The sequence below is a fragment of the Stenotrophomonas sp. KH_029 genome (genome assembly GCF_057839765.1).
This window is the reverse complement of record NZ_CM174498.1, coordinates 2,971,145-3,084,308: the sequence shown is the minus strand read 5'-3', so window position 1 is coordinate 3,084,308 and position 113,164 is coordinate 2,971,145. Positions and strand designations below refer to the sequence as shown.

Sequence of the window (113,164 nt, the reverse complement as noted above, 5' to 3'; positions counted from 1 at the left end):
TCTTCTGGTTCCTGGTGTTGTTCGGGCTGGTGCTGCTGCTGGCTACCGGCAAGTGGTTGCCCGAAACCCATCCGCTGGAAGCACGCACGCCGTTGTCGATGCGCGAGCTGCTGCGCAGCTACCTGCGCATGGGCTCCAACCCGCGTCTGCTGCGCCTGGCTGCGGCCGGTGCGCTCAGTTTCTCCGGGATCTTCCTGTACATCTCCTCGGCGCCGGTGTTCGTGATGCAGCACCTCAAGCTGGGTGAGGGCGATTTCGCCTGGTTGTTCATCCCCACCATCGGCGGCATGACCATGGGCTCGTTCCTGTCCGGGCGAATGGCCGGGCGGGTGGTGGCGCCGCGGCAGGCCGCGATCGGTTTCGGGCTGTGCGCGGTGTCGGCCCTGCTCAACCTGGGCTATGTGCTGTCGGTGCCGCAGATCGAACTGCCGTGGGCGGTGCTGCCGATCTTCCTTGGCGGCGTGGGCATCGCACTGATCTTCCCGATCCTGGCGCTGGCGGTGCTGGACATGTATCCGCACCAGCGCGGGCTGGCTTCGTCGATGCAGATGTTCATCCAGCTGATGACCAGCACGCTGGTGGCCGGGGTGGTCTCGCCGCTGCTCAGCGCCAGCCCGGTGCACCTGGCGCTGGGCTACGCCGGCTTCTTCGCCCTCGGCGCCAGTCTCTGGTATTGGGAACGCCACCGCGAGCGCCGCCGCGAGAGGCTCGCCCCGGGCCAATGACCGCTGCTGCGGCCGGCCGACGGGTCTGGGCCGTTGGTTGTCCGTTGGCAGGCCGGGGCGGGCTGGCCGTGCACCGGCCCGGAAACGCCCGTGCGGTATCCTTTACGCTTTGATGCAGTCCGGAAATCCCCGCATGTCGACCACCTCCAAACTGCGCCGCGACATCCGCCGGCGCCGCGAAACCCAGGCCGCCAACCGCGAGCAGGCCGCCGCCACGCCGGTGGAACCGCATGCCGAGCTGCGCGACCAGCAGCGCACGCTGCTGGCCGGGATCGTGCGCCGCGATGGTGAGTGGGTGCTGGGCATGGATGGGCGCATCGCCGGCCAGACCCCCAGCGCGGCGCGGGTGCTGGCACTGATCATGCAGGCCGCCGAACTGCACGAACGCCAGGGCACGCCGGTGCGGCTGGTGTATTCGGATGCATTGAAGGACGCCGCGCATGCCGAGGCCAAGGCCGATGGCAAGGATTTCGAACAGTTCAAGCTGGAGTTCGCGGCCGCGTTGAAGCCCAAAGCGCAGGCGTAGGTCCGACCCGTGGTCGGACGCTGCTCGTTCCGCCACCGCGGTGCATGAAAGAACCAACGAAAAAGGTTCTTCGCCGATTTCCGGGAAGTCAGCTGCGCACTAAAGCCTCAGATCAACGGCAATGACCGACGTATGCGCTGATTGGGCTGGCGCGGGTGGGTTGACGGGACACGCCGTGAACCCATCCGTGGGGGCTTGGCGAAAACATCCGTGTTTTCGACAGTCCCGCCAACCCACCCACGCCAGCCCTCCACACATGGCTGGCACGCATGGAAAAGCGTAGGTCCTAGCCACGCTCGAACAGCGTGATGCCGAGACGATGCGTGTCCGACCATGGGTCGGACCTACCTGTGATGGGGTTGCCAGGAACTGGAGCAACGTCAGACCGTGGTCGGATTGCTGTTGCTGTTGCTGTTGCTGTTGCTGTTGCTGTTGCTGTTGCTGTTGCTGTTGCTGTTGCTGTTGCTGTTGCTGTTGCCCGTGATTTTGATCTTGATCTACCTCCCCCCTTGGAGCGAGCCGAGCATCGCAGCGGCAGCGGGGGCGAAGAGGCGCGGGTGTCTGAGCGCAGCGAGTTCCGCGCCGTCCCCCGATGACGCGAGAAGCGCAGGGCACCGGCGGGCGTTGCCCGCCGGATCGCGGACGGGGGCGTGTTCTTTGGTTACTTTCTTGCACGAGCAAGAAAGTGACTCGCGCCCCGGAGGGGCACGAAACGCTTTTGACGTTATCCGCGAAGCGGAAACAGCAGCGGCAACAACCGGACAACGGCCGGGCCCACCCGGTGGCATGCTCCCATAGTGCCACCGGGTGGGCTGTAGCCCCGGACATCGGCGAAGAACCAACGGAAAAAGCCGGCCCAAGGGCCGGCTTTTTCGTCCCATCACCGCGCAGCCGACCCATGGTCGGCCGCATCTTCTCAGCGGGTGGCCGGAGCCGCCGCCGGTTTGGCCGCGGCAGTGGCGGCCGGGGCCTTCCAACCGCACATCTGGCCCTGGTTCTGCTGCTTGAGCCAGTCATTGACCGGGGTGAAGTACTCGATCATCGGGCCGGCATCGAGCTTGTCGCCGCCGGTGATCTCGCGCAGGGTGGCCTGCCACGGCTGGCTGGCGCCCTTGCTCAGCATCGCCCAGAACTTCTGCCCGGCTTCCTTGTTGCCGTAGAAGCTGCACTGGTGCAGCGGGCCCTTGTAGCCGGCGGCATCGCACAGGCCCTTGTAGAACTGGAACTGCAGGATGCGCGCCAGGAAGTAGCGCGTATACGGGGTGTTGCCCGGTACGTGGTACTTGGCGCCCGGATCGAAGAACTCCTCGCCGCGGGTGCTGGCCGGGGCCACGCCCTGGTACTTGGCCTTCAGCTCCCACCAGGCCTGGTTGTAATGGTCCGGGGTGATCGAACCGTCGAACACGCCCCAGCGCCAGCGGTCGATCATCAGGCCGAACGGCAGGAACGACACGCCGCTCAGGGCCATGCGCATCTGTGCGTTGATGGTGGCTTCGCGGCTTTCCTGCGGCTTGTCGACCAGGCCGATCGAGTTGAGGTACTGCGGGGTCATCGCCAGCACGATGGTGTCGCCGATCGCTTCGTGGAAGCCATCGTTGGCGCCGCCCTGGAACAGCGGCGGCAGCGGGTTGTAGGCCAGGTCGTAATAGATGTGGCCCAGCTCGTGGTAGATGGTGGTGAAGTTTTCTTCGGTCGGCTTGATGCACATCTTGGTGCGCACGTCGCCGTCCATGTTCATGTCCCAGGCACTGGCATGGCAGACCACGTCGCGATCCAGTGGCTTGATGAACTGGGTCTTGTCCCAGTACGACTTGGGCAGTGCCGGCATGCCCAGCGAGACGTAGAAGTCCTGCGCGCGTTCGGTCATCTGCTTGGCGGTGCGCAGTTCGGCTTCACGCTGGGCCTTGAACAGGGCTTCGACGTTGGCGTTGCTGCTGCCGGCCTTGGCCAGCGCGCCGCTGAGGTTGGTCTGGTACTGCTTTTCCAGCGCGGCGGTGATGTCCAGGCTGCCGGCGCCGGGATAGGGTTCCAGCTGGTCCCACAGGTTGGACCAGTCCTGCTGCCACATGTTGCCCAGCAGGTGGGCGGCGATCAGGCCACCGTCGGTCTCGGCCTTGTCCTTGCCGTAGGTGGTGTCGAGCTTGGTGCGGGCGTAGCAGTGCAGCTGCTCGTACATCGGCTTGACCTGTTCCCACAGGCGGTCGGTTTCCGGGCCGATCTGTTCGGGCGGCATGTCATAGCCGCTGCGCCACATCTGGCCGGCATCGGCAAAGCCCATTTCCTTGGCGCCTTCGTTGACCAGGCCGACGAAGCGTTGGTAGTCGGCGCGCATCGGCTTGGTGGTGGCGTGCCAGCCCTGCCAGGCGTCCAGTTGCTTGTCGTAATCACGGCTGCGCGCCAGGACCTGTTCCAGCTCGCCCAGCTGGCGGCAGCTGGCCGGGTCGGCGTCGTCGGTGCAGTACTTGCCCGAGCCGTAGGCGCCTTCCATGCGGCTGGCGATACGGGTCAGTTCGGACAGCTTGGCCGGGTCGCGCGGGGCCGGCATGGAGGTCATCAGTTTGAGCAGGTGGATCTGGCGCTTGGTGTCTTCGCTCATCGGCTGGCCGTCATACGTGGCGGCCTGGGTGATCCAGCCGTTGAGCACGGTCAGCCAGCGTTCGTTGGCCTTGGCCGCCACCCGCTCGGAATCGTCGTTGATGTAGGTCGACGACAGCCACTGCGCCGAGGTCATTTCCGGGTACATGGCCTTGTACTCGGCGTTGACGCGGGCGATGAACTGGTCTGCGCTCTCGCCGGGCTTGGCGGTGTTCGCAGCCGGGGCATCGGCCGGGGTGGGGTCCTTCTGGCAGGCCGCCAGCGTCAGTGCGGCAGCACCGACAGCCAGGGCCAGCAGGAGCGGGCGGTGGTTCACGGGGACATCCTTGGGTGGTGACAGACCGGCGAAGGCTAGTGGGCTGCCCGCTGCACTGCAAGGGGCAGGGCAGCAACGTCCACTGCGCAGGACGCTTGAGTTGGGGCTGGATGGTCGCTTTGCCATTCAAAAGCAATTGGCCGCCACGGCTCCGGGAACGGGTCGGTGCGGATGGGTTGTCGGGACACGCCGCAAGTACGTCCCTGTAGGCTCGGCGAAAACATCCATGTTTTCGACGGTCCCGCCAACCCACCCACACCGACCCGTCCACACATGGCTGGTGCACATGGCAAACGCAACGACCGATGCTGTGGTTCGGCTGTGGGAGTAGCTTGCAGGAACTTGATTCTGGTGCCCGACGAGGAAGAACCTTGGGGGCCACGGTCTGGCCACCCCGGCCCGAGCGGAACTGGGAATAGCCAGCAGCTTCACACTTTCAGCAGATCTAGTGGTCTATGCCTCGCACCCGGCAAACAGATCGCGGTCGCGTTCGTAGATCGCGGTTTTGACCTGCATCAGCCCCAATACCGACGGGAACAGGTTGTCGTGGTCGGTGTACTGGCCGGCGCGCTGTCGCACGCAGGCCAGGTTGAGCCCGCGGTTGGCGGCGAAGGCGGGAGAGAACCACATCGTCATCGGCACCCGGGTCTGCTCCTGCGGGGCGATCGCGTAGGGCATGCCGTGCAGGAACAGGCCCTTTTCTCCCAGCGACTCGCCGTGGTCGGACAGGTAGATCATCGCCGTGTCGTAGTCGTCCATGCCCTGCAGCGTGCCGATCGTGCGGGCCAGCAGCTGGTCGGTGTACAGCAGGGCGTTGTCGTAGCTGTTGGTGATCTGCTCGCGGCTGCACTTGCCCAGGTCGGGGGTGTCGCAGGTGGGGGTGAAGCGGCGGAAGCGGGCCGGGTAGCGTTCGAAGTAGCTCGGGCCGTGGTTGCCCAGCTGGTGCAGCACCACCACCCGGTCGCCGGGCCGGGCGCGCACCTGGGTGGCCAGGTCGTCGATCAGGATCTCATCCATGCAGCGCCCGTTGGCGCACAGCTGCGGGTGTTTGGCATCGTCCAGTGCCTGCACCGGCAGGCCTTCGCAGACGCCCTTGCAGCCGGACTGGTTGTCGCGCCACAGCGTACCGATGCCGGCACGGTCCAGCACATGCAGCAGCGACTGGTGGGCACGGATCTTCTTCTCATCGTAGTCGTGGCGGCCATACGGCGAGAACAGGCAGGGCAGCGATACCTCGGTGCTGGTGCCGCACGCATGCATGTCCGGGAAGTTGATCACGCCGGCCTGGGCCAGCTGCGGCGTGGTCTGCCTGGGATAGCCGTTGAGCCCCCAGTTCTGCGCGCGCGCGGTCTCGCCCATCACGATCACCAGCAGCCGCGGCCGGCTTCCGGCTGCACGCGCGGTGGCCTTGGCATCGGTGCCGATCGGCAGCTTGGGCGCGCGCTGGATCGGGTTGTCCCCGCGCAGTGCCTTGGGCAGGCCGAGCAGGAAATTGCCGGGGGTGGCCAGGTAACGCACTTCGCGTTGGTTGCGCATCAGCGCCGACATCTCCTGGAAGGACAGCATCGCACCGCCCAGGGCAACCAGTGCCGACAGCAGCAGGAAGCCGCCGCGCCACAACAACGCCCTGGCCCAGGAACGCTTGACCAATTGCACCCGCCACAGCAGCAGCATCGGCAGCACGGCCAGCAACAGCAGCGGCGGCAGCAGCGCCGCGGTCATCAGCTCGCCGCTTTCCTTGTGGTCGGTGGCCAGCACGTTGCGCAGCATGTCCGCATCCAGATAGATGTGGTAGCTGCCCATGTAGTGGGCGGCCAGCGCCGTGCCCACCAGCAGCATGCCGACCACCACCTTGGCATTCCAGCGCCATACCAGCAGGCCCATCAGCAGGCAGTGCGCGCCGACCAGGAACAGCAGCAGCGAGGCGGCAAAACGCAGGCTGCCCGGATGGGTGGCCATCGCGCTGTGCCAGAACAGGCCATTGCAGGCCAGCGCGAAGAACAGGCTGGTCAGCGTGATCAGGGTTTCGGTGGACCACTGCGGGCGCCAGCTGCGCAGGCCGGTCAGGTCCAGGCTGCGTGCCGGGCGCGATACCGATGCGTTCATGCCTGCTCTGCCTGTGCCACGGCGCGATGGGTCTGGTCGGCCGGCCTGAGCAGGGGTTGAAACGCGCAGTACAGCGCCAGTGAGACCAGCCAGCAGGTGGCCAGGGTCCACAGGTCATGGGAGAGGAAATGCGCGCCGCGCAGCTGTTGGGCCAGGCCGAACACGGCGCCTGCCAGCAGCCCGACGGCCAGGCCGCGCCAGCGCCAGGCCGGGCGCACCATCAGGGCGAAGAAGTACAGGCCGATCCAGGCGAACCCCGCACTGGAGTGGCCCGCAGGAAAGCAGACGCCGCGCGGCATGCCGTGCGGCCGTGCGGCGAAGACCCCCACGTATTCGCGCAGGCCGCCATAGCGGGCCAGGTCCCAGGGGCAGTCCATGTTGGTCACCGACTTGAGCAGCGAGACCACCCCGGTCCCCAGTGCCACGGCCAGCACCAGGTACAGCAGCGGCCAGCGCCAGGCCGCCGCGCGCGGGCGGCGCCAGGCATGCGTGCACAGCACGACCACCACCAGCGCGGCGGCGGTGCTCATCCACTTGCCGCCGTGGTGGACCAGATGGCTGGTCACCCAGGCGTTCTGCAGCGCCCAGTGCTGGCCTTCCATCTGGTAGAACCGGTCGGCCAGCCACTGGTCGCCGCCCAGGCCCATCAGCACCGTGCTGGCCGCCAGCGTGGCCAGCAACGGCAGCCACAGGTGCCGGCGCAGGAAGTGCGGGGCGGCGGTGGCGGCCACCAGCGGGATGGGAAAGGGAACGACAGGTACCGAGGACATGGTCGAAACAACCGGTGGAAAGATCCGGCGCCATGGTCGTCAGCGGTCTGTCGGAGAGCGGTCGGAGCAATGTTGGCCGTGGGTTAAACGCCGCCGGGGCCGGTTTCCGTTCAGTCCTGGTCGTCGCTGGACGCGGCTGCCGCCGGCAGGTGGGCATCGCAGTCCCGGCGCCAGGCCGTGCCCGGCAGCAGCTGCCAGCGGTTGCGGTTGCTGCTGCCGATCCCGATCAGCTGGGCGCGGTCCACGCAGGGGCTCATCGCCGCATCCAGCACCAGCAGCCAGCGGCGCTGCGGGGCCTGCGCCAGCCAGGGGCCGGCCAACCGCCACTGCGCATCCCAGGGGCGTTTGAAACCGAATTCGGTGACCGGCCGGTCGGCCTGCAGCAGGTTCTGCTCACGCCAGGCGACCAGGCCCAGTTCGGCCTGCGGACCGATCCGCTGGCCCACCCGCTGCATCAGTGCCGAGGCCGAACTGTACGGATCCAGCGCCGGCATCAATCCCCAGCCGTACAGGTTCCACAGCAGGAACGAGGTGACAACGACAACCAGGCCGGCGCGGCGTTGGCGCAGCCACAGCACCAGCGCGGCCAGCAGTACTCCGGCACCGAGCATCCAGCCGCCCAGGACCGGTAGCAGGCTGTCGGGCATCTGCCGGCGGGCCAGCTGCGCATGCGCCCAGGTACTGCCGCCGAGCAGCTGCGCGCCCAGGTACAGCGCGGCCACCGCCAGCACCGCGGCATAGGCCAGCAGCAGCCAGCGCAGCCCGGCCCGGCGCAGCAGGCCCGGCAACAACGGCGCGGCGGCCACGCACAGCAGCGGCAGCATCGGGAAGATGTACACCTCGCGCTTGCCCGGGCTGGCGCTGAAGAACACCAGTACCAGCAACGCCCAGCCCAGTAGCAGCCAGTAGCGGCCGTCCAGGCGCTTGAGCCGGCGCCACCAGGCCGGCAGCAGGGCCGGCAGCAGCAGGCTGCCGGGCAGCCACAGGGTGGCGATCACCTGCAGGTAGTACCAGGCCGGTTGCACGTGGTGCCAGGCGCTGGTGTAGCGGGTGCCGGTCTGCTTGAACAGCAGTTCGCGTGCATAGGCCTGCAGCTCCGGGGTGGGGTGGTGCAGCAGGGCGATGCCCAGCGGTGCCAGCCACACTGCGGTGCCCAGCCCGAAGGCCGGCAGCAGCCACCACAGGCTGCGCGCGCTGGCGCCCGTGGCCGGCCGTGCCCGGTCGCGGCTGCGCCAGCGCCACAGCGCCCAGGGCAGCAGCACCAGCAGCGGCAGGAAGCCCACGCCCTTGGTCACCGTGCCCAGGCCGGCGGCAAACCCGGCCAGCCAAAGCGCAGGCCTGTTGCGGCCCTCCAGCAGGTGCCGCAACAGGCCCCACATGGCCAGCGTGGTCATCGCCACCAGCACCATGTCGATCTGCGCCCGCTTGGCCATCAGCCCGAACTGCAGGCAGCTGAACAGCGCCAGCACCGCCCACCCGGCCACCTGCCGGTTCCACAGCCGCCGCGCCAGGTCCCAGGTCAGCCACAGGGTCAGCAGCCCGGCCAGCAGCGATGGCACCAGGAAGGCCAGGTTCCAGCCGCCGAACAGCTGGTGGCTGGCCGCCTGCATCCACATGAACACCGGCGGTTTTTCCGCGTACAGCTCGCTGCCACGATGCGGCAGCAACCACTGGCCGCTGTCGACCATCGCACGCGCAGCCAGCACGAACCGCGGCTCATCCGGCGGCGACGGTTGGCGCAGGCCGATGCCGGCCAGCAGGGCCAGCACGATGGCGATGCAGGCCAGGATCGACCCGCGCCGGCGCGACAACAGGAAATCGGGCATAGCCGGGCCCTTCAGCAAAACCACCACTGTCTCCCTGACAGCGTAGGAAAAGCGTCGAAACCCCCGGGGCGGCCGGATTGCGACCGGATTCCGACACGGATCCGGCTACCATGCGCCGATCCACCCTCGAGAGTCTGCCATGCGGCTTCTGGTCATTGAAGACAACCGCCAACTGGTCGCCAACCTGTTCGATTACTTCGAATCGCGCGGGCATGTGCTGGATGTGGCGCCCGATGGGGTCACCGGCCTGCACCTGGCGGTAAGCCATGCCTATGACGCCTTGATCCTGGACTGGATGCTGCCGCGCATGGAAGGCCCGGAAGTGCTGCGCCGGTTGCGTGCCGAGCATGGCTCGGAAGTGCCGGTGATCATGCTGACCGCGCGCGACGAGCTGCCGGACAAGATCGCCGGCTTCCGCGCCGGCGCCGACGACTACCTGACCAAACCCTTCGCGCTGCCCGAACTGGAAGTGCGGCTGGATGCGCTGATGGTGCGCGCGCACGGCCGCAACCCGCGCAAGGTGCTGGAAGTGGCCGACCTCAAGCTGGACCTGGCCACGCTGGAAGCGCACCGCGACGGCAAGCCGCTGCACCTGTACCCGGCCTGCCGCAAGCTGCTGGAAGTGCTGATGCGCGCCAGCCCCGGCGCGGTGACCCGCCAGCAGCTGGAGTTCGCCCTGTGGGGCGATGAGCCGCCCGATGGCGACCTGCTGCGTTCGCATGTGTACGAACTGCGCCGCAGCGTGGATGGCCCGTTCCAGCAGAAACTGCTGCACACCCTGCCGCGGGTCGGGTACCGGCTGGGCATGGGCAGCAGCGTGGCCCACGATGAAACCGCGTAGGCCCGCGCCGCTGCACCGCCGCCTGGTGTGGTGGATGCTGGCGTACCTGGCGCTGATTTCGCTGGCGGTGTTCAGCGTGGGCAATTACGTGCACGAACATGCCGAACACTCGGCCTGGCGTGCGCTGCTCAATTCCGAACTGGACAGCATCGTCAACCATATCGAGCACGAGCCGCATTACCGCTGGCAGGACTCGGACACGCTGCGCCTGTTCACCGTCGACGACAGCGGCCAGGTACCGGCCAGCCTGCGCGCGCTGCACCCGGGCCTGCACGATGGGGTCATGGTCAACGGCCGCTCCAGCGCGGTGATGGTGCGCGATACGCGCAACCAGGGCCGGTTGGCGCTGGTGCTGGACATCAACGACTTCCATGAACTGGAGCAGTTCGCCACGCGCTGGGTGCTGCTGGCCGGCGTGCTGATGATCATCGTCACCGTGGTGATGGCCTCGCTGGGGGTCAGCCGGCTGGTGCGGCCGCTGAGTTCGCTGGCCCAGCGCATCGACGGGCTCAAGCCGGGCGTGGCCGGGCAGCGGGTGACGGTGGACCGGCGCGGCAGTTCGGAACTGTATGTGATCGCCGATGCGGTCAACGATTATCTGGACCGCAACGAGCGGTTCGTCGAACGCGAGCGTCTGTTCATCAGCACCGCCAGCCATGAGCTGCGCACGCCGATCGCGGTGATCACCGGTGCGGCCGAACTGGCGCTGGACCAGCCCGACGTACCGGCCCGTGCACGCCAGCAGATGCAGCGGGTGCACCGTACCGCACAGGGCGTGGAGCAGCTGATCCAGCTGCTGCTGGTGCTGGCGCGCGAGCCGGCCCGGCTGGCCGCACTGGGCGAGCGCATCGCGCTGGACCAGCTGGTGCCGGAGATCATCGAGGACCATCGCCATCTGATGGGCGACAAGGAAATGCGCATCGAGGTCGATGGCCTGGCGCAGGTGGAAATCTTCGCGCCGCTGGGCGTGGTGCAGGCGGCGATCGGCAACCTGCTGCGCAATGCGATCGAAAACAGTGGCCGCGGCACCATCCATATCCGGGTGTCGGCGGCGGCGGTGGTGACCCTGCAGGACCCCGGCCACGGCATGAGCCCGGAGGAGATTGCCGCAGTGCATGCACGCATGGCCCGCGGCGACCGTAACGAACAGAGCGGGATCGGGCTGGAGTTGATCGCCAAGCTGTGCGACCACCTGGGCTGGGCGTTGCAGATCGAACCCTGCGCGCCGCGCGGTACCCGGGTGATCCTCGACCTGGGCGCCTCGCGGCCCGGTAGCGGTGGCGCGGTCGTGACGTAATCGGCATGGTGTTCGCTGCGCCGCACCGTGGCGCAGCGTGAAGGCAGTGTTAAGCTGTTCCGGCGCCGCTTTATGCGGCGCTTTTTTTTCTTCGATCGACAGAAGGATGGCGTGATGCCGACCGAAACCAGTACTGCCCTGATCACCAGCGACATCGTCGGCCTCGGCCTGATCGCCGCCACCCTGGCGCTGATTTTCTGGGCCGCCAGCGGCCCGACCCCACTGCTGAAGCGAATTTTCGCCTGGGTGCCGGCCCTGCTGTTGTGCTACTTCATTCCGGCCATCTACAACACCGCCGGTCTCATCGACGGCCACAACACCTCGCTGTACAACCCGATCGCGCGCGATGTGCTGCTGCCGGCCGCGCTGGTGCTGCTGACCCTGTCGATCGATCTCAAGGGCATCCTCAAGCTGGGTCCGAAGCTGCTGGTGATGTTCTGCGCGGGTACCCTGGGCATCGTGCTCGGTGCGATCGTGTCGTTCCAGGCGATGTCCTGGATCCACCCGGCCACGGTGGCCGGCGATACCTGGAAGGGCATGGCCGCGCTGGCCGGCAGCTGGATCGGCGGCGGCGCCAACATGGTGGCGATGCGCGAAGTGTTCGGCACCGATGCCACCACCTTCGGCCAGTTCGCGGTGGTCGATGTGGCCTGTGCCAGCCTGTGGATGGCGGTGCTGCTGTTCCTGGCCAACCGTGCCGGGCAGATCGACACGCGCAGCGGTGCCGATACCCGCGCCATCGATGAAATGAAGGAACGGATTTCGGCCTACGAGGCGCAGAATGCGCGTATTCCCAGCCTGACCGACCTGATGGTGATCGTCGGCGTGGCGCTGGGCGGGGTCGGCCTGGCGCATGCCATCGCCGCGCCGCTGAGCGGCTGGTTCAAGGCCAACGTCAGCTGGGCCAGCCAGTTCAGCCTGGACAGTGCATTCGTCTGGGTGGTGCTGTTGTCCACCGCGCTCGGCCTGGCTCTGAGCTTCACCCGCGCGCGCCGCCTGGAATCGGCCGGGGCGTCGCGGCTGGGCACGCTGTTCCTGTATTTCCTGATCGCCTGCATCGGCATGCAGATGGACCTGTTGTCGCTGCTCGACCGCCCCTGGCTGTTCGCGCTGGGCGCGATCTGGATGCTGACCCACATCCTGGTGCTGTGGATCGCCGCCAAGCTGCTGCGCGCACCGCTGTTCTTCTTTGCGATCGGCTCGCAGGGCAACATCGGTGCGGCGGCATCGGCACCGGTGGTGGCCGCGGCGTTCCATCCGTCGCTGGCGCCGGTCGGGGTGTTGCTGGGCACCGTGGGTTACGCCACCGGGACCGGGTTGGCCTATGTGACCGGGTTGATCCTGAAATGGATGGCCGGGGCCTGACCTGTCAAACCGGTAGTGCCGGCCGCTGGCCGGCTCCTCATGAACCCGTGGTTTCGCCTGGAGCCGGCCAGCGGCCGGCGCTACCGGTACATGGAGATTCCGTAGCCGGCCAGCGGCCGGCGCTATCGGGTGTGATAGCGCGATAGGCCGAGCGCGCGCGGCCCATCCGGCGCGACGTCCAGAGTGTGGAACGGGTATCAGACGCAACGGCGTTTGGCCCGTAACGTGCTGCCTCATGCGCCAGCCCGTGGCGGAGGGCATCACGGGTGGGAATCTCCGCCGATGGCAATCGGCGTCCAGCCAGGACGTTGCATGAAACCGCAGGGACTGTTCCGATGCTGTGTCACCGCGCTGCTGTTGTTGACCAGCGCCACCGCCGTTGCCCAGACCGCGCGCATCGAACGCGCCGATGTGCAGGCCATTACCGATGCCAGTGCCCGTGATGTGGCCGCGCTGATTGCCCAGCCGGGCTTCGCTGCGGCGGTGACCGGCGCACTCACCACGCGCCCCGACGGCGTGCCGCTGGCCCAGGTGATGGCCCGCTTCGACCCGCAGGCGCGCACCCAGGCCACGCGCGCGCTGGCCGCCCAGGATCGCCAGCTGCGCCAGCGCAAGGGGCTGCCCGCCATCGGCGCGGACCTGCTGCAACTCCGCGCCTACGTACCTACCGGTACCCGGCTGGCCGACATGCCCGCCGCGCAGCTGTGGGTGGCAGTGTTGCCACGCGGCGATGACCGCCACTGGACCACGCTGAACGCCTACGACCCACAGGGACGCCGCCACACGCTGGACGCGCGCACCGCGCCAGCCTTCCCGGTGTTGATCGTCGACGTGGATACGCGCACGGCGATGGAAGAGGGCATGGCGGTGGTCAACGCCGGGCTGCAGGCGCGCGGCCTGCAATCGCCGGACCGCGTCCGGTTGGCCGCCAACGGCAGCGCGTCGCTCGACCTGACCCGGCTGGACCGCATCCGGCTGGCCGACGACCAGGAGCCGTGGGCGCTGGGCGGGGCGGAGGTATTCGCCGTGGTGTCGGGCCTGCAGATCGGTGCGGCCGAACCGGAGATCGCCACGCTGACCCTGCCGTACCTGGACCACGACAACACCGACTACACGCCCGGCCAACCGCTGGTGGTCTGGGGCAACTACCGCTTCGACGCGGCCAACGTGCAGCTGTTCGAAGATGACGGCGATACCAACTACCAGGATTTGCTGGTGGCATTGACCGATGGCGTCAAGGTGGCGCTGGGCGCCTTCGCGCCGGAGTACGCGGTCATCGCCGACATCGCCGGGGCCATTCTCAAGGCGATGCCCGCCAGCTGGTTCGCCAACGACACCGATTATCTGGACAGCTTCTACCTGCTGCAGCGCGGGCAGACCTACACCGACCGCATGGGCGCGGCCAACAATGCCAAGGTCGCGCTGGCTCCGGTGACACTGACCGAATAGCCCGGTAGTGCCGGCCGCTGGCCGGCTCCTCGTGAGTCCACGGTTTCGCCTGGAGCCGGCCAGCGGCCGGCACTACCGGGTACGGCTCATGGAAGCCGGCCCATAACCGGGTGTAGCCATGAAAAAACGGCGGCGCTTTCGCGCCGCCGTTTGCGTTTCAGATGCCATCGCGCTCAACAGCAGCGCCCACCGTTCCTGCCGCCGTAACGCGCCTCCTGGCGCTCGCGGAAGAAGGTCTTGTAGTCCATCGGCACCCGGTCGGGATGGTTCTCCAGCACGTGACGCACGTAGTTGTCGTAGTCGGGAATGCCGCAGCACAGGCGCGCGGTCTGTACCAGGCGCCGCCACAAGCGGCGGTGCGCCTGGTACTGGCCGACGGTGACCAGTTCGGTACCCATTACAGGTCCGCCATCTGGTGCGGCTGCAGCGCCACGTACGGGGTTTCCTGGTCGCTGCGCTGCGGGTTGCGGCGGGCCAGGACGATCGTCTTGATCGCATAGGCCAGGATCGAGAACACCACGAACAGGAACAGCACGGTCAGCCCGGTATTGACGTAGGCATTGACCACGATCTGCTGCATCTGTTCCAGACTCTTGGCCGGCGCGGTGATGGTGCCGGTGGCGATCGCGTCCTGGAACTTGTGCGCCTGGGCCAGGAAGCCCTGGGCCGGGTTCTTGTCGAAGATCTTGATCAGCCCGGCGTAGGTGGTGCAGATCAGCAGCCATACCGCCGGCACCGCGGTGACCCAGGCAAAGCGGTCGCGCTTCATCTTGAACAGCACCACCGTGCCCAGCATCAGCGCGATCCCGGCCAGCATCTGGTTGGAGATGCCAAACAGCGGCCACAGGGTCTGGATGCCGCCGAACGGGTCGACCACGCCGGTGTAGAGCAGGTAGCCCCACAGCGCCACGCAGCCGGCGGTGGCGATGATGTTGGCCGTCCACGATTCGGTCTTCTTCAGTGCCGGGATGAAGTTGCCCAGCAGGTCCTGCAGCATGAAGCGACCGGCACGGGTACCGGCATCGACCGCGGTGAGGATGAACAGGGCTTCGAACAGGATCGCGAAGTGGTACCAGAACGCCATCATCGCGTTGCTGCCGCTGGGGATGGCCTGGTGCAGGATCTGCGCGATGCCAACGGCCAGGGTGGGCGCGCCACCGGCGCGGTGCAGGATGGTGGGTTCACCGATGGCCGCTGCGGTCGCCTCCAGTTGTTCGGGGGTGATGGTGAAGCCCCAGGTGGTGGTGATGTAGTGCGCCGCCGAGGCCGCGTCGGCGCCGATCACCGCCGCCGGGCTGTTCATCGCAAAGTAGATGCCCGGTTCGATGATCGAGGCCGCCACCAGGGCCATCACCGCCACGAACGATTCCATCAGCATGCCGCCGTAGCCGATGTAGCGCATGTGGCGCTCATTGGCCAGCAGCTTGGGCGTGGTGCCCGAAGCGATCAGGGCATGGAAGCCCGACACCGCGCCGCAGGCGATGGTGATGAACAGGAACGGGAACATTCCGCCCTTCCACACCGGGCCGTCGCCGCTGGCGGCGAACTGGGTCAGCGCCGGCATCTTCAGCTCGGGCATCACGATCAGGATGCCGATCGCCAGCGCCACGATGGTGCCGATCTTCAGGAAGGTGGACAGGTAGTCGCGCGGCGCCAGCAGCAGCCACACCGGCAGCACCGAGGCGACGAAACCGTAGCCGATCAGCATCCAGGTGATCTGGATGCCGGTGAAGGTGAAGGCCGGGCCCCAGACCGGGTCGGCGGCGACCCTGCCGCCGTACCAGATCGCCGCCAGCAGCAGGACCAGGCCGACCACCGAAATCTCCCCGATCTTGCCGGGGCGGATGTAGCGCATGTACACGCCCATCAGGATCGCGATCGGCATCGTGGCGATCACGGTGAACATGCCCCACGGGCTTTCGGCCAGCGCCTTGACCACTACCATCGCCAGCACGGCCAGGATGATGATCATGATCAGGAACGCGCCGAACAGCGCGATGGTGCCGGGTACCTGGCCCATTTCCTCGCGGACCAGGTCACCCAGCGAACGGCCGTTGCGGCGGCTGGAGATGAACAGCACCATGAAGTCCTGCACCGCACCGGCCAGCACCACGCCAACCACCAGCCACAGCAGGCCGGGCAGATAGCCCATCTGCGCGGCAAGCACCGGCCCGACCAGCGGCCCGGCCCCGGCGATGGCGGCGAAGTGGTGCCCGAACAGCACATGCTTGTTGGTGGGAACGTAATCCAGGCCGTCGTTGTTGAGTACCGCCGGGGTAGCCCGGGTCGGGTCCAGCTGCATCACCTTGTCGGCGATGAACAGGCTGTAGAAGCGGTAGGCGATGAGGTAGATGGAGACGGCGGCCACCACGATCCACAAGGCGTTGATGTGCTCGCCCCGGCGCAGTGCCACTGTTCCCAGACAGAACGCGCCGAGCAGCGCGAGCGCGGCCCAGCCCAGCTTGGAAAAACCTTTCATGAGATTGCGTCTCCCTGAATATCACCGTAAGAGTCTGCCTTGGCACTGATCGGGTCAATGCAAAGACGGGGTCTTGCCGCTAGTACTTTGGTCGTAGTGCGCAACGCGGGTGGGGTGGGAAAGCGGACACGGCGGCCGTGCGCGGCATGCGCACGTCACCGCTGGAACAATCGGTTGCGGGCATGGCGGTTGGCGGCCACGGCGGGTGCGCCCATCTTGTTCCTGGTTTCCTTTCGCTGGAGTCAACATGAGCAGCCCAATCCCGGCGCGCGTGCAGCGCACCATCCGTGGCGCGGCCACCTCCGATGGCGCCGGCGTGCGCCTGACCCGGGTGATCGGTGGGCCGTCGCTGCCCGACCTGGACCCGTTCCTGCTGCTGGACGAATTCGGCACCGACCGCGCCGAGGACTACCTTGCCGGCTTCCCCAGCCATCCGCACCGCGGGTTTGAAACGGTTACCTACATGCTCGATGGGCGCATGCGGCACAAGGACAACCACGGCAACGAAGGGCTGCTCACCCCGGGCAGCGTGCAGTGGATGACCGCCGGCCGCGGCCTGGTGCATTCGGAGATGCCCGAGCAGGAATCGGGGCGGATGCGCGGCTTCCAGCTGTGGGTGAACCTGCCGGCGCGCGACAAGATGACCGCGCCGAAGTACCAGGAATTCGCCCCCGAGCGCATTCCGCAGACCACGCCGGCCGAAGGCGTGCAGGTGAAGGTGATCGCCGGCCGGGTCGGCGACACCACCGGCCCGATCGTGCAGCCGGCCACCGATCCGCTTTATCTGGATATCACCCTGGCCGCGCACACCGGGTGGGACTATCGGTTGCCGCCGGGCCATAACGCGTTCGCCTATGTTTTCGAGGGCGGAATGACGGTGGGGCAGGACGCCGATGCGCGGCCGGTGGCGCGCCAGGAACTGGCGGTGCTCGGCGGCGGTGAGGCGCTGCAGCTGCAGGCCGGGGCTGACGGTGCACGGCTGATCCTGGTCGCCGGCCGTCCGCTGCGCGAGCCGGTCATGCGGCACGGCCCGTTCGTGATGAACACCCGGCAGGAACTGATGCAGGCCTTCGTGGATTTCCAGGAAGGGCGGTTCTAGGTAATGCCGGCCGCTGGCCGGCAACCACGTGATGCCCGATGTTCCCGCGCGGTGCGCCGTGCACCGCCCTGGCCATCTCAGCGCCCTGCGGCAACCGCTGTCGGGTTCAGGTTCATCCCCTGGGTGAGGGTCTGCAGCGTGCCCAGTTCCTGCGCATCGCCGGCATACAGGGCGATCTGCGCATAGCGGTTCTTGTCGTACTTGACCACGGTGATGCGCCGGGTGTCGTAGCCCGGCGGCTTCTGGCCGCCCAGGTCGGGCTGGTACCAGTACAGGGTTTCGCCGGCAAAACCGCCTTTTTCCTGGCGCAGCGGACGGCTCAGCGGCAGCGCCGGATCGCGTGTGCTGAGCATCAGGCTGAGCACTTCGCGGCCGTCGCTGGTGCTGGCCTTGCACAGGATGAAATCGGTTTGTGCCTGTTGCTGCCATTGCAGGCCGCTGCCGGCAGGCAGGGATGGACATTCGTTCGGCGCCTGGGCCGATGCCGCCACAGCGGACGACAACAGGATCAGGCACACGGCAGCGCGCAGGACGTTCATGCTTTCCCCCAAGGTCGGAATGGCCGCGCACGTGCCTGGCAGAAGATTCCGGTGGCCATGCGAGCCCTGGCCGACCGCAGCGCAATCCCCATGCGCGTCCCGGAACACCCTCCGCCAGGTGACGGCGTGGTGATTTCGACCTTAACGGAATGTGACTGGATCTACAAATAAAGGTTTCAGATGAACCAGATCGAGCGCCAAGACCGTCTCGATTGCGGGCGCGGTGAGCCACCGCGCCCGCCATCGGTCAGCGCGGCTCGGCGCCGATCCACTTGTAGACGATGCCGCCGATCAGCCCGCCCAGCAGCGGCGCCAGCCAGAACAGCCACAACTGGCCCAGCGCGCCGCTGCCGGCGAACACCGCCACTGCAGTGGAACGGGCCGGGTTCACCGAGGTGTTGGTGACCGGGATGCTGATCAGGTGGATCAAGGTCAGGGCCAGGCCGATCGCGATCGGGGCGAACCCGGCCAGGGCCTTGCCGTGGGTGGCGCCCATGATCACCACCAGGAACACCGCGGTCAGCACCACCTCGCACAGGAACGCGGCGGCGATGCTGTAGCCGCCCGGGGACAGCGCGCCATAGCCGTTGCTGGCGAAGGCGCCGGCCTGGCTGCCGTCGATGGCAAAGCCCGGCGCACCGGAGGCGATCTGCAGCAGGATGAAGCCGGCCAGCACGCCGCCCAGCACCTGGGCCACGATGTAGGGGAGCAGGTCGCGGGCCGGGAAGCGGCCACCGGCCCACAGCCCGACGCTGACCGCAGGATTGAAGTGCGCGCCGGAAACGTGCCCGAATGCATAGGCACCGGTCAGCACGGTCAGGCCGAAGGCCAGCGCCACACCGAGGAAGCCGATGCCCAGCGGATTGCCGTCACCGCCGAACTTGGCGGCCAGCACGGCACTGCCGCAGCCGCCCAACACCAGCCAGAACGTGCCGAGGAACTCGGCCGCCAGACGTTTGCCCATGCTCATCAATCAGTCTCCACAGAATGCCCGGGGTGGGTGGGTGAAAAGTAGCTGAATCAGGGTTCATCCGGGTGAAGGTGGCGTTAAGGCGGCGCGCGGTGCGGCTCAGTGGTCCGGCAGCGGGATGAATTCCTGGTCGTCGCCGGGAATGGTGCCGAAGCGGCCGGCTTCCCAGTCGTGCTTGGCCTGCTCGATGCGCTCGGTGGAGCTGGACACGAAGTTCCACCACAGGTGGCGCGGGCCATCCAGCGGTTCGCCGCCGAGCAGCATGGCCTTGACCGGGGTCTTGGCGCGCAGCCGGCCGCGGGCGTTGTGTTCGGGCAGGATCAGGTGCTGGGCCGGCAGGTCCACGCCGTCGAGCTGGGCGTCGCCTTCGAGAATGTAGATGGCGCGCTCGGTGTGGCCGGTGTCCAGGTCGATTTCAGCGCCCGGGTCGAGGTCGATGGCCACGTTGAGGGTGTCGGCGAACACCTTCACCGGGGATTCCTCGCCATAGGCACGGCCGGCGATCACGCGCAGCCAGGCACCGTCGCGGCGCTGCTGCGGCAGGGTGGCGGCGGCGTGGTGGAAGAAGCCCGGGTCGGTTTCCTCGAAGTTCTTCGGCAGCGCGACCCAGGTCTGCATGCCGTGGATGGGATGGTCATGCTGGCGTTCGGGTGGCGGGGTGCGTTCGGAGTGGGCGATGCCGCGGCCGGCGGTCATCCAGTTGACATCGCCGGGGCGGATCACCTGGTCCGAGCCGAGGGTGTCGCGGTGGCCGATGGCGCCGGACCACAGGAAGGTGACGGTGGCCAGGCCGATATGCGGGTGCGGGCGCACGTCGATGCCGGTGCCGGGGGCGAGCACGGCCGGGCCCATCTGGTCGACGAACACGAACGGGCCGACGCTGCGCGCCTGCAGGGTAGGCACGGCGCGGCGTACCTGGAGGCCGCCGATGTCGTGGACGCGGGGGGCAATGATCGTCGTCATGCGGGCTTTCTCGCTGGCGTGGACAGGAGGGCAGGATGGCATGCGGCGGTGGGGTTGGGATGACCTGTTTGGGTAACAAGTTGTTGCGCGGGACGGTGGAACGCCACATGACGAAGCCGACGTGCAAACGGCGTCTACTGGCGCACGTTTACCGTGTGCCACCCGGCCACCTCCGGACACGTCGCCGCGTCGGCGGTCAGAAGGAGCAGCGGCAACAGCGGGGGAGACGACGATGAGACCCTGCAAACAATGACGCCACCTTACGGTGGCGTCATCATTTCACCCGTTGGCAGAAAACTCAGGCCACCGGTTCGCGCAACGCGGTGGCGTCCCAGCCCGGGCGCGGCGCAAACCGGTCGCCATGGCGCTGCTGCAGCACCTTCAGGCGTTCCACCAGGGCGTCGGCGCCGGTGGCGCGGATGTGCTGGATCGGGCCGCCGCGGAACGGGGCGAAACCGGTGCCGAAGATCACCCCGGCGTCGAGCAGGTCGGCATCGGTCACCACGCCTTCGTGCAGGCAGGCCACCGCCTCGTTGAGCAACGGCAGGATCAGGCGGTCTTCCAGGTCGGCGGGCACGGCGTAGTTGGCCGGCACGTCCGGCTTCTGCGCGCGGCCGTTGTCCCACTTGTAGATGCCCTGGCCGTCCTTCTTGCCGCGCTTGCCCGGCTCGACGGTCTGCAGCGCAGCGGGAATCTGCAGGCCCAGGAACGGCGCCAGCTCCTTGCCCACCCCGGCGGCCACGTCCAGGCCGACCGTGTCCAGCAGTTCGATCGGGCCCATCGGCATGCCGAACGTCACCGCCGCCTTGTCGATCACCGGGCCGGGAATGCCTTCGGCATAGGCGGTGGCTGCTTCGAGCATGTACGGGAACAGCACCCGGTTGACCAGGAAGCCCGGGGTGCCCGCCACCGGTACCGGGAACTTGCCCAGCGCCTTGCAGAACGCCGCCAGCCGCTGCTCGGTGTCCGCCGCCATGCCGTCGTGGTGGATGATTTCCACCAGCGGCATCTGCGCCACCGGGTTGAAATAGTGCAGGCCGGCGAACTGCGCCGGGTGCTCGATATGGTCGCGCAGTTCGATCAGCGGGATCGAGGAGGTGTTGGTGGTCAGCAGCGCACCGGCCTTCATCTTCGGTTCCAGCGTCTGGTACAGGCTGCGCTTGGCATCGGCGTCTTCGATGATCGCCTCGATCACCAGGTCGGCCAGTGCCACGCCCTCACCGGCCAGGTCGGCCTTCAGCCGCGCGGCCACCGCCGGCCGCTTGGCCTCGTCGCGGACCTTCTTGGCAAACAGCGCCTGCGCGCGTTCCATGGCCGGGTCGATGAAGCGCTGCTCGCGGTCCTGCAGGGTCACGTTGAAGCCCTTGAAGGCCGCCCAGGCAGCGATGTCGCCGCCCATCACGCCGGCGCCGACCACGTGCACGTGGCTGATGCGGTGGTCCTTGCCACCCAGCCCCTTCAGGCGTTCGGTGAGGAAGAAGATGCGGATCAGGTTGCGCGCGGTCGGGGTGGCGGCCAGCTTGACCACCGCGCGGCGCTCGGCGTCCAGGCGGGTCTGGATCGGGCTGCCGCCGGTGCGCGCCCAGGTGTTGATCAGCGCATACGGGGCCGGGTAGTGGTCCTTTTTGGCCTTGCGCGCTACTTGTTTGGCCATCTGCGGGGCCAGCAGCTTGCGTGCCAGCCAGGTATTGGTGGCCCACGCAGTGGCGCGCTGCCTGAACGGGCGGGTGGTGCCTGACAGGCCCAGCGCGACGGCGGTATCGAGCAGCACGGCCGGGGCCACCACCTTGTCGACCAGGCCGATGCCGCGTGCGGCCGACGCCGACAGGGTGCGGCCGGTCAGCATCAGGTCCATCGCCGCCGGCGCGCCGACCAGTTGCGGCAGGCGCGAGCTGCCGCCCCAGCCGGGGAAGATGCCCAGCTGGGTTTCCGGCAGGCCGATGCGGGTGGAGGCATCGTTGGAGGCCACCCGGTAACGACAGGCCAGCGCCAGCTCGGTGCCGCCGCCCAGGCAGTGGCCATGGATCGCCGCCACGGTCGGGCAGGGCAATTCGGCCAGTTTCTGGTAGGTGCTCTGGCCGCGGCGGATGGCGTCGTTGACGGTGCCGCGGCGGTCGAATTCCTGGAACTCCTTCAGGTCCGCACCGGCGATGAAGCCGGCCGGCTTGATCGACTGGATCACCACCGCCTTGGGCGGGTCCATGGCGATGCGCTCGATCAGGTCGCCCAGTTCCAGCAGCACGTCCTGGGACATCGCATTGACGCTGCTGTCGTGGCGGTCGAGGCTGAGCACCACGACACCATCGTCACGGATCTGCGGGTGCCAATGTGAGAAGCGGAGCCCATCGAAGCCTGAGAGCATGGGAGCGTTCCATCCGGTTGTGTATGGAGAAGGGGGCTATGATCCAGAGGTTGTTTCCTCCCCGTCAAATCCCTATAGCTGGGGGAAGGCCGGGCCCGGATCATGGCCGTGGACGGGAACCTTAACGGAACGGTAGTTAAAAGCTGGTGCGGCGTCGGGCGATCGGTCGCTGAACTTTTCCCGGGATTGGCAGTCTCATTGCCCGACGTCGGTTGGGCTGACAGGAGTGCGGCCCCACATGGCCGAGGTTGAAACACCACAGGAGCTGGACCTGGAGCTGGTCCGGCGCGTGCAGCGCGGCGAACGTGCGGCCTTCGATGTGCTGGTACGCAAGTACCAGCATCGGATCGTGGCCCTGATCGGGCGCTACATCGCCGACTGGAGTGAATGTCAGGACGTTGCCCAGGACACGTTCGTCCGCGCCTACCGCGCGATCGGCAGTTTCCGTGGGGACGCCCAGTTCTATACCTGGTTGCACAGGATCGCCGTGAATACCGCCAAGAACCATCTCGCCGCCCACAACCGCCGCCCGCCCACCGATGACATCGACATCGGCGATGCCGAGCAGTTCGACAGCGGTACCCGCCTGCGCGATACCGACACCCCCGAGCGCGAACTGATGCGCCAGGAGTTGGAGCAGACGGTGATGAAGGCGGTATCGGCGTTGCCCGAAGAACTGAGGTCGGCCATCACCCTGCGCGAGGTGGAAGGCCTGAGCTATGAGGATATCGCGCAGAAGATGGGGTGTCCGATCGGCACCGTGCGCTCGCGGATCTTCCGTGCGCGTGAGGCGATCGACACTGAACTCCGGCCGCTGCTGGATGTCGGCAGCGCCACCCGCGAGAAGAGCCGCGCATGAATCCGAACCTGTCCCCTTCCCCTTCCACCGGCGCGCCGGCCGACAAGTTCGACGCCCACCACCGCCAGCAGCTGTCGGCGCTGATCGACGGCGAGCTGCCGGCCGAACAGGCGCGCTTCATGCTGCGCCGGCTGGAGCACGACCAGGCGCTGTCCGGCTGCCACGAGCGCTGGCAGCTGCTTGGCGATGTGCTGCGTGGCCAGGCCTGCGCGCCCGCCCCGGCCGGCTTCAGCGATGCGGTCGCCCAGGCCGTGGCTGGTGAGCCGCTGCCGGCCGCGCAGGCCGGCGCCGAGCGCCGCAGTGAACGCCGCAGCGGCTGGCGCCGCTGGGGCGGCGGTGCGGCATTGGCCGCGTCGGTGGCGGCGGTGGCGATGTTCATGACCCGCCAGCAGCTGCCCGAGCAGGCACCGCTGGATACGCCGACCACGGTGATCGCCAGCCAGGCCACGTTGCCGGTGGCGCCGCCGGCGACGGCCGCCTCGGTCGACGCTGGCGTGGCCATGGCCGCCGTGCCCGCCGCCGCGGTGGCGGCCGCCAGCCGCCGCCAGGACGTGGCCGCCGCGCGCCGGGCCAGTGCCACCCGCACCCAGCAGGCCGCGCGCAGCGCCGCCGGGCGCAGTGCGCAACCGCAGCGCGCGCTGGCCAGCCAGGCCGCGCCCCTGGCCCCGGCACTGCCGGCCGCCCATGCCCGCAAGTTCCCGTTCGGCGATGTCGGCAGCCTGCAGGCCAAGCCGTGGCCGCGCTCGACCCTGGCGCCGGCCGCGGGCGGGGCGCTCAATGCCAGCCTCTCGGCGCAGGAGCCCCAGGCCGCCTTCTACCCCTTCGAGCCGCGCCTGCAGGAGACCGACCCGGTCGTGCCGGCGCCACGCCGGCAGCGCGACTGAGCCTGGCTGTCCCGCGTTCCCGCTACTCCCCTGCATCCGGCCTGCTGGCCGGAACGCCGGCCCTTTTCCCCTTTCCTACCCCCGGAGGCCGAGTCTGATGACCCCCCGCAAGCGTACCCAGGCCATGACCCTGCTGGCCCTGACCCTGCCGTTGATGGCCTGCGCCCAGGCGCCGGCGCCGGCTGCTCCCGCCGCCACCGCCGCGCCGGCCGCCGCCCCGCGTGCCCCGGCCCCGCAGCTGGTCAGCGGCCTGCCGGACTTCACCAACCTAGTCGAACAGGTCGGCCCGGGCGTGGTCAACGTGGAAACCACCATCGTGCGCAGCAACCGCCAGGCCCGCGGCATGGGCCCGGGCGGCGATGAAATGCCCGAGTTCTTCCGCCGCTTCTTCGGCCCGGACTTCCAGATGCCGGGCCAGGAGCCGGGCGGCCAGGACGACAGCCCACGCATCCAGGGCCGCGGCATGGGTTCGGGTTTCATCATCTCCGCCGACGGCTATGTGCTGACCAATTACCACGTGGTCGCCGACGCCAGCGAGGTCAAGGTCAAGCTCGGCGACCGCCGCGAATTCACCGCCAAGGTGATTGGCAGCGACCAGCAGTACGACGTGGCCCTGCTCAAGATCGACGGCAAGAACCTGCCGACCGTGCGCGTGGGCGACTCCAACACGCTCAAGCCGGGCCAATGGGTGGTCGCGATCGGGTCGCCGTTCGGGCTGGACCACTCGGTCACCGCCGGCGTGGTCAGCGCCGTGGGCCGCAGCACCGGCGGCGCCGACCAGCGCTACGTGCCGTTCATCCAGACCGACGTGGCCATCAACCAGGGCAATTCGGGCGGCCCGCTGCTCAATACCCGCGGCGAAGTGGTCGGTATCAACTCGCAGATCTTCTCCGCCTCCGGCGGCTACATGGGCATCAGCTTCGCGATCCCGATCGACCTGGCCATGGGCGCGGTGGAGCAGATCAAGAAGACCGGCAAGGTCAGCCGCGGCCAGCTGGGCGCCATGGTCGGCGCGGTGACCGCCGATGTGGCCCAGGGCTTCAAGCTGCCCGACAGCCGTGGTGCGCTGGTCAACCAGCTCGTTCCCGGCAGTGCCGCGGCCAGGTCCGGGCTGGAAGTGGGCGATGTGATCCGCTCGGTCAACGGGACCCCGATCAACGTGTCCAGCGACCTGCCACCGCTGATCGGCGCGCTGCCGCCGGGCACCAAGGTGCGCATCGTGGTGCTGCGCGAGGGCAAGGAGCGCGAGATCAGCGCCACCCTGACCGAACTGGCCGACGATGCCGACCGCAGCCCGGTGCGTCCGGCCGCCGAAGCGGCCAAGCCCGAAGCCGGTGCCAACGCCCTGCTGGGGCTGGAGGTGGCCGACCTGACCGCCCCGCAGCGCCAGCAGCAGGGCCTGGCGGCGGGCGAGGGCGTGCGGATCACCCGGGTCAACGGGGCGAACGCGCGCGACGCCGGCCTGTCGCCGGGCATGGTGGTGCTGCAGGTCGGGCGTACCCCGGTCGGCAGCGTGGCGGCGCTGAACAAGGCGCTGGCCGGGTATGGCAAGGGCGATGTGGTCATGTTGCTGATCCGGGTCAATGGGAACAGCGCCTTCGTGCCGGTCAAGGCCGGGCAGTAAGCCCCGCCAGCCCTGCGTTTCCGGGCCCGCTTCGGCGGGCCCGGTCGTTTCTGCCGGGCCGATCGGGCCAATCGCAGGCCGGGCCACGCGGGGGCCGGCCTGCCGTGCGATAATCGGCAGTCATCCTGACGACGCGACGCGCCGCCGCCACCTATGTCTTCTGATTCGATGCGGTTCATCCGCAACTTCTCCATCATCGCCCACGTCGACCACGGCAAGTCCACGCTGGCCGATTGCATCATCCAGCTTTGCGGCGGCCTCCAGGCCCGTGAAATGGAAGCGCAGGTGCTCGACTCCAACCCGATCGAGCGCGAGCGTGGGATCACCATCAAGGCCCAGTCGGTGTCGCTGCCGTATGTAGCCAAAGACGGCAATACCTACCATCTGAACTTCATCGACACCCCCGGGCATGTCGACTTCTCCTATGAAGTCAGCCGCTCGCTGGCGGCCTGTGAAGGCGCGCTGCTGGTGGTCGATGCGGCCCAGGGCGTGGAAGCGCAGTCGGTGGCCAACTGCTACACCGCGGTGGAGCAGGGGTTGGAAGTGGTGCCGGTGATCAACAAGATCGACCTGCCCACTGCCGACATCGAGCGCGCCAAGGCCGAAATCGAAGCGGTGATCGGCATCGACGCCACCGATGCGGTGGCGATCAGTGCCAAGACCGGCCTGAACGTGGTCGACGTGCTGGAGGCGATCGTGCATCGCATCCCGCCGCCGGCGCCGCGCGCGACCGACAAGCTGCAGGCGCTGATCATCGACTCGTGGTTCGACAACTACCTGGGCGTGGTCTCGCTGGTGCGGGTGATGCAGGGCCAGATCAAGGCCGGCGACAAGCTGCAGGTGATGTCGACCGGGCGCAACCACCAGGTTGAAAACGTCGGTGTGTTCACCCCCAAACGCAAGGCGCTGCCGGCGCTGCGTGCCGGTGAAGTGGGCTGGGTCACCGCCAGCATCAAGGACGTCCACGGCGCGCCGGTCGGCGACACCCTGACCCTGGCCGCCGATCCGGCGTCCGAGGCGCTGCCGGGCTTCCAGGAAATGCAGCCGCGCGTGTTCGCCGGCCTGTTCCCGGTCGATGCCGAAGACTACCCGGACCTGCGCGAGGCGCTGGACAAACTGCGCCTGAACGATGCAGCGTTGCGTTTCGAACCGGAAAGCTCCGAGGCGATGGGCTTCGGCTTCCGCTGCGGCTTCCTGGGCATGCTGCACATGGAAATCGTGCAGGAGCGCCTGGAGCGCGAGTACAACCTGGACCTGATCAGCACCGCGCCGACGGTGGTCTATGAAGTGCTCAAGACCGACGGCAGCATCATCAACATGGACAACCCGGCCAAGCTGCCGCCGGTGAACATGGTCGATGAGATCCGCGAGCCGATCATCCGCGCCAACGTGCTCACGCCCGAGGAATACATCGGCAGCATCATCAAGCTGTGCGAAGAAAAACGCGGCAGCCAGATCGGCATCAACTACCTGGGCAGCCAGGTGCAGATCAGCTACGAGCTGCCGATGGCCGAAGTGGTGCTGGACTTCTTCGACAAGCTCAAGTCGGTCAGCCGCGGCTATGCCTCGCTGGACTACCACTTCGTGCGTTTCGATGCCGGCCCGTTCGTCCGCGTGGACGTGCTGATCAATGGCGACAAGGTCGATGCGCTGTCGCTGATCGTGCACCGCAGCCATGCCGACCGCCGCGGCCGCGAGCTGTGCGAGAAGATGAAGGAACTGATCCCGCGCCAGCAGTTCGACGTGGCCATCCAGGCCGCGGTGGGCTCGCAGATCATCTCCCGCACCACGGTCAAGGCCATGCGCAAGAACGTGCTGGCCAAGTGCTATGGTGGCGACGTTTCGCGCAAGAAGAAGTTGCTCGAAAAGCAGAAGGAAGGCAAAAAGCGCATGAAGCAGGTCGGCCGCGTGGAAATCCCGCAGGAAGCCTTCCTGGCCGTGCTGCAGATGGACAAGTAAGGCCGGGCGCCCGTCCGGCACCCGCGCGGCACCGGCCAGGTGCCGCCGGGCGCGCAGGGCGGCACCGACCTGCCGTACCGGCACCCGCAGCCACCGTTTCCAAGGACACTGCATGAAATTGTTTGAGATCCTCCTGGTCGTACTGACCCTGGCCTCGGGCCTGATCCTGCTCGCCGACAAGCTGTACTTCGCCAAGCGTCGCGCCGCGCGCGCCGGGTTGCTGGACTCCGAGCCGGTGCTGGTGGACTACTCGCGGGCGTTCTTCCCGGTGCTGGCGATCGTGCTGATCGTGCGCAGCTTCATCGCCGAGCCGTACAAGATCCCGTCCAGCTCGATGATGCCCAACCTGCTGATCGGCGATTTCATCCTGGTCAACAAGTTCGCCTACGGCCTGCGCCTGCCGCTGAACAACGCCAAGGTCGTGCCGGTGGGCGAGCCCAAGCGTGGCGACGTGGTGGTGTTCCACTTCCCGGGCCATTCCGATGCCGACCCGGCCAAGGGCGAGAACTTCATCAAGCGCGTGATCGGCGTGCCCGGCGACCAGATCGTGTTCCAGGGCAACGGCCTGACCCTCAATGGCCAGCCGCTCACCTACGACAACAAGGGCCTGTACGCCGGCCACCGCGGCCAGGGCGAGGGCAGCTCGCTGCTGGTGGAGCACCTGCCGGGCCGTACCCATACCGTGCTGGAGACCGATTACCCGCGTGGCGAAGGCCAGTGGACGGTGCCGGCCGGCAAGTACCTGGTGATGGGCGACAACCGCGACAATAGTGACGATGGCCGCTTCTGGGGCCTGCTGCCGGAAGAAAACCTGCGCGGCAAGGCATTCCTGATCTGGCTGAACTGCTCGGGCTGGTTCTGCAAGGACGGTTTCGAGCCGTCGCGGATCGGTTCGGGCATCCATTGATCCATGGCACAGGCGTATCTGGGGAGAACGCAATGAAGACGATGAACACGCAGCGCGGCATGACCTTGACCTCGTTCCTGGTGGTATTGATCGTGGTCGCCTTCGGCCTGTATATCGGCATGAAGCTGTTCCCGATGTACTCGGAGTACTACTCGGTGCGTTCGGCGCTCAAGGGCCTGGCCAAGGAGCCGGGCGTGGGCAACATGGAGCCGGCGCGGGTCCAGGAGATGTTCTTCAAGCGCCTGGACATCAGCTTCTCGGAAAACGTGAAACCGTCCAATGTGAAGTTCGAGCGCGTCGGCGGTGGCTGGAACATGAAGGTCAACTACGAGGTCCGTCGCCAGTTGATCGGCAACCTGGACGTGGTTGGCAAATTTGATACGCATCAGGAATTGACCCTCAACGGTGTCGACTAAGACTTTCCAACGCGGTGACCTGATCGGCCACCCCTTCCAGGATCCGGGCCTGCTTCAGCAGGCCCTGACGCATCGCAGTGCCGGCAGCCCGAACAATGAGCGGCTGGAGTTCCTCGGCGACAGCATCGTCAACATGATGGTGGCCCAGGCGCTGTACGCGCGCTGGCCCAAGGCCGACGAAGGCGCGCTGACCCGCGCCCGCGCCGAACTGGTGCGCGAAGGCGCGCTGGCGGTGATCGCGCGCACCCTGGAGCTGGGCGACCGCCTGATCATGGGCCCGGGCGAGATGAAATCCGGTGGCCACCGCCGCGACTCGATCCTGGCCGACGCGCTGGAAGCGGTGGTGGCGGCGATCTACCTGGATATGGGCTTTGCCGCCTGCCAGGCGGTGGTGCTGCCTTGGTTCAGCGCCTCCATGGAGGCCCTGCCGGCCACCGGCAAGCCCGAAAAAGACCCGAAGACCCGATTGCAGGAATGGCTGCAGGCCCGGCAGCGGGCACTGCCCCTGTACGAGCTGGTGTCAGAGTCGGGTGACGAACATGCCAAGATCTTCCGGGTACGCTGCGGCGTAGCCGATCCTGCTGTCAGCACCGAAGGCGAAGGTGCCTCGCGACGGCTGGCCGAACAACAGGCGGCTGCGGCCGCCCTCGAGCAACTGGATTCCAAGTGAGCGAAGCAACCCCCCATCGTTGCGGCAGCGTAGCGGTCATCGGCCGCCCCAATGTCGGCAAATCCACCCTGACCAACGCCCTGGTGGGCGCCAAGGTCAGCATCGTGTCCAACCGGCCGCAGACCACCCGGCACCGGTTGCTGGGCATTGCCAGCTATCCGGAAGGGCAGCTGGTGCTGGTGGACACCCCCGGCCTGCACCGGGCGCAGAAGCGCGCCATGAACCGGGTCATGAACCGCGCCGCGCGCGGTTCGCTGGAGGGCGTGGACGCGGGCATGCTGGTGATCGAAGCCGGCCGCTGGGACGAGGAGGACACCCTGGCCTTCAACGTGCTGCGCGACTCCGGGATTCCGGTGGTGCTGGTGGTCAACAAGGTCGACCGGCTCAAGGACAAGGGCGCGCTGCTGCCGTTCCTGCAGCAGGTCACCGAAGGGCGCACGTTCGCCGCGGTGCACCCGATCTCGGCGCAGAAGCGCAACGGCCTGGAAGCGCTGGTACGCGACCTGCTCAAGCTGCTGCCCGAAGCCCCGCCGATGTTCGGCGAGGATGAGATCACCGACCGCAGCCAGCGGTTCCTGGCCGGCGAGCTGGTCCGCGAGCAGCTGATGCGCCAGTTGGGCGAGGAACTGCCGTATGCCACCACGGTGGAAATCGAGCGTTTCGTCGAGGACGGCAACCTGCTGCGCATCGGCGCGGTGATCTGGGTCGAGCGCGAAGGCCAGAAGGCGATCGTGATCGGCAAGGGCGGTACCCGCCTGAAGGAGATCGGCGCCAAGTCGCGCCTGCAGATGGAGCGGTTGTTCGGCGCCAAGGTGTTCCTGGAAACCTGGGTGCGCGTGCGCGAGGGCTGGTCGGACGACGAAGCCGCGCTGAAGGCGTTCGGCTACGAATAAGCCGGGGCCCATGGCAACCGGCGGCTGAGCCATGCGCATCGACGACGAGCCGGCCTTCGTGCTGCACGCCCGCCCCTGGCGCGAGACCAGCCTGCTGGTGGAGGTGCTGACCGAGCAGTACGGCCGCATCGGGGTGCTGGCGCGCGGCCTGAGCAGCCCGCGCAGCCAGGCGTTGCGGGCGGCCCTGCAGCCGTTGCAGTGGATCCGCCTGACGGCGGTGCAGCGCGGCGAGCTGGCCCAGCTGCGCGGGGCCGAAGCCCTGGATGCCGCCCCCCGGCTGGGCGGGGAGGCAATGCTGGCCGGGTTCTATATCAACGAACTGATGATGCGGCTGGCGCCCCGCCAGGACCCGCTGCCGGAGCTGTACGACCACTACGGGCGGGTCCGCCAGCGCCTGCGCGACGGCGAGCCGCTGGCCTGGACCCTGCGCCGTTTCGAACGTGACCTGCTGGACGTGCTGGGGGTGGGTTTCGACCTGCGTCACAGCAGCGACGGCCACCCGCTGGACCCGGCCGCGCGCTACCAGTTGGACCCGCAGGAAGGGCCGCTGCGCCTGCTCAGCGACCGCGGCGCGCAGCAGCGCCAGGGCGCGGCCACCGGCAGCGCGCTGCTGGCCCTGGCCGCCGACGCCATGCCCGGAGCCGACGACCTGGCCAGCCTGCGCCGGGCGATGCGCGCGGTGCTGCTGCACCACCTGGGCGGGCGCGGCTTGAAATCCTGGGAGATGCTCGAAGACTTGGCCCGGCGCCGGTAGGTCCGAGCCACGCTCGGACATCGTGGTGCCGGAACGAAGAGCATCCGACAACGGGTCGGATCTACGGGTCTCCCGAGGGTAGGTCCGGGCCCGCCACTCAATGCAGCAACGATTCCACCGCCGCCTGGAACCGGGTATGCGCACCGGTCGAATCCGGGGCCTGGTGCAGTTGCCGGACCGCCCGCGCCAGCCGCGCCGCGCCGACAAAGCCGCAGCTGGCCTGCAGCCGGTGCAGTTGCCCATGCAGGGCGCGCAGGTCGTGCAGCAGCAGCGCCTGGGCAACCGCGTCGCGGACCCCGGGCAGCTCGGCCAGGAACAGTTCGCGCAGGGCGATCAGATGGTGGCGCTGCCCATTCAGCGCGGCCAGGGCGGTGATTTCGTCCCAGTCTTCACGTTCGGCTTCGCTGGCGCCGATGCCCGGCGCCGGGGCACTGCCCGGGCTGTTGACCAGCGCCCGCCGCACCGCCTTGAGCAATTGCTCGCGGGACAAGGGCTTGACCAGCGTCTCGCTGAAGCCGGCATCGCGCAGGCAGGCGTGGATGCTGGTGTCGCCATCGGCGGTATGGGCCAGGGCCGGGGTGTCCGGGCGGGAACGGCGCAACTGGTGCAGCAACTCGGTGCCATTGCCATCGGGCAGGTTGACGTCGATCAGCCACAGGTCGTGCTGGCCGCTGCGGCCGCGGTCCATGGCCGTGGCCAGCGAATCGGCGGTGTCCACCTGCGCCGGCAGGGTCTCCAGCGCGGCCTTGAAGAAGCCGCGGCTGATGGTGTCGTCCTCGACGAGCAGGAATCGGGGCATGGGGTCCCGTTGGGTCATCTGCATTGTGCTTGCCTCCATCCATGTCAGCTCTGCCCATATTAAACATGACAGCGCGCGCTGCAAGCGTTTCCAGCCTGGCCGGGGCCGTCGGACGTTCGTATCTGCGACAATACGCACCCTTTTTGCCCGCAGCCTGTTGCCACGTGGCCCGAACCCGCTCCCGACTCGACCGTACGCCTTTCCAGACCACCATCGTCGACCTCAGCCATGATGGCCGTGGCGTTGCCCGCCGTGAAGGCGAGGGCAGCAAGGTCACCTTCATCACCGGCGCGTTGCCGGGCGAAGTGGTGCGTGCCGAACCGACCGCGCGCAACCGCCATTTCGACGAGGCGCGCACCCTGGAGGTGCTGCAGCCCTCGCCGCAGCGGGTCACCCCGCAGTGCCCGCATTTCGGCGTCTGCGCCGGCTGCGTGCTGCAGCATCTGGATGAATCGCAGCAGATCGTGGCCAAGCAGCGCGTGCTGATGGACAACCTGACCCGGATCGGCCATGTCAGCCCGGGCACGGTGCTGCCACCGCTGGTCGGCCAGAGCTGGGGTTACCGCCGCAAGGGCCGCTTCTCGGTGCGCCGGGTGGAGAAGAAGGACAAGACCCTGGTTGGTTTCCGCGAGCAGGATCCGCGCTTTGTCGCCGACCTGGGCCAATGCCTGACGGTGATCCCGCAGATCGGCAGCAAGGTCTCGGTGCTGGCCGAATTCATCGAAACGCTTGAAGGCAAGCGCGATATCCCGCAGATCGAGTTCATCGCCGGCGACGAAACGGTGATGCTGACGATCCGCCACATGCTGCCGCTCAGCGACGCCGACCGCGCCGCCTGGATCGGCTTCGGCCAGGAACACGGCTTTGCCATTTCGCTGCAGCCCGGTGGCGTGGAGTCGGTGCATCCGCTGTGGCCGGCGCAGGCGCCGCTGTCGTTCAAGCTGGCGCCGTGGGACGTGGAGCTGGCGTTCCGTCCGCTGGACTTCATCCAGGTCAACGCCCCGCTCAACGTGAAGATGATCCAGCTGGCGCTGGAACTGCTCGATGCCGGCCCGGACGAGCGGGTGCTGGATCTGTTCTGCGGGCTGGGCAATTTCACCCTGCCGCTGGCGCGTACCGTGCGCGAGGTGGTCGGGGTGGAAGGCGAGGCCGGGCTGGTGGCGCGCGCCCGGGAAAACGCCGAGCGCAATGGGCTGGGCAATGCGCAGTTCCATGCAGCCGACCTGACCCAGGACCAGCGGCAGGCGCCGTGGATGCGCCAGGGCTTTGACAAGCTGTTGCTGGACCCGCCGCGGTCGGGGGCGATCGAGGTGCTGCAGCAGCTGCCGTTGAAGCAGTTCAAGCGCATCGTCTATGTAAGCTGCCATCCCGGTTCGCTGGCGCGCGATGCCGGTTATCTGGTCAACGAACAGGGCTTCACCCTGGTCAGTGCCGGTGCGATGGACATGTTCCCGCACACCGCGCACGTGGAAAGCATCGCGGTGTTCGAGCGGCGCTGAGCGGCGCTACGGCAGCATCGGGCGCATGCGCCGGATTACGGCGCTGCGTTCTGCCACTGCCCGTCCACCCAGGTGAACGCCATGCTCTGTTGGCCGCGTTCATCGCCGGCAGTGGCGGTCACCTCGCATTCGATCACCGGCGCCTCGTCGCCGATCTCGCAGTCCTCCACCGCCAACACCTCGGCCGCGCCGGCGGCATATTCCAGCTCCCGGCGGGTTTGCGCATCGTCGCTGCGCGCCAGGCGCTGCCTGAACTGTTCGCGCAACAGCACCTGCACGCGCGCCACCGGCGGCACCGGCACCGGCAGGTTGCGCTGCTCGCCGGCCAGCGTCCATTGCGCCTGCACCAGGCTGAAACGCAGCAGGCGGTGCACCGGCTCCGGGCCGGCCTGGGCGGTGACGATGCAGTCCACCGTCGGCGAGGTCGTGCCGGCCACCGGCAGGCAGCTGGACAACGCCTTCAGGCGCGGACGGAACGCCTCGGCCACCAGGCGGCTGCTGTCGCTGGTGGGGCGATCGGCGATGGCCGCATCGAACATCGTGTCCATCGCTGCTTGCGCCTGTGCCAGCGAAGGGCCCGCCAGCGTTGCCGCAATGGCAGGGGCGGCGAGCAGGGCAAGAACGGGCAGGGCGGAGCGAAGCGGCGGGAGGCGACGGCGTGTCATCAAGGCCGGATCCTGGGAAGGGGCGCGCAGTGTAGGCGCAGCACACCGTCGCGGGTAGGCAGCGTTGGGCACCCCCGCCATACTGTGTTCATGGGCATTGAAATCGAACGCAAATTCCTGGTCACCGGCGATGGCTGGCGCGCTGCCGCGCACGCGGTCATTCCGATGGCGCAGGGCTACATCAACGACACCGCCGCGCTCGACAGCGGCGCACAGAAGGCCTCGGTGCGGGTGCGCATCCAGGGCGGGCAGGCGTTCGTCAACTTCAAGTCGCGCGATATCGGGCATACCCGCCAGGAGTTCGACTACCCGATCCCGCCCGACGATGCCCGCGCGCTGCTGGCGCTGTGCGTGGGCGGGCTGATCGACAAACGCCGGCATCTGGTCCGGCATGCCGGGCTGGTCTGGGAGGTGGATGAATTCCTCGGCGACAACGCCGGGCTGGTGGTGGCCGAGGTCGAACTGGAGCATGCCGACCAGGTCATCGCCAAACCCGACTGGGTCGGCCTGGAGGTCACCGACCAGGTCCGCTACTACAACCTGGCCCTGGCCGCGCACCCGTATGCGCGCTGGTCGGCGGCTGAACGGGGCCCGTAGGTACCCACCGTTGGTGGGTACGTGGGTGGGTACGAATGCTTGCTACGCAGATGCGCGAAGACCCCTTGTTTTGGCCGCCCGCGGCCCATAGGCATGGATCATGAAAATCGATATCTGGTCCGACGTTGTCTGCCCCTGGTGCTGGATCGGCAAGCACCGCTTCCAGCAGGGCCTGGCCCTGCTGGGTGACCAGGCCCCCGAGGTCGAGGTGCATTGGCATCCTTTCCTGCTCGACCCCGATGCCGGCACCACCCCGGTGCCGCTGCGCCAGGCCTACCAGGCCAAGTTCGGCAGTGCCGAGCGCACCGAGCAGATCCTCTCCCAGACCCAGACCAGCGCGCGTGCCGAAGGCCTGCCGATGGACTTCGACCAGGGCCAGGTCCGGGTCACCACGCTGCCGGCGCACCGCCTGCTGTGGCTGGCCGGGCGTGAAGGCGTGCAGGGCCCGGTCGGGGAGGCGCTGTTCCGCGCCCATTTCGTCCACGGCCGCAACCTGGCCGACCCGCAGACCCTGATCGAGGCTGCGGCCGCCGGCGGCATCGCCGCGGCGCGGGTGACCGCGCTGCTGGCCGGCGAGGAAGGGCTGGAGGAGATCCAGGCGCAGTTGGCGCAGGCCCGGCAGTTGGGCATTCAGTCGGTGCCCACCTTTGTGATCGATGATAAATACGCCATCCAGGGCGCGCAGCCGCCCGAAGCCTTCGCCCAGATCCTGCGCCAGATCGCCGCCGAGCGCGCGCCAGCGGCCCCGGCCGGGCAGGGCGATGGCTGCGGCCCGGACGGCTGCGAGGTCTGACGCTGCGCGCGGGTTCTGCGACAATGCGGCGGTGCGCCATCATGGCGCCCCGTATTGGAGATTGCCCATGCTCGTGATCGGCGTTGCCGGGACCGAACTCACCGCCCAGGAGCGCGATTGGCTGCAGCATGACGCCGTGGCCGGGGTCGTGCTGTTCAAGCGCAATTTCGCCTCGCGCCAGCAGGTGGCCGAGCTGTCGGCGGCGATCCGCGCCGCCGCGCCGCGCCCGCAGCTGATCTGCGTGGACCAGGAAGGCGGCCGCGTGCAGCGTTTCCGCGAGGGCTACAGCGCCTTGCCGCCGCTGCAGGACTTGGGCGCCCTGTATGCCAGCGACCGCGCCGCCGCGCTGGCGCTGGCCGAGCAGCACGCCTGGCTGATGGCCAGCGAAGTGCGCGCCAGCGGCGTGGATCTCAGCTTCGCCCCGGTGGTGGACCTGGGCCGTGGCAACCTGGCCATCGGCGACCGGGCCTTCAGCCCCGATCCGCAGGTGGTGGCCGACTTCACCGGCGCCTATATCCGCGGCATGCACAGCGTCGGCATGGCCGCCACGCTCAAGCACTTCCCCGGCCACGGCACGGTCCGCGAAGACACCCATGTCGACGATGCCAGCGACCCGCGCACGCTCGATGAACTGCGCGCGCTGGACCTGGTCCCGTTCGCCGCCGGCATCGCCGCCGGCGCCGATGCGGTGATGATGGCCCATGTGGTCTACCCGCAGGTCGCGCCCGAGCCGGCCGGCTATTCGCCGCGCTGGATCCAGCAGATCCTGCGTGAAGAAATGGGTTTCCGCGGCGTGGTGTTCTCCGACGATATCGGGATGGCGGCCTCGTTCTCGGCCGGCGGGGTCCAGGCGCGCGTGGATGCGCACCTGGATGCCGGCTGCGACGTGGTGCTGGTCTGCCACCCCGAACTGGTCGATGCCTCGCTGCGTGCGGTCGAAGGCCGCACCCTCAACACCGCTGCGCTGCTCGGCCTGATCGGCCGCGGCGCGCTTGGCTGGGACGGCCTGCTGGCCGACGCCGGCCATGGCGACACCCAATCCCGTTTGCTTGACACCCTTGGAAGAACCGTCTGATGCCCAACCTCACCATTTCCCAGGCCCTGGCCCAGGCCGACCTGCTGGTCGACCGTCCCACCATCGACAAGGCCATCGCCGGCATCGCCGAGGCCATCGCGCGCGATTACAAGGGCGAAGTGCCGCTGTTCCTGTCGATCATGCACGGCGCGCTGCCGTTCGCCGGCCAGCTCGCGCTGGAACTGGGCGCACGCGGCCAGGATGTGCAGTTCGATTACCTGCACGCCACCCGCTACCGCGGCGAAACCACCGGCGGCGACCTGGTCTGGAAGCACAAGCCGGCCACTGCGCTGTTCGGTCGCCGCGTGCTGCTGGTCGATGACATCCTCGATGAGGGTTACACCCTGCAGGGCGTGCGCACCTGGTGCCTGGAACAGGGCGCCACCGACGTGCGCATCGCCGCGCTGACGGTCAAGCAGCACGACCGCGCGCTGCCGGACATCAAGGCCGACTACGCCGGCGTCGACCTGCCGGACCGCTACGTGTTCGGCTTCGGGATGGACGTCAACGAGACGCTGCGCTGCGTGCCGGCCATCTACGCGATGAAGGAATGATCCACGCGGGGCCGATGCCCGGCATCGGCCCTGTTCCCACGTATCGACGCGCCCCGGCGGTCTGCGTGTGCAGCACGGGGCGCGCGGCTTTTCTGGAGTCCCCATGGAACACATTTCCCTGGCCGTCATCGGCGGCACCGGCGTCTACAAGCTGGCCCAGCTCGACGATGTCAGCAGCCACCAGGTCGACACCCGCTATGGCACCCCGTCCGGCCCGATCCGGGTCGGCACCCTGCTGGGCCAGCGCGTGGCCTTCCTGGCCCGCCACGGTGAGGGGCATTCGCTGCCGCCGCACAAGATCAACTACCGCGCCAACCTTGCCGCACTGCAGCAGATCGGCGCCACGCGCGTGCTGGCGCTCAACACCGTCGGCGGCATCACCGAACACTTCGGCCCGCGCGTGCTGGCCTGCCCGGACCAGCTGATCGACTACACCTGGGGGCGGATCTCCACGCTGAGCGAAGAGCCCGGCAGCGAAGTGCTGCACGTGGATTTCGGCCACCCCTATACGCCGCTGCTGCGCGCCAAGGTGCTGGCGGCGGCCAGGGTCACCGGCGTGCGCCTGCACGATGGCGGCTGCTACGGCGCCACCCAGGGCCCGCGGCTGGAGACCAATGCGGAAATCGCGCGGATGCGCCGGGACGGTTGCGACCTGGTCGGCATGACCGGCATGCCCGAGGCCAGCCTGGCGCGCGAACTGGGCCTGGACTACGCCTGCCTGGCGATCGTGGCCAACTGGGCCGCCGGCTGTGGCGATGGCGACGAGATCACGATGGCCGAAGTATTGGCCAATGTGGACGCCGCATCGGCCGGATTGCCGGAACTGGTCGGCGAATTGGCACGTGGGTGATTGTCATTGCGCGGCAAGCTTTGCATACTCCGGCAGTGCGCTGGTTGAGCGTACACCACCCATTCATTGAAGAAGGTCTCGCACTACCATGCCGAACGGTACCGTCAAGTGGTTCAACGACGCCAAGGGATTTGGCTTTATTTCGCCGGAGGACGGCAGCGCCGACGTCTTCGCGCACTTCTCCGCGATCAACTCCAAGGGCTTCCGCAGTCTGCAGGAAGGCCAGAAGGTCACCTATGACGTGACCCAGGGCCCGAAGGGTGCCCAAGCCTCGAACATCGTGCCGGCCGAGTGATTCATTCGGTTGCGCATTGAAAACCCCGCTTCGGCGGGGTTTTTTTTAGGCGCCGCCACCGTCATGGGATGGCGCAGCGGCCGACATCGTGCGTGATGCTGATCACGCTATAGGGACATACATGGCTCCACGACGCACCATCGCCATCGTTGGCTACGGCACCGCCGGGCAGACGCTTTCTGTCCTGCTTTCACGCGACCATCACCAGGTGCACGTCTTCGAGCGCGCCGCCGCGCCCGGCCCGGTGGGCGCCGGTTTCCTGCTGCAGCCCAGCGGACTGGATGTGTTGTGGCAGATGGATCTGCTGCCACAGGTGCTGCAGCATGGCGCGGCGGTACGCCGCCTGTATGGGGAAACCCCGTGCGGCCGCGCGGTGATGGACATCCGCTACGACGGACTGGATGCGCGCCTGCACGGCGTGGGCATGCAGCGCGGCGCGTTGTTCAGCGTCCTGGCCCAGGCCTGGGAACAGCCGGGCAACCTGCAGGCCGATACCTGCATCGTCGAGGTGGATACCGCCGGTGGCCGGCTGCGCGATGCGCAGGGTCGCTGGCATGGGCCTTACGACCTGGTGATCGCCGCCGATGGCGCCGGCTCGCAGCTGCGCGCGCAGGTCCAAGGCACCGCGCTGGACCGCGAGTATCCCTGGGGCGCGCTGTGGTGCCTGCTGCCCGGTGGCGATTGGCCGCACCCGGCCGAACTGCGCCAGCGGTACGTGGCCGCGCGCAAGATGATCGGTCTGCTGCCGGTGGGTACCCGGCCGGGCGATGCGGTGCCGCGCCTGAGCTTCTTCTGGAGCCTGCCGCGCGATCAGTTCGCGCAGTGGGAGTGTGACGGCATGGCGCGCTGGCTGGAGGAGATCGCCGCGCTGTGGCCGCAGGCGCACCAACGCCTGGATGGCGTGCAGCACAGCGCGCAGCTGGCGCGCGCCGGCTACCGCGATGCGGTGATGACGCACTGGCACCGCGACCGGCTGGTACTGGTCGGCGATGCCGCGCACGCGATGAGCCCGCAGCTGGGGCAGGGCGTGAACATGGCGCTGATGGACGCGCTGGCACTGCGCGATGTGCTGCGCGCCCATGCCGGCCATGAGGCGGCCTTGCAGGCCTACCAGGCACAGCGCCGCGCGCACGTGGCGATCTACCAGTTCTGGAGCCGCTGGCTGACCCCGCTGTTCCAATCCGAGCGCGATACGCTGGCGCGCGCGCGCGACGTGCTGTTCGGTCCGATGGGGCGGGTTCCCGGCGGCCGCGGGCACATGCTGCGGGTACTGACCGGCACCCAGCGCGGTTGGCTGGGCAAGTTGCCGTTGTCGCCGGGCCTGGTGCAGGCCCTGGCCGATCGCACCGCTGCGCCGGGCATCAGCTGATAACCACGCATAGCGGAAGAACGCGCACGCGTGAAGGCGCAGATAACATTCGTTGACGGTGAACTCACCGCCAACCTGCGACAACCACAGGGCAAACGCAGCGTGCGTGTGCTCCACCTCCGTCAGTGTGCCCTGTGCGATGACGGGCGCTGTCCGTTCCCGGATCGTCTGTCGCCGCAGCCTCGTCCGGTGCTGCCGGCGCGATGCGTTTGCGCCCCCGGGTCCCCTGCGGACCCATCGCAACCTAGGAGATAAACATGCTGTTCTCGGCCGAAACTCTGGATAGTGAACTCAGCAAGCTGCGCGGTCTGTTGCAGATGCTGCACGAGGATCAGCCGGATGTGATGGAAGATGTGTTCGAGTTCCATGTCACCAGCCTCATCACCCACACTGCGCCGGAGCACCACGCGCGCATCCGTGACGCCGCCCGCGACATGCTGGCGGCCATCCTGCGCCAGCCGGTGCGCCCCAATCCGCGCGCGCCCGATATCCGGCTGATGCCCGGGGTGTTGTCGGCTGCGTAGATCGCCTGCCGACCAACGACCGGCTACCGACCAACGGCCGGCTACCGACCAACGGTCGGTAGCTACCGGGGGGGTAGGGCGATCGCGTCGCCTTCCACGCAGGCCACCAGGCGCTCACCGTCGTCCAGTACCGGTGCAACGCCGGCGGTGAAGCACGAGTAGGCAGGCAATACGCTCAGGCCGCTGCGCAGCCAGAACGCCGGCCAGCGCCGCTGCATGCCGGGCAGGCGCGCCAGCGGATGCAGGTGTCCGCACAGCACGTGCAAGGTGGGGTGCGGGCGCGGGTCATGGCGCAGCAGGAACGGGCCTTCCTGGACCTTCTCGCCCAGCAGTTCGATGCCCAGGTCGGCCTTGGGCAGCGCACGGTCGTGGTTGCCGGCCAACGCCCCGATCTGCAAGGACGCATGTTGTTCGCGCCAGCCCTGCCACTGCCGGTACCACGCCGCGCGATGCGCGCTGCCATGCAGGACGTCGCCCAGTATCCACAGTGTGTCGGCCGGGTGCGCCTGCAGTACCTGCGACAGCCGTGCCAGGTCGTCGCCGGTGCCGCCGCTGGGCAGGCCGATGCCGGCGCGGCGGAACAGATCGGCCTTGCCCAGGTGCAGGTCGGCGATCAACAGCGCGCGGCGCGCGGGCCAGTACAGCGCGCGTGCGCCCAGCAGCTGCACGGTTTCCCCGGCCAGTGGCAGCGACAACTCAGTGGCCATGGCGTGTCTCCAGTTGCTGGGCCGCGCGCAGCACGCGGGTCTTCCAGTCTTCGTTGCTGAGCTGTCCGCGCAGGCGCTCTGCCCACAACGGGAACGAGAACGGCCCCAGGCTGCGCAGCGCGTGCATGCTCAGCGTGCGTGCCTGGCAGCGTTGCAGCGCGGCGGCCAGGCTGGCCAGGTCGAGTTGACTGTGCAGCACTTCGCGTTCGGCCAGCGTCAGCAGGATGTGATCCGGGTCGTGCTGGCGCAATACGTCGTACAGCAGCCCGCTGGATGCCTGCAGCTGGCGCAGGCTGCGTGGCGTGCGCCCGGGCAGGGCCGGTACCAGCATGCCCGACACGCGCGCGATGTCGCGGAACTGCCGGCGCGCCAGTTCGCCCAGGTTGAGGCTGTCGCGCAGGTCCGCGAGCAGGCCGTCGGGATGCAGCAGCGTGCGCACCAGGCCGGCCTCCACCACCACCGCGCGCGCCGGTGCCAGCACGAAGCCGTAATCGTTGGCCGCGTAGCCGAAGGTATTGGCCTGCACCCGCGTCCAGCGCATCGCCATCAAGGCGGCGATGCCTTCGTTGACCTGGCGGCCGGCGAAGGGATACACGAACAGGTACTGGCCATCGCGCCGGCGTACGCTTTCCACCAGCAGCAGGGAAGGGTCGGGCAGGGTCGACAAGCGCGACTGCAGGCCCAGCAGCGGGGCCAGCCATTGCATTTCCGGGCTGTCCGGCGCACTGCCCAGCACCACTTCCATCTCGTGCCCCAGCGCCTCGGACAACGGCAGGCGACCGCCCTGCCAGCGCGGCACCACGCCATCGCCGCCACGGGCCAGCCGCACATAGGCGGTCATGTGTTCCAGCCGCACCAGTTCCAGCAGGCGCCCGGCGAACTGGAAGCGATCGCCCGGACGCAGCCGGCCCAGGAACTGTTCTTCGACCGCGCCCAACCGCCCGCCGCGCAGGAACTGCACCATCACGCTGCCGTCGCTGGTGATGGTGCCGATCGACAGGCGGTGGCGCAGCGCCACGCGGCGGTCGTGCACGCGGTAGATGCCGTCGTCGTCGCGCACCACCTTGTGGAAATCCGGGTACTGCGCCAGCGCGCGTCCGCCCTGCACGACGAAGTCGAGCACGCCCTGCCAGTGTGCGCTGTCCAGCCCGGCGAAAGCGTGCGTGCGCCGCACCTGTTCCAGCAGCGCATCGGCGTGGAAGCCACCGCCCAGCGCGCAGCTCACGCAGTGCTGGGCCAGTACGTCCAGCGACAGCCGCAGCGGGCGACGCGCTTCGATCACGCCGTTGGCCAGCGCGCGCCGCGCCGCGGCGTATTCCACCAGTTCCAGCGCGTGCGAGGGCACGCACACGATGTGGCCGGACTGGCCGGGACGATGGCGTGCGCGCCCGGCGCGTTGCAGCAGCCGGGCGATGCCCTTGGGGCTGCCGATCTGCAGCACCTGGTCCACCGCCGGGAAGTCCACGCCCAGGTCCAGGCTGGAGGTGGCCACCACGCAGCGCAGGCGACCCTGGCGCAGGCCATCTTCAACCGCGCGGCGCAGCGCGGGATCCAGCGAGCCGTGGTGCAGCGCCAGTGTTGCCGGATCTTCCGGCCACACTGCCGCCAGCGCCTGGTGCCACAGCTCGGCGTGCGCGCGGGTGTTGGTGAACAGCAGGCTGGTGCCGGCCGCCAGCAGTTTCTCCAGCACCCGCTGCAGCTGCGACAGGCCCAGGTGGCCGGCCCACGGGAAGCGCTCGCCATGCGCCGGCAGCAGCGTTTCCAGGCTGACCGGGCGCGGCCGTGCCCCGGCGACCAGCGGCGCATCGGGCAGGTCCGGCAGCAGGACGTCGCGCGCCTGCTCCAGGTTGCCCAGCGTGGCCGACAGGCCCCAGACCTGCAGGGCGGGCAGGGCATCGCGCAGGCGGCGCAGGGTGAGCTGCAGCAGTACGCCGCGCTTGTTGCCCAGCAGCTCATGCCACTCATCGACCACCACGCAGCGCAGCCGGCGTATCGTCGCCATGCCGTCGGGGTAGCTCAACAGCAGCGCCAGCGACTCGGGGGTGGTGACCAGCACGTCGACGCGGCCGGCGCGCGCCAGCCGCTTGTCGCGCGCGCTGGCATCGCCGGTGCGCAGCCCCACCTGCCAGTCCAGCCCGAGCGCGGCCAGCGGCTCGTGCAGGGCGCGCGCGGTATCGGTGGCCAGTGCACGCAGCGGGGTGATCCACAGCACCTGCAGGACCGGCACCGGCGTGCGTGCGCGGCCGCCTACGCTGCGTGGCAGCGGGTCGGACAGGGCCTGCAGCAGCGGCCCACCGAACATCGCCAGGGTTTTGCCGCTGCCGGTGGGGGTGTGCAGCAGCCCCGACGCGCCGGCCAGGTAATGGCGCCACATTTTTTTCTGGAACGGCAGCGGTGCCCAGCCGCGGCTGGCGAACCACGCGCCCAGACGCGCCAGCGCCTCGCGCCGGGTCACCGGGCCAGCGCCTGCAGCTGGACCAGGGTGTCGGCCTGGCTGGCCGGTTTGTCGTGGCGCCAACGCAGGATGCGCGGAAAGCGCACGGCGATGCCGGACTTGTGCCGGGTGCTGCGGTTGACCGCCTCAAAGCCCAGCTCGAACACCTGTTCGCCGCGCACGCTGCGCACCGGCCCGAACCGTTCCACGGTATTGGCACGGATCCAGCGGTCCAGCGCCAGGATTTCCTTGTCGTCCAGGCCCGAGTAGGCCTTGGCGACCGGCACCAGTTTGTCGCCGTCCCAGACGCCGAAGGTGTAGTCGGTATACAGCGTGCTGCGCCGGCCGTGACCGGCCTGGGCGTAGATCATCACCGCATCGATGGTCAGTGGATCGATCTTCCACTTCCACCAGTCGCCGCGGCGGCGCCCGCTCTGGTAGAGCGAATCGTGGCGCTTGAGCATCAGCCCCTCCACGCCGCGCTCGCGTGCCGACGCGCGCAGCAGGGCTGCCGCCGGCCAGTCTGCCGCTGCGACCGTGGCCGACAGCACGATGCGCGGATCGTCCAGCGCGGCCAACAGCGCGGCCAGCCGCGTGCGCCGCACGTGCAAGGGCTGGGCGCGCAGGTCCTGGCCATCGGCCTCCAGCAGGTCGTAGGCGAGTACCCGCACCGGCGTATCGCGCAGCGTCTTCGCACCGGGCTTGCGGCGCTGGATGCGGGTCTGCAAGGCGGTGAACGGCAGGGGCTGGTCTTGGCCATCGCGCCAGGCCAGCAGTTCGCCATCGATCACGCAGCCATCGGGCAGCGCCATCGCTGCCGCCTCGATTTCGGGGAAACGGCCGTCCAGGCGTTCCTCGCCGCGCGACCACAACGCCACCTCGCCCTTGCGCCGCAGCAGCTGCACGCGGATACCGTCCCATTTCCATTCCAGCGTCCAGTCGGCGATGGGGCCCAGGCTGTCGACCCCGGCCTCCAGCGGCGAGGCGAGGAAGAACGGGTAGGGTTGCTGGCGATCCTCCGGGCGCTCCTGCGGCGACAGCAATGCCGCCAGCAGGCCGGGCGTGGGGATCCACTCGCCGAGCATGCGTTGGGCGATGCGCGCGATATCGATGCCCGACAGTTCGGCCAGTGCCTGCTGCACCAGCCGTTGCGACACGCCGACACGCAGCGCGCCGGTCAGCAGTTTATTGAACACCAGCCGCTCGCTGGCAGGCAGTTGCCGCCAGCCTGCCACCACCGCCGCGCGCCGCACCGCTTCGTCCTGGTTGGCCACGGCCAGCAGGTGCGATTCGATCCATTCCGACAGCGGCCGGTCGATGCTGGGTTGGAGCGGATCATCCAGCAGCAGGGTCAGGGTTTCAGCGAGATCGCCGACCTGGTCGTAGCTGTCGTCCACCAGCCATGCCGGCAACCCGGATTCCTCGCCGATCCACGCGCGCAGTTCACCGCTGGTGGCGATCTTGCGCCGTGCGCCGCCGACCTTGCCGCCGCTGAGCAGGTACAGCGCCCAGGCCGCATCGTGCGGCCGCGCATCGCCGAAGTAGGCGACCAGCGCGGCGCGCTTGTCCAGCGTGGCGGTGCTGCGGTCGAGGCGCTGGTAGAGCGCGGCGAATGCCTTCATTCCCCGCTCCCGAAATCGGTCCGGAAGGCCTCTGCGGCCACCCCGCGTTCGCGCAGGAACGGGATCAGCGCATCGGTATTGCCATGGGTGGCGATCACCCGCCGCGCGCCGGTCTGTTCGATGGTCTGCAGCAGCGCCGGCCAGTCGGCATGGTCGGATACCACGAAGCCGCGGTCGTAATTGCGCCGGCGGCGATTGCCGCGCAGGCGCATCTAGCCCGAGGCAAAGCCGAGTTGATGTTTGCCGAAACGGCGCAGCCACGGCGTGCCGGCCGCCGAGGGCGGCGCCAGGATCAGCTTGCCGGCGGCATCGGGCTGGCGGCCCTGTTCGGCCACGGTAAGAGTGTCCAGCATGGCGACGCCGGCCTGCCGATACACCGCCACGCCATTGGCGATGGCGCCATGCAGCCACGCCGGCTGGTCGTCCAGCGGCAGCAGTTCGGCCAGGATCCGCTGCGCCTTGCCCAGCGCATAGCAGAGCAGGATCGCCGCCTCGCCGCGCGCAGCGCATTCGCGCCGCCAGGCCACGATCTCCGCAGCAACCTCGGCGGTGTCCTGCCATCGGTAGATCGGCAGCGCGAACGTGGCCTCGGTGATGAATACATCGCACGGCACTACCTCGAACGGCGCGCAGGTCGGGTCGGGCTGGCGCTTGTAGTCGCCCGACGCCACCCAGACCTGCCGGCCGTCGTCGATGCGTACCTGCGCCGAACCCAGCACGTGCCCGGCAGAGTGCAGGGAGACCTCCACCTCGCCCAGCCGGAACGGGCGCCGGTAGTCGTGCGCCTGCAGCGGTACATCGCCCAGCCGCCAGCGCAGGATGGGCGCGCTGGCGGTGCTGCAGTGGTAGTGGCCCATGCCGCTGCGCGCGTGGTCGCCGTGGCCATGGGTGATCACCGCACGCGGCACCGGCTGCCAGGGATCGATGTGGAAATCGCCGGCAGGGCAGTACAGCCCTTCCGGGCGCAGTACCACCAGGTCGTCGTTGGCATGCACCGGGCTCATGCCGCCACTGTGCCGGCGCCGTCGTGCAGGAAGTGAGAATCGGCCTGAACGGCGGCTTGGCCGGCGATGCGGCAGAATCGGGGGGACACCCCCGGGCCGGGAGGCCGCCGCGATGAACTCTGCATTGCCTGCGTTTGAAACCCACCAGGTGACCAACCAGCCGCCACCGTTCGCCGGGCGCAACCTGTGGGCCGACGATGTGGCCCTGGTCGACGCGGTGCAGCGCCACGGTGGTGGTGCCCACCTCGACGTGCTGGCGCGCTATGGCGGCATCGCCGGCGACGAGCTGTACCGGCTCGGCTTCGATGCCAACCGCGACAAGCCGCGGCTGCGCACCCACGATGCGCAGGGCCATCGCATCGACACGGTGGAGTTCCATCCGGCCTACCACCAGCTGATGACGCTGGCCAAGCGCCATGGCGTGGCCGGGCTGTCCTGGCACGACGGTGGCCCGGGCGCGCATGTCGCACGCGCGGCGCTGAGCTATCTGCATCACCAGGCCGAGGCCGGCACCAGTTGCCCGTTGACCATGACCCATGCCGCCGTGGCGGTGTTGCGCCAGGACCCGGCCCTGGCCGAGTGGGCCGACAAGGCCGCCGCGCCGCACTACGACTGGCGCGATGTGCCGATCGCCGACAAGGCCGGCATCACCCTGGGCATGGGCATGACCGAAAAGCAGGGCGGCTCGGATGTGCGCAGCAACACCACCCGTGCCGAGCCACAGGCCGATGGCAGCTATGCGCTGGTCGGGCACAAGTGGTTTTTCTCCGCGCCGATGTCCGATGGCTTTCTGGTGCTGGCGCAGGCGCCGGGCGGGTTGAGCTGTTTCCTGATGCCGCGCCGGCTGCCCGATGGCAACCGCAATGCGTTCCGGCTGATGCGCCTGAAGGACAAGCTGGGCGACTGGTCCAATGCCTCCAGCGAAGTGGAATTGTGCGGGGCGTGGGCGCGCCGGGTCGGCGAGGAAGGCCGTGGCGTGGCCACCATCATCGGCATGGTGATGATGACCCGGCTGGACTGCATGCTCGGCGCGGCGGCGGAAATGCGCATGGCGCTGGTCCAGGCGTTGCACCATGCCCGCCACCGCAGCAGCTTCGGCACGCGCCTGTGCGAGCAGCCATTGATGACCAATGTGCTGGCCGACCTGGCGCTCGAATCGGAGGCGGCCACCTGCTTTGCGCTGCGCGTGGCCGCGGCGGTCGACCAGGCCGCGGCTGTACCGGCAGGCGCCGTTGAACTCGATCTGGGAAGGCAGCGGCAACATCCAGTGCCTGGACGTGCTGCGTGCGCTGGCGCGCGAGCCGCAGGTGCTGGCCGCGCTGGAGCAGGAGTTGGCCGGCGTGGCCGGCATGGAGGCGTGCTTCGACGCTGCGCTGGCGGCGTTGCGCGCGCAGCTGGCCGGCGTGCCGGACCAGACCCAGGCGCGCGCCGTGACCGAGCGCCTGGCGCTGCTGTTGCAGGCCGCCGAGCTGCTGCGCGCAGGCAGCCCGCTGGCCCCGGTGTTCATACGCTCGCGGCTGGGCGCCGAGCACGGCATGGCCTTCGGTACCTTACCGGCAGACGTGGACTTCGCTGCGGTGCTGGCCAGGGCGTTGCCGTAACCAGAAACAAAAAACGCCCCTTCAGCGAAGGGGCGTTCGGTCATGCGTTACGTCGGTGCTCAGTGCTTGGCATCGTCGGCGTTCTGCTTGGCGTCGGCGGCAACCTCATGGGCCTTGTCGGCCACTTTCTGCGCCGCATCGGCGGTGGCACCGCTGGCGCTTGCGGCCGCGTCCTTGGCGGCAACCTTGGCTTCGCCGGCGGCCTCGGAGGTGGCGTCGGCGGCGCGGTCCAGTGCCTGCTGGGTGTCGGCGGCGGCGCGCTCGGAGGCCGCGGAGGCATCATCGGCGGCATTGCGGGTGGCTGCAGCGGCCTTGTCCACCGCTTCACGGGCGGCAGCGTTGGCGCTGTCGGCGGCCTGCGCGGCGTCCTGGCGTGCCTGTTCGGCTTCCGGGCCCTTGCAGGCGGCCAGGCCCAGCAACAGGGAGGCGGCCAATACGGTGGTGGTCAACGGGCGAAAGGTCATGGCGCTCTCCGGTACAACGATAGGGAGGCCAGCCTATTCATGCCGATGTGAAGGCCAGGTCGTGCGCGCACTGCCGCGATCCGGCGCGGCAACGTCCAGGCAAAGAAAAAGCCGCTGGCGAACCAGCGGCTTCTTCAGACTTGCGTGAAGAAAGAAGTTATTACTTCTTGGCTTCTTCAGCAGCGTCCTTGGCCTGCTCGGCGGTGGCTTCACCGGCCTTGGCAGCGTCGGCAGCAGCGCCGGCAGCAGCGTCGGTGGCAGCAGCGCCAGCCTGGGCAGCGGCGTCAGCCGAAGCGTCAGCAGCGGTGGTGGCGGTGTCGGCGGCAGCCTGGGCAGCGTCGGCGGTCTGGGCGCCAGCAGCAGCGGCCTGGTCGGCAGCGACCTGGGCGTCAGCGGCAGCTTCGTTGGCCGAAGCGGCGGCGTCAGCAGCCTGCTCCTGCTTCGAGCAGGCGGTCAGAGCCAGGCCCAGGGCCATTGCGATCAGCAGCTTGTTGATGCTCATTTGTGTGAATCCTCGTCGTTAGATTAGGCAACGCGCTATTGCGCGCCCGGCAACATGATGACAAGCCACGTTTGGCTGTCAAGCGATCGCGCATTCAGTTTTGCGAAATGCGCGTTAATTCCAGTCAAATCAATTCGATGGCAATGGCGGTAGCTTCCCCGCCGCCGATGCACAGCGTGGCAATACCGCGCTTTCCCCCGCGCTTGCGCAAGGCGTTCACCAGAGTGACCACCAGACGCGCGCCGGAGGCGCCGATCGGATGCCCCAGTGCGCAGGCGCCGCCATTGACGTTGACCTTGTCGTGTGGGATGCCCAGCTCGCGGATCGGGGCCATGGCCACCACCGCGAACGCCTCGTTGATTTCGAACAGATCGACCTGGTCCAGGCTCCAGCCGGTCTTTTCGATCAGCTTGTGCAGCGCGCCGATCGGGGCGGTGGTGAACCACTCCGGCTCCTGCGAATGGGTGGCATGGGCCACGATCCGGGCCAGCGGCTGCAGGCCGCGGGCGGCGGCATCGTCCTCGGACAACAGCACCACGGCGGCGGCGCCGTCGGAGATGCTCGACGAGCTGGCGGCGGTGACCGTGCCGTCCTTCTTGAACGCCGGCCGCAGGGTCGGGATCTTGGCGATGTCCGAACGGCCCGGCTGTTCGTCCTGCGCGAACGCGACCTCGCCCTTGCGGGTGGCGACCTTGACCGCGACGATTTCATCGTCGAACGCGCCGCTGGCCTGGGCGGCCTGGGCCCGGCGCACCGATTCGATCGCGAAGGCGTCCTGTTCCTCGCGGCTGACCTGGTACTTGTCCACCGCGCATTCGGCGAATTCGCCCATGGCCTTGCCGTCGTAGGCGTTGACCAGGCCGTCGTGGGCCATGTGGTCCACCGCCTGGAAGTTGCCGAAGCGGTTGCCGGTGCGCGAGTTGGGAATCATGTGCGGGGCGTTGGACATCGACTCCATGCCGCCGGCGACCACGATGCTGGCCGAACCGGCCTTGATCAGGTCGTGGCCGAGCATGATCGCCTTCATGCCCGAACCGCAGACCTTGTTGAGCGTGGTGGCGCCGGTGGACAGCGGCAGCCCGGCGGCGATCGCGGCCTGGCGGGCCGGGGCCTGGCCCAGGTTGGCCGGCAGTACGCAGCCCATGATCACTTCGGAGACATCCGCGGCCGGGACGCCGGATTGTTCCAGCGCGGCGGCGATGGCGGCCGCGCCCAGGGTGGGCGACGGTACGCCGTTGAACTGGCCCAGGAAGGAACCGATGGCGGTGCGTTTGGCGGCGGCGATGACGATGTTGGGCATGGCAATCTCGTTGATGCGTGAGCGATAACCGAAATGGGAACGCGGGCATTGGAAGCGGTCGCGTTTCCCGGCAGACTGCGTGGGGTGGCCCAGTATAGAGGGTCGCGGTTTACTACCGGTGTCGGCCGGGAAGGCAGGATGCCGGCAGCGGTTCCATTTCACGTTGGGGAGCAGGGATGAAGCAGTCAGCGATCAACAGGAGCGCACTGGCCGGCGCATTGGCAATGGCCTTGAGCGCATGCGGTGGTGGCGGGGGCGGGGGTGGCAACGTGCGGGTGGATCCACCGCCGGTGGCGCCACCGGTGACGCCGCCGGTCACCCCGCCGGTAACGCCGCCGTCGGGGCAGCCGGCGTTCAACGCGCACCTGGCGGTGGTCAACGCCGTTGACCGGCAGAACATGACCGGCAGCGGTATCCGCATCGGGGTGGTCGATTCGGGCGTCAACCGCGCCAATCCCACCCTGTCCGGGCGGGTGGTCTCCAGCCGCAGCTACGTCGATCCGGCCACCAACAACCTCAATGTCGACGATGTGGTCGGGCATGGCACGGTCGTGGCCTCGCTGGCCGCCGGACGCGCGTTCGGCGCCTGGCCGGGCGGCATTGCGCCGGAGGCGCAGATCGTGTCGGCGCGGATCATCAACGACAAGAGTCCGGTCGATGACGGCTCGGGCAACGGCAACGAAGTGAACGGTGCGCTGGGCCTGGCCGGCATCCACCAGGATCTGATCACCGACGGTGTGAAGATCATGAACAACTCCTGGGGTGGCCTGTACTGGAACAACCCGGCGGCCACCGCGCCGATCGCCGCCGAATACCGCCCCTTCATCGTCGGCCACAACGGCCTGGTGGTGTTTGCCACCGGCAACGAGAGCAAGCCCAATCCCTCGGACATGGCCGCGCTGCCCAGCCAGGTCGGCACCGGCGGTAGCCTGCCGGCCGCCGATCTGGAACGTGGCTGGCTGGCGGTGACCGCGGTGGATACCAACAACCCCGGTGCCCTGGCGTCCTACGCCAACGCCTGCGGCGTGGCGGCCCGGTACTGCCTGGCGGCGCCGGGCACGGTGGTCTACCTGGACCCGAAGAACACCGGCGGCACGCCGTCCTACCTGTGGGGCTCGGGCACCTCGTACGCCGCGCCGCTGGTGTCCGGCGCGGCGGCACTGGTGTGGCAGAAGTACCCGTACCTGAGCAACGACCTGGTGCGCCAGACCCTGCTGGGCACTGCCACCGACCTGGGGGCGTCCGGCGTGGACAGCACCTTCGGCTATGGCCTGCTCAACGTCGGCAAGGCGCTCAACGGCCCGGGCCGGTTCGACTGGGGCAATGCCACGGTGGACGTCAACCAGACCGGGCTCAACTCGCTGTGGAGCAACAACATCAGCGGCAGCGGTGGCTTGATCAAGCAGGGCATCGGTGCGCTCGGCCTGTCGGGCACCAATACCTACACCGGCGACACCCGCATCGAGCGCGGCACGGTGGCGTTGCGCGATGGCGCGTCGATCACCTCCAACGTGTTCGTCCTGGCCCATTCGGCCGGCCCGAGTGCGTCGGCGCTGCAGTTCATGGTGGGCGGCGGCCGGGTCAAGGGCAATGTCGACAACGGCGGCAGCGTGATCCTGCGCGATGCCAGTGGCACCGGCACCATCGACGGCAATTACATCCAGCGCGCCGGCGCGCAGCTGATGGTGGCGCTGGGCGGCAATCCGCTCAATGTCACCGGTACCGCCAGCCTGGCCGGCAACGTGTACGTGAGCGATATCGTCAGCGGCTACGTGCCTGCCAATGGCCGTACCCAGACCGTGCTGCAGGCCGGGCAGGGCATCACCGGTCAGTTCGATGCGGTCACCCACGGCCTGACCCAGGCCACGCTGCTGTCTATGTCCCTGCAGCAGACAGCCAACACCGTGACGCTGACCACTGACCAGATCAACATCACCAGCGCCAGCCGCACTGCCGGCCTGGCCGGTACCGCGCTGGCCTCGGCGGCACGGGTGGAAGCGGCGTTCGAGGTGCTCGATGGCGGCGGCATGGCCGGCAGCGCATTCGCCAACGGTGCCGGCGAGCTGCAACGCGTGCAGGGCAACCAGGCCCTGCAGGCCAGCCTGGAGAGCCTGTCGGGCAAGGCCCATGCGCTGGCCGCCGCGTCCACCTTCGACAGCATCGACCTCAACCGTCGCGCGCTGTCGGCCCGCTTTGGCCAACTGCAGGGCGCCCCGCGCCTGCGCGGTGCCTGGCAGAGCCAGCTGGGCGACGCCGGGCAGGGCAGCTTCTCGGCCAGCGGCGCCGATACCCGCGGCTGGATGATGGGCCAGGACATGGCGCTGGGCAGTGCCGGCGTGCTCGGCTTTGCCTTCGGTGAAACCCGCACCTACAACAACCGTGAGTGGGGCGGCGACCGCGGCCGCGACCGCCAGTCCCAAGCGCAGCTGTACGCCGGCTGGAATGCCGGCGGCGCCTATGCACTGGGCCAGCTCGGGGCAGGTCAGTTCAGCCGGCAGATCGACCGCCAGCTGCTGCTGGGTGCCGGCCAGTACGGGGTCAATGCCCGTTACGGCGGCAGCTTCAGTGCGGCCAGCGTGGAAACCGGCTACCGCCTGGGCGGCAGCCGTGCCTCGCTGACCCCGTACCTGGGTGCCGATTACACCCGCGTGGACAGCGACCGTTTCACCGAGCAGGGTGGGCTGGGCTTCGGCCTGCGCGCCGCAGGCAACGCCAGTACGCGCAGCCAGGCACTGGCCGGGGTGCGCGCGCACCGCCAGTGGGGCAACTGGTCGCTGCGCGGCTATGCCGAGTGGCAGCAGCTGCTGTCCAGCGACGGGCTGGTCCAGGACGCCAGCTTCGTCGGGGTGGATGCCTGGGCACCGTTGGCCGGCGTGCAGCCGGCGCGCTCGGGCGGCCTGTTCGGGTTGTCGGTGGAATCGTGGTTGAGCGCCAACACGCGCGTGACGTTCGGTTACGACCAGCGGTTCGGTCCGCGTGGCGACATGCGCCAGCTGGCCCTGCGCTACGCGGCCGCGTTCTGAGCCGCGCCAGCGTGCGCTGAAAACGCAGAAGGGCGCGATCCGATCGCGCCCTTCTGCCCTCTGCCGCCGGTGGCGGTCAGTTGCCGCGCAGCGTGCCCAGCCGTGGCGTGGCCCGGCCCAGTGGCATCTTCAGTTTGCCGATCGACTGGATGCGCGTTTCGGCGATCTGGTCGGCCGCGCGCTGCGGGGCGATGTTGTCGCGCTGGGAAAGCGCGAAGATCCTGCCGAGGTTGTGGTAGATGCTGCGGATCAGGCGCATGGCGCGCTCACGGTTGTAGCCGTCGATCTCCAGCGACACATTCATCACGCCGCCGGCGTTGACCGCGTAGTCGGGCGCGTACAGGATGCCGCGCGCATGCAGTTCATCGCCCACTTCCAGGCTGGACAGCTGGTTGTTGGCGGTGCCGCAGATGATCTTGCACTTCAGGCGCGGCAGGGTCTGCGGGTTGATCGCCCCTTCCAGCGCGCATGGCGCGAAGATGTCGGCGTTGACGTCATAGATGTCGTCCGGCTTGACCGCTTCGGCGCCGTATTCGGTGACCGCGCGTTCGACCAGGGCGCTGTCCAGGTCGCTGACCAGCAGCTTGGCGCCGCGGTCGCGCAGCAGCTTGACCAGCTCCATGCCGATGTGGCCCAGGCCCTGCACGGCGATGCTGGTCTTGCCCACTTCCTCGTGGCCCAGCTTGTGCTGCATGGTGGCCATCAACGCCTGCAGCGCACCGTAGGCGGTGAACGGGGCCGGGTCGCCGGAGCCGCCATGGACCTGGTGCACGCCGGTGACGTACTCGCTTTCCAGGTAGATGTTCTCCATGTCGTTGACATCGGTGCCGACGTCTTCGGCGGTGATGTAGCGGCCGCCCAGCGAGTCGACGTAGCGGCCGAAGGCGCGGAACAGCACCTCGGACTTGTCCTGCTTGGGATCACCGATGATCACCGCCTTGCCGCCACCCACGTTCAGCCCGGCCAGGGCGTTCTTGTAGGTCATGGTCCGGCTCAGCCGCAACGCATCGGCCAGGGCCTCTTCGGTGCTGGCATACGGACGCATGCGGACTCCGCCCAGGGCCGGGCCCAGGGTGGTGTTGTGGATGGCGATGATCGCCCTCAGACCGGCGTCGCGGCTGTGGCAGAACACCACTTGTTCGTGACCGGTGGTTTCGAGGGTTTCAAATAACATGGTGACTCCGATGGTGCGAACGGTGGCGAACTGCGGCGAACGAACCAGCAAAAGGTTGGGTGTAAAACAAAAAAAGCGACGTCGTCTGGGTTCCGGGACGGTCGCGCGGCGCCATTCTAGTGCATTCGGCCCGAGGACGGTGTCAGTGCCGGTCCCGGCCGGTCGCGCCTGCCACAGCGGCGGCGTCCGGGCCGGTTTCATTAAAGTTGCTGAAGATGGCGCCGATGCCGTGGCAACGGTGCGCGGTACCGGCAAGGTCAGGATGGGCAACGTGGGCGCAGTGGCAGCAACACAGAGGCGGTACCCGGTGCCGGACGGGCGGCGATGATCGTGCTCGTGCTCGGCCTGGTGCTGGTGGCGGCGCTGCTGGCGGCGCTGTTGTGGCGTGCGCGCGATGAGGTCGCCCCCGACGCCGGGACGGCATCGCTGGCCGACCGCGCGGCCGCCCCGGCACCGGTGCCGGCCCCCGTCGGTTCCCGCCAGGCCGATCCGGCGCAACGGCTGCAGGCCGGGCTGCATGCGCTGGCCCTGGCCACGGCGGGCACGCCGGCCGCTGCCGCGCAGGACAGCGCGCTGGGCGAGGCCGTGGTGGCCACCCTGGAACAGCAGGACTGGTCGGCCCGGCACCTGCCGCGGCGCCCGCAGCTGTTGCCGCAGCTGATCCAGACCGTCAACGACAGCGATGCCTCGGCGCGCGCGATGGCCGCCATCATCGGCCAGGACGCGGTGCTGACCGGCAACCTGCTGCGCATCGCCAACAGCCCGGTCTACCGCCTGCAGGCGCGGCCGGTGGACAGCCTGCAACGGGCGGTGACCCTGGTCGGTACCGATGGCATCCGCCAGATCATCAGCGCGGTGCTGGTGCAGCCGGTGATGCAGCTGCACTGCCTGGCGTTTCCGCAGTTCGGCACGGTGATCTGGGAACACGCGCTGCTGGCCTCGCGCGCGGCGGCCGACCACGCGCGGCTGGTGACCCATGAGGACGGATTTGCCGCGCAGTGGCTGGGGCTGACCCAGGGGCTGGGCGCGACCCTGGTGATGCGCCACCTGCTCGACGCCGCCAGCCAGCCCGGGCAGGCCGCGCCATCGCCGGCACTGGCGGCGGCCTTGCTGGAGGCCTGGACGCTGCCGGTGGCCAGCCGCATCGCTGCCGCCTGGGAGTTGCCGGCGGCGGTGCACGAGGCCCTGCTGCACGATGGCGACCAGGCCCGGGCCGGGCTGCCGGCCAGCCTGCGCTTTGCCCGCGCCGCAGCGGCCGCCAGCCTGTTGTGCCGGCACGGGCGGATCGGCCAGGCGCAGGCGCTGGCGCTGCTGGAGCAGCTCGACGGCACGCCGCCGCACGCGCTGCAGTGGATCTGGCGCCGCCTGCATGGGCGCGGGGTGGAAACCCTGGAAGCCGACGAGCCGGTGGCGACCTGACCCTGCGCAGGACGCCGGCGGTCGAGGTGGCGGTTACAGCTGGGATTCCAGCGGCAGCCAGCTGATCACCCGCGCGCTGGCGCGCTGCCACAGCGTGCTGTCCGGTTCATGGGTCAGCCAGCCCGGCGGGCGGGTGTCGCGGTCCAGCCAGCGCAGCCGGCCCTGGGCATCCAGGGCCACCCAGTAGCTCACCTGCGGGCTGGCCAGGCGCAGGTATTCCCCACGCAGCCGTGCGGCCAGTACCGGATCGTCGAACAGCACGCCCATTTCGGTGTTCAGGTAGGCCGAGCGCGGGTCCAGGTTGAACGAGCCGACGAAGCCGCGCGCGTCGTCGAGCACGAAGGCCTTGGTATGCAGGCTGGCCCCGCTGCTGCCGAACAGGCCGCCGCTGTCGCCGTGCCCGCGCGCCTTCAGTTCGTACAGGTGCACGCCGCTGCGCAGCAGCGGTTCGCGGTAGCGCATATAGCCACTGTGTACGGCGGCCACATCGTTGGCTGCCAGGGAGTTGGTCACCACCCCGACCGTGGCGCCGCGCTGGACCATCGCGGCCATGCCCTCGCTGCCTTCCTGGCCGGGCACGAAGTACGGGGAAATCAGCAGCGCCTTGTGCCGGGTGGAGGCGAGTTCGCCGGCCAGGCGGGTCACCAGCCAGTTGGCCTGGTCATCGCGGCGGTGCTTCATGGCCGGGTCGGACACGATCTCCACGCGGTCGCTCCAGTGCAGGCCGGGCGCATCGCGGTAGAACGACCGCGCGGCCTGCGCCTGGACCCGGCGCAGGTAGGGTTGGGCGGCATCGAGCTTGGCTTCGTGCGCCGATTGGCGCACCAGCAGGCGCAGCTCGGCGGGGGTATGGAAGGCCAGGGCCGAGATCGGCACGGCGGCCTGGCTGTTCCAGTAATCGTCGAAAATGACATTGGCCTGCTGCACCGCCTTGCCGGCGACCAGCAGGTCCAGGTCGCGGAAATTCACGTCCGGGCGCGCGCTGAAATACTCCTCGCCGATGTTGCGGCCACCGACGATGGCCACGCGCCCATCGGCGATCCACGACTTGTTGTGCATGCGATGGTTGACGCTGAACACGCGTTGCACCATCTCCACCAGCCGCCACAGCCCGTTGCGGTTGCGGAACGGGTTGTACAGGCGGATCTCGATGTTGGGGTGCTCGTCGAGCGCCATCATCAGCGCATCCTTGTCCTGCGCGTTCATGTCATCGAGCAGGATGCGTACGCGCACGCCGCGTTCGGCGGCCTGGTGCAGTTCGCGCGCCATCAGGTGGCCGATCAGGTCGTCGTGCCAGATGTAGTACTGCAGGTCCAGGCTGCGCCCGGCATGGCGGGTGATCACCGCACGCGCGGCGTAGGCGTCCAGGCCGTCGGACAGGAAGGCCACGCCGGACTGGTCGGGATGGTCGGCCTGCAGGCGCACCAGTTCGCGGTCGATCGCCGTCTGCGCCGGCTGCGGCGGCAGCACGCTGCTGTGCGGGCCGCGTGCCTGGGGGGTGAGGTGGTCGGCCAGCAGCAGGCCGCTGAGCACCAGCAGCGCCAGTACGGCCAGGGAGATTCCCAGCCAGCGCAGCATCCGGCGCCAGAGCGGCTTGCGTTCGGTCATGGGGGGATCGTAAACGGCGCGTGTGTGCACTGCGAGTGCAGGCGCGCGCGGCCGGTCAGAAGCGTTCGTCGGGGGCCAGGTAGCGCCACTGGCCGGGGACCAGTTTGCCCATGGCCACGCGGCCGATGCGCAGGCGGCGGACGCTGACCACCTCCAGGCCGACTTGGCGGCACATGTCGCGCAGCTGGCCCGGTTGCACCGGCTTGATCGCAAAGCGCAGGCGGGTTTCGTTCTGCCAGCTGACCTTGCACGGCGGCAGCGGCCAGTTGCGGAAGCTCAGGCCGTGGGCGAGGCGCTTCATGCCGTAGGGGGCCAGTTCGCCGCTGACCTCGACCAGGTATTCCTGTTCCAGCGTGGCGCCGCGGTCCTTCAGGTGCGAGATCACCCGGCCGTCCTGGCTGACCACGACCAGGCCGCTGTCTTCGTCGGCCAGCGGCATCACCAGTTGCAGGGCGTGGAAATGGCGCTGCAGCAGGGTCACGCCGGTGGCATCCAGTTCGCTGCGGCTGTCCGGGGTGACCAGCGCGCACAGTTCGTCGGCGCGCATGCCGGCCGGCTTGTGCAGCAGCATGCTCACCGTTTCGGTGCGGGTGGCCTCGGCGTTGTCGCGCAGCACGACGGCTTCGTCGGTGACCAGGGTCTGCGGCTGTTCGACGACCTGGCCGTTGACGGTCACCCAGCCGCCTTCGATGTAACGCTGGGCGTCGCCACGGGAGCAGCCGATCAGGCTGGTCAGGCGTTTGTCGAGTCGGATCGGGTCGGTCATCGGGCAGGCGGCATAAAACGGGAAGCGGGCGGGGAGTGTACTGGCTGGGGCCCGGCGCTGCGCGAAAGGGAGCAGGTCCGACCCGTGGTCGGAGGGCATTCAGCCGCCGCAGTCCAGATGGGTCAAATACAGGCGCAGGTCGAATTCCAGCTGGTGGTAGTCCGCTTCCATGTGCGTGCACAACTGGTAGAAGGCCTTGTTGTGGTCCGATTCCTTCAGGTGGGCCAGTTCGTGCACCACGATCATCTTCAGGAACGGCGCCGGCGCGTCGCGGAACACGCTGGCGATGCGGATTTCGCGGCTGGCCTTGAGCCGGCTGCCCTGCACCCGCGACACCGTGGTGTGGGTGCCCAGCGCATGCTTGAGCACCTGCAGCTTGCCGTCGTAGAGCACTTTGGACAGCGGCGCGGACTGGCGCAGGTAGCGCTCTTTGAGGCCCTGGGTGTAGTCGTACAGCTGGCGGTCGTTGCGCACCGTGTGCAGTTCGGCGTAGCGCCGCTCCAGCCACGGCCCCAGCCGGTCGCCCGCGATCAGCTCGCGCACCTGCTGCTGCAGGGCGTCGGGATAGCCGGCGAGGTATTTCAGGGCGGTCATGCAGGCGGTTGGGGCGGGGCGGGCAGACCAGTATGATGGCCTCCGGAATCCCGCAACAACAGATGCTAGGCGTATGGCGAAGGCAAATCCCCTGCAGGAGCAGCTGCTCAAGGCTGGGCTGGTCAAGAAATCCCAGGTCTCCCAGGCCGCCCGTGAACAGGTGAAAGCCCGCCACGGCAAGGCCCCGGTCGCGCCCAGCGAGAGCCAGCGCGAGGCCGAGCGCCTGCGCGCGGAGAAGGCCGAACGCGATCGCGCGCTGGAAGCCGAACGCAAGGCCAGGGCCCACGCCCAGGAACTGCAGGCCCAGGTCCGCCAGATCATCGAGGCGCACAAGGTCAAGCGGGAAGGCGAGAGCGAGTACCGCTTCAACGACGGCACGCTGATCCGCACGCTGCTGGTCAACAACGTGCTGCGCAAGCAGCTGGCCTCGGGCAGCCTGGTGATCGTGCGCCTGGGTGAGGGTTTCGAACTGGTCCCGCGTGCGGTCGCCGACAAGATCCGCGAACGCGATCCCGGCGCGATCGTGCTCGACAACAGCCAGCCGGGCAGCGAGCCGAGCACCGGCAATGCCGAGGACGATGCGTATTACGCCCAGTTCCAGGTGCCCGACGACCTGGTCTGGTAAGCCCTGGCTGAAGGATTCATCCCGACGTGCCCGCGTTCAGCCGCACGTCGGCCCCGGCCTTGTGGCCGGGTCTATGCTGGTTCCCTGACAACGGCATGGAGACACGACATGGCGACCGGTTGGGCAGGCGATGGCGCGGTCCAGGACCAGATCGACGCGACCGTCGACGACGCCATCCAGCGCGCCCGCGCGCAACTCAGACACGGTCCGGGGCTGACCCACTGCGAATCCTGCGAGGCACCCATTCCCGAGGCGCGGCGCAGGGCCGTGCCCGGCGTGCGCCTATGCGTGCGCTGCCAGGAAGAGGAAGACGCCGCGCACCATGAAAATGGTGGTTACAACCGGCGCGGCAGCAAGGACAGCCAACTTCGGTAGGTGCCGACCGTTGGTCGGCACGCAATAACGCATACCGACCAACGGTCGGTATCTACAACCGGCGTGGCACGCCGCATCAGCCGTCGCCCTGGATGCCGCCTGGCGCCAGCGACGGGTCGCGCCAGCGCCTCACGGTGCGCTGGAAGAACATGTTGTTGGGAATCTGCAGCACGGTGCCTTCATGGCCGCCGTCGGTTTCCTGCAGGGTGGTGTAGATCAGGTTGATGTCGATCACCCGGCCCTTGAGCCCGGGTTTTTCGCCGTTTTCCAGCACCTCGATGTAGTCGTGCAGGCGGAACGGGCGGGTGGTGAGGATCAGCAACGTGCAGAAGATGTTGGACAGCACGCTCCACGCGGCGAAGAACGCCACCGCGCCGACCGCGGCAAACCCGGTGAAGGCGGTCCAAAGTACCGATGCCGAGACGCCCAGGATGCTCAGCACCACCAGCAGCACGGTGAAATACACCACGAAGCTGAAGACGCGGCGCGCCCCGATCATCATTTCCGGCGGCAGGGTGTAGTGCTCGCCGAGGCGGCGGATCAGCCGGCGTGCGATCAGGCGCAGCAGCCAGGCGGCCAGCAGGGTCAGCAGGATCTGCAGGGCAGGTACCCCGTAGTGCAGCCAGTCGTGGGTCCAGGCGGGCAGATGGTCTTTCATGGGAAGCGCGGTTCCTTGCAGCGATGGTGCCGATATCGCACCCATCTTAATGCGCGGCGCACTACCGTGTGGGCAACGCCTGGAACAGCGGCTGCGACTGCAGTGCGGCCAGCAGCCGCGAGGCGCACAGCGGTGCGTGTTGCCGGTACTGCACGCACAGGTCCGGGTGCGGCTGCAGCGGCACGCGCAGGCTCAGCGGGCTGCCGGGCAGGGTGCAGGCATTGGCCAGCGAGAGCAGCAGGGCTAGGCAATGGGTGGGCATGGCGGACTTCCTTGGCGGCTGCACGGGGGCGACAGGGATTGGATGCGCGCTGCATGGAAAAGGTTTAGAGCCGGCCCCCGCCCCGGTGCCGGGTCGGTTTAAACCTTTTCGATCGACCCGGCATCCAAGGGATATGCTCGATGCCACCATGCCCGCCAGCCGCACCCCGACCGAGGCCGACCCGACCGACGACCATGCCCTGGTGCGCGCGGCGGTGGCCGGTGACGTGACGGCCTACGAACGGATCTACCGCCGCCATTCCCCGCGGATGTATGCCGTGCTGTGGCGGCTGTGCGGCGGCCATGCCGCACGCGCCGAGGACGCACTGCAGGACGCGTTCCTGCAGGCCTGGCGCGCGTTGCCGGGGTTTCGTTTCGACAGCAGCCTGGGCACCTGGCTGCACCGGCTGGGCGTCAATGCGGCACTGATGGAACTGCGCGCCAACGCCACCTGGCAGGCCTGCGATGCCGGCGAGGAAGGCTGGGACAGCCTGGCTTCGCTGGCGGCGGTGGACCGTTGCGCGGGCACCGTGATGGATCTGGAACGCGCGCTGGAGACCTTGCCGCCGCGCGCGCGGGCGGTGCTGGTGCTGCACGATATCGAAGGCTGGAAACACCAGGAGATTGCCGACCAGCTGCAGATGGCGGTCGGCAGTTCCAAGGCTCAGTTGCACCGTGCGCGTGGCTTGTTGCGCGCACGTCTGGGAGAACACGCATGAACGAATTTGAAGACCACGACCACGACCACGATGCGCTGCAGGCGCGCCTGCGCAGCCTGCCGGCGCAGCGGTTGCCGCCGGCGCGGGTATGGCAGGGTATCGCCGCGCAGTTGCCGGCGGCCGCGCGTGCGCCATTGACGGTAGTACCGCCGACGCGTGCGCCACGGCGCTGGCCGTTGCGCGTGGGGCTGGGCCTGGCGGCGGGGTTGGCGTTGTTGATGGTGGTGCCGATGCCGGCGCCGCAGTCGCCGCCGCCGACCCTGGTACAGCGCCAGGCCGATGCGCTGGCGCTGGAATACCAGCAGGCGATGGCCTCGCTGCCGGCCGCACAGGTGGCCGGCGACTGGCAGCCGGCGCTGCGGGAACTGGACAGCAGCGCCGACCACATCCGCGCGGCCATCGCTGAAAACCCCCGTTCGCGCTATCTGCTCGAACAACTGCAGCGCACCTATGCGCTGCGCCTGCAACTTACCCAGCAAGCGGTGATGACTGCTGCTGGCATGCCATCGTGAAGGAGATTCCCATGCACCATTCGCTGCGTCTGATTGCTGTTCTGGGCCTGTTGCTGCCGCTGGCGGCGCAGGCCGATACCCGCGTGGATGCGCGCGCGCCACTGGGCGCGGGGGGGCGGGTGGAGGTGAGCAATATCGCCGGCAAGGTCAGCGTGCGCGGGTGGGACCGCAACGAGGTCCAGCTCAGCGGGTCGATGGCCGATGGCCTGCAACTGAAACAGGACAAGAGCGCCAACCGGGTGCGTTGGGAGGTGGTGTATCCACGCGGCCGCAGCAATGGCGGGGCGACATTGGAACTGCGCGTGCCGCGGGCGGTGGAGGTGCAGCTGGGCACGGTCAGCGCGGACATCGAGGTGGCCGATGTGGATGTGCGGCGGCTGCAGGCCACGGCGGTCAGTGGCGGGATCGTGGCGGCCGGGCGCAGCGCGGAGACGGCACTGAGCTCGGTCAGCGGCAGTATCCGCTCGCAGGTGCAGACGCCGCGGCTGGACCTGCGTGCGGTCAGCGGCCGGATCCAGGCCGGCGGCGGGGCATCGGGCGAGGTGACGGCCGAGACGGTGTCGGGCAGCATCCGGGTGGATGCCGGGCGGGTGCAGCGACTGTCGGCCGAGGCGGTTTCGGGCAGTGTCGAGGTGGCCGCCAGCGGGTTGGCGCCGGGCGGCAAGGTGTCGTTGCAGACGGTCAGCGGGGCGATCACGCTGAAGCTGCCGCGCACGGTGTCGGCGCAGTTGGCGGTGAAGACGTTCAGTGGCGGCATCCAGTCCGATACAGGCCAGGTGGAGAAGCCGCGCTATGGGCCCGGCCGCAGCCTGGATACCCGGCTGGGCGGCGGTGACGGCGATATTTCGATCAACGCACACTCGGGCAGCGTGCGGGTGGAGCTGGGCGGCCGCTGAGTGCGGCCACCGCACCGGCGCAAGGCCGGTGCGGACGGCTGCGGCGTCAGCCGGCTCTCTTCAGTGCCAGGGTATTGCCCAGCACTTCGATCTTGCCACCACTTTTGCGGAACGCGGCCAGGTCGGCTGCGATGCTGGCGCTGTTGACGGCCGTGTTGGAACCCTGCTTACGGTCGACGCGAACGGTGTTGCTTGCCTTGGGGGAGGTCTTTGGCGAACGGGCCATGGATGCTCCTGTCATGGATGGATCGTGGAAAAGATCGTCGACAGGTCGTGCTGTTGTCGACGGTAGTCCTGCCGCACCAGGCGGCAGTCATCGCCGCCCATGTCAAACTGGCGGCAGATCGCGGGGCGCTGGGTGTAGATGGTGCAGCGCAGATGGTAGGGGTCGATCGCCGCGCACCAGCCTTCGTCATTGCGCGCCATCACGGTGCGGCCGTTCTCGTCGGTGTCCAGCAGGTAGCCGGGCACGTTGTCGTCGGGCATCACGGTGACCGACAGCCGGCAACAGACTGCGTCACAACGGCGGCAGTCGATGGGGTCGGGTTCGGCAGCGGAAACTGGGGCTGGTACAACCAGGCGTTCGCCCAATCGAATCTCTCATTGTGGCTCGGGGACTACGTGCTGGGAGCGAGCCGGATCACAGCGTAAAAACGATCCCGGCGCCTGGGACGAATCCGGAAGGCGGCAGCATCGAAAAGGATGGTGGCCTGTACGAGGCCCGATGACATGCGCATTGCGCATTGAAGCGGAAAGATGATAGCGCTTTTGGCGTAACGTTTTGTTAATGCTGGACCTTCACAGGGCTGAAAGCCTTGTAACAGCAGGGCTTGCGCTGCTCCTGCAGTGTTCTAGATAAGGGCTGAAGTACCGCAAAGCAAGGGCCCAGCCCAGTGCCGAGGCTGGGTTGCCTGGGGCTGGGTCGGCGTGGCTGGGCCGTCGGGACACGCCGTAAACCCGTCCATGGGGGCTTGGCGAAAACTTGCTCGCATGCGCTTTCCTGCGCATGCGGCAAGGCCAGGGTTGGGCGTCCTGCCCAACCCGTCCGGCATATACGCCGGACCCATGTTTTCGACAGTCCCGCCAACCCAGCCACGCCGCCCCTGCTACGGCTGGCTGGTGCGCACAAAAAAGTCAAAGGCACGCTGCGTAGTGCCGGACGCTGCAAGGTTGCCAGTGGCTGGGCCGGACCGGACCGCAGAGCGGGGTTTACGGCGTGTCCCGGAAACCCACACGTCCCGACCCAAGCCAGAGAAACCGTCAGTCCGGTGTTTGATTCACGCCTTCAACAAGAAGCGGCCGCCCACGCCAACCCGTGCACCACGCCGAACGACGGGTTCCCGCGTACCAGCGTCGAGCCCGGGAATGCCGCGGCCACCGCGTCCTGCAGATAGCCGGCGCGCGACATGCCGCCGGTGAGGAACACCGCGGCCGGGTCGTGGCCGATGTCGGCGCGGACCTGTTCCAGCAGGCTGCCCAGTTCGCCCAGGTAGCCTCCGGCGGCGGTTTCCAGCCGCGCGCGGTCGACCTGCACGGCCAGCCCGCGCTCGATGAAGTCCAGGTTGCTGTCGTGCCCGGCTGCGCTGCTCAGCGCGATCTTGCACTGTTCCACTTCACGGTACAGCCGCGCGGTGTTGCCGGTGTCCTGCAGCGCCTGCAGGCGCTTGCCCCAGGGCGCATCGACATCGCGGTAGTTGTACTGGCGGAAATCGCGCTGGCGGGTCATGTCCTGCACCATCGCCGCTTCCACGTAGTGGTGGTTGGGCACGCGGCTCACGCCACGGCCCAGCAGCGGCATGTAGCCGCCCAGGCTCAGCGCCAGGTCGATGTCGGTACCGCCGCGCGCGATGCCCCAGGCGCGGTGGATCTTCGGGGGCTGCTGGCCGCCCACGCGCGCATGGGCGATGTCGGTGGTGCCGCCGCCGATGTCCACCACCACCGCGTCGTGTTCCTGCGCGCTTTCGGCGTGGTAGTGCATCGCCGCGGCGGCCGGTTCCTCGAGGAAATCGACATCGTCAAAGCCGGCGGCGATCGCGGCGGTGTGCAGGATGTCCAGCGCCTGGTCGTTGCCGGCCGCGCCGATCGAACTGCGGAACTGCACCGGCCGGCCCAGGGTGGCGGTGCGCACCGGCTGCTCCAGCTGGCGCGAGGCGGTCAGGCGGATGTGTTCCAGGATGTGGGTGGCGATGCCGGTGATGGTCTGGCGCGCGCGCGGGTGCAGGTTGTAGCCCAGCATCGACTTGGGGCTCTGCACCAGGTTGCCCTCGTTCTCCTCGAAATAGGCTTCCAGCGCCTCGTCGCCGTATACCGCGTTCTGCAGCAGTTTGGTCGAGCTCAACGGCGCGCGCATCTGCTCTTCCATCCACTGCCGGCGCACCACCCGCAGCGCCTCGCGGCGCAGCGCGTCGGGCGCGCGCTCCTGGCCGGCGGCACGCGCGTCGCGCGCGGCGGCCTCGATCAGGCGGGCCAGGTCGTGCTCCAGCGCCGGGGTCAGTGCGAAGTCATTCGGGTCGCGCATCACTTCGGGAAAGTACACGGTGGTGCGGAACTGCTGGGCCTGGCCGAACTGGATCGGCACCACGCGGCCGTCGACCACCGCGGCGGCGGCGGAGTTGCTGGTGCCAAAGTCGATGCCGATCTTCATGCGGGGCCGGGACGCCGGTCTGGGGGGCGCGCACTTTGCGGCAAGCCGCCGGCCGGTGCAAGGGCCATGCGGGTGGGCGGTTACAATGGGGGCTGTTCAGTATCCCAAGGCTTCGTCATGTCCACCGCTCCCGTCTGTCCGCAATGCACCCTGGAAAATACCTATGCCGATGGCGCGCTGTGGATCTGCGCCGACTGCGGCCATGAGTGGACCGGCGCCGAGGCCGGTGGGCAGGACGTGGTGGTCCGCGACAGCAATGGCAATGTGCTGGCCGGCGGCGACACGGTCACGGTGATCAAGGACCTGAAGGTCAAGGGCTCCTCGATCCCGCTCAAGCAGGGCACGGTGATCCGCAACATCCGCCTGGTCGAGGACGATGCCGAGCATATCGAAGGCAACTCGGACAAGATCAAGGGCCTGGTGCTGAAGACCTGCTTCCTAAAGAAGGCCTGAGCCTTTCCTGGCACGGCTCAGTTGGCCGCGGCGCTGCGCTGGCGCCAGCGTTGCAGGCTGTCCAGCTTGGCCTGGTAGCGCGCCTTGAGCACGTCGGCGTTGTCGCCGGCCAGGTCGCGCGCACGGGTCATTTCGGATGAGGCCCGGCGGTTTTCGCCGGCCAGGAAGTAGGCCCGTGCCAGCCCGAAGTGGAACTGGTGCGCGCTGTCATACAGCCGGACCGCGCGCTGGTAGTAGTGGATGGCCTGGGCGTAGTCGTGGCGCTGTTCGGCCTGGTTGCCAAGCTGGAACTGCACGAACGGGTCGCTGCGCTGCACCTGCTCCAGGCGCCGGGCCAGCTGCGCGGCCTGGGCGGTGTCGCCCATCCGGCGGAACAGGGCGCTGGCATTGGTCAGGCTGGCGGCATGCCGCGGGTGCAGCTGCAATGCGGTCAGGTAGTCCTGGCGGGCCTGGGCCAGGTTGCCCAGGCGGGTCTCCAGCACGCCCAGGTTGCTCCAGCCGGCCACGAAGTCCGGCGCCAGCGCCAGCGCCTGCTGCAGGTAGGCGCGCGCCTGGCCGGTATCGCCGGCGGCCATGCTGGCCGCGCCGCGGTTGTTGTAGAAGTGCGCCAGGGCGCGCTGCGCCGGGATCGGGCGGGGACCGTAGCGGTCGTAGAGCACGTTGCGGTCCAGGTCGACCACCGCGTCGCGGCCGTTGAGCATGATGCCGGCATTGACGTGGCCAACGCTGTAGATCACGCCCTGGTCCTGGTGCCAGCTCACCACCTGGGCCACTTCCTGCACGCGCGCATCGATCCCGGCCGCACGCGCCAGGGTCACAAACAGCAGGGTGAAGGACAGGCAGTTGGCACGCCCGGTCTGCCAGGTTTCGGTCAGGGTGTTGGTGGCATACGGGTCGTATTCCAGGTGCATGCCCTGCTCGTCGAAGATCAGCTGCAGCAGCCGCTGCAGGCGTTGCTCGCGCGAGGCGCCGGGGGCGATCACCCGTTGCTGCAGCAGGGCCTGCAATGCCGGCGGCACGGCCAGGATCTGTTCGGGGGTGGGCAGGGTGGTGGCGGTGGTCGGCGCTGTGGCGGCGGTGGGCTGCACGGTGGCGGCCGGGACGCTGGCCGAGGCGGCCAGGCCGGCCAGCAGGGCCAGGGCTTTCCAGGCGGACATGATGATCACCTCGCAGCGTGCCGGGCCGTTGGTAGGTCCAGTCTAGGCCGATGCCGGGCCACTGGCGCGCCGCTCATCGGCGTATCGGGCCATCCACAGCCGGTGTGGATCAGCCATGGGCAAAGTTGTGGACAAGTGCGTGCACGCCCCACCGGGCAGGCCTTCGCGGCCACTGGTGAAAAAATCGTCAACGAACCAGCGGCAGCGCCGCTTGTCAGCCGACGATGTCCGGGCCAATGATGGTCCATGCGCTTTGAACCGATTCCCCTGCCGGCCGGCCTGGTCGCCGAACTGGAAGCCGCCTACGCGATGCCGCCGCGGGCGTACCACAACTTCGCCCACGTGCAGGCGGTGCTGCAGCATTGCCAGGCGGTTGCCGAGGGCCCGGGGTGGCGGCAGCCGGCGGAGGTGCAACTGGCCGCGCTGTACCACGATGCGGTCTACCAGGCCGGCCGCAGCGACAACGAGGCGCGCTCGGCCGACCTGGCCGCCGCGGCGATCGCGCGCTGGTTGCCGGGGCAGGGCATCGACGTGGCGCGGGTGGTGCAGCTGATCACCCTGACCGCCCGCCACGGCGCCCTGTCGGCAGCCGAGGTCGACGCCGATGCGGCGTTGTTCCTGGATTGCGACATGGCCATCCTCGGCGCGCCGGCGGCGGTGTTTGATGCCTATGACCGCGGCATTGCCGAGGAGTATGCCGGGCACGTGCCCGGCTTCCTGTTCCGGCTCAACCGGCGCCGTTTCCTGAAACAGCTGCTGCTCAAGCCGCGGATCTTCCTGAGCGAGTTCTTCCACCAGCGTCTGGACGCGGCGGCACGGGCCAACCTGCGCCGACGGATCGCCTGAGCCGTTGTCTGGCTACACTAGTGCCGTGACCGTCTTTCCCCTGCCCATGTCCGCGCCCGTCCCCGTCCCCGTCCCCGTCCCCGTCCCCGTCCCCGATCCCGGCCCCGCCTCCGATCCGCGCCCGCAGCCGCCGCAAGAACCCGGCCCCAGCGAGTGCTGCGGCAGCGGTTGCCCGTTGTGCGTGCTGGACCTGTACAGCGACGAGCTGCAGGCCTACCGCGCGGCACTGGCGGCGTGGAAACTGCGCCATCCCGAGGCCGGCGGCTGAGCCCTGGGGATGCCGCGCCCGATGCCGCCGCCCGCCGCTGCCCGCTGGTCGCCCCGTTTGCAGGGCACCCTCGCCCTGGTCACGCTGCTGGCGCTGCTGCTGTTCGTGGCCACCGCCGCATGGACGCAATGGGCCCGCGCCGACCTGGACCCGGTACGGGCCACGCTGAGCCTGTACCTGCACGGCCCCTGGGGGTTGGCGTTGCGTACCGCCTATTGCGTCCTGGCGCTGGCGATCGCGCTGCTGGCCGGGTCGTTGTACGCCGGCAGTGCGTCGCCGCGGCGCAGCGCGGCTGCCCCGCTGCTGTTCTGCGTGGCCGCGCTGGGCTTGGCCACGGTGGCGATCGGCGACAGCTGGCTGCCTGGGCGCGCTCCGCTGCTGGCCCCGCTGGTGCACGGGCTGGCGGCCAATACCGCGTTCATGTGCGTGAGTGTGGCGATGCTGCTGCAGAGCTGGTACCTGCGTGCCGACCCGCAGTGGTCGCGCTGGGCCGGTCTGGCCTGGGGCTGGGCCTGGCTGTGCTTCGTGTTGCTGTGGCTGCATGTGTTGTGGCGTGGGCCGCCACGCGGGGCCGGGCAGAAGCTGGTGATCGCGATGGTGGTGGCGTGGCTGGCGGCGGTGGCGCTGCAGTGCTGGTGGCAGGCGCGGCGCGCACGGCGCTGAGGCGTTGCGGCCACGGCGTGTACATGCCGTGGGCGGGCGACCGGCGTATCGTGGCGGGACTTACAGAGGATGCGTGACGATGCGGCGAGCCAGTGTGGGTGCGGTGCTGGGGCTGGTGATGGGCGGGCTGGCGACGGTGGCCGGCGCGGCACCGGTGACGCAGGTCAGCCATGGGCGTTTCCAGGACATTCCGGTGTACCTGCCGGCCGGCCACCCGCAGCGGGTGGTGGTGTGGTTCGACGGCGGCGGCGAACGGGCGCGTACGCAGCAGCGGATCGAGGCGCTGCAGGCGCAGGGCGCGCTGGTGGCCCAGGTCGATGTGGCCCGGTTGCGCAAGGTGCTGGCGCGCGAACGCAGCGGCGACTGCGCGTTCGGTGCCGGCGATGTGGAGAATTTTTCGCGCTATTTCCAGGCGTTCCTGCATGTGCCGGGTTATCACCTGCCGCTGATCGGCGGTGATGGCCAGGGCGCCGGGTTGGCCTATGCGGTGGCCGCGCAGGCCGACACCCAGGTGTTTGCCGGGTTGCTGACCACCGGCTTCTGCCCGGACCATGCGCGCCAGCGCGAGGTCTGCGGTGCCGGCAGCAGTCACGGCCGGTTGCTGCCGGCCGAGTTGAACTTCCCCTGGCTGGACGCGGCCGGCGGCGAGCATTGCGCAGCCGGCAGTGCGGCCGCGTTCGTGCGCAAGGTGGCGATGGGGCGGCAGTTCCAGCGTACCGATGGCGGCGATGCGTTGCCCGGGCTGCTGGCCGCAGCGCAGGTGATCGGTGCGCAGCAGGGGGTGAGCCTGGCGCCGCCCCCGGATGACCTGAAGGGCCTGCCGGTGGTGGAGGTGGCGCCGGCCAAGCCGGGCGATACGTTTGCGATTTTCGTCTCCGGCGACGGTGGCTGGGCCGGCCTGGACAAGGAAGTGGCCGCGGCGCTGGGCGAGGCGGGGGTTGCGGTGGTCGGGGTGGATTCGCTGCGCTATTTCTGGACCGCGCGTACGCCGCAGGGGTTCGCGCGCGATCTGGAGCGGATCATGCGGCACTACAGCCAGCAGTGGCAGCGCAAGCGGGTGGTGCTGGTGGGGTTTTCGCAGGGGGCCGATGTGCTGCCGGCGGCGATCAACCAGATGTCGCCGGCGGCGCGCGGGAGCGTGGCGATGATCGGGTTGATGTCGGTGGGCAGGAACGCCGACTACGAGTTCCATGTCAGCAACTGGCTGGGCGGTGGCGGCGATGGCACGCCGATCGCGCCGGAGATCGCCCGGCTGCCGGCGGGCAGGACGCTGTGCCTGTACGGCCAGGACGATGGCGATGCGTTGTGCCCGTCCTTGCCGGCGGGCAATGCGCAGGTGATCAGCTTGCCGGGCGACCACCATTTCAAGGGCGACTACGATCGCCTGGCGCGGACGTTGCTGGAGCAGTTGCAGCAGCGTTGAAGCCCGGGCTGTCGTCGTCGCGCCACGGCATCGTCGTTGCCGCCCCTCAATCGTGGCGGCGCGGATCCAGCGAGATCAGGCGGGTGGCGTCGAGCAGGGCGGCGGGCAGGTGGACGCCGCCGGGGGCGGCCAGGTAGCGTGCGCGCCACTGTGGGGCGAACTTGGACTTGAAACGGCGCAGGCCACTGAAACCGTAGAAGCGTTCGCCGTGGCGGGCAACCAGGTTGGCAAAGCGGTTCCAGCGGCCGGCCAGGCGGTGCTGGGCCAGGCCGGACAGCGGCGCCATGCCCAGCGAGAAGCGGTGGAAGCCGTTGGCGCGGCCCCACAGGAACAGTTCGATGAACAGAAAATCCATGGTGCCCTTGGGCGCATCGTCGATGTGCCGCATCAGGTCCACCGACAATTCCTGCCCGGCCGGTGCCTGCCACAGGTTGGCGAAGGCGACGATACGGTCGTTCGCTTCCACCAGTGCCACCGGGAAGCGCGCCAGGTACTGCGGATCGAAGCTGCCCAGCGAGAAGCCCTTTTCGTCGCCGGCCTTGTCGTCCAGCCATTGCTGCGAGATCAGCGACAGCGCCGGCAGCAGCGCCGGTACTTCCTCCGGTGCGGCCACGCGGAAACTCAGCCCGCCGCGCTTGCCGCGGTTCCAGGCCTGGCGCAGGTCGGCGCGTTCGCGTCCTTCCAGGCCGAAATCCTGCAGCGGCACCATCGCTTCCTCACCGAGCTTGACCAGGGTCAGGCCCAGGTCGAGGTAGGTCTGCCAGTAGGCTTCACCGACCTGGTAGAACACCGGGCGCAGGCCGAGCCGGTCGGCTTCCTCGCGGAAGCGCCAGATCAACGCGCGCGCCACCTCGGGCGGGCCGACCGGATCGCCCATCGCGATCAGCGAACCGCCGTAGCGCTGCATCATCACAAAGCCGCGATTGTCCGGGTCGCGCAGCACGGCCTTGTCGGCGGTCAGCACCAGGCAGGCCTGGGTATCGTGCGCGGCAAGCAGAATCGGAGCCAGTGCATCCAGGGTCGGGGCATCGGCCGGCGGCAACGGGCTGCGCGTGCTGTGCAGCAGCCGGGCCAGGCCGAAGATGGTCAACGCGATGGCTACCACCAGCAGCGCACGCAGTGCACGCGGTGCATTGCCCTGCGCGGCGAACTGCCACCACAACTCGTTCTGGTATTCGACATGGCTGTAGACGAAGAACAGCAGCCAGATCACCGCCACCAGCACCAGGCCCAGGTTGCGGATCCAGGGCCACGACCAGGCTTCATCGAGCAGCGCGCCCTGGCGATAGAACTCGCGGCGCGAGGCCCACAACGCCATCGCTACCAGCAACGCCGACAACGCGATCAATACCTGGCCGCCGCGCAGCCAGATCGGCAAGGGCGCAATCACGCAGATGCCCAGTGCCAGTATCCAGGCGGCATGGCTGCGCCGCTGCAGGCCCTGGCCGATCAGCAGCAAGGCCACGCCGGCCAGGCTGCCGAGCAGGTGCGAGGTTTCCAGGACCGGCAGCGAGGCGTTGACCAGGTGCCGGCGCGGGGTGGGCAGGGTGCCGTCGATCACCAGCGCCGCGCCCACGCTGAACACCGCCAGCGCGATGATCTGCGGCAGCCATGGGCGCAGTGCGGTCCAGCCGGCGCGGGTGGCGCCGGCACCGATCCGCAGCGGCTTGCGCATCGCCGGGCCCAGCGCCAGCAGTGTGGCCAGCAGCAGCGGCAGCACGTAGTAGGTGACCCGGTAGATCAGCGCGGCGGCCAGTACCGCTGCCGGCGCCACCTGCGGCAGCAGCTTGAGCAGGCTCCATTCGAACACGCCCAGCCCGGCCGGCACGCTGGAGACCAGGCCGGCCAATACCGCCACCAGGTACAGCCCGACAAAGCCGGGCAGGCCGGTGGGGGTGTCCATCGGCAGCAGCACGTAGAACGCCGCGCTGGCCAGCACCAGTTCGACCACGCTCAGCGCGGTGACCCCGAGCATGGTGCGGCGGTCCGGCAGCCACAGGCTGTGGCGGCGGACCTGGAAGCTGCGGCCATCGCGACCGACCGCCAGCCAGGTGCCCAGGTAGGCGAGCAGGCCGACGATGCCGGACACGCGCACCGCCTGCACCGACACCGGCAGGGCCAGCGCGGCGGCACCGGGTTCGAGCAGGAAGGCCAGTGCCAGCAGCAGCCAGGCGCCGAACACAAAGCCCAAGGTACTCATCAGCACCACCTGGCCGATCTCGCCCAGCGTCAGGCCGGCGCCGCCGTAGCCGCGCAGGCGGACCGCGCCGCCGGTGAGGGCGGCAAAGCCCAGGGTCTGGCCGATGGTGTGGGCCAGGAAGGCGGTGATGCCGATCCGCGCAGGATGCAGGCGCTTGCCGCTGCGCCGCAGCCCGACCGCGTCAAACCCGATCAGGCAGGCGTAACTGGCCAGGCCCAGCAGCACGGTCAGGGCGATCTGGCCGGCACCCAGATGGCGGAACGCTTCGCGGATGGCGCGGTACCCGTGTTCGTCGAACTCGCTGGCCAGGCCGCGCAGGGCAAGGGCCAGGATCGCCAGGCTGAAAACCACGGTGGCGGCGCGGCGCCAGCCGACGCGGGCCGGGGCGGGAGCGGGGGTTGGTTCGGTCATCGGTACAGCATGCTCCGGGGGCGGGCGATGAGGAAGTAAAGGCGGGCGTGGCTGCCCGTGCGCGCGCATCGTGCGCCTGATGCCGGCACTTGCCAAGGGTGCGCCGCTGCGGCGTTGGCTGCCGGCAAGGGCACGCGCCGGCTGCATCGGTGACAATGCAGGTTCACCCAGAGGAGTATCGCCATGTTGGAACGTTTCGATGTCGGCCCGCGCATGTCCGAGATGACCGTGCACAACAAGGTTGCCTATCTGTCCGGGCAGATCCCGGAAGACACCAGCCAGGACATCACCGGCCAGACCCGGCAGGTGCTGGCCGAGATCGACAAGCTGTTGGCGCTGGTGGCCAGCGACAAGCAGCACATCCTGCGTGCGGAAGTATTCCTGGCCGACATCAACGATTTCGCCGGCATGAACGCCGCGTGGGACGAGTGGGTAGTGGCGGGAATGACGCCGGCGCGCGCGACGGTGGAAGCCAGGCTGGCCGATGCGAGCTGGAAGGTGGAAATCGTGGTGACCGCGGCGTTGCCGTAACGGTCGGCGACGGCAGCCGGGCAGGGCCGCGCCACGGCAACCGATGGGCGCCGTGGCGCTCGACGCACCGCCATGCGCCCATGCGTCACCGCTCTCGCGGTGCACGTAGCGCCGGGCTCTGCCGCGCCACGGGAACCGATGGGCGCCGCGATGCTTGACGCATCGCCATGCGCCCATGCGTCACCGCTCTCGCGGTGCATGTAGCGCCGGGCTCTGCCCGGCTGCCCGCCGGCCATGCAGATTCAACAGCAGCCGGGCAGAGCCCGGCGCTACGGGCGTGTGCCGCGATCAACGTCCGGCGTTACGGGACCGGCGCTGCGATCAACGTCCGGCGTTACCGGGCGGGCGCTGCGATCAACTCGATGCAATCCACCGGACACGGTGGAATGCACAGCTCGCAGCCGGTGCACAGATCGGCGATGACGGTGTGCATGTACTTGGCACCACCGACGATGGCGTCCACCGGGCAGGCCTGGATGCACTTGGTGCAGCCGATGCAGTCCGCTTCGACGATCAGCGCGACCTGGGCGGGCTTGTGTTCACCGCGGCTGCGGTCGAACGGGATGGCGGCCACGCCGAGCACGTGCGCCAACGCGCGTGCGCCGTCATCGCCGCCGGGCGGGCAGCGGTCCACGCCGGCCTCGCCGCGGGCCATCGCGTCGGCATAGGGGCGGCAGCCGTCGAAGCCGCACTGGCCGCATTGGGTCTGCGGCAACAGGCGGTCGAGGCGTTCGATCAGGGCAGGGCTGGGGTTGGGCATGCGTGGCGTCGGCTGCGCGGGAACACTATTTTTTGAGGGGTTTGCCGCGATACCAGCGGTCATGGGCGAGCGCGAGTATCGGTCGGTCTTCGCTGCTGTCGCCATAGGCGTGGATGCGCTGGTAGCGTGACAGATCGTAGCGTCGGCGGATGTGTTCGACCTTGCGCGGGCCACAGTCGCCGTCGGCGTAGCGGCCGGTCAGGCGCCCGTCGCGGCTTTCCAGCCGGTTGCAGATCAGCTCCAGCCCCAGCGATTGGCACCAGGGGCGCAGGTACAGGTCCAGCGAGCCGGACACGACCACCACGGTATGGCGTTGCTGCAGGTGCCAGCGGATCTGTTCGAGCATCTGCGGGCGCACCAGGTCGGGCAGCACATCGCGCGCGTAGCCGGCGGCCTGGGTGGCGATATCCTCGGCGTGGCGGTTGCCCAGGGTCAGCCGGGTGACGCGGGCGCGGATGCGTTCGGGTGAGATCAGCTTGAGCCGGTAGGCCAGCAGCCACGGCCCCACCTTCCACCAGGCCCGGGCAAGTTGCTCGGGCGTGGCCACGCGGCGCAGGAAGCGGCCATAGGTGTCGCAGGTGGTGATCGTATGGTCGAAATCGAACAGTGCCAGTTCCACGCCCGCTCCTCCTTGCCGATGGACAGGGCGGAGCGGCGCTGCGGCCGCCCCGCCGCCGCGCTCAGCGGACCGGCATGCCCGGCTGGGCGCTGCTGTCGGCATCGAGCAGGGCCAGCGCGCCGCCGTCGAAACCGGCCGACAGGATCATGCCTTCGCTCAGGCCGAAGCGCATCTTGCGCGGGGCTAGGTTGGCGATGAAGACCACGCTGCGGCCGACCAGCTTTTCCGGCTCGCCATAGCTGGCGCGGATGCCGGAGAAGATCTGGCGCTTGCCCAGTTCGCCGGCGTCCAGTTCAAAGCGCAGCAGCTTGTCCGAGCCGTCCACGAATTCGCAGGCCAGCACCTTGCCGATGCGCAGGTCGAGCTTGGCGAAGTCGTCGATGTCGATGTAGGCCGGGCCATCGGTGGCCGCCGGAGCAGCGGCCGGTGCGGGCGCCGGCTTGGCGGGTTTGGCCGGCGCGGGGGCGGGGGCGGCGAGGGTGTCCTTGGAGGCGTCGGTCATGGCGTCAATCATTTTCGGGTCGATACGGGTGAACAGCGGGGCGTACACGGCGATGGTGTGCGCGGTGAGCGGGCGGGCGATGTCGGTCCAGTCCTGCACCGGGGCGGCCAGGAAGGCTTCGGCCTGGGCGGCGGTGGCCGGCAGTACCGGCTTGAGCGCGGTAACCAACACCCGGAACAGGTTCAGGCCCTGGGTGCAGACCGATTGCAGCTGGGCGTCGGCGCCGTCCTGCTTGGCGATCACCCATGGCTTCTGGTCGTCGATGTAGCGGTTGGCTTCGTCGGCCAGGGCCATGGTCAGGCGCACGGCCGCGGCCGGATCGTTGCGCTCGTAGGCCTCGCGGATGGGCGCCAGGGCGGCGACGAAGCGGTCGTACTGGGCGGCATCGGGCAGCGCATCGGCGAGGCGGCCGTCGAAGCGCTTGCTGATGAAGCCGGCGCAGCGGCTGGCCAGGTTGACGAACTTGCCGACCAGGTCGGCGTTGACGCGCGCGATGAAGTCGCCCAGGTTGAGGTCGAGGTCTTCGACGCCGCCGCCGGACTTGGCGGCGAAGTAGTAGCGCAGGGCTTCGGCTTCAAGGCCGGCGTCGAGGTAGGTGCGGGCCATGACGAAGGTGCCGCGCGACTTGGACATCTTGGCGCCGTCGACCATCAGGTAGCCGTTGACGTGCAGGCGGGTCGGCGCACGGTGGCCGGTGCCGTGCAGGACGGCCGGCCAGAACAGGCCATGGAAGTTGACGATGTCCTTGCCGATGAAATGATGCAGTTCCGTGCTGGTGCCGGCGCGCAGGTGGGCGTCGAAGTCCTCGCCGTTGCGGTCGCACAGGGTCTTGAAGCTTGAGAGGTAGCCGATCGGGGCATCGAGCCAGACGTAGAAGTACTTGCCGGGCTGGCCGGGGATTTGGAAACCGAAGTAGGGCGCGTCGCGGGAGATGTCCCAGGCGCGCAGGCCGCCCTCGGCGTTGAGCCATTCGCCGAGCTTGGCCTTGACGCCGGGCAGGGCGACGTCGCCGGCCAGCCATTGGCGCAGGAAGGCGTCGAAATGGCCGACTTCGAAGAAGAAGTGTTCGGAGTCGCGCAGTTCCGGGGTGGCGCCGGAGATGACCGAGCGCGGATCCTTGAGTTCGGTGGGGGCGTAGGTGGCGCCGCAGACTTCGCAGTTGTCGCCGTACTGGTCCGGGCTGCTGCACACCGGGCAGATGCCCTTGATGTAGCGGTCGGGCAGGAACATGCCCTTGGCCGGGTCGTAGAACTGGGCCACCGAGCGGCGCGAGATGTGGCCTTCGGCCTCGAGCTTGAGGTAGAAGGCTTCGGTCAGCGCCTTGTTGGCCGCCGAGTTGGTCGAGTCGTAGTGATCGAAGGCAACGCCGAAGGCGGCGAAATCGCGCTCGTGGCTGGCCTGGATGTTGGCGATGAAGGTCTCGGCGGTCACTCCGGCCTTTTCGGCGGCGAGCATGATCGGGGTGCCGTGGGTGTCATCGGCGCAGACGAACCAGGTTTTGCCGCCGCTCATTCGACGCGCGCGCACCCAGATGTCAGCCTGGATGTAGCCGACCAGATGGCCCAGGTGCAGCGGGCCGTTGGCATAGGGCAGGGCGGTGGTGACGAGAGCGGTGCGGGTCATGGTCTGCGTTGTTGCTTTGGGGACCGGGGATTATCGCATGGAGGGGGTGGGCGCCTGCGGCGGGCTTTTTTTTCGAAGCCGTAGCCAAGGCCAGGGCCGGAGCCAAAGCCAAAGCCTAGACCGGTCTGCTGGGGGAGGGCTGGGGTGGGTGAGGCCGCGGGGCACGCTGCAAGTCCCGCTCCGCGGCCCGGCCCAGCCGCCGGCGGCTGGGCGTTCGAGCGCATGCGAGGCAGTGCCTCGCAAGCAATGCGCCCTCACCCATGTAAGCTCCGCCACCGCTTTGCCGTGTATGCAGTCCTGCATACACGGCAAAGACCGGGGCTGAGCGTCCTGCCCAGCCCGTCCGACGCATGCGTCGGACCCATGCGGTGGAGGGCCCCGCAACCTCACCCACCCCAGCCCTTCCACAGTTGGCTGGTGTGCAAGGGAAAGGACCGGGCGGGGCGGAAGCTGAAGGGACCGGACCTAACCGGGCCGAAATGGATCGAACCGAACGGAACCGAACCGAGCTTCTGCCTGCCGAAGCCGGAGCCAGGACGGTTTGGTTCGGGTTGTGGGGGAGTTGAAATGCAAAAGGCCGAAGCGGCGCAGCCGCTTCGGCCTTCTTCTTCTTCTCGGCCACACCGTAGCAATGACTAGCTAAAGCAATGACTAGCTAAAACAGCGCCAAATTACTCGCGCACCCAGGTCTGCGAGCGGCAGATGAAGGCGATGCAGCCGGAGACGTCCAGTTTGGCGCCGCCGGTCTGCAGCTTGGCCTTGGACTTGTAGGTCTTGCCGTTGCCCGGGTCCAGGATGGTGCCGCCGGACCAGGCGTTGGCGCCGTCGGCCTTGAGGTTCCACAGGATGGTCATGCCCTTGACCGGCTTGTTCTTGTTGGCGCCCTCGCAGCCGTCGCAGACCGGGTTGGGGCCCTTGTCCGAATGCAGGATGTCGACCACCTTGCCGGTCAGGGTGCCGTTGGCGGCCTGGGTGATTTCCACGATCGACTTCACCTTGCCGGTCTTGTCGTCGATGGTCTTCCAGCGGCCGACCGCACCGTCGGCGGCGCTGGCCGAAAGCGCGGCCAGCATCAGCGGCAGGGCCAGCAACAGGGTCTTGAAGGTCTTGCGCATGTTCCCCTCCCAGGGATGTCCGTGAATGCCGGCGCAGGTGGCCGGTACAGGCCGACTGTATACCCATTCGGCGGGGTATGGGCAATGCCGGGCCGCCGGTCGCGGCGGGCCGGAAGGCCGGGTCAGAGGATCTCGTACAGCTCCAGCGGCAGCCCGTCCGGGTCGGCGAAGAAGGTGAAGCGGCGGCCGGTGTATTGGTCGGTGCGGATCGGCTCGCAAGCAACATCGGCCGCGGCCAGGCGGGCGATCATCGGTTCCAGTGCGGCCACGCGGAAGGCCAGGTGGCGCAGGCCCTGGGCTTCGGGGCGGCTGGGCCGGGGCGGCGCGCCGGGGAAGGAGAACAGCTCCAGCTGGCTGCCGTCGGGCAGGGCCAGGTCGAGCTTCCATGAGTCGCGCGCGGCCCGGTAGTTTTCGTCGAGCACGCGCAGACCGAGGATGCGCGTGTAGAAGTCCTTCGAGCGTGCGTAGTCGGCGCCGATCAGCGCGACGTGGTGTACGCCCAGCAGCAGTGGGGTGGGAGGGTTCATTGCAGGGCGTCCAGCCAGCGCCGCGCGATCTGCAACGCCAGCGGGTAGGGGGCGGGGTCGTTGCGGTTGGTCAGCACGATCACGGTAAGGCGCTGCCCGGGATAGCGCAGGATCACATTGCGGAAGCCGATGCTCTCGCCGCTGTGCCACTGCGCCTGGCCGTTGAGGCGCCAACCGAACCCGTAGAACGGCACGTCCGGTTCGTCGGTGGCGGTGGCCGGGGAGAACGCCTGCTTCAGCGACGAGGCCTTCAGCAGGCGCTGGTCGTACAGCGCCGCATCCCACCGGGCCAGGTCGTCGAGTGAGGAATAGATGCCGCCATCGCCGAGCACGGCACTGGTCGGGCTCTGGTCGGTGCGCTGCCAGCGTCCATCGGCCTGGCTGTAGCCATAGGCGCGGCGTGCCACCTCGTCCACGCCGTCCTGGTGCGCCACGGTGTCGCGCATGCCCAGCGGCAGGAAGATGCGCTCGCGCAGGAAACCGGCGAAACCGGTGCCCGATGCCTTGCCCACCACCAGCGCCAGCAACGCATAGCCACTGTTGCTGTAGCGGTAGGCGCTGCCCGGGGCGAAATAGGTGCGGTCCTGGGTTTCCAGCAGGTGCAGCACGTCGCTGTCGTGCACCTGCGTAGTGGCACCGGGCGCCATCAGGTCTTCATAGTCGAGCAGGCCGCTGGTGTGGCTGAGCAGCTGGCGCAGGGTAATCGCATCGGCCGCCGCCGGCAGCGACGGCAGCCAGCGCTTGAGCGGGTCATCCAGGCCGAGCTTGCCGTCCTCGGCCAACAGCAGGATGGCCGCGGCGGTGAACTGCTTGCTGACCGATGCCAGGCGGAAGTTGGTCTGCGCGGTCACTGCGGTGCGGTCTTCGACCACGGCCAGCCCATAGCCGCGGCGGAACACCGGCTGGCCATCGTGCAGCACCAGCACCGCCGCGCCCGGCACCTGGCCGTCGTAGCGCTGCAGCAGGGCGTCGATGCCCGGGTCCGGCGGCGACAGCACCGGCGCGGCCCAGGCGCTGCCGGCGCCGAGCAGGCCGATGCACATCACCCCGATCCAGTACCGCCGACGAACAGGAACGTGCATGGCCGGCTCCTTTGCCGATCAGGGCGTGGCGGTCGGCGCGGCGGGTGCCGCGCCGGTCTCGCTGGCGATCCAGCGGGTGATCTTGGCATCCAGGATGTCCAGCGGCATCGACCCGTCGTGCAGCACTTGCTCATGGAAACGGCGCGGGTCGAAGCGCGCGTCCAGGGCCGCCTTGGCGCGGTCGCGCAGCTGGATCATCTTCAGTTCGCCCAGCCCGTTGGGCAGGGTCTGCCCGGGCAATGCCATGAACCGCTCGACTTCGGCGTTGGCATCCTCGGTGGGCATGTCGGTGGTCTTGACCAGGTAGTCCACCGCCTGGCGCTTGCTCCAGCCCAGCGCGTGCACGCCGGTATCGGCGGACATGCGCGCGGCACGGGTCAGCGCCGCCTGCAGGTAACCGATGCGCTCGTAAGGGTCCTGGTAGACGCCCAGTTCCTCGCCCAGCGATTCGGCATACAGGCCCCAGCCTTCGATGAAGGCGATGTCGCCGCCCAGGCGGCGGAAGCGCGGCAGCTTGTCCAGTTCCTGCTGCAGGCCCAGCTGCACATGGTGGCCGGGAATGCCTTCATGCAGGAACTGCATCGGCGCCGACCAGCGGCGGCGGCTGGGCAGGTTGCCGGTGTTGACGTACAGGATGGCCGGTCGCATGCCGTCGGGCAGCGCCGGCTGGTAGCTCACCGCTGCCGCGCTGGCGGCGCGCTCAGGCTCGACCGCACGGATCTCCAGCGCGGCCTTGGGCTGGGTGCCCAGCAGCGCCGGCAGGCGCCCACCGACCTGGCCCTGCAGCTGTTTGTAGCGCGCCAGCAGCGCATTGGCATTGGCGTACTGGAAGTTCTTGTCGGTGCGCATGCTGCGCAGCACCTTCTGCTGCGAGCCGCGGATCCGGTTGTCCTTGAGGATGCCGGCGATCTGCGCCTGCAGGCTGGCCACGCGCTGTTCGGCCAGGGTGTGGATCTGCTGCGCGTCCAGCGTGGAGGCGGTGCTCTGCACGATATTCTGGGTGTACCAGGCCTGGCCGTTGGGCAGCGCGCCCAGGCCGTCGCTGGCGCGGGTGGCCGGCAGGTATTCGGTGGCGATGAAGCCGCGCAGGGCGCGGTAGGCCGGCATGATCCGCAACTCGATCATGCGCTTGTATTCGGCGCTGATGCGCGCCTTGTCGGCGGCCGGCAGGTCTTCGGGCAGGTTGCGCACCGGCGCCCAGAAAATGCTTTCCTCGGCGCTGGGCTTGATCACCGCATCCAGCTGCGGCAGCACCTTTTCCATCAGGTCACGCGGCTGCACCACGCCGGCCGCCATGCCCTGGCGCATGTTGGCGATGGCCTGGTCGAACAGCGGCGCGATACCCAGCGAGCGCCGCGACCAGGCATCGTAATCCTGCACGGTGTTGAATGGCTGCGCGCCCGAGCCCGAGCCCAGGATCGCCATGATGCTGCCCAGGTTGTAGTACTGGCTGACCGGCAGCATCCAGCTGGGGAACTGTTCGGCGGCCAGCGACATGCGCGCATCGCGCACGAAGATCTGGTAGCTGAGCAGGTCCTGCCCGTCCAGGCCATCGGCGCCGATTTTCTCGACCTTGCCCAGCCATTCGATGGTGAAATCGTGCGATTGCTGGCGGTAGGCGGCCGAGAGGATGTTGGGCAACTGGTCGTTGTGCCGGGTGTCGCCCTGGAAGGTGGCCTGAAGCGGATTGAGCCGCATCGAGGCATCCCAGTATTCATCGTAGATGCGGTTGAGCTGGGCGGCCTTGCTCTGCTGGCGCACCAGCGGCTGCCGGGCCGGGGCGGCCGGACGCGCGCGCGGCCTGGCCTTGGGCTTGGCGGCCTGCCGGGTCTGCGCGGCGGCGGGCCGGTTGGCCTTCTTCTTGGCCGCTTCGGCCGGTGCGGCGGCACTGAAGATCAGCAAGGAGGCAATGGCAAGCGCCAGGGCGCGGGCGGGGTGGGGCATCGGCTGTTTCCGTAAAACACTGACCCCGGAGCTTGCCCGATTCGCCTGCGTACGGCCAGCACCGGGGCCCGGTCAGGTTTGTCGCGTACCGGTATCAGTCAGCTGCGGCGTCGGCCCGCAGCTGGGCGGCGCGTTCAGCCCCCAGGTAGCCGCTGATCGCCCGGCGCATCAGGTACAGCAAGGGAATCAGGGCGATCGCGAAGCCCATCTTGTAGACGTAATTGACGCTGCTGACCGCCAGGAACAGCGAGGTCGGCCACTGCTGCGGGCCCAGCACGAAGGCGATCCAGATCACCACGAAGCTGTCCACCAACTGCGATACCGCGGTCGAACCGGTGGCGCGCAGCCACACATGGCGTTCGCCGGTGGCGCGACGGATGCGGTGGAACACCGAGACATCGATCAGCTGTCCGATCAGGAAGGCCACCAGCGACCCACCGATGGTCCACATGCCTTGGCCGAACACCGCGGCGAACGCAGCCTGGTAATCCGGCACGCCGTGCGCACTCATGGAGGTCACCCACCAGTCGGCCGGCGCCAGCGAAATCGCCGCGAAGGCGAACAGGAAGCCATAGCTGATCAGCCCCACCGCCAGCCATGAGATGAACTTGACGCCGCGACGGCCGAAGAACTCGTTGATGGTGTCGGTCATGATGAACACCACCGGCCACAACAGGGTGCCGGCGGTGAAGCTGAGCGAACCGGTCTGGCCGAACAGGTTCCAGTTGAACGGCGCCACGCCCAGGGTGTCTTCCAGCGCGAAGATCTTGACCCCGATCAGTTCGGCCAGCACCGCATTGGCGCAGAAGAACGCGGCCAATACGATGAACAGCTGGACCGCGCGGTCCTGCAGCGGCCGCGCGCTCATTTCAGCGTTCGCCGGCACGCGTGAATGGCATGCTGTCCGGGGCCACCGCGCCACCGGAGATGATGAAGCTCATGGCCTGGTCGACGGTCCAGTCGGTCGGGGTCAGCAGTTCCACCGGCACGATTTCCAGATAGCCCGAGGTCGGGTTGGGCGTGGTGGGCACGTAGACGGCGGCCAACTCGCGGTTGGTGCCCTGTTCGCGGATCACCCGGGTGACCAGCCCGACCGATTTCATCTCGCGGTGCGGGAAGTCGATCAGTACCACGCGCTGGGTGCTGCCCGGTTCGGTCTGCAGCATGTCCAGCAGTTTCTTGGCGCTTTCGTAGATGGTGCTGGCCAGCGGGATGCGTTTGATCACCGCGCCGAACCAGCGCAGCAGGCGCTGGCCGATTACCCGGCGGCTGAGCACGCCCACGCTGAGGATCACCAGCAAGGTCGCGGCCAGGCCGATCAGGTTCTGCATCCACTCGACCTTGACCCAGCCCAGGTAGTGCGGGAACGAGGCGGCGATCTGCTCCGACAGCGGCACCACCACCGGGCTGGAAATGCCCGACAGCAGCACGAACACGAATTTGACCACCACCCAGGTCAGCCAGATCGGCAACAGGGTCAGCAGGCCGGTCAGGAACAGGCGCTGCAGGGAGGGGCGCGGAACGAGTTGGGGGGCTTGGGGCGACATCGGCGCATTGTAGCGGGGCCGCCGCCCGGTTTAGCGCACCGCCGGCCGCCGCGGGTGCGGCGTTGGGGGGCGGTTGTGGTGCAGGCCCGTGCAGGGTCGGGCAAGGAGCTGCAGGCGGTGTTTGTCGATGCGGGACCGGCGGCAGGTCGGCGGCAGATCAGGCGGCGGGTCGGCGCGCGTCAGGCTTGAGGCGCAGGTAGACCTGCTTGCGCACGCGGGCGACCACCTCGCCCTGTGCATCGACGATGTCGTTGCTGAACCAGTGCAGGTACTTCTCCCCGTTGGCGGTGGCCGCGCGCAACTGCTCCAGCAGCGCATCGTCCAGCTGGAACTCGGCCGATACGGTGCCGCGGCCGGGCTTGAGGAATTCAATCTCGCCGGCGCGGTCCCACACGTAGTAATCGCGGCCCAGGTTCTGCATCACGGTCAGCATCCAGAACGGGTCGGTCATGGCGAACAGGCTGCCGCCGAAATGGGTGCCCACGTAGTTGCGGTTCCAGGGGCGCATGCGCAGTTCCACGCGCACGTGGCGGTAGTCCGGGCTGACCTTGGTGACATGGATGCCGGCGAACAGGAAGGGCGGCCACAGGTTGATGCCGTGGCGGAACAGGCTGGCGTTCATCGGGGGCGCATCGGGCGGGGGAAAGAGGCTCAAGCCTAACATTCGCCGGCGTATGGCGGGGCGTATGGGCCATGGGCGGGGGCACTGCGCGGGCGGTAGGCATCGACCGCTGGTCGATGCAGCCGGGCAGAGCCACTGCCTGGGCGGCATTGGCGGCGCATGACCTGGCTTTCAGCACAGCGCTGTAACCAGGCGCTCCCCGAGGCGCACCCTACGCGCCGGCACCGTCGTCGATGACGTAGCCGTTGCGGCCGGCGGCCTTGGCGCGGTACAGCGCCGCGTCGGCACCTTCGAAGAAATGGTGCGGCTCGGTATGCGCGCCGGGCACGCGGGTGAACACTCCGACGGTCAGGGTGATCCGGGTGGTATCGCCGGGGCTGGCGGGAACCTCCATGCCGCGCGCGCAGGCGAGCAGGTCTTCAACCACCAGCGCCGCGCCATCGGCGGCGGTGTCGGGCAGGATCAGCGCGAATTCGTCGCCGCCAAAACGCGCGGCCATGTCGCGTGGGCGGCGTGCGTGCGCACCGATCGCGCTGGCGATCTGGCGCAATACGTTGTCGCCGGCATGGTGGCCGTAGATGTCGTTGTGGTGCTTGAAGTGGTCGACGTCGATCAACACCAGGCTCAGCGGGCGGCCACTGCGGCGGCCGGCGTCGTGTTCCTGCTGCAGCGCCTGTTCGAAGCGCAGCCGGTTGCCCAGCCCGGTCAGCGCATCGCTGTTGGCCTGCCGGCGCCATGCGCTGATCCGGCACAGCACCCAGGCCAGGATCGCCGCCAGCATCGCGGTCAGCGCCGCGGCCGGGGCGAACCACAGGTTGCCGGCGCGCAGCAGCACGAAACTCAGCAGCAGGGTCAACGGCAGCGCCAGCAGGGCGCTGGCCGCCGCCCGCGGCAGGGTCAGGCCCAGGCAGCACAGCGCCACCAGTACTCCGCTCAGCAGGTCCTGCCAATAGGTCGGCAGCAGGGTGATGACCTTGTCGCCGAGCAGCATCGAGGCCACGTTGGCCTGGTACTCGCTGCCGCTCATCCAGCGCTCGCGGTTGGTCGGGGTCAGCAGCCGCGGCGCGATGCCGCTGGCGGTCATGCCCACCAGCACCAGCCGCCCACGCAGCATCGCCGCATCGACATTGCCGTCGAGCACGTCCACATAGGACACCTGCGGGAAGCGTTCCGGTGGCCCGGCATAGCGCACCCGCACATAGTGGTCGCGCCGCCACTGGTAGGGCGAGGCCTGGTCCGGCTGCGGGTCGCGCAGGCCGGGCATCGGGCCGCGCCGGTCGGCCAGCGCCAGGCCCAGGGCCGGCCAGTGCGGTGAGCCGATCCCGGCGGTGAGGTAGAGCCCGCGCGCCACCCCGTCGGCATCCACTTCGATATCGCTGTGGCCCAGGGTGGCCGCGTTGGCGGTGATCAGCGGGATCGGCAGCAGTTCTTCGGCCATGCGCGGGCCGCTGGCCGGGGCGGCCAGCACCGACAGCACCACGTGCCCGTTGCGCCGGATCGCGGCGGCCAGTTCGGCATCCTGGGCGTTGTCCTGGCGGTCCGGCTCGGACAGCATCAGGTCCAGCACCACCCGGGTGCTGCCGGCGTGGGTGAGGCGGTCGAGCAGGCGCGCGTGGGTGGAGCGCGGCCACGGCCATTGGCCGATCTGCTGCAGGCTGTTGTCGTCGATGGCCACGATCAGCAGGCGCGGATCGGGTGGGTAGTCCCAGCGGCCGACGTAGGCGTCGTAGACCGCCTCGTCCTGCTGCCAGAACCAGTGCCAGTGGCTGGCCGCCGCGGCAAGTGCGCCGAACAGCAGCGCCAGCGCGATCCGTTGCAGCCAGGGCAGCACCAGCGGCTTCACAGCAGCAACCACAGCAGCAGGGCGCCGCCGCCGGCGCCATAGCAGGTGCGGCAGGGCAGTTTGACCTGCTGTGCCGGCGAGAACGGGCCGGCGTAGCCGTCGTCGTCGATGTACTGCACGCGCACATGCAAGGTGCCGTGCCAGGGCCGCTTGAGAGTTACCTCGGGTTGGTCGAGTTCACGGTCCAGCAGCGGCTGGGCGAAATCGCCGCGGCGGTCCAGCTGCACGCGGTAGCGTTGCCCGGCTTGCCCGGCCTGCCAGCGCAGGGTCAGCTGGCCCTTGGCCGCCTGCGGCGGTTGCAGGGCCGGGTCCACCGGCGCATCGCTGAGGGTCAGCGCCACCGGTTGCCCGAAGCGGCCGCGGTGGCCGTTGCCATCGCGCGAGGCCACCCGCCAGAAATAGGCGCCGGGGGCCAGGTCGCGGGCCGGGCGCAGGTGGGTGCCGCGGCTTTCCTGTTCCAGCACCGGTTGCAGGAACTGCGCATCGTGGGCGATCTGCAGCACGGTGGCCTCGGCGCCGCCGACCTGGCTCCATTCAAAGCGCGGGCGCGCGCTGTTGATGGTCTGCTGGTTGACCGGGCGCACCGTCAGCGGGGCCGGCGGCTGGTCGCGGACCAGGAAGTCGCGCTCGGCATCCAGGCCTTCCACGCCCTGCGCGTTGACCGCGCGCACCAGCACCCGCAGTTCGCCCGGTGGCAGGTCGGGCACGGTGAGCGCGGTGGCGTGGGTGTCCTGGGCGAACAGCAGGATTTCCGGCTGGTCGGCGCGCACCACTTCGGCCCGGTAGTGGTCGGCGCCGGCCACCGGCGACCACGCCAGCTGCGCCGGCAGCGGGTCCAGGCGCAGCTGCGTGCGGTCCAGCACGGGCGCCGGCAGCAGGGTTTCCATGGCGCCGGGCGCGGTATCGGGCGAATCGCTGCGGGTGGCGTGGCCCGGGGTGACCAGGCGTTGGCCGCGGCGGTTGCCCACCTGCACCTTGCCTTCGATCACTTCAGTGGCGGCGCTGCGCCCATCGCCGCCGGCGCTGACCCGGAACACGGTGCCGCGCACGCTGCTGGTCGCCGTGGGCGCATCGATGATGTAGCGCGAAGCCGGGCCCTTGGCGGGGGTGACCCGGTTGCTGCTGCGGCCCTGTTCCAGGCGCAGCCGGGTATCGACCATGCCGGTGTGGCCGTAACGGCTGAGCTGGTCCAGGCGCAGCCGCGAGTTCTCGCGCAGCTGCAGCCGCGAGTCGTCGGCGAAGACGATGGTGACGCTGGCATCGGCGCCGGTCACCAGGTGCTGGCCGATCCTGAGCAGGTCGCCCTGGGCCACATCGCGCAGGCCAGGCTGGTCGGTATCGCCGACCTGGACCAGGCCCCGTGTGGCCAGTACCCGGGCCGGTGCGGGTTGTACCTGCAGCCAGGCCACCGGGAAACGCAGCTGGGTACCGGGCGGCAGCCGGTACGGGTCGGCCACGCGGTTATGCGTCTGCAGCTGTTCCCAGGGCACCGAGGGTTTGAGGTAACGCGCGCCCAGGTCCCACAGGGTATCGCCCGGGCGGACCCGGTAGTTCCAGTCCTGGGCAAACGCGGGAAAGACGGACAGCAGCAGCGCCACCAGCATCAGCAGGCGGGTATACGGCGCACAACGGTGCGGCAAACGGGTCGAACTCACGGTCATCAGGGCCCTGCTGGGCGGGGCCTGGCCGTGCGACCACGATGGCCCCGACCACATCCCCCCGAATGGATCGCGGCGTCCAGTGCGCCACGCCGGCATTATCGCCCGGGAGCCGTGCAAGGTTTCTGAACGTGATCTTGATCACGCCCGGAAACCGCAGGATCCGCTAGGGGTGTGGGACTGAACCTGGCATCCGGCCCCTGCGGCCGCGATGGCGCCTGGCGCTCAGAACAGCAGCGCGGCCATGCGGCGGCGGTAGCGGCCGACCAGGTCCTCGTCGCCGATCACCTTGAAAGCGTCGATCAGCAGCTTGCGCGGCAGCCCGTCGTTGAAGCTGCGGTCGCGGCGCAGCATCTCCAGGAACTGCTCCAGCGCGCCCTCGTCGTGTCCGTCCAGCAGCAGCTGCACGCCACGCAGGTGGCGCGCCTGCAGGTCATCGGCATTGGCGGCGATGCGCGCCTCCAGCGCGGCGGCGGCGGGGGCATCGTGCAGCGCGCTGGCAAAGTCCAGCCGGGCGCGGGCGGCGATGGCGCGGTCATCGGTGGACAGGTTGGCCGGCAGCGCGTCGATCAGGGCGCTGGCCTCGGCGCTGGCGCCGGTCTGCAGCAGGGCCAGGGCCAGCTCGAGCTTGAGCACGTCCTTGTCCGGTTCGGCCACGATCGCCGCGCGCAGTACATCGACCTGGGCCTGCGGGTCCAGCGGTTCGGGATCGGCGGCCTCGGCCGGGACAATGCCGTGCTGGGCCAGGAATTCGCGCAGCTGGCCTTCGGGCAGTGCGCCGGGGAAGCCGTCGACCAGCTGGCCGCCCTTGACCAGGAACACGGTGGGCACCGAGCGGATCTGGAAGGCCGCGGCGATCTGCTGTTCCTGGTCGACGTCGACCTTGGCCAGTTCGAAGGCGCCGTGGTATTCGCCGGCCAGCTTCTCCAGCATCGGGCCCAGGGTCTTGCAGGGCTCGCACCAGGGGGCCCAGAAGTCGACCAGCACCGGGGTCTGCAGTGACTTCTGCAGCACCTGGGCTTCGAAGGTTTCGGTGGTGGCGTCAAAGACGTGGGGCAATTCGCTCATGGTCTGGAATCAACGTTGAAGATGTACGCAGTTTATGGGTCCGCCTGCGCTGCGACGCAAGCCCGTGGCCGCGATCGGTGCAAACCGGTGACAATGCGCGCCTTCCTTACACGCAGGCGCGCCTCATGCCCTTCATGCAACGTATCGACCGCAGCATTGGCGCGGTGGCCGCGGCCCTGTTCGTGGCGGCGGTGGTGGGCTTCGGTGCGGCCCTGCCGGGCTACCACGCGCTGCGCCACCCGGTGGCCCTGCTGGGCGCCACCGGCGTGCCGCATGCGCAGGCCTTCAATTGGCTGGGCCTGATACTGCCGGGGGTGCTGGCCGCAGCGGTGGCGCTGCGCCTGCTGATCCTGATGGACCGCCCGGCACCGGCCGCCGCCGGCAACGGCGCGGGCATCGCGGGCAAGGCGGTGCGGGTGGGCCTGCAGATGCTGATGCTGGCAGGCCTGGGCTTTGCCGCCATGGGGCTGCTGCCGCTGGATGCCACCGACATCGACAGCCCGGCCAGCCAGTTCCACGCCAGTGCATGGATGGTGTGGGTGCTGGCCTTCGTACCCGGTGCGCTGATGGTCGGCGCTGGCGCGCTGCGCCTGCCCGGGGCGCGTGCACTGGCATGGCTGCACCTGGGCTGCGGCGCGGCCATGCTGCTGGCTGCGTTCGTGCTGCAGGCGTGGTTGCCGGCACCGCTGGCGCAGCGGCTGGCGTTCGCCTGCTGGGTGGCATGGTTGCTGGCCGCGTTGCCGCTGGCCCGGCGCTGCCGCTGAGCGCAGGGCCGGGCCGGCATCTCCGCAGGCGCGTCGCTTTCGGCCCGTTGGCGGTCATCGCCGCGCCGCCGCGCGCGGCCGGTACTCCGGCTGGTTTCCGCTCTGGCCGGCAATTCCCTGATAATTCAAGGGGATGAGGTGACGGGTGGGAGGGGGCGCTGGCGTCGATTGGAGCCCCATGCCGCACTGCGGTACGCTGTCCCGCTTTGCCGCCGCACTAGCGTTTCCATGACCAGCGTCGAACCCAACGTTTACGATCCGCAGCAGGTTGAATCGGCCGCCCAGAAGTTCTGGGACGCCACCCGTGCCTTCGAGGTCACCGAGACTTCGGACAAGCCGAAGTTCTACTGCCTTTCGATGCTGCCGTATCCGTCCGGTGCGCTGCACATGGGCCACGTGCGCAACTACACCATCGGCGATGTGATCAGCCGCTACAAGCGGATGACCGGGCACAACGTGCTGCAGCCGATGGGCTGGGACGCGTTCGGCCTGCCGGCCGAGAATGCCGCGATCAAGAACAAGACCGCGCCGGCCAAGTGGACCTACGCCAACATCGAGCACATGCGCAGCCAGTTCAAGGCCATGGGCTATGCGATCGACTGGTCGCGCGAGTTCGCCACCTGCACGCCGGAGTACTACGTACACGAGCAGCGCATGTTCACCCGGCTGATGCGCAAGGGCCTGGCCTACCGCCGCAACGCGGTGGTCAACTGGGACCCGGTCGACCAGACCGTGCTGGCCAACGAACAGGTCATCGACGGCCGCGGCTGGCGCTCGGGCGCACTGGTGGAAAAACGCGAGATCCCGCAGTGGTTCCTGCGCATCACCGATTACGCCCAGGAACTGCTGGACGGCCTGGATGAACTGCCGGGCTGGCCCGATTCGGTCAAGACCATGCAGCGCAACTGGATCGGCCGCTCCGAAGGGCTGGAAATCCAGTTCGACGTGCGCGATGCCGACGGCAGCGCGCTGGACCCGCTGCGGGTGTTCACCACCCGTCCGGACACCGTGATGGGCGTGACCTTCGTGTCGATCGCCGGCGAGCACCCGCTGGCCCAGCACGCGGCCAGGTCCAACCCGGCGCTGGCGGCGCTGCTGGCCGAAATGAAGCAGGGCGGCGTCTCCGAAGCCGAGCTGGAAACCCAGGAAAAGCGCGGCATGGACACCGGCCTGCGCGCCATCCATCCGGTCACCGGCGCCCAGGTGCCGGTGTGGGTGGCCAACTTCGTGCTGATGGGCTACGGCACCGGTGCGGTGATGGCCGTTCCCGGCCACGACCAGCGCGACAATGAATTTGCCAACAAGTACGGCCTGCCGATCCGCCAGGTCATCGCGTTGAAGTCGCTGCGCAAGGAAGAAAGCGCATACGACGCCACCCGCTGGCAGGACTGGTACGGCGACAAGACCCGTGAGACCGAGCTGGTCAATTCCGAAGAATTCGACGGGCTGGATTTCCAGGGCGCCTTCGAGGCGCTGGCCGAGCGCTTCGAGCGCAAGGCCCAGGGCCAGCGCCGCGTGAATTACCGCCTGCGCGACTGGGGCGTGAGCCGCCAGCGCTACTGGGGCTGCCCGATCCCGGTGATCTACTGCCCCAAGTGCGGCGCCCTGCCGGTACCGGAAGAGCAGCTGCCGGTGATCCTGCCGGAGAACGTCAACTTCGTCGGCACCGGTTCGCCGATCAAGGCCGACCCGGAATGGCGCAAGACCACCTGCCCGGACTGCGGCGGCGCGGCCGAGCGCGAGACCGATACCTTCGACACCTTCATGGAGTCCAGCTGGTACTACGCACGCTACACCTCGCCCGGCGCCCGCGACGCGGTGGACAAGCGCGGCAACTACTGGCTGCCGGTGGACCAGTACATCGGTGGCATCGAGCACGCCATCCTGCACCTGATGTACTTCCGTTTCTTCCACAAGCTGCTGCGCGATGCGCGCATGGTGGACAGCAACGAGCCGGCGCAGAACCTGCTCTGCCAGGGCATGGTGATCGCCGAGACCTATTACCGTGCCAATCCGGACGGTTCCAAGGACTGGATCAACCCGGCCGACGTGGATGTGCAGCGCGACGAGCGCGGCCGCATCGTCGGGGCGACCCTGATCGCCGACGGCCAGCCGGTGGTGATCGGCGGCACCGAGAAGATGTCCAAGTCCAAGAACAACGGTGTGGATCCGCAGGCGATGGTGGGCAAGTACGGTGCCGACACCGTGCGCCTGTTCTCGATGTTCGCCGCGCCGCCGGAGCAGTCGCTGGAGTGGAACGAGGCCGGCGTGGACGGCATGGCGCGTTTCCTGCGCCGGTTGTGGACCCAGGTGGAAAGGCACGCCGCCGACGGTGCCGTGGTGGCACTGGACGTGGCCGCGCTGGACACCGCGCAGAAGGCGCTGCGCCGCAAGACCCATGAAACCATCGGCAAGGTCGGCGACGACTATGGCCGCCGCCACAGTTTCAATACCGCCATTGCCGCGGTGATGGAGTTGATGAACGCGCTGGCCAAATTCGACGATGCCAGCGCGCAGGGCCGCGCGGTGCGCCAGGAAGCCCTGCAGGCCACCGTGCTGCTGCTCAACCCGATCACCCCGCATGCCAGCCATGCGCTGTGGCAGCTGCTGGGCAACGCCGAGACGCTGCTGGAAGACCAGCCGTTCCCGCAGGTGGACCCGGCCGCGCTGGTGCGCGATGCGGTGACCCTGGCGGTACAGGTCAACGGCAAGCTGCGCGGCACCATCGAGGTGGCCGCCGATGCGGCGCGCGACCGGATCGAGGCGCTGGGCCTGGCCGAGCCGAACGCGGCCAAGTTCCTGGAAGGCCTGACCGTGCGCAAGATCATCATCGTGCCCGGCAAGATCGTGAACATCGTGGCCGCCTGACGGCGGCCACCGGCCGCGCGGCCGGTCTCAAGTCTCGTTCACGCGGCATCGGGCATCTTCTATGCCTGTTGCCGCGCCCGCCCGGCTCCCCCAGACTGTGCCCATGACCCGATTCCTGCTTGCCCTCGTCCTGACCGCGACCCTTGCCGGGTGTGGCTTCCATCTGCGCAACAAGCTGATGCTGCCGGCCGACACCGCTGCGGTGAAGGTGGTCTCCACCGCGCCGTACAGTGAACTGGCCAAGCTGCTGCGCCGGGGCCTGCAGTCCTCCGGGGCGCAGATCGCCGAGGCCGACAGCAGCGCGCCGGCCGCGCAGCTGCAGGTGCTGTCCGAACGCTGGGGCGATCTGCCGATCGCCATCGATGCGCAGGGCCGCGCGCAGGAATACAGCCTGCGTTATGCGGTGATCTTCATCTTCCGCCGCGAAGACGGCAGCGAACTGGTGCCCCAGCAGGTGATCGAACTGTCGCGCGATTACGTGTCCCCGCCCACCGACGCCACCGGCACCACCACCGAACGCGAAATCCTCGCCGACGAACTGCGCCGGGAAATGTCCGCCTCGATCATGCGCCGCATCGACAGCGTGGTGCGTGCGGAAATGGAGCATGGGCGGATTCCGGCCAAGGCCGGCAGCGCCGTGCCGGCGACGCCGGAGGTACCGGCGGTGACGCCGGCCGAGCCGCCGGCGACCAAGCCGCAGGGGCACTGACCGCTCCGTCCGCGGACCGGCGCGCCAGGATGGAACTGCGACCCGAACAACTTGCCAGCCAGCCGGCCAGCCAGGCTCTGGTCCCGGTGTACCTGATTGCCGGCCCGGAAACCCTGCGCGTGCTGGAAGCCGCCGATGCGGTGCGTGCCCGTGCCCGTGCCGACGGCATCGACGAGCGCGAAGTGTTCGATGCCGACGGCCGCGATTTCGACTGGAACCAGGTCCAGGCCAGTTTCAACGCGCCCAGCCTGTTCAGCCCGCGCCGGCTGATGGAACTACGCCTGCCCAGCGGCAAGCCGGGCAAGGACGGCGCCGAGGTGATCAGCCAGTTCTGCGCCGACCCCGCGCCGGATGTGATCCTGCTGATCACCTGCAACGAATGGAGCAAGGCCCACCAGGGCAAGTGGGCCGAGGCGGTCAACCGGGTCGGCGTGCTGTCGGTGGCCTGGGCGATCAAGCCGCACGAACTGCCGGACTGGATCGAGCGCCGCCTGCGCACGCAGGGCCTGCGCGCCGACCCGGCCGCGGTGCAGCGGCTGGCCGAGCGGGTGGAAGGCAACCTGCTGGCCGCCGCACAGGAAATCGACAAACTGGCGCTGCTGGCCAGCGGCCAGACCCTGGATGTGGACACCATGGAATCGCTGGTGGCCGATGCTGCCCGCTATGACGTGTTCCGGCTGCTGGAGGCCACCTTCTCCGGGCAGCCGGTGGCGGTGCTGCGCATGCTGGCCGGCCTGCGCGGCGAGGGCGAGGCGGTGGCGGCGTTGATGCCGATGGTGATCCGCGAGCTGCTGTCCACCGCCGCGCTGGCGCGGGTCCAGGCGCGTGGTGGCAATCTCGGCGCGGAGATGAAGAGCCGCGGCATCTGGGAATCGCGCCAGGCGCCGTTCAAGCGCGCCCTGCAGCGCCATCCCGAACCCAAGCGGTGGGAGCGTTTCGTGGCCGAAGCCGGCCTGGTCGACCGCATGGCCAAGGGCCGTGCCGATGGCGACCCCTGGCTGGGCCTGGAGCGGCTGCTGGTGGCGGTGGCCGAAGCGCGTGCGGTGCGGCTGCTGGCCCGCGCCTGAGCCGCATGGGCCTGCGCATCCATTACGGCGGCACCTTCGACCCGGTGCATTGCGGCCATCTGGCGATCGCGCGCGCCGCGCGCGACCACTTGCAGGTGGCCGTGCGGCTGCTGCCCGCCGCCGATCCGCCGCACCGCCCGGCGCCCGGCGCCAACGCCGAACAACGCGCGCGGATGCTGGCCCTGGCCATCGGCGAGGAGCCCGGCCTGTTGCTGGACCGCCGTGAACTGGAGCGCGCCCGGCGCCTGCCCGGGGTGCCGTCCTACAGCGTGGATACCCTGCGCGAACTGCGCGCCGAACTGGGCCCGCACCAGCCATTGGCGTGGCTGGTAGGGGCCGACAGCCTGCTCGGCCTGCCCGGCTGGCATGAATGGGAGGCCTTGTTCGGGCTGGCCCATTTCATCGTCGCCGCCCGCCCGGGCAGCTCGCTGGAACAGGACCTTCCGCCGGAACTGGCCGCCGCCCTGCAGGGCCGCTGGGCCAGCCACGAGCGCGAACTGCTGGGCGCCCCGGCCGGCCGCCTGCTGCGCCTGCAGGCCCCGCTGCGTGGCGAATCGGCCAGCCAGGTACGCCAGCAGATCGCCATCGGCGGCCCGTGGCGGGCCCTGCTGCCCGAACCGGTGGCCGACTACATCGCCGACCACGGCCTGTACGGCGCGGCCGGCCCGTGAATACGCGCAGGCCCCCGGGCCCGTATAATCAGCCCCACATTTATCGAGTTCATCCGCTTTGAGCAACCAAGCCCAGCCCCAGACCATCAAGGTCCAAATGCCGAACCCGGCGCCCTCCGTCACGCAGCTGCTGGAGTGCGTGCGCAAGGCCACCGAAGAACTGAAGGCCAAGGATCTCGTCGAGATCGACGTGATCGGCAAGTCCAGCGTCGCCGATTACATGGTGATCGCCTCGGGTACCTCCAGCCGCCATGTGAAGTCGATCGCCGATGAAGTGGTCAAGTTCGCCAAGCAGCTGGGCGTGATGCCGCTGGGCGTGGAAGGCGAGCGCGAAGCCGAATGGGTGCTGGTCGATCTGGGCGACGTGGTGGTGCACGTGATGCTGCCGCGCGTGCGCGAGTTCTACGCGCTGGAGCGCCTGTGGACCGTTGGCGACCAGCCGCCGAGCCTGCTCGACGATGCCGATGACGAGTACCACGACGCCCGCTGACCGGCGGCGTTGGAGGTCACGATGACGGCGCCGATGGCGCCGTTGTCATTTCAACGGCATCGTGCCCGATGCCGGGAGAGTGCAGATGAAGGCCAGGTTGATCGCCACCGGCGAGCGCGCCCCGTCGTGGGTGGCGCAGGGGTTTGCCGAGTACCAGAAGCGGCTGTCGCATTGGCTGCCGTTCGAGCTGGTGGAAATCGAGCCGGGCCTGCGTGGCAAGGGCCGCGATGCGCGCCGCGCCACCGAGGACGAAGGCCGCCGGGTGATTGCCGCCTTGCCGAAGAACGCCTACGTGGTGGCGCTGGATGTGCCCGGCCGCCAGCTCAGTTCGGAACAGTTGGCGCAGCGGCTGGAACATTGGCGCGGGCAGGGCAGGGACCTGGCCTTCCTGATCGGCGGCCCGGAAGGGCATTCGCCGGAAGTGTCGGCCCTGGCCGATGAAAAATGGTCGATCGGTCCGTTGACACTGCCGCACATGCTGGTGCGGCTGGTGGTGGCCGAGCAGTTGTACCGCGCCGCGGCGATGCTGGCCAACCATCCGTATCATCGGGCCTGACCGCGCGGCCGAAGGAATCTTCGCCAAACGGGTTACATCCTGCGAAAAACGGGCTACAATGCGCACCCCGCCCGAATAGCTCAGCCGGTTAGAGCACTTGACTGTTAATCAGGGGGTCGTTGGTTCGAGTCCAACTTCGGGCGCCAAGTTTTGGAAGCCTCGCAGCGATGCGAGGCTTTTTTTTTGTCTGTTCGCCGGTGTCCGGCGGCTTCCGCTGCATCGGCTCATAGCGCCGAGCTCTGCCCGGCTGCTGTTGCCGTTGCTTCGGTAGTGCCGGCCGCTGGCCGGATCCTCATAATTCCTGGTTCAAGGGCAGCGTCTTGCGTCTTCCGCGCGGGAGGAGGATGGGCAGCCCCATGCGGGACTGTCGAAAACATGGATGTTTTCGCCAAGCCCCCATGGGTAAGGACGCATTGCTTGCGAGGCATGCCTCGCATGCGTCCGAACGCCCAGCCGCTAGCGGCTGGGCCGGACCGCAGAGCGGGGTTTACGGCGTGTCCCGCATGGGGCTGCCCATCCTCCTCTGGATGGATTGCGATGTGCGGTAGGTAAAGCAGGTGGCGCCTGTGGCCGGTAGGGCCGACCCGTGGTCGGATGTTCACCGTTTCGTCGGCGCGTTGTCCGAGCGTGGCTCGGACCTACCGCTACGGCGCGCAGCGCGCACAAACAAAAAGCCCGGGTAATGCCCGGGCTTTTCGTTCCCCAGATGCAGTCAGGTCAGTTGAAGGTGTACTTCGCACCGACGGTGAAGTAACGGCCGATCGCGCCGCTGAAGTGCAGCGGGTTGTAGTTCACGCCACCGTAGGTGGTCGGATCCAGCGGAGCGATGCGGTCGAACGCGTTCTGCACCGAGGCGTTCAGCTCGAAGGCTTCGGTCACGTTCCAGCGGCCGGACAGGTCGAAGGTGGTGAACGAAGAGATCTTGGTGACGTCGGTACCGTCGGCGTAGGCGAACTGGTACTCGCCATCCGGGCCGCGGAAGTCCTTGTTCTCCATCTTGGAGATGTAGTTGGCCACGCCGCTGATGCTCCAGTTGCCCTGCTTCCAGGTCGTGCCGAAGTTGATGCGGTCCTTCGGGGTGCCGATGCAGTTGGTGACATCGCAGTTGCCGTGGGTACCGGCGTAGTCGCGGGTCACATCCGCGTCGGTGCGCTCGAACTTGAGCACATGGCTCCACTGCAGGTCCATCTGCAGCTGGCCCGGGCCGATGTCGAAGGTCTGGCGGATATCGGTATCGATACCGCGGACCCGGGTCGAGGCCGCGTTGATGTACTGCGTGTTCACCGCCAGCAGGCTGCCGGTGCCGGGCACGCCGTTGAGCAGGTTGGAGTCGCGCAGCACGTTGCCTGCGGCGATCGCCTCGCCAGTGTCGCCCTGGGCGATTTCATTGGTGCGTTTGATCTGCCAGGCGTCCACGGTCAGCGAGGTGGTGGAGGTCGGCTGCAGCACCACGCCGAACGAGTAGCTCTTGGATTCCTCCGGCTTCAGGTCCTTGTTGGGGCGGGTGATGATGGCCACCGGCAGCGCGCCGCAGTCGTCACCGGTAGCGCCCGGGGCCGGATTGCCGCCGGGGCAGCGGACCGGATCGGCGGCGTTGGAGAACGCCGCCAGGCCGCCGTCGCCGTTCTCGGCCGGGTTCGGCGCACGGAAGCCTTCGGCATAGCTGGCGCGCACCGCCACCCAGTCGGCCGGGCTCCACTTCACGCCCAGCTTCGGGGTGGCCTTGCCTTCACCGCTCTCGTACTTGTCGTAACGCACCGCCGCGCTCAGTTCCAGCTGTTCCAGCACCGGCGCGGACAGTTCGGCGTAACCGGCGTACACGTTCTGGGTGCCGTCATAGGCCGAGTAGCCCAGGCCGATGATGTCGCCCTGGTCGGTATAGGTCTGCGGGGTCAGGCTGTTGCTGGTCTTGCGCCATTCGGTACCCAGCGCCAGGCCCAGCGGGCCGCCCTTGAGGTCCATCAGGCTGCGCGACACGGTGAAGTCGAACATGTCCAGGCTGGACTTGGCCCGTGCGCTGATGGTCGGGGAGATGTAGTCGTACAGCGCCTGCGAATTCAGCCCGGCGTTGTCGCCGATGCGCCAGGTGCCGCCCGGGCAGGTCGGATTGCCCAGTGCGCACAGCACGGAGCTGTAGCGCAGGAAGCCGGTGCGCTTGTTGACCAGGTCGGTACCCGAATGCAGGTAGGCGGTGTCGTAGCTCCAGTCGCCCCAGTTGCCCTTGACGCCCACCAGGAAGCGGTTGAACTCGTTGGTGTTGTTGGTCACCCGCGGACCCACGTCCCACGCGCTGTAGCGCAGGCGCGAGGCGCCTGGCAGTGGATTGTCCGGATGACCGGCATACAGGCGCGTTGCCCCATCGCCGCTGTTGGCAGTGCGCGGACCCTCGGGGAAGCCCCAGCTGCCGGAGACGCTGGAGGGTGTATTGCTGAAGGTGGTTTCCTTCTTGGAGTAGCCGATCTCGGTGTAGACCTCGCCGCCTTCGCCGAAGGCGAAGCTGGCGCGGCCGAACACGTTGACGTACTTCTCTTCCGGGGTCAGGTCGCGGTACAGCTGGTTGGGATCCCACAGGCAGCCCTGCGCCTGCGCGGTCGCCTCGGTCTGGCCGGGAATGGTGGTCAGGCCGGCGCAGCCGGGCAGCGCGACCAGTTGTGCGGTGGACAGATCGCTGTCGTACACCGCGCCGTTCGGGCCCACGCCGCCACGGGTGCGGCCGGACAGGAACGCGCCACCGAGGAACTGCGCATTGTTGCCATAGCCCCACGGGCGGATGTCGCCGGTGCCGATCCACTTGCGGTTCTTGCGGTCGCTGATCTTGATCGCGTCGGTCTTGCCCACGTCCAGGCTGAAGAACGCATTCCAGCCATCGGTGTTGAGATCGCCGGTGCCGGCGGTCAGCGTGGCCTTCTTGGCATTGCCGTCGCCATCGCCGGAGGTGCCGTAGGAGCCGCGCAGGATGGCGCCCTGGAAGTCGCTGCGCAGGATGATGTTGACCACCCCGGCGATCGCGTCCGAGCCGTAGATGGCCGAGGCGCCGTCCTTGAGGACGTCGATGCGCTCGACCGCATCCAGCGGAATGGTGCTCAGGTCGGTGAAGACCTTCTGGCCGTCATCGGCCAGGCCATAGGTGGCCATGCGGCGGCCGTTCAACAGCACCAGCGTGGAGCCGGCGCCCAGGCCGCGCAGCGAGATGCCGGCGCCGCCGCCGGCAAAGCCGTTGCCGAAGGTCTTGGGGATCGAGCCGGAGCCGTCGGCGGTCAGGGTCTGCAGGTATTCGGCGACCGTGCTCTTGCCGGTGCGGTCGATTTCCTGGCGGGTGATCACCTGGACCGGGGACGGGGTCTCGGTATTGGTGCGGGGGATGTTGGAGCCGGTGACCGTGATGCGGTCAAGGTTGGTCGCTTGTTCCTGGGCCAGTGCCGTCGAGGAGGCCAGCGTGCCGGCCAGCAGCAGGGTGCCGCCGGCAAGGACGGTGGAAATGGAATGGGCAAGGGTACTGCGGCTGCTGTTGAGCCGTTGGATCGGGTGTTTCACAGCTTCTCTCCTGACTGGGAAAACCAACGATGACGATGGATCGGCACCAAAAACGAGTGACGACCGCGACAATCTAGGTTTCCGGCAGGTGACGAAGTCGTGAAAAATTGCTTAATTCGTAACGTTGTGTATCGCGCCCGGCGGCACGGGGCCAGGATCGGCGGCCCCGTGCCGGATGCGTCATGGCTCCGCTCAGTCCGGCAGCGAGAAGCTTACCGGCACCAGCCCGTCGGCGGCCACGGTCTGCCCGTCGACCTGGGCCGGCACGAACCGCCAGTGGCGCAGCACCTGCTGGCGGGCGGCGTTGTCCAGCGCGCGCGAGCCGCTGCTGCGTTCGATCACCACGCTGGAAGCCTTGCCATCGGGTTCCACCCGCACCCGCAGCAATACGGTGCCCTGCTGATGGTCGCGCAGGGCGGCGATCGGGTAGGCCGGCGGCGGGGCGCTGCGGTATTGCAGCTGCGCGCCGGCACCGCCCGGCGCCGGCCCCGGGCTGGGCGGGGTGAGGGTCGGGGCCAGGGTTTCGCCCGCCGGCTGCGGCGGCACCGCGAAGGCCTGCTCGGCACTGGCCGTGGGCGGTGGCAGCGGGGCGGCCTGCGGCTTGGGCACGGTGGTCGACGGCTGCACCAGCTTGGGCGTCTCCTCCTTGATTTCCGGCGGCGCCGCCGGGTTTGCCGGGGGCGGTACCAGCATCCGCACCTGGGTGCGTTCGCGCGGCAGCGGTGCGGCCACGTAGGCGGCCGGGATCAGCAGCAGCATCAGGGCCAGGACGTGCAGGGCCAGCGCGGTGCTCATGCCGAGCACGCGTGAGGCGTCGATGTGCAGCGGGACTACGGGGGGATGGGTACGGACCATGCTCCACTCTCCTTGCCAGATGTGCGGGAACATCAAACGTGCAGGCGCGGCCGGTGGGGTTGCGGTGGGCACAACACGGGGCCGCGCAATGACAGCAATACCCGAGCCGGGCACGGGCCGGAAGTCAGGGCGGCGGTAGGTGTTTGGCTGGCGCTCAGGAAAGAGGCGCGCACAGCATGACGGCGCCCGTAGGCGCCGTCATCGCAACACGGCAGGCGCGGACCGTCGGTCCGCCCCGCCGTTGAGGCATCGGCCGTTACCGGCCCAGGTCGAACACCACGTCCAGGTTGACCGAGACCGTCGACTCGCCCGGCGACACCGGGGTGGCCGCGTCGGCGGCCATGCCGGCCGACTTGGCCATCATCATCACCGGACGGAAGTTGCCGCCGCCGCTCTCGGAAATGCTGACGATGCGGCGCACGCGCAGGCCCAGCGACTTGGCGTAGGTCTCGGCGCGGGCCTGGGCCTTCTTCAGCGCGGCCAGGCGGGCCTCGTCATAGACCGGCTCGGGCTGGTCGATCTCGAACTGCGGGCCGTTGATCTGGTTGGCGCCCTGCGCGGCCAGCACGTCCAGCACCTTGCCCAGCTTGGCGATGTCGCGCACCTTCAGGTTGACCGTGTTGCTGGCCTGGTAGCCGGTGATCTTCGGCGCCTCGTTGTCGGCGTAGCGGTACTGCGGGCTGAGGTTGACCCCGCTGGTCTGCACGTCGCGGTCGGCGATGCCGGCGGCCTTCACTGCGGCCAGCACCTTGACCATCTGTTCGGCGTTCTGGCGCATGGCGGTGTTGCCATCGACGGCCTGGGTGACCACGCCGGCCGACAGCGTGGCCACGTCGGGCACGCGCTTGGCTTCGGCGTTGGCCGAAATGTTGAGCAGGGTGCTGTCGGCGGCGACGGCGACGGCAGGCTGGGTCTGGGCGTGGGCGGTCATCGAGGTTCCCAGGGCAAGGGACAGGGCGAGCAGCAACGGGGACAGGGACAGGCGGCGCATGTGGATCTCCTTGTGAAGGCGTGAGGGTGGTGTCGGGGCGATGAACGTGTCGTGAGCTTTTCCGGGGTTGATGACGATTCGGAGCGGTTGCTTTCGATTCAGACAGGGCACGCAGGTTATGCTTCGACGATGCTTTATCTTGCCTCCCGCTCCCCCCGACGAACCCAACTGCTGGCGCGCCTGGACCGACCGTTCCGCGCGTTGGACCTTGAGGTGCCCGAAGTCCGTGCCGCCGACGAGCCGGCCCGCCATTATGTGCAGCGGGTGGCCGCCGACAAGGCGCGCGCCGGGCTGGCCCTGCTGGCCGACGCGGCCGATGCGGTGGTGCTCGGCGCCGACACCGAGGTGGTGCTGGAGGGCCGGGTGTTCGGCAAGCCGGTCGACGCCGCCGATGCCTGCGCGATGCTGCAGGCGTTGTCCGGGCGCACCCACCAGGTGATGACCGCCGTGGCGCTGGCCGCCCACGGCCGCCAGGACAGCGTGCTGGTGGTGTCGGAGGTGAGCTTCATCGACATCGGCCAGGACGCCATCGCCGCCTATGTGGCCGGCGGCGAACCGATGGGCAAGGCCGGCGCGTACGCGATCCAGGGCGGCGCCGAACGATTCATCCGCCATCTGGCGGGAAGCTATTCGGGTGTGATGGGTTTGCCCCTGCAACAGACCGAGCAGTTGCTGCAGGCGTTTGGCGTTTCGCCCGCTGCTTTCACCACGCCAACGGAGGGCGCCGCCCATGTCTGAAGAAATCCTGGTCAATGTCACCCCGCGCGAAACCCGCGTGGCCGTCATCGAGAACGGCATGCTGCAGGAACTGCACATCGAGCGTGGCTGGCGCCGCGGGGTGGTCGGCAACATCTACAAGGGCAAGGTGCAGCGGGTGATGCCGGGCATGCAGGCGGCCTTCGTCGAGGTCGGGCTGGAGCGCGCCGCGTTCCTGCACGCCAACGATGTGATCCGCCCGGCCCCGGTGGCCAGCGCCGATACCGAAGGCACCACCCTGCCGCCGCCGTCGTCGGTGCCGATCGTGGAACTGCTGCGCGACGGCCAGGACATCGTAGTGCAGGTGGTCAAGGACCCGATCGGGACCAAGGGCGCGCGCCTGACCACCCAGATCAGCATTCCCTCGCGCTACATGGTGCTGCTGCCGCAGTCCAAGGTGGTCGGGGTGTCGGCGCGGATCGAGGACGAGACCGAGCGCGCCCGGCTGAAGAGCCTGGTCACCGAGCTGTCGGCCCAGCACGGTGGCTACGGCTACATCGTGCGCACCAACGCCGAGGGCCAGCCGGCCGAGGCCATCGCCGAGGATGTGGCCTACCTGTCGCGGGTCTGGAACGTGGTCGAGCGCCGCGGCCGCGACGCCGCCCCGCTGAGCGTGATCTACGAAGACCTGAGCCTGCCGCTGCGTTCGGTGCGCGACCTGATCCGCAAGGACGTGGACAAGGTCAAGGTCGACTCCAAGGAAACCTTCACCCAGCTGCAGGCCTTCGTGGCCAAGTACATGCCGGTGCTGGCCGAAAAGCTCGAGCTGTACAGCGGCGACCGCCCGATCTTCGACATGTTCGGGGTCGAGGACGAGATCGGCCGCGCGCTGGACAAGCAGGTGCCGCTCAAGTCCGGTGGCTACCTGGTGATCGACCAGACCGAGGCGATGACCACCATCGATGTGAACACCGGTTCGTTCCTGGGCCAGCGCAACCTGGAAGAAACCGTGTTCCGCACCAACCTGGAAGCGGCCCAGGCGGTGGCCCGCCAGCTGCGGCTGCGCAACCTGGGCGGGATCATCATCATCGACTTCATCGACATGGATGACGCCGAACACCGCCGCCAGGTGCTGCGCACGCTGGAGAAGGCGCTGGCGCGCGACCATGCCAAGACCACCGTCTACGATTTCTCGCCGCTGGGGCTGGTCGAGATGACCCGCAAGCGCACCGTGGAAAGCCTGGAACGGCAGCTGTCCGAACCCTGCCCGGAATGCAGCGGGCGCGGCTCGATCAAGACCGCCGAAACGGTCACCTACGAAATCTTCCGCGAGATCACCCGTGCGGTGCGCCAGTTCGATGCGGCGCGGCTGCTGGTGATCGCCTCGTCCAAGGTGGTGGCGCGGATCACCGACGAGGAATCGGCGGCGGTGGCCGAACTGGAAGAATTCCTTGGCAAGTCGATCCGCTTCCAGGCCGACGAGCAGTACCTGCAGGAGCAGTTCGATGTCGTGCTGCTCTGACCTTCGCCTGCCTGCGCCCTGGTGCGCGGGCAGGTATGCGTGCCGATGACCACGCCGCTGCGACTGCGACTGCGAAGGATTCGCCGCCATGCCGTCTACGCCATGGCGATCGTGCTGGTGGTGGTGGCGGTGCTGGTGGGCACCGTCAGCCAGCTGCTGCCGTTGGCCGAGCGCCACCCCGACAAGGTGGCGGCCTGGTTGAGCGCGCGTGCCGGCCAGCCGGTACGGTTCGACCATCTCGATACCACCTGGACCCGGCGCGGCCCGCTGCTGGAACTCAAGGGCCTGCGCATCGGGCAGGGGCAGGGCATCGTCATCGGCGAGGCCGAGGTGCTGGTGTCGATGTACGCCGGGTTGTTGCCCGGGCATTCGTTGACCGAGCTGCGCCTGCGTGGGCTGGCGCTGGTGCTGGAACGCGCCGACGACGGCCGCTGGTCGGTGCGTGGGTTGCCGCAGGGCGGCAGCGGCGATCCGCTGGATGCGCTGCGCCGGTTGGGCGAACTGCAGGTGATCGGCGGCCGGCTGAGCGTGGAGGCGCCCTCGCTGGACCTGCACGCGCAGCTGCCGCGCATCGACCTGCGCCTGCGCGTGAACGGTCAGCGCCTGCGCGTGGGCGCGCGCGCCTGGGCCGACCCGGCCGCCGCGCCGCTGACCGCGGTGCTGGATTTCGAACGCGCCCAGGGCAACGGCCAGGCCTGGCTGTCGGCCGACCCGGCCGATTTCCGCGCCTGGTCGCGCCTGCTGCAGTTCGGCGGGGTGGCATTGCAGCAAGGTGGCGGGCAGCTCAACGCCTGGGTCGACCTGCGCGACCACCGGGTGGTGATGGTCACCGCCGATGCCGACCTGGCCGGCCTGCGCCTGCGCGGCGCGCCGCTGGCCGACGGCACCCGGCCGCAGCTTGCATTGGATGCCCTGCAGCTGCGCGCGCGCTGGCGCTGGGTGCGCGGCGGCTGGCGCGCCGACGCGCCGCGGCTGCGCATCGGCCTGGCCGGCAGCGCCCAGGTGCAACGCCTGGACGGGCTGCTGCTGGCCGGCGGCCAGCACTACGCCCTGGCCGGGGACAATATCGATGCCACCGCGCTGCTGCGTGCGCTGGCGCTCAGCGACCGGGTCGAACCGGGCCTGCGCCAGTGGCTGCTGCAGGCCGCTCCGCATGCGCGGATGAGCCAGGTGCGGGTGGCCGGGCAACGCGATGGCGCGCTGTCCATCCAGGGTGAGCTGGACGACATCGGCTTTGCCGCGGTTGGCCATGCGCCTGGCCTGGGCGGGGTGGGCGGGCGTTTCAGCGGGGATGCCGACGGCTTCCAGTTGGACCTGCAGCCCACCCGCACCCTGCAGTTCGATTGGCCCAGCGGTTTCGGCCAGCGCCACGACGTGCGCCTGGCCGGCAGCCTGGTCGGCTGGCGCGACGAGGCCGGTGGCTGGCGGGTGGGGACCCCGGCGCTGCGCGTGCAGGGCACCGACTATGCCGCCGACGTACGTGGCAGCGTGTGGTTCCAGGGCGACGGCAGCCGGCCGTGGATGCAGCTGGCCGCGCGCATCGACGATGTGCCGATGACCGCGGCCAAGCGTTTCTGGGTGCATTCCAAGATGAGCAAGGGCGCCACCGACTGGCTGGATGCCGCGCTGGTGTCCGGCCAGGTGCGTGGTGGCGTCGGCCTGGTTACCGGCGACCTGGACGACTGGCCGTTCGACCGCAACAACGGCCGCTTCGAGGCCACCGGGCATATCAGCAACGGCACCATCGCCTTCCAGCGCGACTGGCCGGCGATGGGCAAGGTCGATGCCGATATCGCCTTCATCGGTCCGGGCTTCGAACTGCATGGCAGTGGCGACCTCGCCGGGGTGGCGGTGAACCACTTCGATGCGGGCATCGCCGATTTCGGCCAGACCCCGCTGTACGTCAAGGCCACCACCAACAGCGAGGCCGGCGCGCTGCTGGCCATGCTCAAGCAGAGCCCATTGCAGGCCACCTATGGCGAGACCCTGGACAACCTCACCGCCAAGGGCCCGGCCAAGGTCGAGTTCGACCTGCTGCAGCCGCTGCAGCATGCCCAGCCCGCCGGCCACCTGCAGGGCAGCATCGCGCTGGACGGGGTGGCGCTGACCGAAAAGCGCTTTGCGCTGGCCTTCGACAACATGCGCGGCCAGGCCCGCTACAGCCGCGACGGATTCGATGCCGACGCCCTGAGCGTGCGCCACCTCGGCCAGGACGGGCTGCTCAGCCTGCGCGCCGGCGGCTATGTGCGCGACCCGCTGCAGGCCTTTGAATCGGAACTGAGCGCGTCGCTGGATGCCGGCACGCTGCTGGACCGCGCGGCGGCGTTGAGCTGGCTCAAGCCGTACATCGCGGGCACCTCGCGCTGGACGATCGGGGTGACCCTGCCCAAGGTGGCGGCCGGGGCCAAGACCACGCCGCCGACCCTGCTGACCCTGCGTTCGGACCTGGTCGGCACCCGGTTGGACCTGCCGGCGCCGCTGGACAAGGCCGCGCCGGTGCCGCTGGCGACCACGGTCAACGCGCAGCTGCCGATGGACAGTGGCCGGGTCGATGTGGCTTTCGGCCAGCGCCTGGCGCTGGCCGCGCGCACCCACAACAACCAGACCGGGGTGCAGGTCACCCTCGGCAGCAGCCGCGTCGACCGCGACCCACCGGCCAGCGGCCTGGTGGTGAACGGCCGTAGCGGTTCGCTGGATGCGCTGGAATGGATCGGCCTGGCCCGGTCTCCCGGTGGCGGTGGCGGCGACCCGGACCCGATGCCGCTGCGCCAGGTCGATGTGCAGGTCGGTCAGCTGTTGCTGGCCGGTGGGGTGTTCGCGCAGACCCGGCTGCAGCTGCGGCCGAACGCCAGCGGGGTGGACGTGCGCCTGGACGGCCCGTCGCTGGCCGGCAGCCTGAGCGTGCCCAATGCCGACGGCGGCACCATCGTCGGCAAGCTCAGCCGCGTGCACTGGCAATCCCTGCCCACCCCGGCCAAGGTGCCGTCCGATGGCGCGCCGATCGTGCTGCCGCCCGATGCCACCCTGCCGGCCCGGGTCCAGGCCAGTGCCAACGACACCAACCCGGCGAAGATTCCGCCGCTGTCGCTGGATATCGACGACCTGCAGTTCGGCAAGGCCGTGCTCGGCCAGGCGGTGCTGCGCACGCGCCCGTTCGGCAACGGCCTGAACGTGGACCAGTTGCAGTTCCGCGCGCCCAGGCAGGCCATTGACATCCAGGGCCGCTGGCTGGGCATGGGCGAGGCGGCGCGCACCCAGGTCACCGTCCAGGTCAAGAGCGAGGACCTGGGCGGGCTGATGCAGAACCTGGACTACGGCGGCCAGCTGCGCGGCGGCCAGGGCCAGTTGAGCCTGGATGCCGGCTGGCAGGGCGGCCCCTCGGACTTCCAGCTGGGTGCGCTGCAGGGCCAGCTGCAGGTGCATGCGCGCAACGGCCAGCTGCTGGAGCTGGAGCCCGGTGCCGGCCGCGTGCTCGGCCTGCTCAGCGTGACCCAGCTGCCGCGGCGGTTGATGTTCGACTTCCGCGACTTCTTCTCCAAGGGGTTTGCCTTCAACCAGGTCGAGGGCACGCTGGCCTTCGCCAACGGCATGGCCACCACCGACAAGGTGCTGATCGAAGGCCCGGCGGCCAACATCAGCATCCGCGGCCAGACCGACCTGCGCCGCCAGCAGTTCGACCAGACCATCGACGTCAATCCGCGCGCCGGCAACCTGCTGACCGTGGTCGGCGCGGTGGCCGGCGGGCCGGTCGGCGCGGCCGTGGGTGCGGCTGCCAATGCGGTGCTGTCCAAGCCGCTGGGCAATATCGGCGCCAAGACCTACCGGGTCACCGGCCCCTGGGCCGAGCCCAAGGTCGAGGTGATCGACCGCGACGATGCGCCCAAACCGGCTGCGGCTGCGCCGCCTCCGGTACGCTGATCCCCATCTCCCTTTCCCGCGCCCGGCTTGCGATAGCAGCCGGCGTCCTCAGATAGATGCCATGACCGACAACGCACTCACCCTTGCCCATCAACGCCTGCTGCTGCCCGCCGGGCTGGATTTCGGCGGCCTGGAACGCACCTTCGGCACCCTGCTGGGGCCGGGCATCGATTTTGGCGACCTGTACTTCCAGCATGCGCGCCGCGAAAGCTGGAGCGTGGAGGACGGCATCGTCAAGGACGGCGCCCATTCGATCGAGCAGGGCGTGGGCGTGCGCGCCATCGCCGGCGAGAAGACCGGTTTTGCCTATTCCGACGACATCCACAGCGATGCGCTGCTGGCGGCGGCCCATTCGGCCCGCGCGATTTCGCGCGAGGGCGGGGCGCAGCAGGCGCGCTCGCTAGTGCGTGGCAATGGCCGCGCGCTGTACCCGGCGCTGGACCCGATCGACGGCATCGGCAACGAGGCCAAGGTCGAGGTGCTCAAGCGCCTGGACCGCTACCTGCGCGCGGCCGACCCGCGCGTGCAGCAGGTGATGGTGAGCCTGTCCGGTGGCGTGGACACAGTGCTGATCGCGCGCAGCGACGGCGTGCTGGCCGCCGACATCCGCCCGCTGGTACGACTGAACGTACAGGTGATCGTGGAACAGCAGGGCCGCCGCGAATCCGGCTATGCCGGCGGTGGCGGCCGCTACAGCTACGAGGAACTGTTCGCCGACGGCCGCCCGGAGGGCTTCGCCCGCGAGGCGCTGCGCCAGGCCCTGGTCAACCTGGAGGCGATCCCGGCCCCGGCCGGGGTGATGACCGTGGTGCTCGGCCCGGGCTGGCCCGGTGTATTGCTGCACGAGGCGGTGGGCCACGGCCTGGAAGGCGATTTCAACCGCAAGGGCACCAGCGTCTATGCCGGCCGGGTCGGCGAGCGCGTGGCCGCCCCGGGCGTGACCATCGTCGATGACGGCACCCTGGACGGCCGCCGCGGGTCGTTGAACATCGACGACGAAGGCCACCCGACCCAGTGCACCACGTTGATCGAGGACGGCATCCTGGTCGGCTACATGCAGGATTCGCTCAACGCGCGGCTGATGGGCGTGGCCCCGACCGGCAACGGCCGCCGCGAGTCGTTCGCGCACATGACCATGCCGCGCATGACCAACACCTACATGCGCGCCGGCCAGCACGACCCGGAAGAAATGATCCGTTCGGTCAAAAAGGGCCTGTACGCGGTCAACTTCGGCGGCGGCCAGGTCGACATCACCAGCGGCAAGTACGTGTTCTCGGCCACCGAGGCCTACCTGATCGAAGACGGTAGGATCACCGCGCCGGTGAAGGGCGCCACGCTGATCGGCAATGGCCCGGAAACCATGCAGAAGGTACGCATGATCGGCAACGACCTGGCCCTGGACGAAGGCGTGGGCATCTGCGGCAAGGATGGCCAGAGCGTGCCGGTCGGGGTGGGCCAGCCGTCGTTGTTGATCGACGGCATCACCGTGGGCGGCACCCAGGCCTGAGCCGGGATGCGCCCGATGCAACGGTTTGAACACGCCGGAGCCGGCCTGGTGCCGGCACTGTCGCGCGGGCGCCGGGACTCAGTCCTCGGCGTTCTCGTCGATATCGGTGTCGGCCGCCGGGTCCCGATCATCGGCGTCGGCGTCGACATGCAGGCCTTCCAGGCCCAGCGCGGCCGGCAGCATCAGCGTCCGCAGCGTCTGGTAGATCTCGCGGAACGCGCGCGGCGGCTTGTTCTTGGCGCGTTCGGCCTGGGCATTGCGTACCAGGGTGCGCAGCTGCTGGCGGTCGGCCTGCGGGTATTCGTCCAGCAGCGCGCCCAACGCCTTGTCGCCGTCCTTCATCAGGCGCTCGCGCCAGTCTTCGACCCGGTGCAGCATGGCCACTTCACGGCGCGAGGTGTCGCTGTTGACATCCAGCGCGTCGCGCAGCGCATCGAGCACGGCATCGTCTTCGCGGCGCATGTGCTTGGCCAGGAACGCCAGTTGGCGCTTGTGGGCGATATGGGCGGTGATCCGCTTGGCCTCGGCGATGTGCGGCAGCAGGTCTTCGGGCACCGGCAGGCGGGCCAACTGGGCCGGGGTCAGCGCGACCAGCTTCTCGCCCAGGGCCAGCACGTCCAGTGCAGCCCGGCGGTTCTGGCTGCGGCTGATATCAAGGAATTCACCGGTTTCTTCGTCGCGTCCGCGCATCGTCTTATTTCCACATCCGTAAACTGTGCCCCGCGTCGCGCCGGGCACTAACCCCCACAGGATAAAGCATTGAACGTGATCTCCCCTGAAGTGGCTCCGGCCGACGACAGCCTGCAGCGCCTGGAGCAGCTGGCCGATATCTCCCAGCGCCTGCTGGAGCGGGCCCGGGCCCTGGGCGCGACCCAGGCCGAGGTCAGCTGCAGCGACGAGCGCGGGCTGGATGTGAACGTGCGCCTGGGCGAGGTCGAGACGGTCGAGGCCACCCGCGACCGCGGTATCGCGGTGACCGTGTACTTCGGCCAGCGCAAGGGCAGCGCCAGCACCGCCGACCTGCGCGAGGACAGCCTGGAATCGACCGTGGCCCAGGCCTGCGCGATCGCCCGGCATACCGAGGACGACGATGCGGCCGGGCTGGCCGATGCGGCCCTGATGGCCCGCCAGTTCCCCGACCTGGACGGCTGGCACCCCTGGGAACTGAGCGCCGACCAGGCCGTGGACCTGGCCCTGGCCTGCGAGGCGGCCGGGCGCGAGGCCGACGGCCGCATCAGCAATTCCGACGGCGCCTCGGCGGCCACCGCGCAGAGCCTGTCGGTATATGCCAACTCGCATGGCTTCATCGGCCGCGAGCGCAGCAGCCACCATTCGATCGGCTGTGCGCTGATTGCCGGCCAGGGCGATGGCATGCAGCGCGATGGCTGGTACAGCAGCGCGCTGGCCCGGGAAGACCTGGAGTCGCCGGCGGCGATCGGCCGCCATGCCGCCGCGCGCACCGTGGCCCGGCTGCAGCCGCGCTCGATGGCCACCGCGCAGATGCCGGTGCTGTACGCGCCGGAGGTGGCGCGCTCGCTGATCGGGCACCTGCTCGGCGCGGTGTCCGGCGGGGCGCTGTACCGCCGCGCCAGCTTCCTGCTCGACAGCGTCGGCACCCGGCTGTTCCCGGACTGGTTCGGCATCGAGGAACTGCCGCTGCTGCGCCGCGGCCTGCGTTCGTCGGCGTTCGACGGCGACGGGGTGGCCACGCGCAATGCGGCCCTGGTCAGCGACGGGGTGCTGCAGCGGTATGTCCTGGGCAGCTACTCGGCGCGCAAGCTGGGTCTGCCGACCACCGGCAACGCCGGCGGCGTCCACAACCTGCAGGTCCGGGCCAATGCCGGCGACCTGGCCGCGATCGCGCGGCAGATGGGCGAGGGCCTGCTGGTCACCGAACTGATGGGGCAGGGCGTCAACGGGGTCACCGGCGACTACTCGCGCGGGGCCGGCGGTTTCCGCGTGGAGAACGGCGAAATCACCTACCCGGTGGACGGCATCACCATCGCCGGCAACCTCAGGGACATGTTCGCCAGCATCGAGGCGGTGGGCACCGACGTGGACCGCCGCTCGCACGTGCAGGTGGGCTCGATCCTGGTCGGCCGGATGACCGTCGCGGGCAACGATTGACGTATTCTATGGGCGCTGCCCAGGCAGGCGGGGAGCCTGCCCAGCTGTACCCACATTCGAACAAGGAGTTTCTCGTGAGCGATTTCGACAACGTCACCGCCCCGCCGCCGGCACCGGCCGGTGAGGCACCGTCCGACCAGCGCACCATGGCGCTGGTGGCCCATATCCTGGGCATCTTCACCGGCTTCATCGGTGCGCTGATCATCTGGCTGGTCAACAAGGACGACAGCAGCAAGCCGTTCGTGGTCGATCAGTCCAAGGAAGCCCTGAACTTCCAGATCACCGTGGCGATCGCCTACATCATTTCCAGCATCCTGGTCGTGGTGCTGATCGGCACGCTGATGCTGGCGGCGGTGTGGGTGGCCAACCTGGTGCTGTGCATCCTGGCCGCGGTCAAGGCCAACAACGGCGAAGCCTACCGCTACCCGTTCACGCTGCGCCTGATCAAGTAACAGACAGCGCAAACGCACAGTAGAACGCCCGGGATTCCCGGGCGTTTTCTTTTTGGCATCACGTATGGCGATCGACTGTTGGTCGATCACGGCGCAACGCGCGGCGCATCAATAGCTACGTTCCACCGCCAACCGCCCCAGCGCACGCAATGCATCGGCGCGCTCGCCGTAACCGGCCAGGCTGTCGTGCATGCGCTGGTTGAGCATGGCCAGGTGCGCCTTGGCGCCGTCCATGCCGAGCAGGGCGGGGAAGGTGGACTTGGCCTGCGCCTGGTCCTTGCCGGCGGTCTTGCCGAGCTGTTCGGAACTGGCCTCGACATCGAGGATGTCATCGCGCACCTGGAAGGCCAGGCCGAGCGCGCTGGCGAAATCGTCCAGCTGCAGCATCTCGCTCTGCGCCGCGTCGCCGCACAGCGCGCCCATCCGCACCGCCGCGCGGATCAGCGCGCCGGTCTTCAGTGCATGCATGCGCTGCAGCGCCTCCAGCGGCTGGGCCTGGCCGGTGGCGTCGATGTCCAGCGCCTGGCCGCCGCACATGCCGGCCGCGCCGGAGGCGTGGGCCAGCGACTGCAGGCAATGCACGCGCAGCATGGCCGGCAACGCCGCGTCGGCGAGCAGGCCGAAGGCGCGGGTCTGCAGCGCGTCGCCGGCCAGGATCGCGGTGGCCTGGTCGAAGGCGATATGGGTGGTCGGCCGGCCGCGGCGCAAGGCGTCGTCGTCCATCGCCGGCAGGTCGTCGTGCACCAGCGAATAGGCGTGGATCAGTTCAACGGCCATCGCCGGGGTGTCCAGCGCGTGTTCGTCGGCGGCAAACAGCTGGCCGCTGGCATACACCAGCAGTGGCCGCATGCGCTTGCCGCCGCCGAGTACCGCATAGCGCATTGCCTGGTGCAGGCGTTGCGGCGCGTGGTCGGGGGAGGGCAGGCAGGCGTCGAGCTGGCTTTCAATGCGGTCGCGCCAGCGCGCGAACGCGGACTCAACCGTCATGGCCGGGCGGGTCGAAGGGTTCGGCGCTGTCCGGCTGGGCCGGGTTGCTGAGCAGGCGCACGCGCAGTTCGGCCTGTTCCAGCGCCTGCTGGCACTGGCGGTACAGGCCCACGCCGCGCTCGTAGGCGCTCAGGGACTGTTCCAGGCTCATCTCGCCGTTTTCCATCTTCTCCACCAGTTGCTCCAGTTCTTCCAGCGACTGCTCGAAGTGGGCGACCGGGGAGGTTTCGTTGGGGGACTTCTTGGGCATGGGGCAAGTGTGATGCGCCAACCCGGTGGGGTCAATTCACGCCGCGCCCGGGGTCCAGCGCAGGCATGCGTGGTGTTCATCCAGCCACTGCTGCAGCGGTGCGGCGATCACCTGGTCGCCGGCGGCCATCAACACCTCGCCGTCGAACAGCAGCGGCAACTGGCGGCGTTGCCAGGGCGGCAGGCCACCGCGCTGCAGCAGGTCCTTGAGCGCGTGGGAATGGGTGCGGCCGGGCAACTGGATGCGTTCGCCGCCGCGGCGTGCGCTGATCTGCAGCGCGTTGCGCAGACGCGGCGCGCCGATCAGTTCCAGCTGGCCGCCATCGGGCAGTGCCAGTGGCGCGCGTCCGTCCCAGTGCACGCTCCAGTGCGGTGGCAGGGCCAGGGTGGTCGACAACAGGTGCAGCTCGCCGCGCCAGCGGCGGATGCGGGCGCCCTGCCAGGCAAACTGCGCATCGGCGTCGTGGGCGGCCGGCAACAGCTCGCGTTCGATCGCCTCGATGCCGGCGGCCGGCAGCGGCGGCAGGCCGCACTGGCGCACCCAGCGGCGCAGCAGGCGGGCGCGACGCTCGCGCGGCTGCTTGAGCAACCGGGCGCAGTCGAGCACGCCGGCGGCCACGCTGCAGCGGCGCAGCAGTTCGCGGTCGGAGACGTCCAGCAGGCGCTGCGATTGACCGCACAGGTCGGCGCTGCGCGCGAAGGCGGCGTCGGCCTGCGGCCAGCGTTGCTGCAGCAGCGGCAGCACGTGCAGGCGCAGGAAGTTGCGGTCGGCGTCGTCCAGCGCATTGCTGGGGTCGTCGATCCAGTGCAGTTGGTGGGCGCGGGCGTGGGCCAGCAGGTCGCTGCGCGGCAGCTGCAGCAACGGGCGCCACACCTGGCCGGTGGCGAACGGGGCCTGTGCGCGGATCGCGGCCAGCCCGTCCACGCCGGAGCCGCGCAGGGCGCGCAGCAGGAAGGTTTCGGCCTGGTCATCACGGTGGTGGGCCAGGGCCAGCCATTCGCCCGGCTGCAGGGCGTTGGCGAAGGCGTCGCGGCGGGCGTGGCGGGCGGCCGCTTCCAGGCCCTGGCCGCTGTCGCGGGCGACATCGACGTGGATTACCTGCAGCGCGATGTCCCATTGGGCGCATAGCGCGCGGCAATGGTCGACCCAGTCTTCGGCCACCGCCTGCAGGCCGTGGTGCACATGCAGCGCGCGCAGGCCGGCGGCACGTTGGGCC

Annotated in this window: 100 protein-coding genes, 1 tRNA gene and 2 pseudogenes (2 of these 103 cut by a window edge); 53 read left to right on the top strand and 50 right to left on the bottom strand. The window is 68.9% G+C overall.

The genetic code is table 11. The features are described 5' to 3' along the window. Together AC3ITM_RS13970 and AC3ITM_RS13965 are read left to right on the top strand one after the other, a co-directional pair. Positions 1-725 carry the 3' portion of a multidrug effflux MFS transporter gene (locus AC3ITM_RS13970; RefSeq protein ID WP_489265794.1) on the top strand. The gene continues 499 nt to the left of window position 1, outside the view, so only the last 725 of its 1,224 coding nucleotides appear in the window; its start codon lies beyond the left edge, outside the window; the stop codon is at positions 723-725. Positions 726-858: 133 nt separating this feature from the next. Then, the gene (locus AC3ITM_RS13965) at positions 859-1,251 is read left to right on the top strand and encodes a hypothetical protein (protein ID WP_489265792.1); all 393 of its coding nucleotides are present in this window, start codon (positions 859-861) and stop codon (positions 1,249-1,251) included. Positions 1,252-2,167: 916 nt separating this feature from the next. Here the strand turns inward: AC3ITM_RS13965 and AC3ITM_RS13960 are convergent. From AC3ITM_RS13960 to AC3ITM_RS13945, 4 genes are all read right to left on the bottom strand, one after another. Then, positions 2,168-4,162, bottom strand: a complete 1,995-nt coding sequence (locus AC3ITM_RS13960) for a M2 family metallopeptidase (RefSeq protein ID WP_489265790.1) — start codon at positions 4,160-4,162, stop codon at positions 2,168-2,170. Between the two features lie 453 nt (positions 4,163-4,615). After that, complete coding sequence (locus AC3ITM_RS13955) at positions 4,616-6,268, bottom strand: phosphoethanolamine transferase (RefSeq protein ID WP_489265789.1); 1,653 nt, start codon at positions 6,266-6,268, stop codon at positions 4,616-4,618. Continuing rightward, the gene (locus AC3ITM_RS13950; protein WP_489265787.1) at positions 6,265-7,038 is read right to left on the bottom strand and encodes a phosphatase PAP2 family protein; all 774 of its coding nucleotides are present in this window, start codon (positions 7,036-7,038) and stop codon (positions 6,265-6,267) included. The genes AC3ITM_RS13955 and AC3ITM_RS13950 overlap by 4 nt, the downstream gene beginning before the upstream one ends. Positions 7,039-7,148: 110 nt before the next feature. Beyond that, complete coding sequence (locus tag AC3ITM_RS13945; protein WP_489265786.1) at positions 7,149-8,864, bottom strand: ArnT family glycosyltransferase; 1,716 nt, start codon at positions 8,862-8,864, stop codon at positions 7,149-7,151. A gap of 139 nt (positions 8,865-9,003) precedes the next feature. Between AC3ITM_RS13945 and AC3ITM_RS13940 the strand changes: the two genes are divergently transcribed. The 4 genes from AC3ITM_RS13940 (at position 9,004) to AC3ITM_RS13925 (ending at position 13,816) form a co-directional block, all read left to right on the top strand. After that, the gene (locus AC3ITM_RS13940; RefSeq protein WP_489265784.1) at positions 9,004-9,705 is read left to right on the top strand and encodes a response regulator transcription factor; all 702 of its coding nucleotides are present in this window, start codon (positions 9,004-9,006) and stop codon (positions 9,703-9,705) included. Next, the gene (locus AC3ITM_RS13935; RefSeq protein ID WP_489265783.1) at positions 9,692-11,002 is read left to right on the top strand and encodes a sensor histidine kinase; all 1,311 of its coding nucleotides are present in this window, start codon (positions 9,692-9,694) and stop codon (positions 11,000-11,002) included. The genes AC3ITM_RS13940 and AC3ITM_RS13935 overlap by 14 nt, the downstream gene beginning before the upstream one ends. Positions 11,003-11,116: 114 nt before the next feature. Beyond that, positions 11,117-12,367, top strand: coding sequence for a DUF819 family protein (locus AC3ITM_RS13930; protein ID WP_489265782.1), 1,251 nt, complete (start codon positions 11,117-11,119; stop codon positions 12,365-12,367). 312 nt (positions 12,368-12,679) lie between these two features. Further along, complete coding sequence (locus tag AC3ITM_RS13925) at positions 12,680-13,816, top strand: DUF3103 family protein (protein WP_489265780.1); 1,137 nt, start codon at positions 12,680-12,682, stop codon at positions 13,814-13,816. A 173-nt stretch (positions 13,817-13,989) separates the two neighbouring features. On the opposite strand, the gene AC3ITM_RS13920 is transcribed toward AC3ITM_RS13925, so the two are convergent. Both AC3ITM_RS13920 and AC3ITM_RS13915 read right to left on the bottom strand, forming a co-directional pair. Continuing rightward, the gene (locus tag AC3ITM_RS13920) at positions 13,990-14,214 is read right to left on the bottom strand and encodes a YbdD/YjiX family protein (protein WP_228884231.1); all 225 of its coding nucleotides are present in this window, start codon (positions 14,212-14,214) and stop codon (positions 13,990-13,992) included. Beyond that, entirely contained in the window at positions 14,214-16,295 is a 2,082-nt protein-coding gene (locus AC3ITM_RS13915) for a carbon starvation CstA family protein (protein ID WP_489265779.1), read from the bottom strand. The genes AC3ITM_RS13920 and AC3ITM_RS13915 overlap by 1 nt, the downstream gene beginning before the upstream one ends. 247 nt (positions 16,296-16,542) lie before the next feature. On the opposite strand from AC3ITM_RS13915, the gene AC3ITM_RS13910 reads away from it, so the two are divergent. Next, entirely contained in the window at positions 16,543-17,394 is an 852-nt protein-coding gene (locus AC3ITM_RS13910) for a pirin family protein (RefSeq protein ID WP_489265777.1), read from the top strand. Positions 17,395-17,471: 77 nt separating this feature from the next. Here the strand turns inward: AC3ITM_RS13910 and AC3ITM_RS13905 are convergent, their stop codons facing one another. The 4 genes from AC3ITM_RS13905 to AC3ITM_RS13890 all read right to left on the bottom strand — a co-directional run bounded on the left by AC3ITM_RS13905 (position 17,472) and on the right by AC3ITM_RS13890 (position 22,228). Then, entirely contained in the window at positions 17,472-17,933 is a 462-nt protein-coding gene (locus tag AC3ITM_RS13905; RefSeq protein WP_489265776.1) for a hypothetical protein, read from the bottom strand. Between the two features lie 247 nt (positions 17,934-18,180). Next, the gene (gene aqpZ, locus AC3ITM_RS13900; RefSeq protein ID WP_489265774.1) at positions 18,181-18,903 is read right to left on the bottom strand and encodes an aquaporin Z; all 723 of its coding nucleotides are present in this window, start codon (positions 18,901-18,903) and stop codon (positions 18,181-18,183) included. A 99-nt stretch (positions 18,904-19,002) separates the two neighbouring features. Beyond that, the gene (locus AC3ITM_RS13895; RefSeq protein ID WP_489265773.1) at positions 19,003-19,866 is read right to left on the bottom strand and encodes a pirin family protein; all 864 of its coding nucleotides are present in this window, start codon (positions 19,864-19,866) and stop codon (positions 19,003-19,005) included. A 298-nt stretch (positions 19,867-20,164) separates the two neighbouring features. Beyond that, positions 20,165-22,228 (bottom strand): 3-hydroxyacyl-CoA dehydrogenase NAD-binding domain-containing protein, encoded by a 2,064-nt coding sequence (locus AC3ITM_RS13890; RefSeq protein WP_489265771.1) that lies wholly within the window; start codon positions 22,226-22,228, stop codon positions 20,165-20,167. A gap of 238 nt (positions 22,229-22,466) precedes the next feature. On the opposite strand from AC3ITM_RS13890, the gene rpoE reads away from it, so the two are divergent. The 9 genes from rpoE to recO all read left to right on the top strand — a co-directional run bounded on the left by rpoE (position 22,467) and on the right by recO (position 31,194). Then, entirely contained in the window at positions 22,467-23,087 is a 621-nt protein-coding gene (gene rpoE / locus AC3ITM_RS13885; protein ID WP_228884238.1) for an RNA polymerase sigma factor RpoE, read from the top strand. Further along, the gene (locus tag AC3ITM_RS13880) at positions 23,084-23,971 is read left to right on the top strand and encodes a sigma-E factor negative regulatory protein (protein WP_489265769.1); all 888 of its coding nucleotides are present in this window, start codon (positions 23,084-23,086) and stop codon (positions 23,969-23,971) included. Before rpoE ends, AC3ITM_RS13880 begins: the two co-directional genes overlap by 4 nt. Positions 23,972-24,068: 97 nt before the next feature. After that, positions 24,069-25,595, top strand: coding sequence for a DegQ family serine endoprotease (locus tag AC3ITM_RS13875; RefSeq protein ID WP_489265767.1), 1,527 nt, complete (start codon positions 24,069-24,071; stop codon positions 25,593-25,595). A 168-nt stretch (positions 25,596-25,763) separates the two neighbouring features. After that, positions 25,764-27,554, top strand: a complete 1,791-nt coding sequence (gene lepA, locus AC3ITM_RS13870) for a translation elongation factor 4 (protein WP_489270112.1) — start codon at positions 25,764-25,766, stop codon at positions 27,552-27,554. 112 nt (positions 27,555-27,666) lie between these two features. Continuing rightward, on the top strand, positions 27,667-28,461 hold the full coding sequence (gene lepB / locus AC3ITM_RS13865; protein ID WP_489265765.1) for a signal peptidase I: 795 nt from the start codon (positions 27,667-27,669) through the stop codon (positions 28,459-28,461). Positions 28,462-28,493: 32 nt separating this feature from the next. Further along, positions 28,494-28,877: a DUF4845 domain-containing protein gene (locus tag AC3ITM_RS13860; RefSeq protein ID WP_228884243.1), complete on the top strand. Its 384-nt coding sequence runs from the start codon at positions 28,494-28,496 to the stop codon at positions 28,875-28,877. Further along, a complete protein-coding gene (gene rnc, locus AC3ITM_RS13855; protein ID WP_228884244.1) occupies positions 28,867-29,547 on the top strand; it encodes a ribonuclease III in 681 nt (226 codons plus the stop codon). Before AC3ITM_RS13860 ends, rnc begins: the two co-directional genes overlap by 11 nt. Beyond that, positions 29,544-30,440 (top strand): GTPase Era, encoded by an 897-nt coding sequence (gene era, locus AC3ITM_RS13850; protein WP_228884245.1) that lies wholly within the window; start codon positions 29,544-29,546, stop codon positions 30,438-30,440. Before rnc ends, era begins: the two co-directional genes overlap by 4 nt. A gap of 31 nt (positions 30,441-30,471) precedes the next feature. Next, positions 30,472-31,194, top strand: coding sequence for a DNA repair protein RecO (recO, locus tag AC3ITM_RS13845; RefSeq protein WP_489265764.1), 723 nt, complete (start codon positions 30,472-30,474; stop codon positions 31,192-31,194). A gap of 97 nt (positions 31,195-31,291) precedes the next feature. Here the strand turns inward: recO and AC3ITM_RS13840 are convergent, their stop codons facing one another. Continuing rightward, positions 31,292-32,017, bottom strand: a complete 726-nt coding sequence (locus AC3ITM_RS13840; RefSeq protein ID WP_489265762.1) for a response regulator — start codon at positions 32,015-32,017, stop codon at positions 31,292-31,294. Positions 32,018-32,157: 140 nt separating this feature from the next. Here AC3ITM_RS13840 and rlmD point away from each other — a divergent pair, with 140 nt between their 5' ends. Further along, positions 32,158-33,492: a 23S rRNA (uracil(1939)-C(5))-methyltransferase RlmD gene (gene rlmD / locus AC3ITM_RS13835; RefSeq protein WP_489265760.1), complete on the top strand. Its 1,335-nt coding sequence runs from the start codon at positions 32,158-32,160 to the stop codon at positions 33,490-33,492. Positions 33,493-33,527: 35 nt separating this feature from the next. Here rlmD and AC3ITM_RS13830 read toward each other — a convergent pair whose 3' ends face one another. Beyond that, a complete protein-coding gene (locus AC3ITM_RS13830; RefSeq protein ID WP_489265758.1) occupies positions 33,528-34,040 on the bottom strand; it encodes a hypothetical protein in 513 nt (170 codons plus the stop codon). Positions 34,041-34,247: 207 nt separating this feature from the next. Between AC3ITM_RS13830 and AC3ITM_RS13825 the strand changes: the two genes are divergently transcribed. The 8 genes from AC3ITM_RS13825 (at position 34,248) to AC3ITM_RS13790 (ending at position 40,214) form a co-directional block, all read left to right on the top strand. Beyond that, on the top strand, positions 34,248-34,754 hold the full coding sequence (locus AC3ITM_RS13825) for a CYTH domain-containing protein (protein WP_489265757.1): 507 nt from the start codon (positions 34,248-34,250) through the stop codon (positions 34,752-34,754). A gap of 100 nt (positions 34,755-34,854) precedes the next feature. After that, positions 34,855-35,547, top strand: a complete 693-nt coding sequence (locus tag AC3ITM_RS13820; protein WP_489265756.1) for a DsbA family oxidoreductase — start codon at positions 34,855-34,857, stop codon at positions 35,545-35,547. Positions 35,548-35,614: 67 nt separating this feature from the next. Further along, on the top strand, positions 35,615-36,622 hold the full coding sequence (gene nagZ / locus AC3ITM_RS13815; protein WP_489265755.1) for a beta-N-acetylhexosaminidase: 1,008 nt from the start codon (positions 35,615-35,617) through the stop codon (positions 36,620-36,622). Next, positions 36,622-37,176, top strand: a complete 555-nt coding sequence (locus tag AC3ITM_RS13810; RefSeq protein ID WP_489265753.1) for a hypoxanthine-guanine phosphoribosyltransferase — start codon at positions 36,622-36,624, stop codon at positions 37,174-37,176. Before nagZ ends, AC3ITM_RS13810 begins: the two co-directional genes overlap by 1 nt. A 103-nt stretch (positions 37,177-37,279) precedes the next feature. Continuing rightward, a complete protein-coding gene (locus AC3ITM_RS13805) occupies positions 37,280-38,026 on the top strand; it encodes an S-methyl-5'-thioinosine phosphorylase (protein ID WP_489265751.1) in 747 nt (248 codons plus the stop codon). An 88-nt stretch (positions 38,027-38,114) separates the two neighbouring features. Next, the gene (gene cspE / locus AC3ITM_RS13800) at positions 38,115-38,321 is read left to right on the top strand and encodes a transcription antiterminator/RNA stability regulator CspE (RefSeq protein ID WP_019183439.1); all 207 of its coding nucleotides are present in this window, start codon (positions 38,115-38,117) and stop codon (positions 38,319-38,321) included. Positions 38,322-38,442: 121 nt separating this feature from the next. Then, positions 38,443-39,690 (top strand): FAD-dependent oxidoreductase, encoded by a 1,248-nt coding sequence (locus AC3ITM_RS13795; RefSeq protein ID WP_489265748.1) that lies wholly within the window; start codon positions 38,443-38,445, stop codon positions 39,688-39,690. 257 nt (positions 39,691-39,947) lie between these two features. Next, a complete protein-coding gene (locus AC3ITM_RS13790; protein WP_489265746.1) occupies positions 39,948-40,214 on the top strand; it encodes a hypothetical protein in 267 nt (88 codons plus the stop codon). Positions 40,215-40,276: 62 nt separating this feature from the next. Here the strand turns inward: AC3ITM_RS13790 and pdeM are convergent, their stop codons facing one another. The 4 genes and pseudogenes from pdeM to AC3ITM_RS13770 form a co-directional block, all read right to left on the bottom strand. Beyond that, a complete protein-coding gene (gene pdeM / locus AC3ITM_RS13785; RefSeq protein WP_489265744.1) occupies positions 40,277-40,921 on the bottom strand; it encodes a ligase-associated DNA damage response endonuclease PdeM in 645 nt (214 codons plus the stop codon). After that, positions 40,911-43,376: a ligase-associated DNA damage response DEXH box helicase gene (locus tag AC3ITM_RS13780; RefSeq protein ID WP_489265742.1), complete on the bottom strand. Its 2,466-nt coding sequence runs from the start codon at positions 43,374-43,376 to the stop codon at positions 40,911-40,913. The genes pdeM and AC3ITM_RS13780 overlap by 11 nt, the downstream gene beginning before the upstream one ends. After that, entirely contained in the window at positions 43,373-44,977 is a 1,605-nt protein-coding gene (locus AC3ITM_RS13775; RefSeq protein WP_489265740.1) for an ATP-dependent DNA ligase, read from the bottom strand. The genes AC3ITM_RS13780 and AC3ITM_RS13775 overlap by 4 nt, the downstream gene beginning before the upstream one ends. Further along, positions 44,974-45,981: pseudogene (locus AC3ITM_RS13770) on the bottom strand (ligase-associated DNA damage response exonuclease). Before AC3ITM_RS13770 ends, AC3ITM_RS13775 begins: the two are co-directional and overlap by 4 nt. A gap of 112 nt (positions 45,982-46,093) precedes the next feature. On the opposite strand from AC3ITM_RS13770, the pseudogene AC3ITM_RS13765 reads away from it, so the two are divergent. After that, positions 46,094-47,582 (top strand): annotated as a pseudogene (locus AC3ITM_RS13765) (acyl-CoA dehydrogenase family protein). Positions 47,583-47,641: 59 nt separating this feature from the next. Here AC3ITM_RS13765 and AC3ITM_RS13760 read toward each other — a convergent pair. The 3 genes from AC3ITM_RS13760 to AC3ITM_RS13750 form a co-directional block, all read right to left on the bottom strand. Beyond that, positions 47,642-48,046 (bottom strand): hypothetical protein, encoded by a 405-nt coding sequence (locus AC3ITM_RS13760; protein ID WP_489265739.1) that lies wholly within the window; start codon positions 48,044-48,046, stop codon positions 47,642-47,644. Between the two features lie 160 nt (positions 48,047-48,206). Beyond that, entirely contained in the window at positions 48,207-48,548 is a 342-nt protein-coding gene (locus AC3ITM_RS13755) for a hypothetical protein (protein ID WP_228884262.1), read from the bottom strand. 124 nt (positions 48,549-48,672) lie between these two features. Beyond that, positions 48,673-49,848 carry a thiolase family protein gene (locus AC3ITM_RS13750; protein ID WP_228884263.1) on the bottom strand — a complete coding sequence of 392 codons (1,176 nt, stop codon included), beginning with the start codon at positions 49,846-49,848 and terminating at the stop codon, positions 48,673-48,675. A gap of 176 nt (positions 49,849-50,024) precedes the next feature. On the opposite strand from AC3ITM_RS13750, the gene AC3ITM_RS13745 reads away from it, so the two are divergent. Continuing rightward, positions 50,025-52,871, top strand: coding sequence for a S8 family serine peptidase (locus AC3ITM_RS13745; protein WP_489265737.1), 2,847 nt, complete (start codon positions 50,025-50,027; stop codon positions 52,869-52,871). A gap of 76 nt (positions 52,872-52,947) precedes the next feature. Here the strand turns inward: AC3ITM_RS13745 and AC3ITM_RS13740 are convergent, their stop codons facing one another. After that, complete coding sequence (locus tag AC3ITM_RS13740) at positions 52,948-54,045, bottom strand: Glu/Leu/Phe/Val dehydrogenase dimerization domain-containing protein (protein ID WP_228884265.1); 1,098 nt, start codon at positions 54,043-54,045, stop codon at positions 52,948-52,950. Positions 54,046-54,411: 366 nt separating this feature from the next. On the opposite strand from AC3ITM_RS13740, the gene AC3ITM_RS13735 reads away from it, so the two are divergent. Next, entirely contained in the window at positions 54,412-55,464 is a 1,053-nt protein-coding gene (locus tag AC3ITM_RS13735; protein WP_489270111.1) for an HDOD domain-containing protein, read from the top strand. A gap of 33 nt (positions 55,465-55,497) precedes the next feature. On the opposite strand, the gene AC3ITM_RS13730 is transcribed toward AC3ITM_RS13735, so the two are convergent. From AC3ITM_RS13730 to AC3ITM_RS13720, 3 genes are all read right to left on the bottom strand, one after another. After that, entirely contained in the window at positions 55,498-57,072 is a 1,575-nt protein-coding gene (locus AC3ITM_RS13730; protein WP_489265735.1) for a phospholipase D family protein, read from the bottom strand. A 55-nt stretch (positions 57,073-57,127) separates the two neighbouring features. Continuing rightward, positions 57,128-57,838: an rRNA pseudouridine synthase gene (locus AC3ITM_RS13725; RefSeq protein ID WP_489265734.1), complete on the bottom strand. Its 711-nt coding sequence runs from the start codon at positions 57,836-57,838 to the stop codon at positions 57,128-57,130. A gap of 99 nt (positions 57,839-57,937) precedes the next feature. Next, positions 57,938-58,432 carry a YgjP-like metallopeptidase domain-containing protein gene (locus AC3ITM_RS13720; RefSeq protein ID WP_489265732.1) on the bottom strand — a complete coding sequence of 165 codons (495 nt, stop codon included), beginning with the start codon at positions 58,430-58,432 and terminating at the stop codon, positions 57,938-57,940. Between the two features lie 73 nt (positions 58,433-58,505). Between AC3ITM_RS13720 and AC3ITM_RS13715 the strand changes: the two genes are divergently transcribed. Both AC3ITM_RS13715 and AC3ITM_RS13710 read left to right on the top strand, forming a co-directional pair. Further along, a complete protein-coding gene (locus tag AC3ITM_RS13715; RefSeq protein WP_489265731.1) occupies positions 58,506-59,057 on the top strand; it encodes a DUF2058 domain-containing protein in 552 nt (183 codons plus the stop codon). 108 nt (positions 59,058-59,165) lie between these two features. After that, positions 59,166-59,432: a DksA/TraR family C4-type zinc finger protein gene (locus AC3ITM_RS13710; protein WP_489265730.1), complete on the top strand. Its 267-nt coding sequence runs from the start codon at positions 59,166-59,168 to the stop codon at positions 59,430-59,432. A gap of 76 nt (positions 59,433-59,508) precedes the next feature. On the opposite strand, the gene AC3ITM_RS13705 is transcribed toward AC3ITM_RS13710, so the two are convergent. After that, positions 59,509-60,090: a mechanosensitive ion channel domain-containing protein gene (locus AC3ITM_RS13705; protein ID WP_489265728.1), complete on the bottom strand. Its 582-nt coding sequence runs from the start codon at positions 60,088-60,090 to the stop codon at positions 59,509-59,511. Positions 60,091-60,151: 61 nt separating this feature from the next. Next, complete coding sequence (locus AC3ITM_RS13700) at positions 60,152-60,352, bottom strand: hypothetical protein (RefSeq protein WP_489265726.1); 201 nt, start codon at positions 60,350-60,352, stop codon at positions 60,152-60,154. Positions 60,353-60,485: 133 nt separating this feature from the next. On the opposite strand from AC3ITM_RS13700, the gene AC3ITM_RS13695 reads away from it, so the two are divergent. Genes AC3ITM_RS13695 through AC3ITM_RS13685 form a run of 3 tightly spaced genes read left to right on the top strand, consistent with a single transcriptional unit; the run spans position 60,486 to position 62,478 of the window. Further along, positions 60,486-61,070: an RNA polymerase sigma factor gene (locus AC3ITM_RS13695; protein WP_489265724.1), complete on the top strand. Its 585-nt coding sequence runs from the start codon at positions 60,486-60,488 to the stop codon at positions 61,068-61,070. Further along, on the top strand, positions 61,067-61,582 hold the full coding sequence (locus AC3ITM_RS13690) for a hypothetical protein (RefSeq protein WP_489265722.1): 516 nt from the start codon (positions 61,067-61,069) through the stop codon (positions 61,580-61,582). Before AC3ITM_RS13695 ends, AC3ITM_RS13690 begins: the two co-directional genes overlap by 4 nt. Positions 61,583-61,593: 11 nt before the next feature. After that, the gene (locus AC3ITM_RS13685; protein WP_489265721.1) at positions 61,594-62,478 is read left to right on the top strand and encodes a DUF4097 family beta strand repeat-containing protein; all 885 of its coding nucleotides are present in this window, start codon (positions 61,594-61,596) and stop codon (positions 62,476-62,478) included. 46 nt (positions 62,479-62,524) lie between these two features. Here AC3ITM_RS13685 and AC3ITM_RS13680 read toward each other — a convergent pair whose 3' ends face one another. The 3 genes from AC3ITM_RS13680 to AC3ITM_RS13670 all read right to left on the bottom strand — a co-directional run bounded on the left by AC3ITM_RS13680 (position 62,525) and on the right by AC3ITM_RS13670 (position 65,122). After that, the gene (locus AC3ITM_RS13680) at positions 62,525-62,704 is read right to left on the bottom strand and encodes a hypothetical protein (protein WP_228884277.1); all 180 of its coding nucleotides are present in this window, start codon (positions 62,702-62,704) and stop codon (positions 62,525-62,527) included. 11 nt (positions 62,705-62,715) lie between these two features. Next, positions 62,716-63,015, bottom strand: coding sequence for a YkgJ family cysteine cluster protein (locus tag AC3ITM_RS13675; RefSeq protein ID WP_324250470.1), 300 nt, complete (start codon positions 63,013-63,015; stop codon positions 62,716-62,718). A 748-nt stretch (positions 63,016-63,763) separates the two neighbouring features. Further along, positions 63,764-65,122, bottom strand: coding sequence for an Hsp70 family protein (locus AC3ITM_RS13670; protein ID WP_489265719.1), 1,359 nt, complete (start codon positions 65,120-65,122; stop codon positions 63,764-63,766). Between the two features lie 117 nt (positions 65,123-65,239). On the opposite strand from AC3ITM_RS13670, the gene AC3ITM_RS13665 reads away from it, so the two are divergent. Continuing rightward, on the top strand, positions 65,240-65,575 hold the full coding sequence (locus tag AC3ITM_RS13665) for a zinc ribbon domain-containing protein YjdM (RefSeq protein WP_489265717.1): 336 nt from the start codon (positions 65,240-65,242) through the stop codon (positions 65,573-65,575). Between the two features lie 17 nt (positions 65,576-65,592). Here AC3ITM_RS13665 and AC3ITM_RS13660 read toward each other — a convergent pair whose 3' ends face one another. Next, on the bottom strand, positions 65,593-66,732 hold the full coding sequence (locus AC3ITM_RS13660; protein ID WP_489265715.1) for a transglutaminase-like domain-containing protein: 1,140 nt from the start codon (positions 66,730-66,732) through the stop codon (positions 65,593-65,595). A gap of 246 nt (positions 66,733-66,978) precedes the next feature. On the opposite strand from AC3ITM_RS13660, the gene AC3ITM_RS13655 reads away from it, so the two are divergent. From AC3ITM_RS13655 to AC3ITM_RS13640, 4 genes are all read left to right on the top strand, one after another. Further along, complete coding sequence (locus AC3ITM_RS13655; RefSeq protein ID WP_489265713.1) at positions 66,979-67,578, top strand: HD domain-containing protein; 600 nt, start codon at positions 66,979-66,981, stop codon at positions 67,576-67,578. Positions 67,579-67,624: 46 nt separating this feature from the next. After that, positions 67,625-67,846 (top strand): oxidoreductase-like domain-containing protein, encoded by a 222-nt coding sequence (locus AC3ITM_RS13650; protein ID WP_489270110.1) that lies wholly within the window; start codon positions 67,625-67,627, stop codon positions 67,844-67,846. A gap of 21 nt (positions 67,847-67,867) precedes the next feature. Continuing rightward, on the top strand, positions 67,868-68,509 hold the full coding sequence (locus AC3ITM_RS13645; RefSeq protein WP_489265711.1) for a DUF998 domain-containing protein: 642 nt from the start codon (positions 67,868-67,870) through the stop codon (positions 68,507-68,509). Between the two features lie 79 nt (positions 68,510-68,588). Next, positions 68,589-69,932: a virulence factor family protein gene (locus AC3ITM_RS13640; RefSeq protein ID WP_228884284.1), complete on the top strand. Its 1,344-nt coding sequence runs from the start codon at positions 68,589-68,591 to the stop codon at positions 69,930-69,932. A gap of 46 nt (positions 69,933-69,978) precedes the next feature. Here the strand turns inward: AC3ITM_RS13640 and mprF are convergent, their stop codons facing one another. Next, positions 69,979-72,543 carry a bifunctional lysylphosphatidylglycerol flippase/synthetase MprF gene (gene mprF / locus AC3ITM_RS13635; protein ID WP_489265709.1) on the bottom strand — a complete coding sequence of 855 codons (2,565 nt, stop codon included), beginning with the start codon at positions 72,541-72,543 and terminating at the stop codon, positions 69,979-69,981. A 183-nt stretch (positions 72,544-72,726) separates the two neighbouring features. Between mprF and AC3ITM_RS13630 the strand changes: the two genes are divergently transcribed. Then, entirely contained in the window at positions 72,727-73,074 is a 348-nt protein-coding gene (locus AC3ITM_RS13630) for a RidA family protein (RefSeq protein WP_228884286.1), read from the top strand. A 334-nt stretch (positions 73,075-73,408) separates the two neighbouring features. Here the strand turns inward: AC3ITM_RS13630 and rnfB are convergent, their stop codons facing one another. The 13 genes from rnfB to trxA all read right to left on the bottom strand — a co-directional run bounded on the left by rnfB (position 73,409) and on the right by trxA (position 87,984). Next, the gene (gene rnfB / locus AC3ITM_RS13625) at positions 73,409-73,834 is read right to left on the bottom strand and encodes an Rnf electron transport complex subunit RnfB (protein WP_228884287.1); all 426 of its coding nucleotides are present in this window, start codon (positions 73,832-73,834) and stop codon (positions 73,409-73,411) included. Between the two features lie 25 nt (positions 73,835-73,859). Then, positions 73,860-74,453, bottom strand: a complete 594-nt coding sequence (locus AC3ITM_RS13620) for an HAD family hydrolase (RefSeq protein WP_489265706.1) — start codon at positions 74,451-74,453, stop codon at positions 73,860-73,862. 61 nt (positions 74,454-74,514) lie between these two features. Further along, positions 74,515-76,578 (bottom strand): methionine--tRNA ligase, encoded by a 2,064-nt coding sequence (metG, locus tag AC3ITM_RS13615; RefSeq protein ID WP_489265705.1) that lies wholly within the window; start codon positions 76,576-76,578, stop codon positions 74,515-74,517. Between the two features lie 671 nt (positions 76,579-77,249). Further along, on the bottom strand, positions 77,250-77,693 hold the full coding sequence (locus tag AC3ITM_RS13610; protein ID WP_489265703.1) for a DUF2147 domain-containing protein: 444 nt from the start codon (positions 77,691-77,693) through the stop codon (positions 77,250-77,252). A gap of 122 nt (positions 77,694-77,815) precedes the next feature. Then, the gene (gene gloA2, locus AC3ITM_RS13605; protein WP_489265701.1) at positions 77,816-78,220 is read right to left on the bottom strand and encodes an SMU1112c/YaeR family gloxylase I-like metalloprotein; all 405 of its coding nucleotides are present in this window, start codon (positions 78,218-78,220) and stop codon (positions 77,816-77,818) included. Beyond that, a complete protein-coding gene (locus AC3ITM_RS13600; RefSeq protein WP_489270109.1) occupies positions 78,217-79,263 on the bottom strand; it encodes a serine hydrolase domain-containing protein in 1,047 nt (348 codons plus the stop codon). Before AC3ITM_RS13600 ends, gloA2 begins: the two co-directional genes overlap by 4 nt. Before the next feature lie 57 nt (positions 79,264-79,320). After that, positions 79,321-81,246, bottom strand: coding sequence for a DUF885 domain-containing protein (locus tag AC3ITM_RS13595; RefSeq protein ID WP_489265699.1), 1,926 nt, complete (start codon positions 81,244-81,246; stop codon positions 79,321-79,323). Positions 81,247-81,340: 94 nt separating this feature from the next. Further along, a complete protein-coding gene (locus AC3ITM_RS13590) occupies positions 81,341-82,114 on the bottom strand; it encodes a queuosine precursor transporter (RefSeq protein ID WP_489265697.1) in 774 nt (257 codons plus the stop codon). Position 82,115: 1 nt separating this feature from the next. Then, positions 82,116-82,793: a DUF502 domain-containing protein gene (locus AC3ITM_RS13585; RefSeq protein ID WP_228884293.1), complete on the bottom strand. Its 678-nt coding sequence runs from the start codon at positions 82,791-82,793 to the stop codon at positions 82,116-82,118. A gap of 157 nt (positions 82,794-82,950) precedes the next feature. After that, the gene (locus tag AC3ITM_RS13580; protein ID WP_489265695.1) at positions 82,951-83,415 is read right to left on the bottom strand and encodes a DUF4442 domain-containing protein; all 465 of its coding nucleotides are present in this window, start codon (positions 83,413-83,415) and stop codon (positions 82,951-82,953) included. A gap of 211 nt (positions 83,416-83,626) precedes the next feature. Next, the gene (locus tag AC3ITM_RS13575; protein WP_489265694.1) at positions 83,627-85,258 is read right to left on the bottom strand and encodes a CHASE2 domain-containing protein; all 1,632 of its coding nucleotides are present in this window, start codon (positions 85,256-85,258) and stop codon (positions 83,627-83,629) included. After that, the gene (locus AC3ITM_RS13570) at positions 85,255-86,919 is read right to left on the bottom strand and encodes a FecR family protein (protein WP_489265693.1); all 1,665 of its coding nucleotides are present in this window, start codon (positions 86,917-86,919) and stop codon (positions 85,255-85,257) included. Before AC3ITM_RS13570 ends, AC3ITM_RS13575 begins: the two co-directional genes overlap by 4 nt. A gap of 222 nt (positions 86,920-87,141) precedes the next feature. Next, positions 87,142-87,984: a thioredoxin gene (gene trxA / locus AC3ITM_RS13565; protein ID WP_489265692.1), complete on the bottom strand. Its 843-nt coding sequence runs from the start codon at positions 87,982-87,984 to the stop codon at positions 87,142-87,144. 125 nt (positions 87,985-88,109) lie between these two features. Between trxA and AC3ITM_RS13560 the strand changes: the two genes are divergently transcribed. The 8 genes from AC3ITM_RS13560 to AC3ITM_RS13525 all read left to right on the top strand — a co-directional run bounded on the left by AC3ITM_RS13560 (position 88,110) and on the right by AC3ITM_RS13525 (position 95,255). Then, a complete protein-coding gene (locus AC3ITM_RS13560; RefSeq protein WP_489265691.1) occupies positions 88,110-88,748 on the top strand; it encodes a DUF998 domain-containing protein in 639 nt (212 codons plus the stop codon). 228 nt (positions 88,749-88,976) lie between these two features. After that, entirely contained in the window at positions 88,977-91,616 is a 2,640-nt protein-coding gene (leuS, locus tag AC3ITM_RS13555; protein ID WP_489265689.1) for a leucine--tRNA ligase, read from the top strand. 103 nt (positions 91,617-91,719) lie between these two features. Then, positions 91,720-92,325: an LPS-assembly lipoprotein LptE gene (locus AC3ITM_RS13550; RefSeq protein WP_489265687.1), complete on the top strand. Its 606-nt coding sequence runs from the start codon at positions 91,720-91,722 to the stop codon at positions 92,323-92,325. A gap of 29 nt (positions 92,326-92,354) precedes the next feature. Further along, positions 92,355-93,392, top strand: coding sequence for a DNA polymerase III subunit delta (gene holA / locus AC3ITM_RS13545; RefSeq protein WP_489265686.1), 1,038 nt, complete (start codon positions 92,355-92,357; stop codon positions 93,390-93,392). Positions 93,393-93,397: 5 nt separating this feature from the next. Further along, entirely contained in the window at positions 93,398-94,063 is a 666-nt protein-coding gene (nadD, locus tag AC3ITM_RS13540) for a nicotinate-nucleotide adenylyltransferase (RefSeq protein ID WP_489265684.1), read from the top strand. 97 nt (positions 94,064-94,160) lie between these two features. Next, complete coding sequence (rsfS, locus tag AC3ITM_RS13535; protein ID WP_489265682.1) at positions 94,161-94,553, top strand: ribosome silencing factor; 393 nt, start codon at positions 94,161-94,163, stop codon at positions 94,551-94,553. Positions 94,554-94,638: 85 nt separating this feature from the next. Further along, positions 94,639-95,109, top strand: coding sequence for a 23S rRNA (pseudouridine(1915)-N(3))-methyltransferase RlmH (rlmH, locus tag AC3ITM_RS13530; protein WP_228884307.1), 471 nt, complete (start codon positions 94,639-94,641; stop codon positions 95,107-95,109). A gap of 69 nt (positions 95,110-95,178) precedes the next feature. Beyond that, positions 95,179-95,255 (top strand) — tRNA-Asn (locus tag AC3ITM_RS13525). A 571-nt stretch (positions 95,256-95,826) separates the two neighbouring features. On the opposite strand, the gene AC3ITM_RS13520 is transcribed toward AC3ITM_RS13525, so the two are convergent. The 3 genes from AC3ITM_RS13520 to AC3ITM_RS13510 all read right to left on the bottom strand — a co-directional run bounded on the left by AC3ITM_RS13520 (position 95,827) and on the right by AC3ITM_RS13510 (position 100,489). Beyond that, positions 95,827-98,643, bottom strand: coding sequence for a TonB-dependent receptor (locus AC3ITM_RS13520; RefSeq protein ID WP_489265681.1), 2,817 nt, complete (start codon positions 98,641-98,643; stop codon positions 95,827-95,829). Positions 98,644-98,835: 192 nt separating this feature from the next. Then, positions 98,836-99,498, bottom strand: coding sequence for an energy transducer TonB (locus AC3ITM_RS13515; RefSeq protein ID WP_489265680.1), 663 nt, complete (start codon positions 99,496-99,498; stop codon positions 98,836-98,838). Between the two features lie 256 nt (positions 99,499-99,754). Next, positions 99,755-100,489, bottom strand: coding sequence for an SIMPL domain-containing protein (locus tag AC3ITM_RS13510; RefSeq protein WP_489265679.1), 735 nt, complete (start codon positions 100,487-100,489; stop codon positions 99,755-99,757). A gap of 129 nt (positions 100,490-100,618) precedes the next feature. Here AC3ITM_RS13510 and AC3ITM_RS13505 point away from each other — a divergent pair, with 129 nt between their 5' ends. The 4 genes from AC3ITM_RS13505 (at position 100,619) to tldD (ending at position 108,132) form a co-directional block, all read left to right on the top strand. Then, positions 100,619-101,227 carry a Maf family nucleotide pyrophosphatase gene (locus AC3ITM_RS13505; RefSeq protein ID WP_228884509.1) on the top strand — a complete coding sequence of 203 codons (609 nt, stop codon included), beginning with the start codon at positions 100,619-100,621 and terminating at the stop codon, positions 101,225-101,227. Further along, positions 101,220-102,707 carry a ribonuclease G gene (gene rng / locus AC3ITM_RS13500; protein WP_228884313.1) on the top strand — a complete coding sequence of 496 codons (1,488 nt, stop codon included), beginning with the start codon at positions 101,220-101,222 and terminating at the stop codon, positions 102,705-102,707. The genes AC3ITM_RS13505 and rng overlap by 8 nt, the downstream gene beginning before the upstream one ends. Before the next feature lie 45 nt (positions 102,708-102,752). Next, on the top strand, positions 102,753-106,625 hold the full coding sequence (locus AC3ITM_RS13495) for a YhdP family protein (protein WP_489265677.1): 3,873 nt from the start codon (positions 102,753-102,755) through the stop codon (positions 106,623-106,625). A 61-nt stretch (positions 106,626-106,686) separates the two neighbouring features. Further along, positions 106,687-108,132 (top strand): metalloprotease TldD, encoded by a 1,446-nt coding sequence (tldD, locus tag AC3ITM_RS13490; RefSeq protein WP_228884315.1) that lies wholly within the window; start codon positions 106,687-106,689, stop codon positions 108,130-108,132. A gap of 78 nt (positions 108,133-108,210) precedes the next feature. On the opposite strand, the gene yjgA is transcribed toward tldD, so the two are convergent. Continuing rightward, positions 108,211-108,822, bottom strand: coding sequence for a ribosome biogenesis factor YjgA (yjgA, locus tag AC3ITM_RS13485; protein ID WP_489265676.1), 612 nt, complete (start codon positions 108,820-108,822; stop codon positions 108,211-108,213). A gap of 69 nt (positions 108,823-108,891) precedes the next feature. Here yjgA and pmbA point away from each other — a divergent pair, with 69 nt between their 5' ends. Together pmbA and AC3ITM_RS13475 are read left to right on the top strand one after the other, a co-directional pair. Next, on the top strand, positions 108,892-110,259 hold the full coding sequence (pmbA, locus tag AC3ITM_RS13480) for a metalloprotease PmbA (protein WP_228884317.1): 1,368 nt from the start codon (positions 108,892-108,894) through the stop codon (positions 110,257-110,259). A 74-nt stretch (positions 110,260-110,333) separates the two neighbouring features. Then, positions 110,334-110,711, top strand: a complete 378-nt coding sequence (locus AC3ITM_RS13475; protein ID WP_489265674.1) for a DUF4870 domain-containing protein — start codon at positions 110,334-110,336, stop codon at positions 110,709-110,711. A 108-nt stretch (positions 110,712-110,819) separates the two neighbouring features. Here AC3ITM_RS13475 and AC3ITM_RS13470 read toward each other — a convergent pair whose 3' ends face one another. The 3 genes in view from AC3ITM_RS13470 to tilS are tightly spaced (at most 36 nt apart) and all read right to left on the bottom strand, a layout consistent with a single transcriptional unit that may run on beyond the window. Further along, complete coding sequence (locus tag AC3ITM_RS13470; RefSeq protein WP_489265673.1) at positions 110,820-111,698, bottom strand: polyprenyl synthetase family protein; 879 nt, start codon at positions 111,696-111,698, stop codon at positions 110,820-110,822. Further along, positions 111,688-111,948, bottom strand: coding sequence for an exodeoxyribonuclease VII small subunit (locus AC3ITM_RS13465; protein ID WP_489265671.1), 261 nt, complete (start codon positions 111,946-111,948; stop codon positions 111,688-111,690). Before AC3ITM_RS13465 ends, AC3ITM_RS13470 begins: the two co-directional genes overlap by 11 nt. 36 nt (positions 111,949-111,984) lie before the next feature. After that, positions 111,985-113,164, bottom strand: partial view of a tRNA lysidine(34) synthetase TilS gene (tilS, locus tag AC3ITM_RS13460; protein ID WP_489265669.1) — the 3' portion only. 107 nt of this gene lie beyond the right edge of the window; 1,180 of the gene's 1,287 nt are visible here — the last part of the coding sequence; its start codon lies off the right edge, out of view; the stop codon is at positions 111,985-111,987.

Coding starts and splice junctions, on each gene's coding strand:
- AC3ITM_RS13910 (WP_489265777.1), top strand. CDS start 16,543: ATGAGCAGCCCAATCCCGGCGCGCGTGCAGCGCACCATCCGTGGCGCG.
- AC3ITM_RS13950 (WP_489265787.1), bottom strand. CDS start 7,038: ATGTCCTCGGTACCTGTCGTTCCCTTTCCCATCCCGCTGGTGGCCGCC.
- AC3ITM_RS13930 (WP_489265782.1), top strand. CDS start 11,117: ATGCCGACCGAAACCAGTACTGCCCTGATCACCAGCGACATCGTCGGC.
- holA (WP_489265686.1), top strand. CDS start 92,355: ATGGAACTGCGACCCGAACAACTTGCCAGCCAGCCGGCCAGCCAGGCT.
- AC3ITM_RS13820 (WP_489265756.1), top strand. CDS start 34,855: ATGAAAATCGATATCTGGTCCGACGTTGTCTGCCCCTGGTGCTGGATC.
- AC3ITM_RS13570 (WP_489265693.1), bottom strand. CDS start 86,919: ATGACCGTGAGTTCGACCCGTTTGCCGCACCGTTGTGCGCCGTATACC.
- AC3ITM_RS13640 (WP_228884284.1), top strand. CDS start 68,589: ATGCGGCGAGCCAGTGTGGGTGCGGTGCTGGGGCTGGTGATGGGCGGG.
- AC3ITM_RS13505 (WP_228884509.1), top strand. CDS start 100,619: ATGCTTTATCTTGCCTCCCGCTCCCCCCGACGAACCCAACTGCTGGCG.
- AC3ITM_RS13515 (WP_489265680.1), bottom strand. CDS start 99,498: ATGGTCCGTACCCATCCCCCCGTAGTCCCGCTGCACATCGACGCCTCA.
- AC3ITM_RS13580 (WP_489265695.1), bottom strand. CDS start 83,415: ATGAACGCCAGCCTGTTCCGCCACGGCATCAACCTGTGGCCGCCCTTC.
- AC3ITM_RS13755 (WP_228884262.1), bottom strand. CDS start 48,548: ATGAGCATCAACAAGCTGCTGATCGCAATGGCCCTGGGCCTGGCTCTG.
- AC3ITM_RS13725 (WP_489265734.1), bottom strand. CDS start 57,838: ATGACCGACCCGATCCGACTCGACAAACGCCTGACCAGCCTGATCGGC.
- trxA (WP_489265692.1), bottom strand. CDS start 87,984: ATGAGCGAATTGCCCCACGTCTTTGACGCCACCACCGAAACCTTCGAA.
- AC3ITM_RS13915 (WP_489265779.1), bottom strand. CDS start 16,295: ATGAAAGGTTTTTCCAAGCTGGGCTGGGCCGCGCTCGCGCTGCTCGGC.
- AC3ITM_RS13905 (WP_489265776.1), bottom strand. CDS start 17,933: ATGAACGTCCTGCGCGCTGCCGTGTGCCTGATCCTGTTGTCGTCCGCT.
- AC3ITM_RS13585 (WP_228884293.1), bottom strand. CDS start 82,793: ATGTCGCCCCAAGCCCCCCAACTCGTTCCGCGCCCCTCCCTGCAGCGC.
- rlmH (WP_228884307.1), top strand. CDS start 94,639: ATGAAGGCCAGGTTGATCGCCACCGGCGAGCGCGCCCCGTCGTGGGTG.
- AC3ITM_RS13690 (WP_489265722.1), top strand. CDS start 61,067: ATGAACGAATTTGAAGACCACGACCACGACCACGATGCGCTGCAGGCG.
- AC3ITM_RS13895 (WP_489265773.1), bottom strand. CDS start 19,866: ATGACGACGATCATTGCCCCCCGCGTCCACGACATCGGCGGCCTCCAG.
- AC3ITM_RS13810 (WP_489265753.1), top strand. CDS start 36,622: ATGCCCAACCTCACCATTTCCCAGGCCCTGGCCCAGGCCGACCTGCTG.
- AC3ITM_RS13665 (WP_489265717.1), top strand. CDS start 65,240: ATGTCCACCGCTCCCGTCTGTCCGCAATGCACCCTGGAAAATACCTAT.
- tldD (WP_228884315.1), top strand. CDS start 106,687: ATGACCGACAACGCACTCACCCTTGCCCATCAACGCCTGCTGCTGCCC.
- AC3ITM_RS13890 (WP_489265771.1), bottom strand. CDS start 22,228: ATGCTCTCAGGCTTCGATGGGCTCCGCTTCTCACATTGGCACCCGCAG.
- AC3ITM_RS13925 (WP_489265780.1), top strand. CDS start 12,680: ATGAAACCGCAGGGACTGTTCCGATGCTGTGTCACCGCGCTGCTGTTG.
- AC3ITM_RS13465 (WP_489265671.1), bottom strand. CDS start 111,948: ATGCCCAAGAAGTCCCCCAACGAAACCTCCCCGGTCGCCCACTTCGAG.
- AC3ITM_RS13705 (WP_489265728.1), bottom strand. CDS start 60,090: ATGAAAGACCATCTGCCCGCCTGGACCCACGACTGGCTGCACTACGGG.
- AC3ITM_RS13685 (WP_489265721.1), top strand. CDS start 61,594: ATGCACCATTCGCTGCGTCTGATTGCTGTTCTGGGCCTGTTGCTGCCG.
- lepA (WP_489270112.1), top strand. CDS start 25,764: ATGCGGTTCATCCGCAACTTCTCCATCATCGCCCACGTCGACCACGGC.
- AC3ITM_RS13730 (WP_489265735.1), bottom strand. CDS start 57,072: ATGACCGAACGCAAGCCGCTCTGGCGCCGGATGCTGCGCTGGCTGGGA.
- AC3ITM_RS13650 (WP_489270110.1), top strand. CDS start 67,625: ATGTCCGCGCCCGTCCCCGTCCCCGTCCCCGTCCCCGTCCCCGTCCCC.
- AC3ITM_RS13805 (WP_489265751.1), top strand. CDS start 37,280: ATGGAACACATTTCCCTGGCCGTCATCGGCGGCACCGGCGTCTACAAG.
- AC3ITM_RS13860 (WP_228884243.1), top strand. CDS start 28,494: ATGAAGACGATGAACACGCAGCGCGGCATGACCTTGACCTCGTTCCTG.
- recO (WP_489265764.1), top strand. CDS start 30,472: ATGCGCATCGACGACGAGCCGGCCTTCGTGCTGCACGCCCGCCCCTGG.
- AC3ITM_RS13660 (WP_489265715.1), bottom strand. CDS start 66,732: ATGTCCGCCTGGAAAGCCCTGGCCCTGCTGGCCGGCCTGGCCGCCTCG.
- leuS (WP_489265689.1), top strand. CDS start 88,977: ATGACCAGCGTCGAACCCAACGTTTACGATCCGCAGCAGGTTGAATCG.
- AC3ITM_RS13775 (WP_489265740.1), bottom strand. CDS start 44,977: ATGAAGGCATTCGCCGCGCTCTACCAGCGCCTCGACCGCAGCACCGCC.
- AC3ITM_RS13875 (WP_489265767.1), top strand. CDS start 24,069: ATGACCCCCCGCAAGCGTACCCAGGCCATGACCCTGCTGGCCCTGACC.
- cspE (WP_019183439.1), top strand. CDS start 38,115: ATGCCGAACGGTACCGTCAAGTGGTTCAACGACGCCAAGGGATTTGGC.
- AC3ITM_RS13880 (WP_489265769.1), top strand. CDS start 23,084: ATGAATCCGAACCTGTCCCCTTCCCCTTCCACCGGCGCGCCGGCCGAC.
- AC3ITM_RS13510 (WP_489265679.1), bottom strand. CDS start 100,489: ATGCGCCGCCTGTCCCTGTCCCCGTTGCTGCTCGCCCTGTCCCTTGCC.
- AC3ITM_RS13680 (WP_228884277.1), bottom strand. CDS start 62,704: ATGGCCCGTTCGCCAAAGACCTCCCCCAAGGCAAGCAACACCGTTCGC.
- AC3ITM_RS13935 (WP_489265783.1), top strand. CDS start 9,692: ATGAAACCGCGTAGGCCCGCGCCGCTGCACCGCCGCCTGGTGTGGTGG.
- AC3ITM_RS13550 (WP_489265687.1), top strand. CDS start 91,720: ATGACCCGATTCCTGCTTGCCCTCGTCCTGACCGCGACCCTTGCCGGG.
- AC3ITM_RS13655 (WP_489265713.1), top strand. CDS start 66,979: ATGCGCTTTGAACCGATTCCCCTGCCGGCCGGCCTGGTCGCCGAACTG.
- aqpZ (WP_489265774.1), bottom strand. CDS start 18,903: ATGAGCATGGGCAAACGTCTGGCGGCCGAGTTCCTCGGCACGTTCTGG.
- nagZ (WP_489265755.1), top strand. CDS start 35,615: ATGCTCGTGATCGGCGTTGCCGGGACCGAACTCACCGCCCAGGAGCGC.
- yjgA (WP_489265676.1), bottom strand. CDS start 108,822: ATGCGCGGACGCGACGAAGAAACCGGTGAATTCCTTGATATCAGCCGC.
- rng (WP_228884313.1), top strand. CDS start 101,220: ATGTCTGAAGAAATCCTGGTCAATGTCACCCCGCGCGAAACCCGCGTG.
- AC3ITM_RS13715 (WP_489265731.1), top strand. CDS start 58,506: ATGGCGAAGGCAAATCCCCTGCAGGAGCAGCTGCTCAAGGCTGGGCTG.
- AC3ITM_RS13700 (WP_489265726.1), bottom strand. CDS start 60,352: ATGCCCACCCATTGCCTAGCCCTGCTGCTCTCGCTGGCCAATGCCTGC.
- AC3ITM_RS13595 (WP_489265699.1), bottom strand. CDS start 81,246: ATGCCCCACCCCGCCCGCGCCCTGGCGCTTGCCATTGCCTCCTTGCTG.
- gloA2 (WP_489265701.1), bottom strand. CDS start 78,220: ATGAACCCTCCCACCCCACTGCTGCTGGGCGTACACCACGTCGCGCTG.
- AC3ITM_RS13470 (WP_489265673.1), bottom strand. CDS start 111,698: ATGACGGTTGAGTCCGCGTTCGCGCGCTGGCGCGACCGCATTGAAAGC.
- AC3ITM_RS13955 (WP_489265789.1), bottom strand. CDS start 6,268: ATGAACGCATCGGTATCGCGCCCGGCACGCAGCCTGGACCTGACCGGC.
- AC3ITM_RS13590 (WP_489265697.1), bottom strand. CDS start 82,114: ATGAGCGCGCGGCCGCTGCAGGACCGCGCGGTCCAGCTGTTCATCGTA.
- AC3ITM_RS13945 (WP_489265786.1), bottom strand. CDS start 8,864: ATGCCCGATTTCCTGTTGTCGCGCCGGCGCGGGTCGATCCTGGCCTGC.
- AC3ITM_RS13940 (WP_489265784.1), top strand. CDS start 9,004: ATGCGGCTTCTGGTCATTGAAGACAACCGCCAACTGGTCGCCAACCTG.
- AC3ITM_RS13600 (WP_489270109.1), bottom strand. CDS start 79,263: ATGTGCATCGGCCTGCTCGGCGCCGGCAGCGCCTGGGCCGCGCCGGTG.
- AC3ITM_RS13720 (WP_489265732.1), bottom strand. CDS start 58,432: ATGACCGCCCTGAAATACCTCGCCGGCTATCCCGACGCCCTGCAGCAG.
- AC3ITM_RS13670 (WP_489265719.1), bottom strand. CDS start 65,122: ATGAAGATCGGCATCGACTTTGGCACCAGCAACTCCGCCGCCGCCGCG.
- AC3ITM_RS13560 (WP_489265691.1), top strand. CDS start 88,110: ATGCCCTTCATGCAACGTATCGACCGCAGCATTGGCGCGGTGGCCGCG.
- AC3ITM_RS13745 (WP_489265737.1), top strand. CDS start 50,025: ATGAAGCAGTCAGCGATCAACAGGAGCGCACTGGCCGGCGCATTGGCA.
- AC3ITM_RS13795 (WP_489265748.1), top strand. CDS start 38,443: ATGGCTCCACGACGCACCATCGCCATCGTTGGCTACGGCACCGCCGGG.
- AC3ITM_RS13495 (WP_489265677.1), top strand. CDS start 102,753: ATGACCACGCCGCTGCGACTGCGACTGCGAAGGATTCGCCGCCATGCC.
- AC3ITM_RS13790 (WP_489265746.1), top strand. CDS start 39,948: ATGCTGTTCTCGGCCGAAACTCTGGATAGTGAACTCAGCAAGCTGCGC.
- AC3ITM_RS13750 (WP_228884263.1), bottom strand. CDS start 49,848: ATGCCCAACATCGTCATCGCCGCCGCCAAACGCACCGCCATCGGTTCC.
- AC3ITM_RS13610 (WP_489265703.1), bottom strand. CDS start 77,693: ATGCGCAAGACCTTCAAGACCCTGTTGCTGGCCCTGCCGCTGATGCTG.
- AC3ITM_RS13760 (WP_489265739.1), bottom strand. CDS start 48,046: ATGACCTTTCGCCCGTTGACCACCACCGTATTGGCCGCCTCCCTGTTG.
- AC3ITM_RS13645 (WP_489265711.1), top strand. CDS start 67,868: ATGCCGCCGCCCGCCGCTGCCCGCTGGTCGCCCCGTTTGCAGGGCACC.
- pdeM (WP_489265744.1), bottom strand. CDS start 40,921: ATGGCCACTGAGTTGTCGCTGCCACTGGCCGGGGAAACCGTGCAGCTG.
- AC3ITM_RS13840 (WP_489265762.1), bottom strand. CDS start 32,017: ATGCAGATGACCCAACGGGACCCCATGCCCCGATTCCTGCTCGTCGAG.
- AC3ITM_RS13695 (WP_489265724.1), top strand. CDS start 60,486: ATGCTCGATGCCACCATGCCCGCCAGCCGCACCCCGACCGAGGCCGAC.
- AC3ITM_RS13920 (WP_228884231.1), bottom strand. CDS start 14,214: ATGGGTACCGAACTGGTCACCGTCGGCCAGTACCAGGCGCACCGCCGC.
- rsfS (WP_489265682.1), top strand. CDS start 94,161: ATGCCGAACCCGGCGCCCTCCGTCACGCAGCTGCTGGAGTGCGTGCGC.
- AC3ITM_RS13630 (WP_228884286.1), top strand. CDS start 72,727: ATGTTGGAACGTTTCGATGTCGGCCCGCGCATGTCCGAGATGACCGTG.
- mprF (WP_489265709.1), bottom strand. CDS start 72,543: ATGACCGAACCAACCCCCGCTCCCGCCCCGGCCCGCGTCGGCTGGCGC.
- rnfB (WP_228884287.1), bottom strand. CDS start 73,834: ATGCCCAACCCCAGCCCTGCCCTGATCGAACGCCTCGACCGCCTGTTG.
- AC3ITM_RS13830 (WP_489265758.1), bottom strand. CDS start 34,040: ATGGACACGATGTTCGATGCGGCCATCGCCGATCGCCCCACCAGCGAC.
- lepB (WP_489265765.1), top strand. CDS start 27,667: ATGAAATTGTTTGAGATCCTCCTGGTCGTACTGACCCTGGCCTCGGGC.
- AC3ITM_RS13710 (WP_489265730.1), top strand. CDS start 59,166: ATGGCGACCGGTTGGGCAGGCGATGGCGCGGTCCAGGACCAGATCGAC.
- metG (WP_489265705.1), bottom strand. CDS start 76,578: ATGACCCGCACCGCTCTCGTCACCACCGCCCTGCCCTATGCCAACGGC.
- rpoE (WP_228884238.1), top strand. CDS start 22,467: ATGGCCGAGGTTGAAACACCACAGGAGCTGGACCTGGAGCTGGTCCGG.
- nadD (WP_489265684.1), top strand. CDS start 93,398: ATGGGCCTGCGCATCCATTACGGCGGCACCTTCGACCCGGTGCATTGC.
- AC3ITM_RS13965 (WP_489265792.1), top strand. CDS start 859: ATGTCGACCACCTCCAAACTGCGCCGCGACATCCGCCGGCGCCGCGAA.
- AC3ITM_RS13825 (WP_489265757.1), top strand. CDS start 34,248: ATGGGCATTGAAATCGAACGCAAATTCCTGGTCACCGGCGATGGCTGG.
- AC3ITM_RS13740 (WP_228884265.1), bottom strand. CDS start 54,045: ATGTTATTTGAAACCCTCGAAACCACCGGTCACGAACAAGTGGTGTTC.